We start from the raw sequence: 114748 nt of genomic DNA on the forward strand, positions 1-114748 counted from the left end.
TTTAGCGGCTGGCTTGGCAGCTGGTTTCGCAGCAGCAGTTTTAGCGGCCGGCTTGGCAGCTGGTTTCGCAGCAACAGTTTTAGCAGCCGGCTTGGCAGCTGGTTTCGCAGCAGCGGTTTTAGCAGCTGGCTTGGCGGCCGGTTTCGCAGCAGCCGTTTTAGCAGTTGGCTTGGCGGCCGGTTTCGCAGCAGCCGTTTTAGCAGCTGGTTTGGCGGCTGGTTTCGCAGCAGCGGTTTTAGCAGCTGGCTTGGCAGCGGATTTAGCCGGTGCTTTTGCCACAGGCTTGGCCGCAGCTTTTGCAGGTGCCTTGGCGGCGACGGCTTTGCTGGCTGGCTTCTTCGCTGCGCTGGCTGCAACAGCTTTGGCCGGAGCACGGGTGCTCAGCACTTTGCCTACAGCTTCCTTCACACGACCAACACCCTGAGCCAGCTTCAGGCTCTCGGAAGCATCACGCTTGAGTTGGGAAATGTAGGTGCGGGTTTCGGATTGACGATCCTTGAGGGCGTCGAGCAAGTCCTCAAGTTCTTTGACGGCGTCCTTGGCTTTGGCTTGTGCCTTGGCTTTGCCAGCGGTCGCTGCGCCTTGCAGTTTGGTACGGGATTTGTGCAGTTTTTCCTGAGCTTTGCCGCGTTGTTTTTCAAGCTTGGCGAGCAACTTCTCTGCATCAGCCAAGGCTTGTGAACAAGCGTTTTCCAAATGTTCGAGCAGGCTGCCCGAAAGTTGTTGGAGCAAATGCAACGGGGTATTTACAGGCTTCTGTTTGGCCGACATGGTTTACCTCCTGGCTGACGTGGGTGCGGCTCATACTAGCCCTCTGCTCTTACCGCCGCTAGGGCATGTTGACAGTATCGATTGGCTTGCGTTGCACCGCACGAAAATTCTTATTGATATAACGAAAATCCGCGCCACTTTTTAAGCATTCACACTGGCATAATCCATCGCACTTTCGGCTGGAGAACGCCCATGTCGCGTTACCTTTTTTTAGTGTTGAGCGTGGCGCTTTCAGTGGCCAATGCGAGTGAGAAATCCCCGTCCAAAGATGACCACGACCTGGCCTACAGCCTGGGCGCCAGCCTGGGTGAGCGACTGCGCCAGGAGATGCCGGGCCTGCAAATCGAGGCACTGATCGACGGACTCAAACAGGCCTATCAAGGTAAGCCACTGGCCCTGGACGACACACGCATCGAACAGATCCTTGCCCAGCACGAAGCGCAAAACGCACCGGACAATCGAGCACCACAAAGTGAAAAAGCACTCGCCGCCGAACAACAATTTTTAGCCAGTGAGAAATCCAAAAGTGGCGTGCGCGAATTGGCAGACGGCATCCTGTTGACCGAACTGACCCCTGGCAGCGGGAAGAAACCGGCGGCCGATGATCGCGTGCAAGTGAATTATGTTGGGCGGTTACCCGACGGCACCGTCTTCGACAAGAGCACACAACCCCAGTGGTTTCGCCTGGACAGCGTGATCAGCGGCTGGCGCAGTGCGTTGCAGCAGATGCCGGTGGGCGCGAAGTGGCGCCTGGTGATTCCATCCGACCAAGCCTATGGCGCTGAGGGTGCGGGCGAGTTGATCCCACCTTATACGCCACTGGTATTCGAGATCGAATTGCTCAACGCGGGCGCCTGAGCCCAAACGAAAAACGGTGCGCAATGCGCACCGTTTTTTTGTGTGGCGGCGAGTCAGGCTTTAGCCGTCAACTCTTCCTTGTGAGCGTTGTGCAGCACTTCGATCAGGCAATCTTCCAGTTCGAAACGCTCGTGAAGCAAACCGCCCAACTCTTTGAATTTTTCTGCAACGCACTGGCCAGCATCACACAGGTCGTTGAACGCCAGCAGCTTCTCGGTGATGACATCGATGCGCGGGTAAATCGTCTCTGCCAAGTCCAGGCCACGTTGATCGTCGAAAGCCTCGGCCTCTTTGGTCAACTGCTCGTAGATACCGAAGTGCCCCGCCGAGACGTAATCCACCAATACCCCACAGAATTCCTGCAACGGCTTGCGGTTCTCGCTGAGCGCTTCGGGCCTGGCACCGAGAGCATCAAAGGCCCGAATCAGTTCGTGACGCGCTTTCAACCAACTATCGATCAGTTTATGCACCCCACCCCAGCGTTCCTGAGCATTCTGACAACTTTCCAGCATGATGATCTCTCTTCCCTATAGGGGCGCCGCACACTGCCCGCGCAACACTTCAAGGTTAAAGCGGCAACCGGGCAAAGGTGCATCGAACAATCTGTTTCAATAACGCGTGCGGGCCAGATTATGCCCGCATGACTATGGCATCAAGGTACGCAGGAGAGAAAGTTCATACAAGTGTTTAATCCCTTCCTACAACCTGCGGGCACCTCTCAGTGCCGTGCAAGGCCAAAACGCTGGCTCAGCAGCAACCGCGAGAACTGCGCGATGCCAAGGATCAGCATGGCCACGAAGAACAGCAGGCTCCACTCGGGAATACTCAAGTCGAACAGCGTCCAGTTGATTTCCACGCAGTCGACGGTGCCCTTGAAGATCAGCGACAACGCCTCCCGGAGCGACAGGTTTTCGATCATGGATTGAAGGCCAGGCCAACAGTCAGGCAGCTGTTCCGGCGGTGTATTTTGCAGCAGCACCTGGCGTACGGCGGTGATGGCGCCCAACACTGCACAGCCCATGCTGGCCGCCCAGTACAGGTAGATCCCGGACCGCCTGGGCCCATGAATCGCCGCCACCAGGTTGATCAGCGTGAAGGCAGCCACAAGAATTCGTTGCACCTGACACAGGAAACACGGCCGCAAAAACGCGGCATATTCCAGGTAAAAGGACGCGCCCAGCGTCAGCGCACCAGCCAGGAACGCCAGGAGGAACAGGGAGCGTGAGGGGGCCAGAGACATTGTTTATCCGCAACGCAAGAGATAGGTAGTTACGGTAGAGGAAAGGCCTTACCCCTTTCAATACGCGTCGGAGCAGACGATTCCGCGAGAGCGTAGGGATATCCCGTCAGAAGGTGAACGATTAAACGCACATCTGCGTAGGAGTTTACTACAGGCCATATTGCCTACAGCTATTGAGCGCTCTTGAAGGGTTGCCCACGAGACAACTCTGAGGCAACCCTTACGACGTTTCCTACTTCAAACCCGTGCCGGCACAGGCAGCGGTGACGCCAGCAGACGCTTGTCCAGCAGGCCCAGGCCTTCCTGGAACAACTGGTTGCTGCGCTCGGTGTCGCCCAACTGCGCCAACAGGCGCGCCAGTTCGGCACAGGCTTCGGGGTTGCGTTGCACCTGCAGGCTGCTTTCCAGGTAGTCCCGCGCCTTTCCCCACAGGCTGTTTTGCAGGCACAGGCGTCCCAGGGTCAGCAACAGGCTGGCATCGCCTGGATGATCCTTGAGCCAGCCTTCGGCAAACTTCAGTTGCTTCGCCGGATCGCTGCCACGCAGCAGGCCGTAGAGCCTGATCAGATGGCTGTCGTACTCGCGCTTGAGCGCACCGCGCAGCACTTCTTCAGCCTTGGCATCCGCGCCCAATTGGCGCAGTTGTTCGGCGTACGCCAGCACCAGTTGCGGCTCCTGGCGCTGGGCGGAAGTGAGTTGTTGCCAAGCTCGCTCAAGGGATTGCTGACCGGCCTCGCCCTGCTCTTCGCGCTGGGCCGCCAAGGTCAGGTTCTCGCCCCAGGCGCGACGCTCCAGGTCAGCCAGTTCGGCGGGGGGCAACGCTTTGTCCTTGCGCAGCTCCGGCAACAGCCGAATTACCGAAGACCAGTCACCGCGCTGTTGATACAGCCGCTGTAATTGGCGCAATACCTGGACGTTATGCGGATGACGCTCATGCATGGCCTGCAAGGTGACCAGGGCGCCATCAGTGTCGCCACGGTCCATCTGCAACTGCGCATGACTCAAGGCCACCGCCAGTTCGGCCTGGGGCTGGCGTTCCAGCGCGCGCTCCAGCAGGCCGTCCGCCTCCTCATAACGCCCCTGCTCGTTAGCCGCGCGGGCGGCACCGAGGTAGTAGAGCAATGGCTGGCGCTCCGCTTCGGCCGCTCGGTGCAAGTGACGCTCGGCGCTGGCCCAGCGCCCTTCGGCGAGATCCATCTGGCCCTGTTCAATGGCGACCTGCACCCGACGGCTGCGATTGCGCCGCGACCACGGGTTGACCACACCACCCGAAGTCAGCACCAGGCTAAGCAGCACCCGGACCAGGTAGATCGCCAGACCGATGGCAAACAGCGCCACCAGCGTCGACCACAGCCCGGACTCGTAATGCAGCACATGGGGATAAGTAATCAGCACGTAACCGGTGTGTTTCGAGATGCCCACGGCCAGTGCCAGGGCGATCGCAATCGCCAGCACCAGGATCACATAGAAGCGCTTCATTGGCTTTACTCCTGGGTCGCCGGCTTGCCAGCGGAAGCCTTGGCTTCTTCGGCAGACAGGTGGCGACGGTCAAGGTAAGCCTGCACGGCAGCCAGGCTCGCGGCCAGGTCCGGCGTTACCACCGACACGGCCTTGGGCTCGAGCTCGGCAATACGCGCCAGCATGGCTTTGCTTTGCGGGTTGTCTTGATTGAAGTTGTCCTGCAACACGCTGCGGGCCTCGCCGAGGGAGCGGCTGTACACCGCCGGCTCGCCATTGAGCGCCGCCCACTGCGCCTGCTCCAGCGCCAGGCTCAAGGCCAGGCGCACCTGGTTCAGGCCTTGCCCTGCCAGCAGCGGACGAATGTTGTCATCGGGGTTGAAGTCGATGCGGAAATACCGCGAGATCTGCTCCCACCACTGGCTCCAGCGGTTGTCCGTATCGGTCGTCGGACGCCCCTCATTGGCCGCTTCCGGGAGCTGGTATTCCGGAGCGATGGCCGCGAGTTGCACGACCTGATCGCGCAATGCCGCCAGTTGCAGGTACAACCCGGTACGGTCCGGCTGTTCGATATTGCGCAACGCGGCGAGGCTCTTGGCCAACTGCTCACGGGCGGCGTACGAGCCGGGGTCACTTTGTTCGCGAAGGATTTCGTCAGCGCCCTGGACCAGTGCCTGGGCACTGTTAATGTCCTGCAAGGCGGAAAGACGCAGGCTGGCCAGGCGGATAAGGTGTTCGGCCTCGGCCAGGCGCCAGTCCTGGCGGCTGGCACCCAGCACGGTTTCCAGGCGCTGGCTCAAGCGCTGCTGGTCGCCCTGCAATTGCGCCACCAGCCGGCGGCGCTCTTCCAGCTCGTCAGCACCCGGCAGTTGCCCCAGGCGCGCAGACAACTGCTGCTGGCTCTGCTTGAGGCTCTGGGACTGGTCGTCCAGGGTTTGCACTTGGCCCAGCTGTTGCTGGCTGCTCGCCTGCAGTGCGCGGACCTGCCAGATCCCCCAGCCACCGGCGGCAACACCGGCTGCGCCGAGTAACAAGGCCACGATAGCCAGGCCGTTGCCACGACGCGGGGCGGTGGTGACCGGTGTCTCAACAGGCGCATCAAGCGCGGGCTGAGCTTCATCTTTAGGCAAGGCTGTTTCGCTCACGTATCCATCCTTTGCGTATTAGAGAGTGGGAACGGAGAAACTCCGTAACGCCACTAACAAAGCCGCGGCACTGGCGCCACGACAATCCACAACTTCTTGCGCGCCAGCGGCACGCGCCATTTCGGCGACTCGCGGGCTGGGCACAAACAACGGCAGTTGTGCCACCAGGGGCCAATCTGTGCCGGCCAGGGCTTGCAGGTGTAAAAAACCCTGCCCACTGCTGACCACCACGCCGTTCAAGCGTTCCACGTTTATGCGTTGGGTCAGGGCTGCACTGTCGTAATCCGGCAGGAAACGGCGGTACAACTCCAGATAGTCGACACTAGCACCTTGCTCGCGTAAACGCTCAGCCAGCAGCTCTCTCCCGCCCTCGCCCCGCAGAATCAGCACCCGGCCACCGGGCTGTGCAATAGCCTCGCGCAAGGCAGCCAATTCAAGCAAGGCCTCACTGTCGTCACCTTCCTGGGGGCAGCTGACGTCAAGGCCGCGGTCGGCCAACACCTGAGCCGTAGCGGCGCCGACGCTGAACCATGGCAACGCCGGAGGTTGCGGCCAGTGTTGCGCCAACAACTGCACGCCCAGGCGCGCCGCCGGCTTGCTCACCACGATCACCGCACAATAACGGTCCAGCTCGCGAAAGATCGCGTGTTGCTCAGGCGTGACGGGCAGCGCTTCGATCTCCAGCAACGGCAGGCTGCTGCTGAAAATACCTTCCTCAGATAAGGTCGCTGCCAGGGCCGCCGACTCCTCGGCGGGCCGCGTCAACAGCACACGCCATTGCGTCACTGCGGGCCGGCCTCGCCGTACACCGCTTGCAGGATGGCACCGGCGCCTTTTTCCAGCAGCTCTTCGGCGACTTTGATACCCAGGCTGGTCGCCTCGCTTTGCGGCCCGCGAATCTGTGCAGTGAGCAGCAACCCACCACTCGGGTCGCCCACCAGGCCACGCAGCCAGAGGTTCTCGCCCTCCAGCACGGCGTAACAGGCGATCGGCACCTGGCAGCCACCGTTGAGGTGTTTGTTCAGAGCGCGTTCGGCGGTGACGCGAATTTCAGTGTCCTGGTGGTCCAGCGGCTTGAGCAGCGCATGAATTTCGCGGTCGGCGGTGCGGCACTCGATACCCACGGCGCCTTGCCCGCCAGCCGGCAAGCTGTCTTCAACGCTGATGGCCGAGGTGATGCGGTCTTCAAAACCCAGGCGGATCAGGCCGGCTGCCGCGAGGATGATCGCGTCATATTCACCGGCATCCAGCTTGGCCAGGCGGGTATTGACGTTGCCCCGCAGGAAACGGATTTGCAGGTCTGGGCGGCGGGTCAGCAACTGTGCCTGGCGACGCAGGCTGGAGGTGCCGACGACGCTGCCCAGCGGCAGCTCATCAAGAGAGGCGTAGGTATTGGAAACGAAAGCATCGCGTGGGTCTTCGCGCTCGCAGATGCAAAACAGGCCCAGGCCTTCGGGGAAGTCCATGGGCACGTCTTTCATCGAATGCACGGCGATGTCGGCTTCGTTTTCCAGCAGAGCGGTTTCCAGTTCCTTGACGAACAGGCCCTTGCCGCCGATTTTCGACAATGGCGAATCAAGCAGCTTGTCGCCGCGACTGACCATGGGCACCAGGGACACCTTGAGGCCGGGATGGGCCTGCTCAAGACGTGCTTTGACGTACTCGGCCTGCCATAAGGCCAGGGCGCTTTTACGGGTGGCGATGCGGATTTCGCGAGAGGACATGGATCAATCCGTACTGAATAGATACGGCAGATAATAACAGCTCAGGCAAAGGCGCTTTGATTTGAATCAGCAAGTGCGGGGCCTCCCTGGCCGCGTCGCACCGGGATATGGGCGGTGAAGCTCGCGTCAGCCCTTGGGCTAAAGCTGCTGCATCATCTTGCGCACACCGGCGACATGACGCCGGCTGACGATCAAGGCATCGCCATTGAGGCCCTTCAGGAACAGTTGAAAGTGCCCAAGCGGCGTGCGCTGCAGGCGCTCGATGCGCTCGCGTGCCACCAGCGCATTGCGGTGGATGCGCACAAAGCGGTCGCCAAATTCATCTTCCAACGCCTTGAGTGGCTCATCGAGCAGTACTTCACCGGCCTCGTGACGCAAGGTCACGTACTTGTGATCGGCGATGAAGTAGACCACCTGATCCAGGGGAATCAGTTCGATGCCCTTGCGGGTACGGGCACTGATATGGCTGCGCGGCCCGTTGCCGCCCTGGGCTGCGGGCTGGGTCAAGGCGGCCAGTTGGACACGATTGGGACGCTCGGCTTTTTTCAAGGCACGAAGCAAGGCATCGGCGTTGATCGGCTTGACCAGGAAACTGGCGCCGCTGGCATCCAGGGCCTCGGAAGAGAACTCATCCTGGGAGGCACACAGCACCACCGAAGGCGGCGATTCTCGCTCGCTCAGGCGGGCAGCAACCTGCAAGCCATCAAGGCCCGGCATGCGGATGTCGAGTAACACGACGTCCGGCTTGAGGCTGTCAATAAGGGCCAAGGCTTCCTCGCCACTGGTGGCGCTCGGCTCAAGGACACTGTAACCCTCGAGTTCACTGACCAAACGGCTCAGTCGCTCGCGGGCTTGGGGTTCGTCATCAACGATCAGGACATTCATATTGCGCTGGATTCCTGCGTGAGTCTCGCACAAGGATAGCGTAGACAGGTGCGGTGACTTCCGTCACGGCGATCCACGCTAAGACTAGCGCGAGCGGCAAAAAGTGCCCCGAGAGTGGCACCAATATTTACCCGGACCTGTTCAATCGCGCCCAAAGCCTGCTGCCTTCGGGCATCGTCGTAGGGTTTGCTGATACACAATATGAACACCCCCTTTCTAATGGATAGCCTGGAGTTCGACCTCATCGCCCGGCATTGGTGCAGTGCACCGTCTGTCAGCGCGACGCTCTATCAGTGCAACTGTAGACGTTCGCGAAGACGATATTGCTCAATCGTCAAATATCGTTTCAATAAACACGCTTTGTTTACCCAAGGACCGTTAGTTTTAAACCCCCGTTCGGTCCTGGTTCCAGTCTCGTCCTGCGCGAGGCCGGCGGCAAGGCACTTAGCCATCTTGGAAACAAATAAAAATGCCCCGCCCTGGCATCATCGCCTCCGGGGGCAACCCTGTTATTATCGGCGCCACACTTTCATGCCCTCTTTCCAGCAGATCACGAGCGAATCCATGAGCACCGACAAGACCAACCAGTCCTGGGGCGGCCGCTTCAGTGAACCCGTCGACGCCTTCGTCGCGCGCTTCACCGCCTCCGTCACCTTCGACCAGCGCCTGTACCGCCACGACATCATGGGCTCGATCGCCCACGCCACGATGCTGGCCAAGGTCGGCGTACTGACCGATGCCGAGCGCGACAGCATCATCGACGGCCTGACCACCATCCGTGGCGAGATCGAAGCCGGCACCTTCGACTGGCGCGTCGACCTGGAAGACGTGCACATGAACATCGAGGCCCGCCTCACCGACCGCATCGGTGTGACCGGCAAGAAACTGCACACAGGTCGCAGCCGTAACGACCAGGTGGCCACCGATATCCGCCTGTGGCTGCGGGACGAGATCGACCTGATCCTGGCCGAAATCACCCGCCTGCAAAAAGGCCTGCTGGAGCAGGCAGAGCGTGAGTCCGGCACCATCATGCCCGGCTTCACCCACCTGCAGACCGCACAGCCTGTGACCTTCGGCCACCACCTGCTGGCCTGGTTCGAAATGCTCAGCCGCGACTACGAGCGCCTGGTGGACTGCCGCAAGCGCGCCAACCGCATGCCCCTGGGCAGCGCCGCACTGGCCGGCACCACCTACCCGATCGACCGCGAATACACCGCGCAACTGCTGGGTTTCGACGCCGTGGGCGGCAACTCCCTGGACGGCGTGTCGGACCGTGACTTCGCCATCGAATTCTGCGCCGCGGCCAGCATCGCGATGATGCACTTGTCACGTTTCTCCGAAGAGCTGGTGCTGTGGACCAGTGCGCAATTCCAGTTCATCGACCTGCCGGACCGCTTCTGCACCGGCAGCTCGATCATGCCGCAAAAGAAAAACCCCGACGTGCCGGAATTGGTGCGTGGCAAAAGCGGCCGTGTATTCGGCGCGCTGATGGGCCTGTTGACCCTGATGAAAGGCCAGCCGCTGGCCTACAACAAAGACAACCAGGAAGACAAGGAACCGCTGTTCGACGCCGCCGACACCCTGCGCGACTCGCTGCGGGCCTTTGCCGACATGATCCCGGCGATCAAGCCCAAGCACGCCATCATGCGTGAAGCGGCCCTGCGTGGTTTCTCCACCGCCACCGACCTGGCCGACTACCTGGTACGCCGTGGACTGCCGTTCCGCGACTGCCACGAAATCGTCGGCCATGCCGTGAAATACGGCGTGGACACCGGCAAGGACCTGGCGGAAATGAGCCTGGAAGAACTGCGCCAGTTCAGCGACCAGATCGAGCAGGACGTGTTTGCGGTGCTGACCCTGGAAGGGTCGGTGAATGCCCGTAACCATATCGGCGGGACTGCGCCGGCGCAGGTGAAGGCTGCCGTGGTTCGCGGCCAGGCATTGCTCGCCAGCCGCTAACCCAAAGGTAAGTACCCCGGCAAATAAGGGCGAACACTGAACCTGTGGCGAGGGAGCTTGCTCCCGTTGGACTGCGCAGCAGTCCCATTTTTGGGGCCGCTCCGCTGCCCAACGGGAGCAAGCTCCCTCGCCACAAAAGCAGTCTTTATTTCTTCGCAGCAATCATCGCCATAAACGCCGGCATCGCCGCTTCCTTGTCCGCCGCTACCCGCTGGGCATTCGGCAACGCCTGCAAGCGCTCCAGCAACGCCTTGGCCTTCGGCAACTCAGCCAACAGATCCAGCCCGAACAGCTTCCCAGCCACGGCACAGGCCAGGTCCACGCTGTACACAAAATACAAATCCGCAATCGTGAAGCTGTCCCCCGCCACATACGGCGCGAACTTCCCGTGCCGCCCCAGCGATGCGACGCCCAGCAATAACTCCGCCCTGGATTTTTCCTTGATCGCCTCAGGTACCGGCATTCCGAAAAACGCCTCGGCAAAACACGCCCGGGCCGGCAACTCGATGTACAACTCGATTTCCCTGCACAACGCCAGCACCTGGGCGCGCTGGAACGGCTCGCTCGGCAGCAGCGATCGCCCGCCCTGGGTCTGTTCGATGTATTCGAGGATCACGCTGGTTTCGTTGATAAAGCCTTGCTCGACACCCAGCACCGGCACCTTGCCCCGCGGGCTCACGGCCAATGCTTCAGGGGTCTGGCCTGCGTAGAACGGCACCTCTTCGAAGGGCAGCCCTTTCTCCAGCAGCGCCAGCTTGACCATGTTGTAGTAGTTGCTGACCGAAAATCCATAAAGCTTAAGCATCACAAAGCCTCCAGGCCGTGTACGGGGTTGGCAGCAGTGGTTATAGAACGGGATGCCACGCCTGACCAGCAGCATCAGCCGAGTGAATGGGGGTAGACTGGCGCCCTTTCCTCCAGGAGCCTGCCATGAGCGGCCAACCGATATCGACAACGACGAAGAAGAGTTCGCCGAGACCACCTTGATTGAAGCGATCGAAAACCAGATCGAAAGCGACAACCCGCCCGCCGCCAAGGCCACGTTCAACAAGCTGACCCTGGTGGGCTACGAGCGCGAAGACATCCTGCAAATGATGGCCCACGTACTCGCCATCGAGATCGACGCCCTGCTCGAAGAAGACCGCGCCTTCAATACCGAATGGTATGAAACTGCCTTGCGCGCCCTGCCCGAGCTGCCGCCCGAGAAGCAATAAGCCCGACGCCGCGCTGGCCAGCAAGCGCTTGCTGGCCACAATCCTGCGCCACATCAACCCTGCATGAGTTCCGACTGGACAGCTCGCCCAAGTGCGTTCACCTTATGGCTGCTAACGTCTAAAAATTCCTAGAAAGTCTGGAGTCCTTATGTCGTATACCCCTGAGTTGGTTGCCGAACTGGAAATCCTTGCACTCTTCAACCTGGGCAGCTCCCAGGAAGGTCTGAAAGTTCATCAGACCGCCGCGCCCACTGCCATTGCCGCTGCCCAGCGCCTGTTTGAAAAAGACCTGATCGACCAGCCAGACGGTGGTTACCTCACCAGCCTTGGCCGGGATGCTGCCGAACACGCACAAAGCCTGCTGACTATTCTGAAGACCAGCAAAGAAGCCGCCTGACACCTCGAATCGCCCACGGGATCCTCTTTTCACGGATTCCGCGGGCATTTCTACGCCTGGGATAAAATTCTGGCGCCAAAAACAAAATCCCGCTAAACCTCCTACGCTACTGGTTGTAAACTCCCACTCGGCCGCCCACGTCGGGCCCTGCGAGCCACCGAGTTCGACATGACCCGCACCCACGAAATCCGCCCCGACCTGGACGAAGGCATCGACCGCAAGGTGCTGACCCAGTTGCGCGCGCGGTTTCTGGCCCTGAACGAGGGCCGCATGGCCCGGGCCGTCGAAGGGCTGACGCCGCGCCAGCAAAGCGTACTGACGCTGCTGCCGCTGTTTTTCCACGTCAATCACCCGCTGCTCCCGGGTTATGTGTCGGGTAGCACACCGGCCGGCCTGTCGAACTTTGAACCCGACGCGCAAGCGTTGGCAGAAGCCCAGCGCCTGACCCGCACGTTTTCCTACAAGCCACGGCACGGCAACCCGCCGCGCCCGATTCATGGCCTGTTCCTGATGGGCAGCCTGGGCACACTGGCCCAAGCCGACCAAAGTGATATGGACGTGTGGGTCTGCCACGCTGCCGATCTCAGTGAGAACGAGCTGGCCGAGCTACGAAAAAAATGCCAATTGCTGGAAACCTGGGCCCTGACCATGGGCGCCGAGGCACACTTCTTCCTGATCGAGCCGACACGGTTTATCCAGGGTGAGCGCGACACCCAACTGAGCTCGGAAGACTGCGGCACCAGCCAGCATTACCTGCTGCTGGACGAGTTCTACCGCACCGCCATCTGGCTGGCCGGGCGCACGCCGGTCTGGTGGCTGGTGCCGGTGTATGAAGAAACCCGCTACGCCGAATTCACCCACGCGCTGATCTCCAAGCGCTTTATCCGCGCCGATGAAACCCTCGACCTGGGCCATCTGGCCCACATCCCGCCGGGTGAATTTATCGGCGCCGGCCTGTGGCAGTTGTTCAAGGGCATCGAATCGCCCTACAAGTCGGTACTCAAACTCCTGCTGACCGAGGTCTACGCCAGCGAACACCCGAAGGTGCAGTGCCTGAGCCTGCGCTTCAAGCGGGCGGTGTTTGCCAACCAGATGGACCTGGACGAGCTGGACCCGTACATCGTGGTCTACCGCCGCATCGAGGAATACCTCAAGGCTCGCAACGAACCGGAGCGCCTGGAACTGGTGCGACGCGCCCTGTACCTGAAGGTCAACCTCAAGCTCACGGCCGGCCAGCGCACCGACCGCTGGCAACGTTTGCTGCTGGAGCGCCTGGCCCATGAATGGGGTTGGGACCAGCGCCAACTGGCCCTGCTGGACAGCCGCAGCCAATGGAAAGTCCGCCAGGTGGCCTCCGAGCGCCGGGCGCTGGTCAACGAGCTGAACTACAGCTATCGCTTCCTGACCCAGTTTGCCCGCACCGAACAGACCGTCAGCCTGATCAACAAGCGCGACCTCAATGTGCTCGGCCGGCGCCTGTACGCCGCCTTCGAACGCAAGGCCGGCAAGGTTGAGTTCATCAACCCCGGCATTGCCCCGGACCTGGCCGAAGACACCCTGACCCTGGTGCACGCGCCCAACCGCAAAGAACCGGGCCAGCACCATTGGGGCTTGTACAACGGCAGCCTGACGGCCCTGGAATGGGAACACTTCGCGCCGATCAAGCGCAGCCGCGACCTGCTGGAAATGCTCACCTGGTGCCACCGCAATGGCGTGATCGACAGCAGCACCCGCCTGGCCTTGCACCCCGGCAGCAGCGACATGACCGAATTCGAGCTGTTCAACCTGCTGGGCAGCCTGCAACAGACCGTCGCCCTGCCCATGGCCAGCGTGGATGAGGAACGCCTGCTGCGCTCGGCAGTGCCCGAGGAAGTGCTGCTGCTGATCAACGTCGGCGTCGACCCGCTCAAGCACCACCGCGACCTGAACATCCTGATGACCACCGAGCGCACCGACTCCCTGAGTTACGCCGGCGTGCGGGAAAACCTGGTGCTGACCCTGGACCAGGTCACGCTCAACAGCTGGAACGAGGTAATGGTCAGCCGCTACGACGGCCCCCACGCGCTGCTCGACTGCCTGCGGGATTACCTGAACCAGCTGCCGGCCAATCACCTGCCGCGATTGCGGGTGCGTTGCTTCTGCCACAACCGCGCGCAATTCATTGCCCAGCGCGTGGAAGAAATCTTCGACACCGCGCAAACCCTGATGCTGAGCCAGGAAAACCACCGCTACCTGGTGCAGGTGCAGCAGCACTACCACGTGATGGAACTGACACCCGGCCAAGCCAACCATGTGTCACTGGCGACCCAGGACGCGCTGATCGCCTACCTCAGCGAGGAACTGGCCAGCTACAGCCCGCTGCACCTGGACACCATGGCCCTCGAAGACCACGACCTGGCGCTGTTGCTGCCCATGGGCCTGCCCGACTGCGTGCAGGTGTTCTACCGGATCAACGAAGGGGTTGCCGAGCTGTACGTGCTGGATGAATTCAACGCGCTCTGGCAGCAGCGCCTGCCGTTTCACGACGAGCAAAGCCTGCTGGTGCCGCTGCAGCGCTTCCTGCAATCGATTATTTATCGGCGCGACGCGCTGCTGCCGCTGGACCCGCAACAGCCACTCGGCGCGGTGCAAATCCTGTATTACCAGCTGTTGCCGTCAGGCAGCGGCCGCGCACGCCGGGCCGAACCGCGCACAGCGCCGCAAACCCCGGCCAATAAACCGTTCTACGACGTGCAGGCGATTATCGGCAAGGCAGCGCCGGGCCAGGTGGGGATCACCTTGTACTGCAATCAACGGGAGTTTTCCGAGCTGGAATTTGGCGACCAACTGTTTGCGGTGGTCGCCCAGCAAATCGTCGGGCAACGCCGGGAGGCCGAGCGTTACCGCTGCTACATCACCGATCTGGACCTGTCCGGCCTGCTCGGTGATGTTCAAAGCCCGAGCAATCTGTACCTGCGCTACAAGGCTGATCTGGAACTGGCGCTCAATGAAGCGCTGAACCAGGTTTAGAGAGGAAAGGCGCCACCGCCTTTCGGCTGGCCTTCGACGCCGAGCAATTCAAGCTTGAGGGTCTTGCCACCCGGTGCTGGCCAGTCGATGTGCTGGCCGACTTGCAGGCCCAACAAAGCGCTGCCCACCGGCGCCAGGATCGAGATTTTGCCTTCGTCGGCGTTCGCGTCCTTGGGGTAGACCAGGGTCAGGTGATAGTCCTTGCCACTGCCTTGTTCACGGCAATGCACGCTGGAGTTCATGGTCACGACAGTTGCAGGCACTTCATCGTGGCCAACCACTTCTTCGGCGCGGTCGAGTTCGTGTTGCAGGGCTTCAACGCCCGGCGACGCCTCGCCGACACGGTCGATCAGTTGCTCAAGACGCTGCACGTCAAGACGGGTGAGGATGATGGAAGGTGCGGTCATGATTCAGGCAGACTCCTTTTTTCTGCACAAAAAAGCAAAACCCCGCCAGGAAAAGGCGGGGTTCTCACGGACCTCGATGAGTTGAGGTGTATCCGGACACTACCACAGCACAATAAATAAACAAGACGGCCTCAGGTGGAGGCCCTGCGCTGCTCGGCCTGGGCGACGATCACGCGGCGCCGCGCATCATCGGCGGAGCGCCATTCCCGGATGTCTTCCACATGACGGAAGCAGCCGAGGCAGACTTTGTGCTCATCCAGCCGACATAAACTGATACAAGGTGACGGCACCGCCGGGCTGACATTGCTGAACAGCGGCTTGGGCGGGCGTACGGGTACGGGCTGCGTCACGATCAGATCTCGTCGAAGTCCAGCTCGACGCCGGTATATTCATGAATCAGGCGCGTGAGCATCTCGCCCAACAACTCTTCGCTCTTGTCACACTGCCATTTGCCGCTTTCTTCGTCGTAGTCGAAGTGAACGCCACCGGAGCGCGCAGCCAGCCACAGCTGACGCAGCGGTTCCTGGCGACTGAAGATCAGTTGCTGGCCACTCTCAAACTTGACGGTCAGCACACCAGCCGAGTTCTCCAGGTCCACATCCAGACCGCTGTCGTCGAAAATATCCTCCAGCGCTTGCTGGGTCGAATCCACCAGGTCGTGAAAACGGGCTTCGGTCAAACTCATTGTGGGAACCTCGAAAAGTGTCTGGTCTCGCTCAAGCGCCGCACAATACGGACGCGCCATCATGATTGCAAAGGATACCGATTTCATTACCCGCAGCTGCGTGAATTATCCCTGACTGGTGTAAGCGCAATCGCGACAAACTCGGCAAAGCCCCGCCGGACGGGTATTTCGGCACATAGGCAATCCGGCGGGTGGTCGGTATACTCGGGCGCAATTAATGCATATTCAAGGATTTCGCCATGAAGCGCCTGATCTCTTCCCTTGCTGCGCTCGTCGCGGTCGCTTGCCTCGTTAGTGCCTGTGGTCAAAAAGGCCCGTTGTATCTGCCCGATGACAGCAAAGACCCGAATGAACAGGCACAATCGTCGCAGACCAAAGCGCACAAGCACGACACCTACTAAGGGAACATCATGGACGCTTTTAACTACCGGGACGGCGAGCTGTTCGCGGAAGGTGTCGCGCTGTCCGCCATTGCCGAGCGCTTTGGCACCCCGACCTACGTGTACTCCCGTGCCCACATCGAAGCGCAATACCGCTCCTTTGCCGATGCGCTGGAAGGCACGCCGAGCCTGGTGTGCTACGCGGTAAAAGCCAACTCCAACCTGGGTGTACTGAATGTCCTGGCGCGCCTTGGTGCCGGTTTCGACATCGTGTCCCGGGGCGAGCTGGAGCGTGTACTGGCCGCCGGCGGCAAGGCTGACAAAATTGTGTTCTCCGGTGTCGGCAAGAGCCGCGAAGACATGCGCCGCGCCCTGGAAGTTGGCGTGCACTGCTTCAACGTCGAGTCCACCGACGAGCTGGAGCGCCTGCAAGTGGTGGCCGCCGAGATGGGCGTTCGCGCACCGATCTCCCTGCGGGTCAACCCGGACGTCGACGCTGGCACTCATCCGTATATTTCTACCGGCCTCAAAGAGAACAAGTTCGGCATCGCCATTGCCGACGCCGAAGACGTGTACATCCGCGCCGCCCAACTGCCGAACCTGGAAGTATTGGGCGTCGACTGCCATATCGGCTCGCAACTGACCAGCCTGCCACCGTTCCTCGACGCCCTCGACCGCCTGCTGGCGTTGATCGACCGTCTCGGCGAATGCGGCATCTACCTGCACCACATCGACCTCGGTGGCGGCGTCGGCGTGCGCTATCGCGACGAAGAGCCGCCGCTGGTGTCCGACTACATCAAGGCCGTGCGCGAGCGCACCGAAGGCCGCGACCTGACGCTGATGTTCGAGCCAGGCCGCTACGTCGTCGCCAATGCCGGCGTGCTGTTGACCCAGGTCGAGTACCTCAAGCACACCGAGCACAAGGATTTTGCCATCGTCGACGCGGCGATGAACGACCTGATCCGCCCGGCGCTGTACCAGGCCTGGATGGACGTGACGGCCGTCAAGCCACGCGCTGGCGAAGGCCGCACCTATGACGTGGTCGGCCCGATCTGCGAGACCGGCGACTTCCTGGCCAAGGAACGTCAGCTGGCCCTGGAAGAAGGCGACTTGCTGGCCGTGCATTCGGCAGGTGCCTACGGGTTTGTCATGAGCTCCAACTACAACACCCGCGGGCGTACCGCCGAGGTGCTGGTGGACGGTGATCAAGCGTTTGAAGTGCGTCGCCGCGAGACGGTAGCCGAGTTGTTTGCTGGCGAAAGCCTGCTGCCGGAGTAAGGCCATGTTGCTGCGTTTTACCAAGATGCATGGGCTGGGCAATGACTTCATGGTTCTCGACCTCGTCAGCCAGCACGCGCACATCCTGCCCAAGCACGCCAAGCTGTGGGGCGACCGGCACACCGGTGTCGGCTTCGACCAGTTGCTGCTGGTGGAAGCACCGAGCAACCCGGAAGTGGATTTCCGTTACCGGATCTTCAACTCCGACGGCTCCGAAGTGGAACAGTGCGGCAACGGTGCCCGCTGTTTCGCCCGCTTTGTGCTGGACAAGCGCCTGACCGCCAAGCGGCAGATTCGCGTCGAGACCAAAAGCGGCATCATCGAGCTGGATATTCGCAGCGACGGCCAGATCGGCGTCAACATGGGCGCCCCACGGCTGGTGCCGGCGGACATTCCGTTCCAGGCCACCGAGCAAGCCCTGAGCTATGCGCTGGATGTGGACGGCAAGACCGTCAACCTGGCTGCCGTGTCCATGGGCAACCCCCATGCCGTACTGCGGGTCGATGACATCAACAGCGCACCGGTTCACGAACTGGGGCCGAAGATCGAAAACCACCCGCGCTTTCCGGCACGGGTTAACGTGGGTTTCCTGCAGGTCATCGACCGTTCCCGTGCGCTATTGCGCGTCTGGGAACGCGGTGCCGGCGAAACCCAGGCTTGCGGTACCGGCGCCTGCGCCGCTGCCGTAGCCGCGATCAGCCAGGGGTGGATGGATTCGCCACTGCTGATCGACCTGCCCGGCGGACGTCTGTCCATCGAATGGGCAGGCCCTGGCCAACCGGTGAAAATGACCGGCCCGGCCACCCGCGTCTACGAAGGACAGGTCCGTCTATGAGTGAGAAAATCTAATGACTGATAAGCCTCAAGTACCCGCGAACGCATCCCCAAGCGAAAGTCTGGAGGCCGCAGCCATTGCGGCGTATCTGGAGGCTAATCCGGATTTCTTCGTCGAACACGAAGAACTATTGCCGGCCCTGCGCATTCCCCACCAGCGCGGCGATACCGTGTCGCTGGTGGAGCGACAGATGAAGATCCTGCGCGAGCGCAATATCGAGATGCGCCATCGGCTCTCGCAGCTGATGGACGTGGCCCGCGACAACGACCGCCTGTTCGACAAGACCCGCCGCCTAGTCCTGACCCTGATGGACGCCGCCAGCCTGGAAGAGGCAGTGATTGCCGTCGAAGACAGCCTGCGCCAGGACTTCCAGGTGCCTTTTGTCAGCCTGATCCTGTTCAGCGACAACCCGATGCCGGTAGGGCGCTGGGTCAGCGGCAGCGATGCCCAGACCGCCATTGGCGGCTTGCTGTCCGAAGGCAAGACCATCAGCGGCACCCTGCGCGAGCATGAGCTGGACTTCCTGTTTGGCGCCGAACAGCGCCAGCAGATCGGCTCGACCGCCGTAGTCGCCCTGAGTCATCAAGGTTTGCACGGTGTGCTGGCCATCGCCAGCCGTGATCCACAGCACTACAAGAGCTCGGTGGGCACGCTGTTCCTGAGCTACATCGCCGAAGTACTGGGCCGCGTCCTGCCGCGCTTCACCACCGCCTTGCGCGCGGTGCGCTAACCATGGAACGACAACTGGACGCCTACTGCGCTCACCTGCGCAGCGAGCGCCAGGTGTCGCCGCACACCCTGGAAGCTTACCGTCGGGACTTGAACAAGGTCCTGGCGTTCTGCGAGAAACAACACATCAGCAGCTGGAAGGCCCTGGATATCCAGGGTCTGCGCAGCCTGATCGCCCGCCTGCACCAGCAAGGCCAATCCTCCCGCAGCCTGGCCCGCCTGCTGTCGGCGGTACGCGGCCTCTATCACTACCTGAACCGCGAAGGCCTGTGCGACCACGACCCGGCCAACGGCCTGGCGCCGCCCAAGGGTGAACGCCGCCTGCCCAAGACCCTCGACACCGACCGTGCCCTGCAATTGCTCGACGGCGCCGTGGAGGACGACTTCCTGGCCCACCGCGACCAGGCGATCCTCGAACTGTTCTACTCCTCGGGCCTGCGCCTGTCGGAGCTGACCGGGCTCAACCTCGATCAGCTGGACCTGGCGGATGGCCTGGTGCAGGTGCTCGGCAAAGGCAGCAAGACCCGCGTATTACCGGTGGGCAAGAAGGCCCGCGAAGCCCTGCTGCTGTGGCTGCCCCTGCGTGCCCTGGCCAACCCGGCGGATGACGCCGTGTTTATCAGCCAGCAAGGCCGCCGCCTCGGGCCACGGGCCATTCAGTTAAGGGTCAAGGCCGCCGGCGAGCGCGAGCTGGGGCAAAACCTGCACCCTCACATGCTCAGGCACTCCTTTGCCAGCCACTTGCTGGAGTCATCCCAGGACCTGCGCGCGGTGCAGGAACTGCTTGGCCACTCAGACATCAAGACCACCCAGATCTACACCCACCTGGACTTCCAACACCTGGCAACGGTGTACGACAGCGCCCATCCACGGGCCAAACGCATTAAGGGCAGTGACTCATGAGCATCAAGCTGATCACCTTCGACCTGGACGATACGCTCTGGGATAACGTGCCGGTCATCATCAGCGCCGAAGCGTCGATGCGCGAGTGGCTGGCGACCCATGCCACCAAGGTGGGCGACTTGCCTCTGGAGAAGTTTGCCAGCCTGCGCCAACAGGTGCTGGAGCGGCATCCGGAGCTGAAATACCGCATCAGCGTGTTGCGTCAAAAGGTGCTGCAACATGCTTTCGAGGAAGCCGGCTACCCGTTGCCGGAAGCAGCGCAGATGGCGGACGTGTGCTTTGAAGCGTTCATCCACGCCCGGCATCAACTCACCGTATTCCCCGAAGCGGAACCGATGCTGCAAGCGCTGCGCCGTGACTATCTGCTGGGGGTGATTACCAACGGCAATGCCGATGTGCAGCGTGTGGGGCTGGCGGATTACTTCCACTTTGCGCTGCGGGCGGAAGACATTGGTATCGCCAAGCCGGATGCACGGTTGTTCCAGGAGGCCTTGCAGCGCGGTGGCGTAGCGCCGGGCGCGGCGGTGCACGTAGGTGATCATCCGGGGGATGACATCGCCGGGGCGCAGCAGGCGGGGCTGCGGGCGGTGTGGTTCAACCCGGCGGGGAAGGCCTGGGAGGCCGAGAAGTTGCCGGATGCCGAGATTCGCAGCCTGACCGAATTGCCAGCACTCCTCGCCCGCTGGAACGCATAACCTGATGATGAAGGGCTTTTGTGGCGAGGGAGCTTGCTCCCGCTGGGCTGCGAAGCGGCCCCAAAACCAGCCATGACGTTCTTTCTGGAAAACCGCGCCGGGGCATAATCAGGGCCGCTTCGCGCCCCAACGGGAGCAAGCTCCCTCGCCACACACGCTCTTCATCCTTGGATGGGTGTTGGCCCTAACCCTTTTGTTTGACCCATGAAAAAGCCCGCAGCGACGGCGGGCTTTTTCAGCAAGCAAACAGCAAGCCTTAGATAGGCCGGCTGCCGTACTTGTTATCAGGCTTCTTCGGTGGATCTGCCACCACGTTAGCCTCGACTTCCTGCACTTTGCCGCCTTTAGCGAGGAACTCTTCCATCGCACGGGCCAGCGCATCGCGCTCTTTGTTCTTGGCTTCTACGCTCGGCAGTTCGTCAACCGACACCGCAGCCTTGGCTTTGCCTTTGGCTACCGGGACCGGTGCATCATCGCCACCGTCGTCGTCAGCCACGTCTTCGGCAGCCGCCTCAAGACCTTCTTCGGTTTCGTCGTCGTCGCCTACTTCGAGGTCGTCGTTTTCCAGATCATCGTCGCTCATGTTCTACCTCATGACTTGCGAAAAGCAGATTAGTTATAGCCCAGCTTCGCCGCCTGTCGACGGCCGCCGGAAAAAAATCAACATCCACCGGATCACCAGTGGCTTATGCCCCATCACCGTGCAAGGTGGCGAGGACTTTACGAGCACCGCCATGATCACGGTGCTCGCCCAGATAAACACCTTGCCAGGTCCCCATCGCCAAGCGGCCGGCCCTTACCGGCAAACTCAACTGACAGCCCAGCAGACTGGCCTTGAAGTGCGCCGGCAGATCATCCGGACCTTCGTCGTTGTGTTCATATCCCGCCATGCCTTGCGGCACCAGCGCATTGAAAAAACGCTCGAAGTCACGGCGAACCGCCGGGTCGGCATTCTCGTTGACCGTCAACGAAGCCGAGGTGTGCTGCAGCCACAAATGCAACAGGCCCACCCGACAGGCCTTCAATTCAGGCAAGCCGGCGAGCAACTCGTCCGTCACCAGATGAAAGCCCCGGGGCTTGGCCCGCAGGGTTATCAGGGTCTGTTGCCACATACAGTTCTCCGCCTATCGGCGCGCATTCTAGCGCGCTCAGGGAAAAAACAAAGTGCCGAATACGCCTACATGCCTGTAAGACATTCGCACACTGAAAAGTGCGGTGTGGATACCATCACAAAGTCGCGAAAAAACCCATACACCTTTAGCCACAGACAAACCCCGGGCAAAAAAATGCCCGGCAAGCCGGGCATCTTTTTTTCGCGTACTTACAAGTTGTAGCCGCGTTCGTTGTGTTGCGCCAGGTCGAGGCCGACAGCCTCTTCTTCTTCGGTCACCCGCAGGCCCATCACAGCGTCCAGCACCTTGAGGATGATGAATGTCACGATGGCGGTGTAGATGACGGTGAAGCCGACGCCTTTGCACTGGATCCAGACTTGTGCAGCGATATCAGTGGTGGTGGCGTTGAAGCCGCCCATCGCTGGTGCCGCGAACACACCGGTCAGGATCGCGCCGAGGATACCGCCGATACCGTGCACGCCGAAGGCGTCCAGGGAGTCGTCGTAGCCCAGTTTGCGTTTCAGGGTAGTGGCGCAGAAGAAGCACACCACACCGGCCGCCAGGCCGATCACCAGGGCGCCCATCGGGCCCACGGTGCCCGCGGCTGGAGTGATTGCCACCAGGCCAGCAACCACACCCGAGGCAATGCCCAGCGCGCTTGGCTTACCGTGGGTGACCCACTCGGCGAACATCCAGCCCAGCGCCGCCGCAGCGGTAGCGATCTGGGTGACCAGCATCGCCATGCCGGCAGTGCCGTTGGCCGCAGCCGCAGAGCCGGCGTTGAAGCCGAACCAGCCGACCCACAGCATGGCCGCGCCCACCAGGGTGTAACCGAGGTTGTGCGGTGCCATTGGGGTGGTTGGGAAGCCTTTACGCTTGCCGAGTACCAGGCACGCTACCAGGCCGGCAACACCGGCGTTGATGTGCACCACGGTGCCGCCAGCGAAGTCCAGTACGCCCCAGTCGCCCAGCAACGAACCCGGACCGCCCCATACCATGTGGGCAATCGGTGCGTAGACCAGAGTGAACCAGACGCCCATGAAGATCAGCATCGCGGAGAACTTCATACGCTCGGCGAACGCACCGACGATCAGCGCCGGGGTGATGATCGCGAAGGTCATCTGGAAGGTCACAAACACGGCTTCAGGGAACAACGCCGCCGGGCCGGTGATGCTGGCCGGGGTCACACCCGAAAGGAACAGTTTGGACAAGCCACCCACAAACGAGTTGAGGTTGACGACGCCTGCTTCCATACCGGTGGTATCGAACGCCATGCTGTAGCCGTAGACGAACCACAGGATGGTAATCAGGCCGGTGATGGCGAAGCACTGCATCATCACGGAAAGAATGTTTTTGGAGCGAACCATGCCGCCGTAGAACAGCGCGAGGCCTGGAATGGTCATGAACAGTACCAGCGCGGTGGACGTAAGCATCCACGCGGTGTCGCCGGAATTGAGGACTGGAGCAGGTACTGGGTCCGCCGCCATGGCCAGGGCCGGCATTACGAGGGACAACAGGGCTCCTAGCCCTGCGAATTTACGCAGAGTCATATTGTTTTCTCCTGGGGCGTTGGGGTTTGGCGGCTTAGATTGCGTCGGTATCGGTTTCGCCGGTACGGATGCGAATAGCCTGTTCCAGATTGACCACGAAGATCTTGCCGTCACCGATCTTGCCGGTGTTGGCGGCCTTGGTTATCGCCTCGATAACCCGGTCAAGATCCTTGTCGTCAATGGCGACATCAATCTTCACCTTTGGCAGGAAATCGACCACGTATTCCGCGCCGCGATACAGCTCGGTGTGACCCTTCTGCCGACCGAAGCCTTTGACCTCAGTAACGGTAATGCCCTGCACGCCGATCTCGGACAGTGACTCGCGTACATCGTCCAACTTGAACGGCTTGATGATGGCAGTGACTAGCTTCATGAAAACTCTCTCCCGAATTGGTGGACTTGCCCCAGGAAAACAAACCCGTCTCAAGTCTAAGCGCAGTGCCTGGCTTTGTAACGCTTCGTCGCCTTGGCATTTGCCATTGCGACGCTCGCTAACCACTGGTGACGAAACATGTACCGCTGGTCCGTCGGCGCACTGCATCGTCACAGCGACTGCATCAGTGCATGGGTCATGATCGTCTAAGCAGAAAGCTTGCCAGCTCCGTAAAAATCACTGAAATCAGTCCTTTGTTCGCGTGTGCCCACCTCCCGGGCGCCGTTGTCGCGAAGATACGCACGAAAACGGTGCGTGACCGCCCGGCCACATGCGCGAAAAGCGTGCGCCTGTGCCTGGGAAAAGACTATAGACGCTGCGTGATACACTGCCGGCCAACAGATTTTCCGGACGATTTCCCATGCTCGCGCCCAAAGACCTCCTCGACGCCCTGAGCGGCCACGCCTCCCGCCTGTTCAGCAGCGACACGCCGCTGCCACGCAATGAAATTGAAAGCCAGTTCAAGGCGCTGCTGCAAAGCGGTTTCAGCAAGCTGGACCTGGTAAGCCGGGAAGAGTTTGATAGCCAGATGGTGGTGTTGGCGCGCACTCGGGCGCGGTTGGAAAGCCTTGAGGCCAAGGTGGCGGAGCTGGAAGCGCGATTGACGCCGGCCGCCGAGTAAACCGGCCAAACCGGGGCAGGTTTCGCCTGTCCCCGTTAAACCGTTGTCACCCTCAGCTCACCCGCTGATACCCGCCGACAACCCCCTTCTTCGACAACACCCACTGCCACAACTGGATATCCCGCGCGCGAAACGCCCCTGCACACGACAGCAGGTAATAGCGCCACATCCGGTAGAAACGCCGGCCAAAGGTTTCGGCGAAATCCGGCCACGCCAATTCGAAGTTTTCGCACCAGGCCATCAGTGTCTTGTCGTAATCGGCGCCAAAGTTGTGCAAATCCTCGGCAACAAACAACCCGTCCATGGCGTCGCCAATCTGCCCGATCGAGGGCAAATCACCATTGGGAAAGATGTATTTGTCGATCCACGGGTCCGGCGTGCTGTTGCGTTGGTTCTTGCCGATGGTGTGCAACAGGAACAGGCCGTCGTCCTTCAGGCAGCGGTTGGCCACCTCCATATAGGCACGATGGTTCTTGCGGCCCACATGCTCAAACATGCCGACGCTGGCGATATGGTCGAATTGCTCGTCGATGTCCCGATAGTCCTGCAAACGAAACTCGATAGGCAGATGTGAATACTTGGCGCGGCCCCACTCCGCCTGCTCTTTGGAGATGGTCACACCCACGCACTCCACGCCATAGTGCTCGGCCGCATGGCTCATGAAGCTGCCCCAGCCACAGCCGATATCCAGCACGCGCATGCCCGGCTTGAGCCCCAGTTTTTTACAGATCAGGTCCAGCTTGGCGAACTGCGCCTGCTCCAGGGTGGTGGCATCTTTCCAGTAGCCACAGGTGTACGTCATACGCGAGTCGAGCATGCGCGCGTAGAAGTCATTGCCGAGGTCGTAGTGCGCCTCGCCGACTTGCCAGGCGCGCTTCTTGTTTTGCAGGTTCAGCCAGCGGGAGCTGAACGCGTGAAACAACAAAGTGGCCGGGTTGGCCTGGTCGATCACCCCAGAGCGCATGAGGCGGTAGAAAAATTCATCCAGCGCCTCGGCGTCCCAACCGCCATCCATGTAGTCCTCGCCAAGGCCAAGGTTGCCTTTGGCCAGGGCCAGGTCGAACGTAGCACTGTGGTGCAGTTGCATATCCGCAGCCGACGGCCCGTTGACCTCAATCTGTGCCTGCGCCAGCAACTCCTTAACGAAGCGCGCTCCCTGAGACATCTCATCAGAACCGGAAAAAGAATGACGCGTTTTGTTAAGCACAATTGCTCTCCAGAAATAGCGTTGCCTTTGATTCATACACTGCGAGAAATCTGGCCATGGAAGCGTCTGGCAAGGCCCTCAAGGCATCACCGGGAACGCTGGCTGGGAACAGATGTAACAAATCTTATCCAGCCATTTTTTAAAGATATAATGAATTAATCTTATGAAAACCATGCGAAATTGGAATGCAAAATGGACATCAGGGCGCTTCGTTATTTCGTAGAAGTCGTGGACCAGCAGAGCTTTACCAAAGCCGCAGTAAAGCTGCACCTGACCCAGCCAACGGTCAGCAAAATGGTGCAGCAACTTGAAACGAGCCTTGGCTTGAGGCTGCTGGACCGCATGGGAAAACGCTTCACCCTGACGGACGCCGGTGAAATTGTGCTCAAGCGCGCCAAGGAAATGATCGCACTGCACGATGAAATGACCGTGGAGCTGCAAGACTTGCAGCAAGTCGAACGCGGCGCCCTGCGCATGGGACTGTCGCCCTCTACTCACCTCGCACTGGCACCGATCTTTGCGGAATATCACGCCCGCTACCCGAAGATCGAACTGAAACTGTTCGAAAGCGGCGGCAACGTCACCATTCAGGACCTGCGCCAAGGCACGCTGGAGTTCGGCACCATCCTGGACTCGCCGCGCGTGGCGGATATATGGTCCGAATTTGAATCCATGCCCTTGTTCGAATCGCCACTGTGCCTGCTCGCGCCCCATGATTCGCCCTGGCAGGGACGCAGCTCGGTAGAGCTGAGCGAACTGCAAGCCTGCGAATTCATCTTTTACGATGACACCTTCACCCTTAACCAATTTGTACTCGATGCCTGCGCCCTGGCCGGTTTTGAGCCGCGTATCAGCGGGCGCAGCAGCCAATGGGACTTTATCGCCTCCCTGGTACGCCTGGGCGTGGGCATCACCCTGCTGCCCCGGGCGTTCTGCGACACCCTTGATGCCAACCAATTCAGCATCGCGGAAATACAGTCGCCGGCCCTGAACTGGAGATTGATGCTGGCGTGGCGTCGGCAGTGCAAGCTGTCGTTTGCGGCGCAGGCGTGGTTGACGTTGGCGAAGGAGTTTTTGTGTGTGCCACCGCCCAGCCAGTAGCCCGATACGTTCTGTAAAACCTCGCCGCTGCATTGCGCCAACGCTGGACTACCCTTGAAAAACCGCAGGAAGCGGCCACTCATTTCAAGGAACGAGCATGTCCCTCGCCATCGTCCACAGCCGCGCCCAGATTGGCGTTGAAGCCCCCGCCGTCACCGTCGAGGTGCACATGGCCAACGGCTTGCCGTCGCTGACGCTGGTGGGCCTGCCGGAAACCGCCGTCAAGGAAAGCAAGGACCGCGTGCGCAGCGCGATTCTCAACTCCGCGCTGCAATACCCGTCCCGCCGCATCACCCTCAACCTCGCGCCCGCCGACCTGCCCAAGGACGGTGGGCGTTTTGATTTGGCGATTGCCTTGGGGATTCTCGCCGCCAGCGTGCAGGTACCGGCGCTGACCCTGGATAACGTGGAATGCCTCGGTGAGCTGGCGCTGTCCGGTGAGGTGCGTGGGGTGAAAGGGGTATTGCCGGCAGCCCTGGCGGCGCGCAAGGCCGGGCGCACCTTGATCGTGCCTCGGGCCAATGCCGAAGAGGCGTGTCTGGCCTCGGGATTGAAGGTGATTGCGGTGGATCATCTGCTGCAAGTGGTGGCGCACCTGAACGGTCACGTGCCGATCGAGCCCTTCGTTTCCAGTGGCCTGATGTACCTGAATAAACCCTATCCCGACCTGAGTGAAGTACAGGGCCAACTGGCGGCCAAGCGTGCGCTGTTGATCGCTGCGGCGGGCGCCCACAACCTGTTGCTCAGTGGGCCACCGGGCACGGGCAAAACCTTGCTGGCCAGCCGTCTACCGGGTCTGTTGCCACCCCTGAGTGAACAGGAAGCGCTGGAGGTGGCGGCGATTCAGTCGGTAGTCAGCCTGGCGCCGCTGAGCCATTGGCCGCACCGGCCATTTCGCCAACCGCACCATTCAGCGTCAGGCCCAGCACTGGTAGGCGGTGGCTCGAAACCGCAGCCGGGGGAAATCACCCTCGCCCATCATGGTGTGTTATTTCTCGACGAGCTGCCGGAGTTTGATCGCAAGGTCTTGGAAGTGCTGCGTGAGCCGCTGGAGTCCGGGCATATCGTGATTGCCCGCGCCCGCGACCGGGTGAGTTTCCCGGCGCGCTTTCAGTTGGTGGCGGCAATGAACCCCTGCCCTTGCGGCTATGTGGGCGAGCCGAGCGGGCGCTGTCGCTGCACGCCGGAGCAGATCCAGCGCTATCGCAACAAGCTTTCGGGGCCGCTGCTGGACCGGATCGACCTGCACGTGACCGTCGCCCGGGAAAGCACTGCGCTGAACCCGGGCAAACAGTCCGGCGACGATACCGCCAGCGCATCCGCCCTCGTGGCCGAGGCTCGAGAACGCCAGCAACTGCGCCAGGGCTGCGCCAATGCCTTTCTCGACCTGCCGGGACTACGCCAGCACTGCAAGCTGGCGAAAGCCGACGAAGGCTGGCTGGAGAGCGCGTGTGAACGGCTGACGCTGTCGCTGCGGGCAGCCCATCGCTTGCTCAAGGTCGCCCGCACCCTGGCCGACCTGGAACAGGTGGACGCCATCGCCCGGCATCATCTGGCGGAAGCCTTGCAGTACCGCCCCGCTAGCGCTTCTTAGGCAACGCCAGGAGCAGCCCTGCCACTTCCATCACCTCACCCATCGCCGCCTCAGCCGATTCAACGGAGGGTTTGAGCATCAAGTCATCGGCATAGCCCATGGCGACGGCGAACAGCTGCCGCGCCGCGCGCTCGGGCCACTCACACTGAAACACCTTGGCCGCCACACCTTGCTCGATGAGCTCGGCGAGCATCGCTTGCCATTGGGCGTTGATCGTCAGGTAAGCCTCGGCGAATGGCTCGTCATGCATGGCTTCGTCCCAGGCATCCAGCCACAGCGCCCATCCGGCATCTGCCGTGGAGGGCAGGCAGTCACGCAGGAAACCTTCGAGTGCTTCCAGTGGAGGCAGCCCCTCCAACGGCACCCGCACCTCGTCCAGTTGCTCGTTGGCAAACCGCACAAACGCTTCGCGGCGCAGTTCTTTCCAGTCACTGAAGTAGTGATAGACGTGGCTGCGGGACAGCCCGGCGTGCTCCGCCAAGTCGCGGGTGGAGACATCGGCGAAGCCTTTGCTGCGAAACAGCTCCAGGGCGGCGGCGATGATCTGGTCTTTACGGTCGATACGCGACATGAGGCTTTTCCTTCAGGCACCGGCAGATCGACGGCGCTTGCTTTTTGAGCGATCGCTCAAGGATAATTGAGCAGTCGCTCAATACTAGCGCTTATCTCACCCTTGGTGCACCCCATGTCATCCGTAACACCGCAAATCCTGATCGAAGAAAGCAAAAAGATCGGGCAACAATCCGCCAGCCAAACCCTCAAGGCGATCGCCAGGGCCTATCCCGGCAAGCTGTTCTGCACCTTGTCGCTGGTGGCCCTGGAAAACGCATTGCTGCTGGCCTACCCGCTGTTTGCGGGGTTCGCGGTGGACTCAATTATCCGCGGCGATGCCGGCAGCGCGTTGTTCTACGCCGCCGTGGTGCTGGCGTTCTGGGTGGTCGGGGCGGCGCGACGGGCGCTGGATACGCGCACCTTCACCCGTATCTACGCGGACCTTGCGGTGCCGGTGATTCTCAACCAGCGCCTGCAAAACCACAGCACCTCACGGGCGGCGGCGCGGGTGGTGTTGGCGCGGGACTTTGTGGATTTCTTCGAAAAACACGTGCCGATCATCGCGACGGCGCTGGTGTCGATCGTCGGTGCGGCCGTGATGTTGCTGGTGATCGAACCGTGGATCGGCCTGGCCTGCCTGACGGCGCTGGTGCTGTGCACAACCTTGTTGCCACGTTTCGCCCGGCGCAATCAGGAGTTGCACGAGCGCTTGAATGACCGCCTGGAAAAGGAAATCGGCCTGGTGGAAAAGGTCGGCGCGCAGACCTTGCAGCGCCACTACCAGGTGCTGTCACGCCTGCGGATCTGGCTGTCGGACCGCGAGGCTGCAGCGTTCCTGTTTATCGGTACGCTGGCCGCGCTGTTGTTTGTGGTCGCCATCAGCCAGTTGGCGCTGTCGCCGGCGGTCAAGGCCGGCCACGTGTATGCGGTGATGACTTACCTGTGGACCTTTGTCAGCAGCCTGGATGAAGCACCAGGGATGGTCGATCAACTGGCGCGACTCAAGGACATTGGCAAGCGTGTGGACCCGGGGCTGGGGGACCGATCCGACGTTTGAGGCGTCGGGTCGGACGTCATCGCGGGCAAGCCCGGCTCCCACAGTGGACCGCGTACTCCAGAACAACACGGTCAACGGTGGGAGCGGGCTTGCCCGCGATAGGGCCCGAACAGTCAATCAACGAAACCGGTCAACCTCATGCCGCAAGCCCGCCGCCAGGGTCTCCAGTTCCTTGGCGGTGATTGCCAGGTTCGACACCACTTCACGCTGCTCGCTGTTGGCCAGGGCAATGCTCTGCAAGTTGCTGCTCAGCAAGGTCGCCGTGCTGCTCTGCTCCTGGGTGGCAGTGGTAATGGCCGCAAACTGCTGGCCCGCCGAGCGGCTTTGCTCGTCGATCCGCGCCAGCGCCGAGGCCACGTCGGCATTGCGCGCAAGGCCTTCCTGCATCAGCACGTTGCCTTGTTCCATGGTGCTGATGGCGTTGCCGGTTTCCTGCTGGATGCTCTGGATCATCCCGGAAATTTCGTCCGTGGCCTGACGGGTACGCGAGGCGAGGTTGCGCACTTCATCCGCCACCACCGCAAACCCGCGCCCTTGCTCACCGGCCCGCGCGGCTTCGATGGCGGCGTTGAGCGCCAGCAGGTTGGTCTGTTCGGCAATCGCAGTGATGACCCCGACAATCCCGCCGATTTCCTGGGAGCGCTGGCCCAAGGTGTTGATCACCGTGGCTGTGCTGTTCAGCGCGGTGGCGATGTGTTCCAGGGACGAAGACGCCTCTTCCATCGAGGTGCGGCCAATCTTGGTTTGCTGGGCATTGTCCTGGGCCAGGCGCTCGGTGTTGCCCATGTTGTCGGCGATGTTCAGCGAGGTGGCGCTGAACTCTTCCACCGCGCCGGCCATGCTGGTGATCTCGCCGGACTGTTGCTCCATGCCTTCGTACGCACCGCCGGACAATCCCGACAGTGCCTGGGCGCGGCTGTTCACGTCTTCAGCCGCCTTGCGGATATGCGACACCATGGTCGACAGCGCTTCGCCCATCTGGTTGAAACTGCGGGCCAACTGGCCGATTTCGTCATGGCTGGACACGTTCAGCCGTGCGCTCAAATCACCAGCGCCCAAGGCTTCCGCTTGACGCACCAGGTCGCCCAACGGCTGCAACTTGCTGCGCAGCAGCCAGACCGCCGCGCCCACCGCCAGCAGCATTGCGAGCAAACTGCCAATCGCCAGGCGAATCCCCACCGACCAGGTCACCGCCCGAATTTCGGCTTTCGGCATGCTCGCCACCACCGACCACGGACCGCCTTCAAACGGCACGGCAACGCTGTAGAAGTCTTCGTTCTTGTCGCTCCAGAAACGGCCTTTTCCAGGTTTGGCGGCCAGGTCGAGCATCACCGGAATTGCTTGATCCAGCGCCTGCACGCCAGCCGGCGGCACCAGCCAATGTTTCTGTTCATCCAGCAGCGCGAGGGAGCCGGTCTGGCCGATTCGGAAGCGCTTGAGGTTGTCGAACTGGGCGTTCTGCGCGTCGGTGTAGTCGAAGCCGACAAACAGCACCGCAATCACTTTGCCGCTGGCATCACGCACCGGGCTGTACTGGGTCATGTAGGAGCGATCGAACAGCACCGCGCGACCCACGTAACCCTGCCCGCCGAGCAAGCGTTGATAGGCCGGGTGCTGGTGATCCAGCGCCGTACCGATGGCGCGGCTGCCGTCCTGCTTGGTCAGGGACGTGCTGACACGGACAAAGTCCTCGCCACTGCGTACGAACAAGGTCGCCACGCCGCCCGACATCTGCTTGAACTCATCAACTTCCGTGAAGTTGTTGTTCAGCACTTCCTCGCCCAGGTACAGGCCCGGTGTCTGCACACCCGCTACCGTCACCGGCTGCCCAGGCCGCACACTCAAGCCGGCGCTGAAGCGCTTTTCAAACAGCCCGCTCAAACGCTGGGTACTTTCGCGCAAGGTGCTGTGGAAGGTATTGAGTTGGTCAGCCAGCAAGCGAGCCTCGCTGGCCAGATGCTCCTCGCGAGTGTCGAGGTTGGCGGAGTCCAGCGAACGCAAGGCGAACACCGTACTGCCGCTGATGACGACAGCCAGTATCACGGCGAGGGCAAGCCCCAGTTGAGAGGCGATCCGGGCGCGAGGTTGAGACATGAAGGCTCCTGGCCGAGGCCAGGATCATCCTGATCTCATAGCGCTGCTCGGCAAAATTCTAATAGGGGAAACGTTGTAGAACGGTAGTTCCAACAACCCTACTTCGGCGGGCAGGCTGAATTCTTGAGCGATTCGCAGGGGTATCACGCAAACGATTGCTGCCCGGTGCGCAATCCACTCAGGCGAGGCGCTCTACCTGGGGCAATTCCATGGCCTGCACCTCGCTCTGGAGAAAGTCACCCAGCCGTCGCAAACGCTCACCGCCCGGCCGGGTCTTTGGCCACACCAGATAGTAATTTTCCCCACTGGCCACGGCGGTGGGCCACGGCAGGCTCAGCCGGCCCTGGGCCACGTCTTCGGCCACCATCAGCAAGTCGCCCATGGACACGCCATAACCCCGAGCGGCGGCAATCATGCCCAGCTCCAATGTATCGAACACCTGCCCGCCCTTGAGCGATACCTGGGATGACAGCCCCATGCGCTCCAGCCAGTAGCGCCAGTCACGGCGGTCCGGCGTCGGGTGCAGCAATTCGGCAGAGGCCAGCCGCGTGACGTCCCAGGGCCCGTCGCTCAACAGGTTCGGCGCGCCCACTGGAATCAGCAGTTCAGGAAACAGGTAGCAGGCTTCCCAGTCCGGCGGGAAATGACCGTTACTCAGCAATACCGCGCAATCGAACGGCTCCTGATTGAAGTCCACCTCATCGACACTCATCCAGGCGCTGGTCAGTTGCACTTCATTGCCCGGCTGTAAATGCCGGAAGCGACTGAGCCGCGCCAGCAGCCAGCGCATGGTCAGGGTGGATGGCGCCTTCATGCGCAGGATGTCGTCCTCCGCGTTCAACGTATGGCAGGCGCGCTCCAGGGCCGCAAACCCTTCGCGCACGCCTGGCAGCAACAGGCGCGCCGCCTCGGTGAGCTGCAAGGTGCGGCCGCTGCGCTGGAACAGGCGGCAGGCGAAATGCTCTTCCAGCGTGCGAATGTGCCGGCTCACCGCACTTTGGGTAATCGATAACTCTTCCGCCGCGCGGGTGAACGAGTTGTAGCGGGACGCAGCTTCAAACGCCCGCAAGGCGTAAAGAGGAGGAAGACGACGAGACATGGCGAAAGCTCCGACGGCGCAATCTCGAAACCCTACCAGAATCATTCAGGCATGAGTTTTAATCATGCGCGCCATCGGATTTATCCCTTTGTGCAATGCGCTGTGGGCGCCGAGAATCAACCCTTCCACCCTTCCCTGACTTTTTGAGCGTGATGATCATGCAGCATCCGGCACGTACCGAACTCTGGGCCATTCTGCGGCTGTCAGGGCCGTTGATTGCCTCACAGTTGGCCCACATGCTGATGGTGCTGACCGACACCCTGATGATGGCCCGCCTGAGCCCCGAGGCCCTGGCCGGCGGCGGCCTGGGTGCGGCGAGCTATTCGTTCGTGTCGATTTTCTGCATCGGCGTGATCGCCGCCGTGGGCACGCTGGTCGCGATCCGCCAGGGCGCCGGCGACATTGAAGGCGCCACTCGCCTGACCCAGGCCGGGCTGTGGCTGGCCTGGTTGATGGCGCTGGTGGCCGGCTTGCTGCTGTGGAACCTCAAGCCGGTGTTGCTGATGTTCGGCCAGACCGAAACCAACGTCGCGTCCGCCGGCCAGTTCCTGACCATCCTGCCGTTCGCCCTGCCCGGCTACCTGACGTTCATGGCCCTGCGCGGCTTCACCAGCGCCATCGGCAAGGCCACGCCGGTGATGGTCATCAGCCTGGGCGGCACGGTGATCAACTACCTGCTCAACCACGCGCTGATCGAAGGCATGTTCGGCCTGCCGAAACTCGGGCTGGTGGGCATTGGCCTGGTCACGGCCATCGTCGCCAACTGCATGGCACTGGCGCTGATCTGGTACATCAAATACAACCGTGCTTACGACGCCTACCCACTGCGCAAGGGTCTGCTGCGGCCCAACCTGCATTACCTGCGGGAACTGTGGCGCCTGGGCCTGCCGATTGGTGGCACCTACGCGGTGGAAGTCGGGCTGTTTGCGTTCGCGGCACTGTGCATGGGCACCATGGGCAGTACGCAGTTGGCTGCGCACCAGATTGCCCTGCAGATTGTGTCGGTGGCGTTCATGGTTCCGGCGGGCATGTCCTACGCAATCACCATGCGCATCGGCCAGCATTACGGGGCCGGGAACCTGCTGGAAGCACGGCTGGCCGGGCGAGTTGGCATAGGCTTTGGCGCAGTGGTGATGCTGGGCTTTGCAGCGGTGCTGTGGTTGTTCTCGCACCAACTGATCAGCTTGTTCCTCGACCAGCATGACCCGGCGTTTCGCGACGTGATCAACCTCGCCGTTAGCCTGCTGGCGGTGGCCGCGTGGTTTGAGCTGTTCGACGGTGTACAGACCATCGCCATGGGCTGCATTCGCGGGCTCAAGGACGCCAAGACCACGTTCCTGGTCGGGTTGGGATGCTACTGGCTGATCGGCGCACCGGCTGCGTGGTTGATGGCGTTCAACCTCGGCTGGGGGCCGACTGGCGTGTGGTGGGGCCTGGCGCTGGGCCTGGCGTGCGCGGCAGTCAGCCTGACCTGGGCGTTTGAACGGAAGATGACGCGGATGATTCGCCAGGAGCCTGAAACCCACCACGGATTTCAAGCCGCGCAGCCTGAGTAACGACTGTACTCGGTCAGTGTAGGAGTTGGCTTATGTGGGAGCCGGGCTTGCCCGCGATGCAGGCACCTCGGTAGGTCAGACACACCGCAGTGATGCTATCGCAGGCAAGCCAGCTCCCACAAAAGCTGGCTCCCACATTTTGATCGGGCTCACACCATCAGATCACGCCGCCCACCAATTCCTGGCTGTTACCAAACGTCAGGTAGTCCACCAGTTCCGCCAGCGGCAACGGCTTGCTGATCAGGTAACCCTGTGCCTGATCGCAGCCGAACAACCGCAGCAACGCCAGTTGCTCTGCGGTTTCCACACCCTCGGCCACCACTTCCAGGTTCAGGTTGTGGGCCAGGTTGATCATCGCGTGGACCAGCTTGCGATTCTCTTCGCGCTCTTCCATGCCGCCGACAAAGCTCTTGTCGATTTTCAGCAAGGCAATCGGCAGGCTGTTGAGGTGCACGAACGACGAGAAGCCGGTGCCAAAGTCATCCAGGGAAAAGCGCACCCCCAGCCGACCCAGCGCATCCATGGTCTGCTTGACCAGGTCGCTGCGGCGCATCACGGCGGTTTCCGTCAGTTCAAACTCCAGCCACTGGGCTTCCACACCACGTTCGGCAATCAGCCGGCTGAGGGTGCTGAGCAATTGGCTGTCCTGGAACTGGCGGAACGACAAGTTGACCGCCATGTGCAACGGCGCAATCCCGCGTTCGCGCAGGTCCTGCATGTCGCGCAGCGCCCGGGAAATTACCCAGTAGCCCAGCGGCACGATCAGGCCGCTCTGCTCGGCCAGCGGCACGAACTCGCTCGGCGGCAACAGCCCGCGCTCGCCGTGGCGCCAGCGCACCAGCGCTTCGAGGCCGACGATATGCCCGTCGTCGAGGTCCAGGCGGGGCTGGTAATGCAGTTCCAGCTCGTCACGGCGCAACGCCCGGCGCAGTTCGCTTTCCAGGTCGGCGAGGCTGCGGGCATTGCGGTTGATGCGTTCGTTGAAGATATGAAAAGTACAGCCCTGGGTGCTCTTGGCTTGCTGCATGGCGATATGGGCGTGCCACATCAGCGGGTCGGCGCCGGCCCTGGCGCGGGCATGTGCCACGCCGAGGCTGCAACCGATCAGCAGGCTTTCGCCATCGACCCAATACGGCTCGGCCATGGCTTCGATGATGCGCTCGGCCATCCATTCGGCGCGCTGGGGCGCGCGGCGGGTGTCGATCAGCAAGGCGAATTCATCGCTGCCCAGGCGCGCCAATTGATCGCCGGCCTCCAGCTGGCTCTTGAGCCGCGAGACCACTTGCAGGATCAGCCGGTCGCCAGCCTGGTGGCCGAGGGCGTCGTTGGCGTGACGGAAGTTGTCCAGGTCGAGGTGACCGAGGGCGACGCCACGGCCTTCGTTTTCCGCCAGGCGGGCGGTCAACAGGGTCTGGAAGCCCTGGCGGTTGGCGATGCCGGTCAGCGGGTCCTGCTCGGCCAGGCGTTGCAGGGTGTTTTCCAGCACACCGCGCTCGCGCACATGCCGCAGGCACCGGCGCAATGTATCGACATCCAATGCATTCAGAATCAGCCAGTCGCTGACGCCAAGGGGCGAAACCAGAGGTTCCTCTTCCAACAGCAATACCGTTGGCAAGCTGCAACGACCGGGGCCGGGCTGAAGGCTGGCCGTGGTCAACAACACCGCACTGTGATCGTCGTCGAACAGATTGCTCACAGACTCCCAGTTTGGCGCGCTGATCAGCACAGCTCCGTCGCCCATCGGCGCCAGGCACTCGCGCAATAACGCTGCCCACGCTGGCTCATCGGCCAGTAGCAGCAAACGCAAGGGTTCGACAGGCGTAGACAAGCTAGCTCCCTAGACTCTGCAAAATTTCGTTGGCGGCGGGCATTATGACGTGCGACCTGATAATGACCAATGATATGGGTTATCAAATGCACACTGTGCGGCGCTAGACCGAACAATAGTCCTAAATGCCCTGCACATCCTGCGGCAAAGTAACAAAACCGGCAAATTTAGATCGAGTGGTACGTCACACTGTCGTTCAGAGGCAGCAGAATCTTGCCAGCCTGTTAAAATGCCCGCCCTTTTGATCAATGACTCCCTGAATTCTGTATGTCCCGACTCAATCCCCGGCAGCAAGAAGCCGTGAACTACGTCGGCGGCCCTCTATTGGTGCTCGCCGGTGCCGGTTCCGGCAAGACCAGCGTGATCACCCGCAAGATCGCGCACCTGATCCAGAGCTGCGGCATCCGCGCCCAGTACATCGTCGCCATGACCTTTACCAACAAGGCGGCGCGGGAAATGAAAGAGCGCGTCGGCACCCTGCTCAAGGGTGGCGAAGGCCGTGGCCTCACCGTGTGTACCTTCCACAACCTGGGGCTGAACATCATCCGCAAGGAGCATGTGCGGTTGGGCTACAAGCCGGGCTTCTCGATCTTTGACGAGACTGACGTCAAGGCGCTGATGACCGACATCATGCAAAAGGAATACGCGGGCGACGACGGCGTCGACGAGATCAAGAACATGATCGGCTCGTGGAAAAACGACCTGATCCTGCCCGCCGAAGCCCTGGAAAACGCGCGCAACCCCAAGGAACAGACAGCCGCCATCGTCTACACCCACTACCAGCGCACGCTCAAGGCGTTCAACGCGGTGGACTTCGACGACCTGATCCTGCTGCCGGTGAAGCTGTTCCAGGAACACGCCGACATCCTCGAAAAGTGGCAGAACAAAGTCCGCTACCTGCTGGTGGACGAATACCAGGACACCAACGCCAGCCAATACCTGCTGGTGAAGCTGCTGATCGGCAAGCGCAACCAGTTCACCGTGGTGGGCGACGACGACCAGTCGATCTACGCGTGGCGCGGCGCCCGCCCGGAAAACCTGATGCTGCTCAAGGACGACTATCCGTCCCTGAAAGTGGTGATGCTGGAGCAGAACTACCGCTCCACCAGCCGTATCCTGCGTTGCGCCAACGTGCTGATCTCCAACAACCCCCACGAGTTTGAAAAACAACTGTGGAGCGAGATGGGCCACGGCGACGAGATCCGCGTGATCCGCTGCCGCAACGAAGACGCCGAAGCCGAGCGCGTGGCCGTCGAACTGCTCACGCTGCACCTGCGTACCGACCGGCCCTATAGCGATTTCGCGATCCTGTACCGCGGCAACTACCAGGCCAAGCTGATCGAGCTCAAGCTGCAGCACCACCAGATTCCTTATCGTCTGTCGGGCGGCAACAGCTTTTTCGGACGCCAGGAAGTGAAGGACCTGATGGCCTACTTCCGGCTGATCGTGAACCCGGACGACGACAACGCCTTCCTGCGGGTGATCAACGTCCCACGCCGGGAAATCGGTTCGACCACCCTGGAAAAGCTCGGCAACTACGCCACCGAACGCAAGATCTCGATGTACGCCGCCACCGACGAAATCGGCCTGGGCGAACACCTGGACACCCGCTTCACCGATCGCCTGGCGCGCTTTAAGCGCTTCATGGACAAGGTGCGCGAGCAGTGCGCCGGCGAAGACCCGATCAGCGCCCTGCGCAGCATGGTCATGGACATCGACTACGAGAACTGGCTGCGCACCAACAGCTCCAGCGACAAGGCCGCCGATTACCGCATGGGCAACGTGTGGTTCCTGATCGAGGCGTTGAAAAACACCCTCGAGAAGGACGAAGAAGGCGAGATGACCGTCGAGGACGCCATCGGCAAGCTGGTCCTGCGGGACATGCTTGAACGCCAGCAGGAAGAGGAAGACGGCGCCGAAGGCGTGCAGATGATGACCTTGCATGCGTCCAAGGGCCTGGAATTCCCCTACGTGTTCATCATGGGCATGGAAGAGGAAATCCTCCCGCACCGCTCCAGCATCGAAGCCGACACCATCGAAGAAGAACGGCGCCTGGCCTACGTGGGCATTACCCGCGCGCGTCAGACATTGGCCTTCACCTTTGCCGCCAAGCGCAAGCAGTACGGCGAGATCATCGATTGTGCCCCCAGCCGGTTCCTCGACGAACTGCCGCCGGATGACCTGGCGTGGGAAGGCAACGACGACACACCGACCGAAGTCAAAGCCGTTCGCGGCAATACCGCCCTGGCGGATATACGCGCGATGTTAAAGCGCTAGAATCGACTACTTTTTAATCTACTTTCGGCGCGTGTTGCGCCAACAGAGGAAGCTTTCGTGGAAGCACTGCACAAGAAAATTCGCGAAGAAGGCATCGTGCTTTCCGATCAGGTACTCAAGGTCGACGCCTTTCTGAACCACCAGATCGACCCGGCGCTGATGAAACTGATCGGTGACGAATTCGCTGCGTTGTTCAAGGATTCGGGGATCACCAAGATCGTCACCATCGAAGCCTCGGGCATTGCGCCGGCGATCATGACCGGCCTGAACCTCGGCGTGCCGGTGATTTTCGCGCGCAAGCAACAGTCCCTGACCCTGACCGAAAACCTGCTGTCGGCGACGGTGTATTCCTTCACCAAGAAAACCGAAAGCACCGTGGCGATTTCCCCGCGCCACCTGACCAGCAGCGACCGCGTGCTGATCATCGATGACTTCCTGGCCAACGGTAAGGCGTCCCAGGCGCTGATCTCGATCATCAAACAGGCCGGCGCGACCGTTGCAGGTTTGGGGATTGTGATCGAGAAGTCGTTCCAGGGTGGCCGGGCGGAGCTGGATGCCCAGGGTTATCGGGTTGAGTCGCTGGCGCGGGTGCAGTCGTTGGCGGGTGGGGTTGTGACCTTTATCGAGTAATTTGCAGCCCTGCAAATCCCGAGTGAACACAATTCAAAATGTGGGAGCTGGCTTGCCTGCGATAGCGGAGTGTCAGGCGACAGAGATGTCGACTGTCAGGCCCTCATCGCAGGCAAGCCAGCTCCCACATTTGATTGGTGGTGTTTGTTAGTGTGCGGTGGCCTGTAGACCGGCGAGCAGCAGCCGCTGGTACAGGTCCTCTTTCAACCCCTCCGGCTTATCCAACCCCATCCGCACCAAATGCCCGGGAAACGCCTCCGGCTCCGGTGCATCCAGCGCCGCCTTGCCCAGCTCCAGAATCTCCGTCAGCTTGAATTTGCTCTTGAGCCAGTTCAACGCCCTCAGCAAATCCCGCTCTTCGTCGGTGAAATCACAGCCCAACGGATACTCCGGGAACAACCGTGGATGTCGCGCCTGAATCCCCTGCAAACGCTCCGGCGTGTTCTCGGCAAAACGCGGATCCAGCTGGAAATCCTTCGGCAGCTTCCCGGCCTTCTGCGCCTGTTCGATCAAGTCTTCCTGGAATCGTGAGTCGGTGATATTCAGCAGCGCCTCGATTACCTTGGCATCGGTCTGCCCACGCAAATCCGCGATCCCGTATTCGGTGATGACGATGTCCCGCAGGTGCCGGGGAATCGTGCAGTGGCCGTATTCCCAGACGATATTGGAACTGACCTCGCCCCCCGATTCGCGCCAGCTGCGCAGGATCAGGATCGAGCGCGCGCCTTCCAGCGCATGGCCCTGGGCGACAAAGTTGTATTGGCCGCCGACGCCGCTGAGCACCCGGCCGTCTTCCAACTGGTCGGCCACGCCCGCGCCCAGCAGCGTCACCGTAAATGCACTGTTGATAAACCGCGCATCCAGGCGCTGCAAACGCTTGAGTTCTTCCTGCCCGTAAAGCTCGTTGATGTAGCTGATACGGGTCATGTTGAATTCCAGACGCTTGTTCTGGGGCAAATCCCGCAGCCGCTCGTAGAAGCTTTGCGGGCCGAGGAAGAAGCCGCCATGCACCGAGATGCCGTCGGTCTGTGCCGCTTCGTCCAGGGTGCCGGCGTTGGCCCGCTGCTGGGTCGCGACGTCCGGGTACACCTTGCGCCGCACAATCCCGGCGTCGGCCAGCACCAGCAGGCCGTTGACGAACATTTCGCTGCAACCGTACAGGCCACGGGCGAAGGGCGCGACGCCGCCTTCGTGGCTGATCAGCGGCGCCCATTGGTACACATCCAGGTCGGTGAGCAACTGGCGATACGCCTCGTTGTCCGCCTGACGCGCCAGCAAGGCGGCAGTCAGTGCGTCGCCCATGGAGCCGATGCCGATCTGCAAGGTGCCGCCGTCGCGCACCAGGGTGCTGGCGTGCAAACCGATAAAGTGATCCTGGAAACCCACGGGCATGTTGGGCGTGGAGAACAGCGTGGTGCTGTCCTTCTCGTCGATCAGGAAGTCGAATTCATCCATGCCCAGTTCGGCGTCGCCGGGCATGTAGGGCAAATCGCTGTGAACCTGGCCCACCACCAGGATGGTTTCACCGGCTTCGCGGCGCTTGGCGATCATCGGCAACAGGTCGAGGGTGATGTCGGGGTTGCAGCTCAGGCTCAGGCGATCCGGGTGTTCGGCGCTGCTGGCCACCAGTTGCGCAACGAGGTTCAGGCCGGCGGCGTTGATATCACGGGCGGCGTGGCTGTAGTTGCTGCTGACATAATCCTGCTGGGCCGAGGCGCTGTGCAACAAACTGCCGGGCTGCATGAAGAACTGCTGCACGTGAATGTTGGCTGGCAGATTGTCCTTGTGCAGGGCGGCGAGGAAATCCAGCTCGGGGTAGTCGCCAAAAACCCGTTCGATAAAGGGTTCGAGGAAGCGCTTCTGCAAACCATCGCCCAAAGTGGGACGACCCAGGACCAAAGCGGTGTAAATGGTCAGCGCCCGATCCGGCAGCTTGGCGATACGCCGGTACAGCGCGTTGACGAACAGGTTGGGTTTGCCCAGGCCCAGGGGCATGCCCATGTGAATATGCGCCGGCAGCCGTGCCAGTACGTCGTCGACCGCTTGCTCGATTGAACACAACTGCACCATCCGACTTCTCCCGAACATTCCATGAATTGGGGTTTGACCGAGCTTGCCGGGTCTTTGCTGCAAAGAACAGCCTAAAAAGGCAAATCGCGGGCACAAAAAAGCCGCTGGTCAGCGGCTTTTTTGGCGAAGATCGGTTTATTTAAGACCCGACATCTTCTCGATCGCGCCTTTAAGCTCGGCATCCGAGCAGTCGGCGCAGGTGCCTTTGGGTGGCATGGCGTTCAGGCCGGTGATGGCCTTGGCCAGCAGGCCGTCGAGGCCACCCTGGTGGTCCGCGCGGTCTTTCCAGGCGGCGGTGTCACCAATTTTCGGTGCGCCCAACAGACCGGTACCGTGGCAAGCGTTGCAGTGCTTGGCGATCACGTCATCCGGCGATTTCGCGCCACCGCCGCCGCCCGCAGCCACTGCCACTTCCATCCCCTTGCACTCTTGCCCCTGGACACACACCTGGCCGACAGGCTCCAGGCGTTTGGCAATTTCATCATTGGTCGCAGCTTGAGCGCTGACAGCCCATAGGGCCAGTACGGTTGCTGGTGCAGCCAGCATTTTCATAATTAGGTTCACGCGTTCACCCTCAATGGTGGCTATTCACGCCTGCGGCCACGGTTTCGCAGGCGGCGAAAGTATAACGGTTAGCCCGCCCCGCCGAAACAACCCTATTAACCAAAGGGAGATTCAGCAGGCCGGAATGCTGCTACGGGCGTCTCTGCGACATAGGCAGGACGCCTCTTTTGTTAAAAGTTCGCGGGTGTGGCTGCGCTGATTAGTCGCGCCGGCACTTCGAACGGATTACGAAAACGGTGCGGCTTGGTGCTTTCAAAGTAGTAGCTATCGCCGGCTTCGAGCACAAAAGTTTCAAGACCGACCACCAACTCCAGGCGGCCTTCCACCAGGATCCCGGTTTCCTCACCCTCGTGGGTGAGCATCTCTTCGCCGGTATCAGCACCTGGCGGGTAGATCTCGTTGAGGAACGCAATCGCCCGGCTCGGATGCGCGCGGCCCACCAGTTTCATGGTGACGGCGCCGTCGGAGATATCGATCAGCTCATTGGCTTTATAGACGATCTGGGTCGGTTTTTCCTGGAGGATCTCCTCGGAAAAGAACTCCACCATCGACATGGGAATGCCGCCCAGCACCTTGCGCAAAGAGCTGATGGAGGGGCTGACACTGTTTTTTTCGATCATCGAAATGGTGCTGTTGGTGACGCCCGCGCGCTTGGCTAGCTCACGCTGGGAAAGACCTTTCAGTTTACGGATGGATTGCAGTCGTTCGCCGACGTCCAATGCAGGAGCCTCCTAGGATTCAGGCGTTGTTGTAATTGAGCGTTATCATGGCGACAGCGTTCAGTATTTACAACACTTTGGCCTAAATCCCGGGATCTGCCATTCGTGGGTGCCGCTCAAGCGCCGGAATAGAGGCGTGGCACCCGCCGCAGGTTGCAGAAGATCTGGTAGGGAATGGTGTCGGCGGCGGTGGCAACGTCACTGGCGAGGATGTTTTTGCCCCACAACTCGACGGTGGAGCCGAGCCCGGCCTGGGGCACGTCAGTCAGGTCGATACACAGCATGTCCATCGACACCCGGCCCAGCAACTGGCTGCGCTGGCCGGCCACCAGCACCGGGGTGCCGGTGGGCGCGTGGCGCGGGTAGCCGTCGGCATACCCCATGGCAACCACGCCGACGCGCATCGGTTTCGGGGTGATGAACTTGGCGCCGTAGCCCACCGGCTCGCCGGCCGGCAGTTCACGTACGCAGATGACTTTCGATTCGAGGGTCATCACCGGCTGCAAGCGTGCGGCGATGGCTTGGTCTTCGCCAAACGGCGTGGCGCCGTAGAGCATGATGCCCGGGCGTACCCAGTCACTGGACACGTTCGGCCAGCCCAGCACCGACGGCGAATTGCGCAGGCTGACCTGGGCCGACAAACCCTGGCGCGCCGCTTCAAACACCGCGACTTGCTCTTCGCTGCTGGTGCTGTCGAGCTCGTCGGCACGGGCGAAGTGGCTCATCAGCACGATCTTCGCGACCTTGCCGCTGGCCAGCAGGCGCTGGTAAGCGTCGTGATAATCCTTGGGGTGCAAGCCGACACGGTGCATGCCCGAATCAAGCTTGAGCCAGACGGTCAGCGGCTTGCTGAGCTGCGCCTGTTCGATCGCGTCGAGTTGCCACAGCGAATGCACCACGCACCAGAAATCATGCTCGATGATCAGCGGCAGCTCGTCGGCTTCGAAAAAGCCTTCCAGCAACAGCACTGGCCCGCGAATCCCGGCGGCCCGCAGTTCCAGCGCTTCCTCGATGCAGGCCACGGCAAACCCGTCCGCCTCGGCTTCCAGCGCCTGGGCAACGCGCACGGCACCGTGGCCGTAGGCATCGGCCTTGATCACGGCGAGGGCCTTGGCCCCACCCGTGACTTCACGGGCCAGTTGGTAGTTATGGCGCAGGGCTTGGAGGTCGATCAGGGCACGGGCAGGACGCATGGCGGCAGGCTTCTAGGCGGCGGTGGGAAGAAAAAACCGGTACCCGCTGACAACGCAGGCACCGGGAGAGGATTTTTTGCTTACGGCAGAGCGGCCACAACCGACAGCTCCACCAGGATTTCCGGTTCGCAGAGTTTCGCTTCAACCGTGGCACGGGCCGGCGCGACGCCTTTTGGCAGCCACTTGTCCCATACCGCGTTCATCCCGGCGAAATCGGCGTCGATGTCTTTCAGGTAGATGGTCACCGACAGCAGCTTGGTCTTGTCGGTACCGGCCAGGTCCAGCAAACGCTCGATGTTGACGAGGGTTTCGCGGGTCTGCTGTTCAATCCCGGCACTCATGTCGTCGCCGACCTGCCCTGCCAGATACACGGTACCGCTGTGAACAACGATCTGGCTCATGCGCTCATTGGTGAACTGGCGCTGGATTGACATGTTTTGCGGACTCCTGGTGGTTGCCATAACGGGAAATATCGAGGCCTTCGGCACTGATTTGCGGGTTTTTTTTCGCCATCAAATCGGCCAGTAAACGACCAGAGCCACAAGCCATGGTCCAACCGAGGGTGCCGTGACCAGTGTTCAGGAACAGGTTTTTGAACGGGGTGGCACCGACAATCGGCGTGCCGTCTGGCGTGGTCGGGCGCAGGCCGGTCCAGAAACTGGCCTGGCTCAAATCGCCGCCCTGAGGATAAAGGTCGTTGACGATCATCTCCAGGGTTTCCCGCCGGCGCGGGTTCAGCGACAGGTCAAAACCGGCTATTTCAGCCATGCCACCGACGCGGATACGGTTGTCGAAACGGGTGATCGCGACCTTGTAGGTCTCGTCGAGAATGGTCGAAGTCGGGGCCATCGCCGCGTTGGTGATCGGCACGGTCATCGAGTAGCCCTTGAGCGGGTACACCGGCGCCTTGATCCCCAGTGGCTTGAGCAGTTTCGGCGAGTAGCTGCCGAGGGCCAGCACGTAGCGGTCAGCGGTTTCCAGCTTGCCGTCGATCCACACGCCGTTGATCCGGTCACCGGCGTAGTCCAGGCGCTGGATATCTTGCTCGAAGCGGAATTCGACACCCAGTTGCTTGCACATGTCGGCAAGGCGGGTGGTAAACATCTGGCAGTCGCCGGTCTGGTCGTTCGGCAGGCGCAGGGCACCGGCAAGGATATCGGTCACGCTGGCCAGGGCCGGCTCGACGCGGGCAATGCCGGCGCGGTCCAGCAGCTCGTAAGGCACGCCAGACTCTTTCAACACGGCGATGTCCTTGGCGGCACCATCCAGTTGGGCCTGGGTACGGAACAGCTGGGTAGTCCCCAGGGTGCGGCCTTCGTAGGCAATGCCGGTCTCGGCGCGCAGTTCATCGATGCAGTCGCGGCTGTACTCGGACAAGCGCACCATGCGCTCCTTGTTCACCGCATAACGGCTGGCGGTGCAGTTGCGCAGCATCTGCGCCATCCACAGGTATTGGTCGATGTCGGCGGTGGCCTTGATCGCCAGGGGCGCATGGCGCTCCAGCAGCCACTTGATGGCCTTGAGCGGCACACCCGGCGCGGCCCATGGCGAAGCGTAGCCCGGAGAGATCTGCCCGGCGTTGGCGAAACTGGTCTCCATGGCCACAGCCGGCTGACGGTCGACCACGACCACTTCAAAACCAGCTCGTGCCAAATAGTAGGCACTGGCCACGCCAATGACACCGCTACCCAAGACCAGAACGCGCATTTTTATTCCCTCATCACGGCTTGACCGCTGACGTTTGTTGTTCAGCACAAAGATGTGGGCAGTATAAAAAGCAATCACCAGTGCATTTCACTATATAACTGCCTATATTTGGCGACAATTCTCGGCAAAAACCCTTTTCACGGAGGAGCATCCCCTATGCGGACCAACACTCAAACCAAGCGGGAGCTGGACAAGATCGACCGCAACATCCTGCGCATCCTGCAGGCAGACGGGCGAATTTCGTTTACCGAGCTGGGGGAAAAGGTCGGCCTGTCGACCACGCCATGCACCGAGCGGGTCCGGCGCCTGGAGCGCGAAGGGATCATCATGGGCTACAACGCCCGGCTTAATCCGCAGCACTTGAAGGGCAGCCTGCTGGTGTTTGTCGAGATCAGCCTCGACTACAAGTCCGGCGACACCTTTGAAGAGTTCCGACGTGCCGTGCTGAAACTGCCCCACGTGCTGGAGTGCCACCTGGTGTCGGGGGATTTCGACTACCTGGTGAAGGCGCGCATCTCGGAGATGGCGTCGTACCGCAAATTGCTCGGCGATATCCTGCTCAAGCTGCCCCACGTAAGGGAGTCCAAGAGCTACATCGTGATGGAAGAGGTGAAAGAGAGCCTGAACCTGCCGATCCCGGATTAAGACAGCACCACAGGCCAATGTGGGAGCGGGGACATCCGCTAGACCAATACCTGACGCGTCGACGCCATGTACGCGTGAATCTGCTTTTCCACCCGCGGATGGATCAATTCCACCGGGCGGCGGTTGTTGGGGCACGGCAAGGTTGGCGTGGTGCCGAACAGGCGGCAAATCAGCGGGCGTTCGTCGTACACGGTGCAGCCATTGGGGCCAAGGTGCACGCAGTTGAGCTCGTCCATCGCCGCTTCCTGCTCGGCAGCGGTCTTGCGCGGCAGGCGCGACATTTCCTCGGTGGACGTGGTCACCGGCCCACAGCAGTCGTGGCAACCCGGGACGCACTCGAATGAGGGAATCTGCCGGCGCAGCGCGTTGACTTTCTGACTGTTGCAACTCATCGACACAGGGACCGAACGGCGAATAGGCGTGGATTCTGCCCTAAAAGCCCCCGGTGAGACAGCTTCGCCCGACCGCTGTATCCTGCGTCAAATTTTCCAAACAGGGATGCTCCCCATGACCGCCAGCGCCCGGCACGCCAATTCCTACTACGCCGCCAGCAGTTTCCCGCAGCCTGATTATCCGGTGCTGACAGGGGAAATCGTGGCCGATGTGTGCGTGGTCGGCGGCGGTTTTTCGGGGCTTAACACTGCCCTGGAACTGGCCGAGCGGGGTTTCAGCGTGGTCCTGCTGGAAGCCCGCAAGATCGCCTGGGGCGCCAGCGGGCGCAATGGCGGGCAGCTGATTCGCGGCGTCGGCCACGGCCTGGATCAGTTCACCAACGTCATCGGCAGCGAGGGTGTGCGCCAGATGAAACTGATGGGCCTGGAAGCCGTGGAAATCGTACGCCAACGGGTCGAACGTTCGCAGATTGCCTGCGACCTGACCTGGGGCTACTGCGACCTGGCCAACAAGCCCCGCGACCTCGAGCACTTGGCCGCCGACGCCGAAGAACTGCGAAGCCTCGGTTATCGCCATGAAGTACGCCTGCTGCAAGCTAGCGAGATGCCCGGCGTGATCGGCTCCAACCGCTATGTGGGCGGCATGGTCGACATGGGCTCCGGCCACCTGCACCCGCTGAACCTGGCCCTCGGTGAAGCAGCGGCTGCACAACAGTTGGGCGTCCAGCTGTTCGAGCATTCCGAAGCGGTGCGCATCGATTACGGCCCGGAGGTCAATGTTCACACCGCCCAGGGCAATGTACGCGCCAAGACCCTGGTGCTGGGCTGCAACGCTTATTTGAACGGCCTCAACCCGCACCTGAGCGGCAAGGTGCTGCCCGCCGGCAGCTACATCATCGCCACCGAGCCGTTGAACGAAGCCCAGGCAGCCGAGTTGCTGCCGCAAAACATGGCGGTGTGCGACCAGCGGGTGACGGTGGACTACTTCCGGCTGTCCGCCGACCGACGCTTGTTGTTCGGGGGTGCCTGCCATTATTCCGGACGGGATCCGAAGGACATCGGCGCCTACATGCGTCCGAAAATGCTGCAGGTATTCCCACAACTGGCCAGCGTGAAAATCGATTACCAGTGGGGCGGCATGATTGGCATCGGCGCCAACCGCCTGCCGCAGATTGGCCGGCTGGCCGACCAACCCAATGTGTATTTCGCCCAGGCGTATGCTGGCCACGGCCTCAATGCCACCCACCTGGCGGGCAAACTGCTGGGCGAAGCCATCAGCGGCCAGCAAAGCGGGCGGTTCGATCTGTTTGCGAAGGTGCCGCACATCACCTTCCCGGGCGGCAAGCATCTGCGCTCGCCGCTGCTGGCGCTGGGAATGCTCTGGCACCGATTGAAGGAACTGGTCTGAATCAACCGCGCCAGAAGGGTTTCAATCCTTCATGGCGCGCCTGATCGACACTCAGGCCCACGTCTCGCAGTTGCTCAGGGGTCAGCTCCAGCAAGGTCTTGCGCGTCTGCATACGGTGCCAGAACAACGCCCACGAACTGAGTGCGGGGGCCGTGGTCCGCGCCGCCATGCGCCGCTCCTGCCCGGCTTCCAGTTCCTGACCGTGTAACGCCAACCGCACATCGCTCAACCCGCTCATTTTTCCTGCCCCTCATCTACGTATTGCCATGAGTACGTAGGATGAGCCGGCGCGCGGAACCATGACAGATTCAACCACCCAGTATTAAATCCATACAGATACTGCCTATTGGCGGCTGAATCCTGTATTTTCAGCCTATCTGTACTGGTAACCGGGAAGCATCGCCATGACCCTATACGTCAACCTCGCCGAACTGCTGGGCACGCGCATTGAGCAGGGCTTCTATCGCCCGGGCGATCGATTGCCGTCAGTGCGGGCCTTGAGTGTGGAGCACGGAGTGAGCCTGAGCACCGTCCAGCAGGCCTACCGGATGCTGGAAGACAACGGCCTGGCGATGCCAAAACCCAAGTCCGGCTACTTCGTACCCGTGGGCCGCGACTTGCCCGCACTGCCCGCCGTCGGCCGCCCGGCCCAGCGCCCGGTGGAGATTTCCCAGTGGGACCAGGTGCTGGAACTGATCCGCGCAGTGCCACGCAAAGACACCATACAGTTGGGTCGAGGTATGCCGGATGTACTGTCGCCGACCATGAAACCCCTGTTGCGCAGCCTGGCCCGGATCAGCCGCCGCCAGGACATGCCAGGGCTGTATTACGACACCATCCACGGCAACCTGGAGCTGCGCGAACAGATCGCACGCCTGATGCTCGATTCAGGTTGCCAACTGACGCCCCAGGATCTGGTGATCACCACAGGTTGCCACGAAGCGCTGTCCGCGAGCATCCACGCCATCTGCGAGCCGGGCGACATCGTTGCCGTCGACTCGCCAAGCTTCCATGGCGCCATGCAGACCCTTAAAGGCCTGGGCATGAAAGCCCTGGAAATCCCCACCGATCCACTCACGGGTATCAGCCTGGATGCGCTGGAACTGGCGCTGGAACAGTGGCCGATCAAGGTCATACAGCTGACCCCCAACTGCAACAACCCACTGGGCTACATCATGCCGGAGTCGCGTAAACGCGCACTGCTGACCCTGGCCCAGCGCTTTGACGTGGCGATCATCGAAGACGATGTGTATGGCGAACTGGCCTACAGCTACCCGCGCCCACGCACCATCAAATCCTTCGACGAAGATGGCCGCGTCGTACTGTGCAGCTCGTTCTCGAAAACCCTGGCGCCCGGCCTGCGGATTGGCTGGGTAGCGCCCGGGCGCTATCTGGAGCGTGTGCTGCACATGAAATACATCAGCACCGGCTCCACCGCGACCCAGCCGCAGATCGCGATTGCCGAGTTTCTGAAAAGTGGGCATTTCGAACCGCATTTGCGCCGGATGCGCACGCAATACCAGCGTAATCGCGACCTGATGCTCGATTGGGTCAGCCGCTATTTCCCGGCGGGCACCCGAGCCAGTCGTCCACAGGGCAGTTTCATGCTGTGGGTGGAGCTGCCGGAAGGCTTCGACACCCTGAAGCTCAACCGGCTGCTGGTGGATGAAGGTGTACAGATTGCCGTGGGAAGTATCTTTTCCGCCTCCGGCAAGTACCGGAATTGCCTGCGCATGAACTACGCTGCCAAACCGACGCCGCAGATTGAAGAGGCCGTGCGCAAGGTCGGCGCAGCTGCCATCAGGTTACTGGCCGAAGCCGTGGACTGACCTTTTGCGGGAAATAGCCGTCATATGCCGACAATCGCCTTGACTCGGAACCCATGTCATTGATGACCCAACGGCTATTACCGTTTTTCCTGCTGGGCATCCTGGCCCTGGGGGGCTGCGCAACCATCGACCAGCCGCGCACGCCCAGCGAGGCGCTGCCGGCCAGCGAGTCGTCCTTCGGCCGCTCGATCCAGGCCCAGGCCGCGCCGTACAAAGGCCGCTCCGGTTTCCGCCTGCTGCCCAACAGCAGCGAGGCCTTCATGGCCCGCGCCGAACTGATCCGCAACGCCCAGACCAGCCTCGACTTGCAGTACTACATCGTCCACGACGGCATCAGTACGCGGATGCTGGTGGATGAACTGCTCAAGGCCGCCGACCGTGGCGTGCGCGTGCGCATCCTGCTGGACGACACCACCAGCGACGGCCTGGACCAGATCATCGCCACCCTCGCCGCCCACCCGCAGATCCAGATTCGCCTGTTCAACCCGCTGCACCTGGGCCGCAGCACCGGTGTGACCCGGGCCATGGCGCGGCTGTTCGACCTGTCGCTGCAACACCGGCGCATGCACAACAAGCTGTGGCTGGCGGACAACAGCGTGGCCATCGTCGGCGGGCGCAACCTGGGGGATGAGTATTTCGACGCCGAGCCCAACCTCAATTTCACCGATATCGACATGCTCAGCGTGGGCCCGGTGGCCGAACAACTGGGCCACAGTTTCGATCAGTACTGGAACAGTGCGTTGAGCAAGCCCATCGGCGATTTCGTCAGCAGCGCCTCCAAAGGCGACCTGGCCAGCGCCCGCGTAAGCCTGGAGGAATCCCTCGCGCAATCACGCCAGCAAAACCATGCCCTGTACAACCGCCTGCGCACTTACAAGACCCAACCGCGCATGGACATCTGGCGCCGCGAACTGATCTGGGCCTGGAACCAGGCACTGTGGGATGCGCCGAGCAAGGTGCTGGCCAAGGCCGACCCGGATCCACGGCTGCTGCTGACGACCCAACTGGCGCCCGAGCTGGAAGGTGTCAGCCATGAGCTGATGATGATTTCGGCTTACTTCGTGCCCGGGCAGCCCGGGTTGGTGTACCTGACCGGTCGTGCGGACGCCGGCGTCTCGGTGAGCCTGCTGACCAACTCCCTGGAAGCCACCGACGTGCCCGCCGTGCACGGTGGCTATGCGCCCTACCGCAAGGCGCTGCTGGAGCACGGGGTAAAGCTGTACGAATTGCGCCGCCAGCCGGGAGACGGCGGCGGCAGCGGCCCTCATCTGTTCCGCAAAGGCACCTTCCACGGCTCGGATTCCAGCCTGCACAGCAAGGCGATCATCTTTGACCGGGAGAAGTCCTTTATCGGCTCATTCAACTTCGACCCGCGTTCGGTGTTGTGGAACACCGAAGTCGGGGTGCTGGTGGACAGTCCCGAGCTGGCGGAGCACGTGCGCAACCTGGCCCTGGAAGGTATGGCGCCGCCTTTGAGTTATCAGGCGAAACTGCGGGACGGCAAGGTGGTGTGGGTGACCGAAGACAACGGCCAACTGCACACCCTGACCCGCGAGCCGGGCAGTTGGTGGCGCCGGTTCAATGCCTGGTTTGCCACATCCGTCGGGCTGGAACGCATGCTTTAAAAACAGCGACGGGACCTGTGGGAGCTGGCTTGCCTGCGATGGCGGAGTGTCAGTTTACGTATCCGGTGCTGACACTCCGCCATCGCGGGCAAGCCCGGCTCCCACAGGTGATCGCATTTCAAGTTCAGGCGGGTTGTGCGGCGCCGAATGCACCTTGGCGCAGCAACAGAATCACCAACCCCAGCGCCCCCGCCGCCATCAACAGCGGCAACGCATGCCCGCTGACCCACTGGCTGCCGGCACCGGCCACCAGTGGGCCGATCAGGCAACCAATGCCCCACAGCTGCGCGATATGCGCATTGGCGCGCACCAGCGCGTCGTCACGGTAGCGCTCGCCAATCAGGATCAGCGACAGGGTGAACAACCCGCCGGCACTGGCCCCGAACAGCACCCACACCGGCCAGATCAGCAGCGTATCCAGCAACAGCGGAATCGCCAGGCTCGTCGCCAGCAGCATCAGCGCGCAGCCGAGAAACAGCGTGCGTCGAGGCAGATAGTCCGCCAGCGCGCCAATCGGCAGTTGCAGCAACGCATCACCGACCACCACCGTACTGACCATCGCCAAGGCAATCTCGGCGGTGAAGCCCTGTTGCAGGCAATACACCGGCAACAGCGTCAGAATCATCGCCTCGAACGCGGCGAATAACGCCACCGCCCAGGCAATCGCCGGCAAGCCCTGGCAGAAGCGCAGCAGGTCGCTGAAGGTCACGCTGAAGGACTCGGCGGTGGGCGCCCCGGAGCGGCCCAGCAGCAGGATCGGCGAGAACGTCAGCAGACCAACGCCCACCCAGAACCCAATGTCGTTGTCCGTACCCAGCGCGCCCAGCAGCAACGGGCCCGACAGTTGGCTCAAGGCATAGCTACAGCCATACAGCGCCACCAGACGGCCGCGCCAGCGCTCGATCACCAGTTGGTTGATCCAGCTTTCACCGAGGATGAATACGATGGTCAGGATCACCCCGATCATCAGCCGCAGCACCAGCCATACCGGGTAGCTGGGCAATACCGCCAGCAAGCCGATGGAAATCGCCCCGGCCCACAGGCACAGGCGCATCAGGTTCGCCGTGCCCAGGCGCGAGGCCAGGCCGCTGGAGACCTTGGCCCCCAGCAGCACACCAAAGGCCGGCATCGCCGCCATGACGCCGATGGCGAAGCTGCCGTAGCCCCAGCTTTCCAGGCGCAAGGACACCAGCGGCATGCTCACGCCCAAGGCCAGGCCCACGCTCAAGACCGACGCCAACACGGCGAAATAGGTCGCCCAACGCATTTCCACGCTCCTGTGGATGATTTGGAGATCACACAAAACAGTGTGGGAGCGGGCTTACGCGCGAATGCGGTGTACCAGTCAATACATCAGCGACTGTGCTACCTCATTCGCGAGCAAGCCCGCTCCCACATTTTTTTACGGCGGTGTTCCTGGAGGCTTACAACTTGATCCAGGTCGCCTTCAGCTCGGTGTACTTGTCGAACGCGTGCAGCGACTTGTCGCGGCCGTTACCCGACTGCTTGAAACCACCGAACGGTGCGGTCATGTCGCCGCCATCGTACTGGTTGACCCACACGCTGCCGGCACGCAGTGCCTTGGCGGTCAGGTGTGCCTTGGAGATGTTCGACGTCCACACCGCAGCGGCCAGGCCGTATTGGGTGTCGTTGGCAATCGCGATGGCTTCTTCCACGCTGTCGAAGGCAATCACCGACAGCACCGGGCCGAAGATTTCTTCCTGGGCGATCTTCATGGCGTTGGTCACACCGTCGAAAATCGTTGGCTCCACATAGGTGCCACCGCTTTCCTGCAGCGTGCGCTTGCCGCCGGCCACCAGCTTGGCGCCATCGGCATGCCCGGCTTCGATGTACGACAGCACGGTGTTCATCTGCTGGGTATCCACCAGCGCGCCCACCGTGGTGGCCGGGTCCAGCGGGTTGCCCGGCTTCCAGGCCTTGAGGGCCTCGATCACCAGCGGCAGGAATTTATCCTTGATGGAGCGCTCCACCAGCAGGCGCGAACCAGCGGTGCACACTTCGCCCTGGTTGAAGGCGATGGCGCCGGCCGCAGATTCGGCGGCGGCTTGCAGGTCCGGGGCATCGGCAAACACGATGTTCGGGCTCTTGCCGCCGGCTTCCAGCCAGACGCGCTTCATGTTCGACTCGCCGGAGCGAATCAGCAGTTGCTTGGCGATCTTGGTGGAACCGGTGAACACCAGGGTGTCGACGTCCATGTGCAGCGCCAGGGCGTTGCCCACGGTGTGGCCATAACCCGGCAGCACGTTGAACACGCCTTTCGGGATACCGGCCTCAACCGCCAGCTCGGCGATGCGGATGGCGGTCAGCGGCGACTTTTCAGACGGCTTGAGGATCACCGAGTTACCGGTGGACAGCGCCGGCCCGAGTTTCCAGCAGGCCATCATCAGCGGGAAGTTCCACGGCACGATGGCCGCGACAACGCCGACGGGCTCACGGGTCACCAGGCCAAGCTGGTCGTGGGGGGTGGCTGCGACTTCATCGTAGATCTTGTCGATGGCCTCGCCGCTCCAGCTCAGCGCTTGCGCCGCGCCCGGGACGTCGATGTTCAGGGAGTCGCTGATCGGCTTGCCCATGTCCAGGGTTTCAAGCAGTGCCAGCTCTTCGGCGTTAGCCTTGAGCAAGCCGGCGAAACGGATCATGGTGGCTTTGCGCTTGGCTGGCGCCAGGCGCGACCAGGCACCGGAATTGAAGGTGGCGCGGGCGTTTTCAACCGCGCGCTGGGCGTCGGCGACGTCACAGCTGGCAACCGTTGCCAGCAGGCGGCCATCGACCGGGCTGAGGCATTCGAACGTGTCGCCGGAAACAGCAGCGGTGTATTCGCCATTGATGTAGGCGCGGCCTTCGATCTTCAGATCCTTGGCGCGTTGTTCCCAGTCGGCACGGGTCAGGGTGGTCATGCGAGTGTCCTCCTCTTATTGAATACAAGGGCCGGGCAAATGTACCCAGGCACCTTCGAAGAATGCTTGCCCGGCCAGCCAGCTGTTCGGCTCAAGGCAGCTGCCACCCTAAACCAGCGGCGATGGATGTTTCAATATATTTGACATAACGGCAGCAAACGCCCTTGCGATGTTCATTTTAATAAACATAGACTTTGAGCTCTCCAACCGCAGGCCAGACGGGACACGCCCATGAACATCCAGAATATCGTCGACTTCAGCCAGGCCAGGACTGAGCCTGACCGCTACCGTCCGGCCGCGGAGAAAATCCTCAAGGGCGACCCTGAGCAAACCGTCTACAACCACTACAACAGTCCGTGCGGCCAGATGAGCGCCGGGGTCTGGGAAGGTGAAGTCGGGCAGTGGAAGGTCAATTACACCGAGCATGAGTACTGCGAGATCGTGCAGGGCGTCTCTGTATTGCGCGACGCCGACGGCAACGCCAAGACCTTGCGGGCCGGTGACCGCTTCGTGATTCCGGCCGGTTTCAGCGGCACCTGGGAAGTGCTGGAACCCTGCCGCAAGATCTACGTGGTGTTCGAAGAAAAGGCCTGATCAATTCTTCAGGCACAAAAAAAAGCCCGCATCGTGAGATACGGGCTTTTTTCACAAGAAAGAAAACCAATTACTTGATTTTGCCTTCTTTGTAGATCACGTGCTTGCGAACGCGCGGGTCGAACATTTTCTTTTCGAGCTTGTCCGGGGTAGTACGCTTGTTCTTGTCGGTAGTGTAGAAGTGACCAGTACCGGCGCTAGAGATCATTCGAATCAATTCACGCATGATTTAGCTCCTTAGATTTTGCCGTCGCGGCGCAGTTCGGCCAGCACGACAGTGATGCCACGCTTGTCGATAACACGCATGCCTTTGGCAGATACGCGCAGACGGACAAAACGTTTCTCTTCTTCAACCCAAAAGCGATGATGCTGCAGGTTTGGCAGGAAACGACGACGGGTTTTGTTGTTTGCGTGGGAAATGTTATTCCCAGTCACCGGACCCTTACCGGTAACTTGACAGACTCTCGACATGCCTCAGCCCTCTAAAACCACATGCCCAACCCGGCATGGGTTGGCCGCTTAATCTCTCAGTCATTTGGCGCCAGGCGCCGCGTTTCTTTAGGGTCTTACCGGCTACACCTACTAGCGAAGGAACCGGGCCCCTAGAAAAGAGCGCTGCTTTATACCAGAAAGACCCCAGTGCAACAACAGGCCGTGTGTTTTTACACGCGTAAATCCAGGCCATGGACGCCTGAACCGTTGCCAGGGTGGGCCGCTATAGAAGCTAACCGCTCGTCGCACAGAATGATTTACAGCGCCCGCGCGCACTGCAAAGTGCTCGGCAAAACGACCTGAGGCGCCATCAAAACAGTATTTGAGGCAAAAGCACAGGCAAAAATGGGCTAGTCATTTGTCAATCCGCCCACTACGGTAGGACTTTTCCAGACTGCACTCGCAGATGGGCCTTCGATCTGCAAAGGAAACCGAATATGCGCCTCGCTGCCCTACCGCTATTGCTAGCCCCTCTTTTTATTGCTGCACACGCCCAGGCGGCCACCACCCTGAGCGTCTGCACTGAAGCCAGTCCCGAAGGCTTCGACGTGGTGCAATACAACTCGCTGACCACCACCAACGCCTCGGCAGACGTATTGATGAACCGCCTGGTGGACTTCGACGCCGCCAGCGGCAAGCTGGTCCCGAGCCTGGCGGACAGCTGGGAAGTGTCGCCGGACGGCCTGACCTACACCTTCAAGCTGCACCCGGATGTGAAATTCCATCGCACTGAATACTTCACCCCAAGCCGCACCCTGACCGCCGAAGACGTGCGCTTCAGCTTCGAGCGCATGCTCGACCCGGCCAACCCGTGGCACAAGATCGCCCAGAGCGGCTTCCCCCACGCCCAGTCCCTGCAGTTACCCACACTGATCAAGAAGATCGATGCCCTCGACCCGCTGACCGTGCGCTTTACCCTGGACCACGCCGATTCGACCTTCCTCGCCGCGTTGAGCATGGGCTTTGCCTCGATCTACCCGGCAGAATACGCCGACAAACTGCTCAAGGCCGGCACCCCGGAGAAGCTCAACAGCCAGCCTATCGGCACCGGCCCGTTCATTTTCGGACGCTTCCAGAAGGATGCAACGATTCGCTACAAGGCCAACCCGGACTACTTCGCCGGCAAGCCTGCGGTGGATAACCTGATCTTTGCGATCACCCCGGACGCCAACGTGCGCCTGCAGAGACTGCGGCGCGACGAGTGCCAGATCGCCTTGTCGCCCAAACCCCTGGATATCGATGCCGCCCAGAAAGACGCCGACCTGAAGATCGAGAAAACGGCGGCCTTCATGACCGCGTTTGTCGCCATCAACAGCCAGCATCCGCCACTGGACAAGCCGGAAGTCCGTCAGGCAATCAACCTGGCCTTCGACAAGGCCAGCTACCTCAAGGCGGTATTCGAAGGCACCGCTGAAGCCGCCAACGGCCCGTACCCACCCAATACCTGGAGTTACGCCAAAGAGTTGCCGGGCTATCCGCAGGACATTGCCAAGGCCAAGCAGCTACTGGATCGCGCCGGGCTCAAGGATGGTTTCAAAACCACCCTCTGGACCCGGCCGTCGGGCAGCCTGCTGAACCCGAACCCGAGCCTGGGCGCACAACTGCTGCAAGCGGACCTGGCCAAGGTCGGCATCCAGGCTGAAATCCGCGTGATCGAATGGGGCGAGCTGATCCGCCGCGCCAAGGCCGGCGAGCACGACCTGCTGTTCATGGGCTGGGCCGGCGATAACGGCGACCCGGATAACTTCCTGACGCCGCAGTTCTCCTGCGCGGCCGTGAAGTCCGGGACCAACTTCGCCCGCTACTGCGACCCTGCGCTGGACAAGCTGATCAGCGCCGGCAAGACCACCAGCGAACAAGGCGTACGCAGCAAGCTGTACCAGCAGGCCCAGGCGCAGATCCAGCAACAGGCGCTGTGGCTGCCACTGGCGCACCCGACTGCGTTTGCGCTGACGCGCAAGAATGTCGAGGGGTATCAGGTGAGCCCGTTCGGGCGCCAGGATTACTCCAAGGTCAGCGTCAAACCCTGAACCCTGCCAGGGGCTGGCGCGCCAGCCCCTACATCCACCCATATTCCGCCATCGACAGCGGATCACCCTCCCCCACAATGATGTGGTCCAGCACACGCACGTCCACCATCTCCAACGCCTTTTGCAGCACTCTGGTCAGTTTTCGATCAGCAATGCTGGGCTCGGCGCTGCCGGAAGGGTGGTTATGGCACAGGATCAGCGCAGCAGCGTTGTAGTCCAACGCGCGCTTCACCACTTGCCGGGGATAGACGATGGCGTTGTCGATGGTGCCTTGAAACAGCTTCTCGAAGCCCAGCACCCGGTGTTTGGAGTCGAGAAACAGGCAGCCGAATATCTCGTGAGGCTCATGGCGCAGCAGCGCCTTGAGGTAGTCGCGCACAGCCTCCGGACTTTCCAGCACCGAGTCGCTGCGCAGGCGCTCGGCCAAATGACGGCGGGCCATTTCCAGTACCGCTTGAAGCTGGGCGAACTTCGCCGGCCCCAGGCCCAGGTGCTGGTTGAACACCGTCTGCCGGGCCTCCATCAGCGCGCGCAGGCTGCCAAATTGCGCCAGCAGATGCCGCGCCAGGTCCACGGCACTTTTACCGGACACCCCGGTGCGCAGGAAAATCGCCAGCAATTCAGCGTCGGAAAGATTCTCCGCGCCCAGCTCCAACAGCTTCTCCCGCGGACGCTCTGCCGCAGGCCAATCGCGAATACTCATGGCACCTCCGTGTGCATGTGCGCCGCTGTTGCATGGCGGACGCTGTGGTATCTTAGGCCATCTTTTTGCGTGCGATTTCACCTGGGGAGGGGGCATCGCAACGCCATCACTGAACTGGAAAGGCAAGCCAATGCAGCGTCTGTATCGGAAACGCATCGTTCTCGGCGTCGGCGGCGGCATTGCCGCCTACAAGAGCGCAGAGCTGGTTCGCAGGCTCCTGGACCAGGGCGCCGAAGTGCGCGTGGTCATGACCCGTGGCGGCAGTGAATTCATCACCCCGTTGACCATGCAGGCCCTGTCCGGCCACCCGGTTCACCTCGACCTGCTGGACCCCGCAGCCGAAGCTGCCATGGGCCACATCGAGCTGGCCAAATGGGCCGACCTGGTGCTGATCGCCCCGGCCACCGCCGACTTGATCGCCCGCCTGGCCCAAGGCATTGCCGACGACCTGCTGACCACCCTGGTGCTGGCCACCGACGCCACCGTCGCCATCGCCCCGGCCATGAACCAGGCCATGTGGCGCGACCCGGCCACCCAGGCCAACACCCAACTCCTGCAAAGCCGTGGCCTCAAGGTCTTCGGCCCGGCCTCCGGCAGCCAGGCCTGCGGCGATGTGGGCCTGGGCCGCATGCTCGAAGCCACCGACCTCGCCCAATGCGCCGCCGACTGCTTCCAGCACCTGGCCCTGACCGGCAAGCACGTGTTGATCACCGCCGGCCCGACCCAGGAAAACATCGACCCGGTGCGCTACATCACCAACCATAGCTCAGGAAAAATGGGCTTTGCCCTGGCTGAAGCGGCGGTCGAGGCAGGCGCCCGTGTGACGTTGATCACCGGCCCGGTGCATCTGCCGACCCCGGATCGCGTCACCCGAATCGACGTAGTCAGCGCCCGCGACATGCTGGCGGCCTGTGAAGCGGCGATTCCCTGCGACCTGTTTATCGCTTCGGCTGCGGTGGCGGACTACCGCCCTGAAGTGGTTGCACCACAGAAACTCAAGAAAGACCCTACAAGCGGCGACGGCCTGCTCCTGCAAATGGTCCGTAACCCGGACATTCTGGCGACCATCGCCACCCGTGAAGACCGCCCGTTCAGCGTCGGCTTCGCTGCCGAAACCGAGCATTTGCTGGACTACGCCGCACGCAAATTGAAAGACAAAAACCTCGACCTGATTGTCGCCAACGATGTCGCCAACCCGAGCATCGGCTTCAACAGCGAGGAAAACGCCATCAGCGTGATCGACCGCGAGTTGCACGCTACCGTTTTCGCCCAGACCAGCAAGGGCAAGATTGCCCGCCAACTGATCTCTTTTATCGCCCTACGGCTGAACCAGGTTTAATTTCCATGCACGCTTTGCAAGCCAAGATCCTCGACCCACGCATCGGCAACGAATTCCCGCTGCCGGCCTACGCCACTCCAGGCTCCGCCGGCCTCGACCTGCGCGCCATGCTCAAGCAGGACACCGTGCTTGAGCCGGGCCAGACCATTCTGATTCCGACCGGCCTGTCGATCTACGTGGGCGACCCTGGCCTGGCGGCGCTGATCCTGCCGCGCTCCGGCCTGGGCCACAAACACGGGATCGTCCTCGGCAACCTGGTGGGCCTGATCGACTCGGACTACCAGGGCGAGTTGATGGTGTCGTGCTGGAACCGTGGCCAGACTGCGTTCAACATCGCCGTTGGCGAGCGTATTGCCCAACTCGTGCTTGTGCCGGTGGTGCAGGCGCACTTCGAGCTGGTCGAAGAGTTCGACGAAACCCAGCGCGGTGCAGGTGGCTTCGGACATTCCGGCAGCCACTGACTAAGCTGAACTGACTTAGCCGGACAAGCCGGGTGCCTCACCCGGCCTGACGCCAACGCATGGCCTTTCAGGATGAAGAATGCGCGGAACTTATCAGCAAGATTTCCCCAGTGAAATCAGGGCATTAGGCGGGCGAAAGAGCGGTGCTTCGGCACCGATGGCACTTTTGCTCCACGAACTCTATGCCAAAAACGCCGTCTTACCCTTCAGTTTGAGCCTGCCGGTCAGCACCCCTGAGGCCTGCCCCGCCCCTTTCAGATGGAGTTCCCCCCCGCAATGAGCAACGCAGCCCGAGTCGCCCCGACATTTCCCGAAAGCATTTTCCGCGCCTATGACATCCGTGGCGTGGTCCCCAAGACCCTGACCGCCGAGACCGCCTACTGGATCGGCCGTGCCATTGGCTCCCAGAGCCTGGCCCAGGGCGAGCCCAATGTTTCCGTAGGCCGTGATGGTCGCCTGTCCGGCCCCGAGCTGGTGGAGCAACTGATCCAGGGCCTGGCGGACAGCGGCTGCCATGTCAGCGACGTGGGCCTGGTGCCGACGCCCGCGCTGTACTACGCGGCCAACGTGCTGGCCGGCAAGTCGGGCGTAATGCTCACCGGCAGCCACAACCCGTCGGACTACAACGGCTTCAAGATCGTCATCGCTGGCGACACCCTGGCCAACGAACAGATCCAGGCCCTGCACACCCGCCTGAAGACCAACGACCTGACCAGCGGCACCGGCAGCATCACCAAGGTGCAAATCCTTGATCGCTACTCGGACGAAATCACCCGCGACGTCAAACTCGCCCGCCGCCTGAAAGTGGTGGTGGACTGCGGCAACGGCGCGGCCGGCGTGATCGCCCCGCAACTGATCGAAGCCCTGAATTGCGAAGTGATCCCGCTGTTCTGCGAGGTCGACGGCCACTTCCCTAACCACCACCCGGACCCGGGCAAGCCTGAGAACCTGGTGGACCTGATCGCCAAGGTCAAGGAAACCGGCGCCGACCTGGGCCTGGCTTTCGACGGCGACGGCGACCGTGTCGGCGTGGTGACCAACACCGGCAATATCGTGTTCCCGGACCGCCTGCTGATGCTGTTTGCCCGCGACGTCGTGGCGCGCAACCCGGGCGCCGAGATCATCTTCGACGTCAAATGCACCCGCCGCCTGACGCCGCTGATCAAGGAATACGGCGGTCGTCCGCTAATGTGGAAGACCGGTCACTCGTTGATCAAAAAGAAAATGAAAGAAACCGGCGCCCTGTTGGCCGGCGAAATGAGTGGTCACGTGTTCTTCAAGGAGCGCTGGTTCGGTTTTGACGACGGTATTTACAGCGCCGCCCGTCTGCTGGAGATCCTCAGCAAGGAAAAATCCACCGCCGAAGACCTGTTTGCAACCTTCCCGGATGATATTTCTACGCCAGAGATCAATATCCATGTGACCGAAGAGAGCAAATTCAGCATCATTGACGCACTGCACGATGCGCAATGGGGCGAAGGCGCCAACCTGACCACCATTGACGGCGTGCGGGTCGATTACGCCAAAGGCTGGGGCCTGGTTCGCGCATCCAACACCACACCGGTGCTGGTGCTGCGTTTCGAGGCGGATTCCGAGGCTGAGTTGCAGCGCATCAAGGACGTGTTCCACGCCCAGTTGAAACGTGTTGCCCCTGATCTCCAATTACCGTTCTGATTTTTTGTACCGGAGCCCTGAATGACCCTCGAACGCGAAGCCGCCGCCAATACCGCCAAGGTCCTTTCCGAAGCGTTGCCTTACATTCGACGCTACGTCGGCAAGACGCTGGTGATCAAGTACGGCGGCAATGCCATGGAAAGCGACGAGCTGAAAACCGGCTTTGCCCGCGACATCGTGTTGATGAAAGCCGTCGGGATCAACCCGGTGGTGGTACACGGTGGCGGCCCGCAAATCGGTGACCTGCTCAAGCGCCTGTCCATCGAGAGTCACTTCATCGACGGCATGCGTGTCACCGACGCCCAGACCATGGACGTGGTGGAGATGGTCCTGGGTGGCCAGGTGAACAAAGACATCGTCAACCTGATCAACCGCCATGGCGGCAGCGCCATCGGCCTGACCGGCAAGGACGCCGAGCTGATCCGGGCGAAGAAGCTCACCGTGACCCGCAAGACCCCGGAGATGACCCAGCCGGAAATCATCGACATCGGCCAGGTGGGCGAAGTGATCGGCATCAACACCGATCTGCTGAACCTGCTGGTGAAAGGCGATTTCATCCCGGTGATCGCGCCAATCGGCGTGGGCGCCAACGGTGAGTCCTACAACATCAACGCCGACCTGGTGGCCGGCAAGGTGGCCGAGGCGCTGAAGGCCGAGAAGCTGATGCTGCTCACCAACATTGCGGGTTTGATGGACAAGGAAGGCAAGGTCTTGACCGGCCTGACGACCCAGCAAGTGGACGACCTGATCGCCGACGGCACCATCTACGGCGGCATGCTGCCGAAGATCCGCTGTGCACTGGAAGCCGTGCAAGGCGGCGTCGGCAGCTCGCTGATCCTGGATGGCCGGGTTCCGAATGCGATCCTGCTGGAAATCTTCACCGACACCGGTGTGGGTACGTTGATCAGTAACCGCAAGCGCCCTTAAAGCGCTGCAAACAAAAAGCCCCCGCTCAAGCTGGTTGAGCGGGGGCTTTTTTTGTCCGGCGTTTAGATCAAACGCCGAACTGCTCGCGGTAGGCCTTGACCGCTGGCAAGTGCTGCTTGAGCTGTGGGTCATCTTCCAGGAACTGCAACACCTGGTTCAGGGACACGATGCTCACCACCGGAATCGCGAAATCACGTTCCACTTCCTGGATCGCCGACAATTCACCGTTGCCACGCTCCTGGCGGTTCAGCGCGATCAGCACGCCGGCCGCCTTGGCGCCGTCCTGGGAAGCGATGATCTGCATCACTTCGCGAATCGCCGTACCGGCAGTGATCACGTCGTCGATGATCAGCACGTCGCCCTTGAGCGGCGCGCCCACCAGGCTACCGCCTTCGCCATGGGCCTTGGCTTCCTTGCGGTTGAAGCACCAAGGCAAATCCAGCCCGTGATGTTCGGCCAACGCCACGGCGGTCGCGGCGGCCAGGGGAATGCCCTTGTAGGCCGGGCCGAACAGCACGTCGAAGGAAATACCGCTTTCAACGATGGCGGCCGCATAGAAACGACCCAACTGCGCCAGGGCAGAACCCGAGTTGAAAAGGCCGGCATTGAAGAAGTAAGGACTGGTGCGCCCGGACTTCAGGGTGAACTCACCGAAGCGCAATACGCCGCGATCGATGGCAAAACGAATGAAATCGCGTTGATACGCCTGCATGAAAAAAGCCTCAGATACCACGGATTTAGCTAATTAGGTAGACGGCGTGTATCATACACGCACGCGATTTTTGGGGCCATTTATGCGGATCATCAGTGTGAACGTCAATGGTATTCAGGCTGCAGTCGAGCGTGGTTTGCTCAGTTGGCTGCAAGCCCAGAATGCCGACGTCATCTGCCTGCAGGACACCCGCGCCTCCGCCTTTGAACTGGACGACCCAGCCTTCCAACTGGATGGCTACTTCCTTTATGCCTGTGATGCCGAAGTTCCCGCCCAAGGCGGCGTGGCTTTGTATTCGCGGTTGCAACCCAAGGCGGTCATCAGCGGCCTCGGCTTCGAGACAGCCGACCGCTACGGGCGCTACCTGCAAGCCGATTTCGACAAGGTCAGCATCGCGACCTTGCTGCTTCCATCAGGGCAGAATGGCGATGAAGACTTGAACCAGAAGTTCAAGCTAATGGACGATTTCGCCCGTTATCTGGATAAACAGCGGCGCAAACGTCGCGAGTACATTTACTGTGGCTCGCTGTACGTGGCGCAACAGAAGCTGGATATCAAGAACTGGCGCGACAGCCAGCAATCCCCGGGTTTCCTGGCGCCGGAACGGGCCTGGATGGACGAGATTGTCGGCAATATGGGCTATGTCGATGCCCTGCGGGAAGTCAGCCGCGAAGGCGACCAGTACAGCTGGTGGCCGGATAACGAACAGGCCGAGATGCTCAACCTCGGCTGGCGCTTTGACTACCAGCTGCTGACGCCAGGCTTGCGCCGCTTCGTGCGCAGCGCACGCCTGCCACGCCAGCCGCGCTTCTCGCAGCACGCGCCGCTGATCGTGGACTACGACTGGACATTGACCATCTAAGGTCTTTTCCCAGGCACAAAAAAACCGACATCGCTGTCGGTTTTTTTGTGGGCGGTGGTTATTTGATCAACCGCAACGTCCACGGATAACGATAAGCCACGCCCTTGTTGGCCTTAATGCCCCCAATGATCGTCATCACCACCGCGCCGATCACCAGGACGGTCATCAACACGAAGCCGATCACGATAAAACCCAGCAGGAAGCAGACCGCCCAGGCAATGCCCACGGTGATCTGGAAATTCAGCGCTTCCTTGCCCTGGTCATCAATGAACGGGTCCGTGTCCTTCTTCACTTGCCAGAGAATCAAAGGCCCCAGCAGGCTGCCGAACGGGAACATCAAGCCGAAAAACGCCGCGAAGTGACAGAGCATCGCCCACTGGCGAACTTCCTTGGACGGTGTCGGCAGCGGAAGTTGACTGTCACTCATGGCGTAGCTCCTTGGGGTTGAATCAGTCGGCCAGGGCGGCGTTCTGCAGTTCGAAGATCTCGGTCATGCCTTTCTGGGCCAATGCCAGCATGGCATTCAGGTCCGCCGGCTGGAATGGCGCGCCTTCGGCGGTGCCCTGCACTTCGATGAAACCACCGGTGCTGGTCATCACCACGTTCAGGTCGGTCTCGGCAGCCGAATCTTCAAGATAGTCCAGATCCAGCACGGGCTCGCCTTGATACATGCCTACCGATACAGCCGCGATCATCTGCTTGAGCGGATCGCCGCCTTTCAGGCCGCCACGCTTCTTGATGACTTTGAGCGCATCGACCAGGGCAACCATGGCGCCGGTGATGGATGCGGTGCGGGTGCCACCGTCGGCCTGGATCACGTCGCAGTCGACGTACAGGGTCACGTCGCCCAGCTTGGACATGTCCAGGGCAGCACGCAGGGAACGACCGATCAGGCGCTGGATTTCCAGGGTGCGGCCGCCTTGCTTGCCACGGCTGGCTTCACGCTGGTTACGCTCGCCGGTGGCGCGCGGCAGCATGCCGTATTCGGCAGTCAACCAACCCTGGCCCTGGCCCTTGAGGAAACGCGGCACGCCATTTTCGACGCTGACGGTGCAGATAACCTTGGTATCGCCAAACTCGACCAGTACAGATCCCTCGGCGTGTTTGGTGTAGTTGCGGGTGATGCGGATCGAGCGGAGCTGATCGGCAGCGCGACCACTTGGACGTTTCATAGGGGATACCTGTACGGAGGACGAAAAACTGCCGAGCATTATAGAGCCGCCAGCCCTGATCGGCACTTCTAAAAAATCCTGTTACAAACCCGGTCACCGAAGCCACTGTTTGGGGCCACCCGTCCCGTTGAGCTACAATCCTGCGCCTTCGCAGCCTGTCGGCTTCAATCTACCCATCAGCCCGCCTGTTTGCGGGACTGCATCGCGAGGTACCTCCATGGTGCACAGCATGACCGCCTTCGCCCGCGTCGAAAAAGCCGGCGTCCAAGGCACCCTGAGCTGGGAGTTGCGCTCGGTCAACAGCCGCTACCTGGAGCCGCACCTGCGCCTGCCGGAATCGTTTCGCGACCTCGAAGGCGCGGTGCGTGAGGCACTGCGCCAGGGCATCTCTCGCGGCAAGCTGGAATGCACCCTGCGCTTTACCGAGGAAACCACCGGCAAGCCATTGCAGGTGGATCGCGAGCGCGCCGCCCAATTGGTCGCCGCCGCCGAAACCATCGCCAGCCTGATCAAGCAACCTGCCGCCATCAACCCGCTGGAAGTCCTGGCCTGGCCCGGCGTGCTGGTGGCCGACGCCACCGACCCGCAGGCGTTGAATGCCGAGGCCCTGGCCCTGTTCAACCAAGGCTTGAAAGAACTCAAGGCCGGCCGCGAACGCGAAGGTGCCGAACTGGCCCGCCTGATCAGTGACCGCCTGACCTCCATCGAAGAAGACGTGGTCACCCTGCGCGAACTGGTGCCACAGATGCTTGCCACCCAGCGCCAGAAGGTCCTCGACCGCTTCGCCGACATGCAGGCCGAACTGGACCCGGTGCGCCTGGAGCAGGAAATGGTCCTGCTGGCGCAAAAGAGCGACGTCGCCGAAGAGCTCGACCGCCTGAGCACCCACATCCTGGAAGTGCGCCGCGTACTGAAGTCCGCCGGTGCCGCCGGTCGGCGCCTGGACTTCCTGATGCAGGAACTCAACCGCGAAGCCAATACACTGGGCTCCAAAGCTTTTGATCCGCGCAGCACCCAGGCGGCGGTCAACCTCAAAGTGTTGATCGAGCAAATGCGCGAACAAGTACAGAATATCGAGTAAGGCACCCTGACATGACCCACAGCACCGGCACCCTTTACATCATTTCTGCCCCATCGGGCGCGGGCAAAAGCAGCCTGGTCAAAGCCCTGACCGACGCTGACGAGCAGATCCGCATCTCGGTGTCCCACACCACCCGCGCCATGCGCCCGGGCGAAGTGAACGGCGTGCACTACCACTTCGTCGAGCGCACCGAGTTCGTCAAGATGATCGAGCACGGTGATTTCCTGGAGCGCGCCGAAGTCTTCGGCAACCTCTACGGCACCTCCCAAAGCCACCTGCAGCAGACCCTGGACGAAGGCCACGACCTGATCCTGGAAATCGACTGGCAGGGCGCCGAGCAAGTGCGCCAGCTGATGCCCAAAGCCCGCTCGATCTTCATCCTGCCGCCGTCACTGGAAGCGTTGCACCAACGCCTGACCAACCGCGGCCAGGACAGCGACGAGATCATCGAAGGCCGCATGCGCGAAGCCGTCAGTGAAATGAGCCACTACGTCGACTACGACTACCTGATCATCAACGACGATTTCGCCCACGCACTGGACGATCTGAAGGCGATTTTCCGCGCCAATCAGCTCCAGCAAAAGCGCCAGCAGCAGCGTTTCGGCAAATTATTGGCCGAACTGCTCGGCTGATTGGCTCTTCCCAAAACCGCTGCAAGGGCTTTACATTGGCACTTGTAGCGCGTTTGCGATGGCCTGCGAAAAATCAGCGCTTCCCTAAACGCTGGTGATTTTTTAAACTGTTCAGTCCGCTCGCCCAACCGGGCAGCGCGCATATTGCATTCGCTCCGAGGAATACCATGGCCCGCGTAACCGTTGAAGACTGCCTAGAACACGTGGATAACCGCTTTGAGCTGGTCATGCTCTCTACCAAGCGTGCCCGTCAACTGGCCACTGGCGGCAAAGAGCCTCTGGTCCAGTGGGAAAACGACAAGCCTACCGTTGTAGCCCTGCGTGAAATCGCTGAAGGCCTGATGAGCTACGAGTTCATCGCCAACGCCGAAATCGTTGAAGACGAACCGCTGTTTGCAGCGTTCGAGGACGAGTCCAACGAGGCCGTCTAAGCCTATGCCTGGTCGACGTAGCACGGCGCGGGGTCACAGCCAACGGCAGGAGTTAATACTTTGCCGAGCATAGACGCCCTCGCCGATCGCTTATCGACCTACCTCGGCCCAGACCAGGTCAACCTGGTCCGCCGAGCGTATTTCTACGCCGAACAAGCCCACGACGGCCAACGCCGCCGCAGTGGCGAGGCGTATGTCACGCATCCTCTTGCCGTGGCAAACATTCTTGCCGACATGCACATGGACCATCAGAGTTTGATGGCCGCGATGCTGCATGACGTGATCGAAGACACCGGCATTGCCAAGGAAGCGCTCAGCGCGCAGTTTGGCGAAACCGTGGCCGAACTGGTCGACGGGGTCAGCAAACTGACCCAGATGAACTTCGAGACCAAGGCCGAAGCCCAGGCGGAAAACTTCCAGAAGATGGCCATGGCCATGGCCCGGGACATCCGTGTGATCCTGGTCAAACTGGCCGACCGCCTGCACAACATGCGCACGCTGGAAGTGCTGTCCGGCGAAAAACGCCGGCGCATCGCCAAGGAAACCCTGGAAATCTACGCGCCCATCGCCAACCGGCTGGGCATGCACGCCATTCGTATCGAATTCGAAGACCTCGGCTTCAAGGCCATGCACCCGATGCGTTCAGCGCGCATCTACCAGGCGGTCAAACGCGCCCGGGGCAACCGCAAGGAAATCGTCAACAAGATCGAAGAGTCCCTGAGCCATTGCCTGGCGATCGATGAGATCGAGGGCGAGGTCAGCGGCCGGCAGAAACACATCTACGGCATCTACAAGAAGATGCGCGGCAAGCGTCGGGCCTTCAACGAGATCATGGACGTGTACGCGTTCCGGATCATCGTCGACAAGGTCGATACCTGCTACCGCGTGCTGGGCGCTGTACATAATTTGTACAAGCCCCTGCCGGGTCGTTTCAAGGACTACATCGCAATTCCCAAGGCCAACGGCTATCAGTCGCTGCATACCACGCTGTTCGGCATGCACGGGGTGCCGATCGAGATCCAGATCCGCACCCGCGAAATGGAAGAGATGGCCAACAATGGCATCGCCGCCCATTGGCTGTACAAATCCACCGGCGACGAGCAGCCGAAAGGCACCCATGCCCGCGCCCGCCAGTGGGTCAAGGGCGTGTTGGAAATGCAGCAACGTGCCGGCAACTCCCTGGAATTTATCGAAAGCGTGAAGATCGACCTGTTCCCGGACGAGGTCTACGTGTTCACGCCCAAAGGCCGGATCATGGAGCTGCCCAAAGGCTCCACCGCGGTCGACTTTGCCTACGCGGTGCACACCGACGTGGGTAACAGCTGCATAGCCTGTCGGATCAATCGTCGACTGGCCCCGCTGTCGGAACCGCTGCAAAGCGGTTCCACGGTGGAGATCGTCAGCGCACCAGGCGCGCGCCCGAACCCGGCCTGGCTCAACTTTGTGGTCACCGGCAAGGCCCGCACCCACATCCGTCACGCCCTGAAACTGCAACGCCGTTCCGAGTCCATCAGCCTGGGCGAACGCCTGCTGAACAAGGTGCTCAACGGCTTCGACAGCTCCCTGGACAAGATCCCGGCCGAGCGCGTGCAGGCGATGCTCCACGAGTACCGCCAGGAACTGATCGAAGACTTGCTGGAAGACATCGGCCTGGGCAACCGCATGGCCTATGTGGTCGCCCGCCGCCTGCTGGGCGAAGGCGAACAGCTGCCAAGCCCCGAAGGCCCGCTGGCGATTCGCGGCACCGAAGGCTTGGTGCTCAGCTACGCCAAGTGCTGCACGCCGATCCCGGGTGACCCGATTGTCGGCCACCTGTCCGCGGGCAAAGGCATGGTGGTGCACCTGGACAACTGCCGCAATATCAGTGAAATCCGCCACAACCCCGAGAAATGCATCCAGCTTTCGTGGGCCAAGGATGTCACTGGCGAATTCAACGTCGAGCTGCGGGTCGAGCTGGAACACCAGCGCGGCTTGATCGCCCTGCTGGCCAGCAGCGTGAACGCGGCCGACGGCAATATCGAGAAAATCAGCATGGACGAACGCGATGGTCGCATCAGCGTGGTCCAACTGGTGGTCAGCGTGCACGACCGCGTGCACCTGGCCCGCGTGATCAAGAAACTGCGCGCCCTGACCGGGGTCATCCGCATCACCCGCATGCGCGCCTAGCCCATCCATTACAAGGAGTCATTCATGACCAAGACTGTTATCACCAGCGACAAGGCACCAGCAGCAATCGGTACTTACTCCCAGGCGATCAAGGCGGGCAATACCGTCTACATGTCCGGCCAGATTCCACTAGACCCAAAAACCATGGAGCTGGTTGAAGGCTTTGAAGCCCAGACCGTACAGGTCTTCGAAAACCTGAAGTCGGTTGCCGAAGCTGCGGGCGGTTCGTTCAAGGACATCGTCAAACTGAACATCTTCCTTACCGACCTGAGCCACTTCGCCAAGGTCAACGAGATCATGGGCAAGTACTTCGAACAGCCGTACCCGGCCCGCGCCGCCATCGGCGTTGCCGCCCTGCCAAAGGGCGCGCAGGTTGAGATGGACGCCATTCTGGTCATCGAGTAAAACATCCGGCGCAGCGCTTCCATGGGAAGGCTGCGCCGAATTGGTTTTTGGAAGGATTTCGTAATGCGCAAAGCGCTCGTTGCCTCTTCGTTGCTCGCCCTGCTGCTCGGCGGGTGCGCCAGCAATCCCGCCGACCTGGATGTGAGCGGCACTTGGATCAACCAGGCCGCCATCGACGCGGCAGCCAAGGGCGGCCCTTTGCGTGAAGCCCTGCAGAGCTACGGTCCGAACCTCGAATGGGAGGTGAACACCAAAGCATCCCAGGCCCGCTACTACAACGGTTTTGAAGTAGCTGAAGGCAAGTTGCTGGGTGAAAAATCCGGCGCCTGGAGCGTCGATTTCTACGGCGGCTCGGCCACCGAACTCAAGCGTAAAGGCAAACTATTGCTGCAAGGGGCCAATGATAACGAGCCCGAGCAACTGTTCGCCCGTGCCAAGGACCCAGCCCCCGAAGGCGCGCCGCTGGGTGCCAATTTCGAACGCACGCTGTACGCCGCTTATATGGGTGGCACCTGGAAGATCAGCAGCGGCAATGGCGAAGGCGCAACCGTGCAGTTCCAGGCCAACGGCCAAGTGACCGGCCTGCCGGGCGCTGATCAGTATTCGCTGTGCCTCGCGGGCGATTGCGCCTCCATGAGCGGTGGCTACGACAGCATCTGGCTGCAGCTGAACGGCCAGGGCAACCCCTGGATCTTCGCGCGCAAGGGCAAGCAACTGGAGATCTTCCAGGCGATCAACACCGCCCAGGCCGACGAGGTGCCCTCGTTTACCCCCGGGCCGCGACAATGGTTGCTGGAAAAACAGTGATACAGAACAAAGGAGCCCACGGGCTCCTTTTTCTTTAGTGTGCGCCATGGTTTTTTTCATCTGCAGCCGGATAGCCCCATGCATAAATTACTTGTTCTCAGCCTGGTCCTGCTGGGCGGCTGTACCCATGCGCCGCAGCCAACCGACCTCAGCGGACTGTGGATAAACCAGGCAGCCATCGACTCGGCTGCCCAAGGCAGGCCCTTGCTGCGAGCCATTGATGCGCATGGCTTAAATCTGGAATGGAACATCGACACCCGCAGCAACAAGGCGCACGTCAGCAATGCATTTGAACTGGGCGAAGGCCAATTACAGCCAAAGGCGCCGGGTGCATGGACCGTCGACTACAACGGCCATGGCACCGATGAACTGCAATTGGATGGCAACCAACTGATCCAGCAGGCCACAAAAAATCATGCAGCCCAGCGCTTCACCCGTCCCGCCCAACCTGCCGTTGCGCACGCCCAGTGGGGCATGACGTTCAGACGTGCGCTGAACTCGGCTTATATGGGCGGCCAGTGGAAAATCATTGAGGGCCAGGGCGCCGGCAACATCGTCGCCTTCAACGCTGATGGCAGCGTATCCGGCCTGGCGCAAAACAACCGGTACGAGCTGTGCCTGGGAGGCGATTGCGCCACTCAAGGGGCCGGCAATGACACCCTCTACCTGGGCAGGGGCGATGTGGGAGACAGCTGGATTTTTGTGCGTTACGGCAAACAGCTGGAGATTCTCCAGGCGATCAACTCGTCCCCACCGGATGAAATCCCACAGCTCACCCCAGGCCCACGCAAATGGCTGCTGGAAAAACAGTGACGTAAAAAAGGAGCCCCTGGGCTCCTTTACTTCAGAGTGCAATCAACCCTCGAGAATCGCCGCATACCCTTCGCGATAACTCGGATAACGCGGCACCCAGCCCAACGCCTTGGCCCGGGCATTGCTGCACTGCTTGCTACCGGCGCGTCGCACGCTGGCGTTCTCGGCCCATTCGGTCACGCCAAGGTACTCGCGCAACCAGCCAACCACCTCGGCCAGCGGGGCCGGAGCATCGTCGACGCCGATGTAGCACTTATCCAGCACACCGCCCTGCTCCACGTGCCGCAGCAAAAACGCCAGCAAGCCCGCTGCGTCATCCGCGTGAATCCGGTTGCCATATAAAGGCGGATCAATCGCCACGCGATAACCCTGGCGCACTTGGCTCAACAACCATTCCCGACCTGGACCATAAATCCCGGTGAGGCGCACGACACTGGCGGGAATCCCACTATTCAATGCCACTTGCTCGGCTTCCAGCATCACTTGTCCGGAATAACCACCTGCCTTGGTCTCGGAGCTTTCGTCGACCCACTCACCGTTCTGCTGCCCATACACACTGCTGCTGGACACAAACAGCAGGTGTTTAGGCTCCTGGCCGTAGTCGTTCAGCCATTCCAGCACATGCCGCAACCCTTGCACGTACGCCGCACGATAGCCCGCCTCGTCGTGATCGGTGGCCGCCGCGCAATACACCAGGTAATCCACCCCGCCCACCGGCCAGGTGTCGGGACAGTCTTCATTGAACAGGTCGCCGGCAATCCCGATAACGCCCTTGGGAAGGCGCGAGATATCCCGCCGCAGGCCATGAACCTCCCAGCCCTGGGCCAGCAATTGGGTGGCCAGACGGCTACCGACATCGCCGCAACCGGCAATCACCACAGAAGGCGCAGACATCACAAAACTCCATTCTTAAAGGTCAAGATTAGCCCCCACAGATGACCAGCGGCCAGCAAAACGACAAATAAAGTAACTGTATTACTTCTGTTAACAAGAATTACTTGCAATAATAACCGCCCATTTGTCCTCGACCCGTTACGGTCTGGAAGGACGCTCACTCATTTTTTTCTCTCAGGTCCGGCCAGCATGACACGCAATACATCCCCCGCTTCGCCAACCAAGCCTCACAGCCCATCCCGCGCCTGGCGTGCGATTGCGGCAGTGCTGTTCAGCGTTCTGCTGGCACCGACCGCCGCCTTCGCCGACAACACCGCGCCGGCCGCCCCGCCTGCAGCGACCGCACCAGCCCACGAGCAAAACACTGCTGCGCCAGCCGCCGCACCTGCCGCTACCGACCCGGCCCTGGCCGCCGAAGGCGCACCGGCTGACGATTCCGGCGTCGTGCTGGAAGAAGACAACAGCCTGGGCATGGCCCACGACCTGTCGCCCTGGGGCATGTACCAGAACGCTGACATCATCGTGAAGATCGTGATGATCGGCCTGGCCATCGCCTCGATCATCACCTGGACCATCTGGATCGCCAAAGGCTTCGAGCTGCTGGGCGCCAAGCGTCGCCTGCGCACTGAAATCGTCCACCTGAAAAAAGCCACCACCCTGAAAGAAGCCAGCGAAAGCGCGGCGAAGAAGGGCACCCTGGCGCACCTGCTGGTTCACGACGCACTCGAAGAAATGCGCCTGTCGGCCAACAGCCGTGAAAAAGAAGGCATCAAGGAACGTGTCAGCTTCCGTCTTGAGCGCCTGGTTGCCGCCTGCGGTCGCAACATGAGCAGCGGCACCGGCGTGCTGGCCACCATCGGTTCCACCGCGCCTTTCGTCGGCCTGTTCGGTACCGTGTGGGGCATCATGAACAGCTTCATCGGCATCGCCAAAACCCAGACCACCAACCTTGCCGTCGTGGCTCCCGGCATCGCCGAAGCCCTGCTGGCAACGGCACTGGGCCTGGTTGCCGCGATTCCTGCGGTCGTCATCTACAACGTCTTCGCCCGTTCGATCGCCGGCTACAAGGCCCAGGTGTCGGACGCTTCGGCAGAAGTCCTGTTGCTGGTCAGCCGTGACCTCGATCACCTGCCTACCGAGCGCAGCTCGCAACCGCATATGGTGAAAGTGGGGTAATCGGCCATGGGCCTGCATTTGAATCAAGGCGACGACGAGCTCGTCGAGAACCACGAAATCAACGTCACACCGTTTATCGACGTGATGCTGGTGCTGCTGATCATCTTCATGGTGGCCGCACCACTGGCCACTGTGGACATCAAGGTCGACCTGCCCGCTTCCAGCGCGAAACCTGCGCCGCGGCCGGAGAAACCGATATTCCTCAGCGTCAAGGCGGACCAGCGTCTGTTCCTGGGCGAAGAAGAAGTCAAATCCGAAACCCTGGGCGCGGTGCTCGACGCCAAGACCCAGGGCAAGAAAGACACGACCATCTTCTTCCAGGCCGACAAGGGCGTGGACTACGGCGACCTGATGAGCGTGATGGATGCCCTGCGGGCAGCCGGCTACCTCAAGGTAGGCCTGGTCGGACTTGAGACGGCAGCCAAGAAATGATCACGACGCGCCACAAACTGACGCGTTATGGCACCAGCCTCGCCGTCGTGCTGGGCGTCCACGCCGTCGCGATCATCCTCGCGCTCCAGTGGTCGGCGCCACACACGGTCCAGCTGCCTCCGGCTGCCATGGTCATCGACCTGGCACCGATGCCGGCGCCACCGCCTCCCGCTCCGCCAAAGGTGATCACGCCGCCGCAACCGCCGGCGCCGGTGGAAGAGCTGCCATTGCCGAAACTGGCCGAGGCACCGAAGCCGACGATCCAGGTGCCCAAGCCGGTCAAGCCCAAGCCGAAACCACAGCCACCCAAGCCTGTGGAGAAGAAGCCCGATCCGCCCAAGGAAAAACCTTCCGAAGAGCCGCCGAGCGAAACTCCGCAGAACAACGCGCCTACGGAAAAGTCTGCTCAGCCACAACCGGGCCCTTCACCGCAGCAGATCGCGGCCAAGGCCACCTGGGAAAGTACCCTGCTGGGCCACCTGCAGAAGTACAAGAAGTACCCGCCGGGCGCCCAGGCCCGTGGCAAGGAAGGCCTGAACCGCTTGCGTTTCGTGGTGGATGCCGATGGCAACGTGCTGTCCTATGAACTGGTGGGCCGCTCTGGCAACGCCGATCTGGACCGCGCCACCCTCGACATGATCCGTCGCGCCCAGCCGCTGCCCAAGCCGCCGGCCGACATGTTGAAAGGCGGCAGCATCGAGATCGTTGCGCCGTTCGTTTACAACATCGAAAAACGTCGCCGGTAATCCTCACCCTAGGCACCCTCGGGTGCCTACGGTTGCTGCTCACTCCCCCGCACATCCCGCAACCTGAACCAGGCTTGAACAAGCTGGCACCTAACACGATCTTCACTTGTAACACTTAAATACAAAGCCAATCATTCGCGAATAGTTCTTATTAGCGGACATTCGGCATGCCCAACCTTGCCCGGCTGGCTCTCCTCCTACTGGTTTTTCCCGTCGCAGCGCAGGCGGATCAGTTGGTCACCCTGGTCATTCAAAACCACACCTTCAGCCCCTCGACGTTCGAGGTGCCTGCCGGTGAGCGTTTCCGCATTCAACTCACCAGCCACGACGAAAGCGTCGATGAGTTCGAAAGCTACGACATGAAATTCGAAAAAATCATCGTCCCCGGCAACACCGTCACGGTGTTTGCCGGCCCGCTGCATCCCGGCACCTACACCTTCTTCGATGACTACCACCCGGACCAGGCCAAAGGCACGGTCACTGCTGTCGCGGCCAAGGAGTAAGCCATGCTGGCCTGTCTGTTGATCGTGTTTCGAGAAGTGCTGGAAGCCGGGATTGTCGTGGGTATCGTGATGGCCGCCACCCAAGGTCTGGCTCGGCGCGGCCTGTTTATCGGTGGAGGGATTGCAGCCGGCGTGCTCGGTGCCGGCATCTTGGCGCTGTTTACCGGCGCAATCACCCAGGCGCTGCAAGGCTTCGGCCAGGAAATCTTCAACGCGGCCATTCTGGTGGTCGCCGTGGTGATGCTGGGCTGGCACAACCTGTGGATGGCCAGTCACGGACGCGAGCTGGCGACCCAACTGCGCAGCGCCGGCAATGCGGTACTCACCGGCGAAAAATCACTCTGGGCCCTGGCCGTGGTCATCACCGTGGCCGTGCTGCGCGAAGGCTCGGAAATCGTGCTGTTCCTCTACGGCATCGCCGCGTCGAGCCAGGCAGACCCACTGTCAATGCTGGCAGGCGGCGTGCTCGGCATTGCCGCCGGCGCCGCGCTGTCCTGGCTGATGTACCGCGGCCTGGTCGCCATCAGCCTCAAGCGTCTGTTCTCGATTACCGGCTGGATGATCGCCTTGCTCGCCGCCGGCATGGCTGGCCGGGCCGCCGCGATCCTTGCCGGTATCGACCTGATTCCCGCCTGGGGCTACCAGCTCTGGGACACCTCCTGGCTGGTCTCCGATGGCAGCCTCACCGGCCGGGCACTGACCGCGCTGGTGGGCTACACCGACCGGCCACTGGGGGTCCAACTGGTCGCCTGGTCCGTCACCCTCGCGCTCCTGGTGCTGGGTAACCGCTTGCTGCATTCACGCCCGACGCAATCACGTTAACGTCCCCAAGGAGCCCCACCATGAAACACCTGCGCAACCCCTTGGCCGCCGCACTGGTACTGGTCAGTGCCCTGGCCGCTTCCGCCCTGGTCCAAGCCCGCGAATACCCGATTGGCGGGCCCGTCCAGGTCAACGACATGGAAATCGCCTCCTCTTATCTGGTGGGCATCGAAATGGCCCCTATGCCACCGGGCATGGTGATGAGCAAGGACTCGGTGCACCTGGAGACGGACGTGCACGCCACCGCCGACAACAAGTACGGCCTGTCCAACGGTGAATGGGTGCCCTACCTGACCATCACCTACTCGCTGGTCAAGCAAGGCTCGCCCGACTACAAGGAAATCGGCACCTTGTTGCCGATGGTGGCCAAAGACGGCGCTCACTACGCCAACAATGTGAAAATGGACGGCCCCGGCACCTATACCGTGGTGCTGCGCTATGAAAGCCCGCAAATCAAAGGCTTCTTCCACCATGTGGACAAGGAAACCGGCGTACCGGAATGGTGGGGGCCCTTCACCAAAACCTTCACCTTCAAATACCCTCAAAGCTGAAAGCATGATCGCGACACCTGATTACCAGGTGTCGTAAACCCCATGCTGTCTGATAACGTGCGTCTATCGATTGCAGCCGGTATGCTTGGCCCGCAACCTCATGGACGCCCGCTATGACTCTTACAGAATTACGCTACATCGTTACCCTCGCCCAAGAGCAGCACTTCGGCCACGCGGCCGAGCGTTGCCACGTCAGCCAGCCGACGCTGTCGGTGGGTGTGAAGAAGCTTGAAGACGAACTCGGTGTGCTGATTTTCGAGCGCAGCAAAAGTGCCGTGCGCCTCACGCCCGTCGGCGAAGGCATCGTCGCCCAGGCCCAGAAGGTGCTGGAACAGGCCCAAAGCATTCGCGAGCTGGCCCAGGCTGGCAAGAATCAGCTGACCGCCCCGCTGAAAGTCGGCGCCATCTACACCGTCGGCCCGTACCTGTTCCCGCATTTGATTCCGCAACTGCACCGCGTCGCGCCGCAGATGCCGCTGTATATCGAAGAAAACTTCACCCATGTGCTGCGCGACAAACTGCGCAACGGTGAGCTGGACGCGATCATCATCGCCCTGCCGTTCAACGAGGCAGACGTGCTGACCCTGCCGCTCTACGATGAGCCGTTCTACGTGCTGATGCCGGCGTCCCACCCGTGGACGCAAAAAGAAACCATCGACGCCGCCCTGCTCAACGACAAGAGCCTGCTGTTGTTGGGCGAAGGCCATTGCTTCCGCGACCAGGTGCTGGAAGCCTGCCCGACCCTGACCAAAGGCAACGACGGCGCCAAGCACACCACCGTGGAGTCCAGCTCCCTGGAAACCATTCGCCATATGGTCGCGTCCGGCCTGGGCATTTCGATCCTGCCGTTGTCGGCGGTGGACAGCCATCACTATGCCCCCGGCGTGATTGCCGTACGCCCACTGACGCCGCCGGTGCCATTCCGTACCGTGGCAATTGCCTGGCGCGCCAGCTTCCCGCGCCCGAAAGCGATTGAAATCCTCGCCGACTCGATCCGCCTGTGTTCGGTGGCCAAGCCGCCTGCTGCGAGCTAAGTAACGGTATGACTGAGCTGTCGCAGGTGTCGGTGACGGCACTCAAGGGTGTCGGGGAGGCCATGGCCGAGAAATTGGCCAAGGTCGGCCTGGAAAATCTCCAGGACGTATTGTTCCACCTGCCCCTGCGTTACCAGGACCGCACCCGCGTGGTGCCCATCGGCCAATTGCGCCCCGGGCAGGACGCGGTGGTTGAAGGCACTGTGAGCGGTGCCGACGTGGTGATGGGCAAGCGCCGCAGCTTGGTCGTGCGCCTGCAAGACGGCACCGGCGGCCTGAGCCTGCGCTTCTACCACTTCAGCAACGCCCAGAAAGAAGGCCTCAAGCGGGGCACCCGCGTGCGTTGCTACGGCGAAGCCCGGCCCGGCGCCTCGGGGCTGGAAATCTACCACCCGGAATACCGCGCCATTACCGGCGACGAACCGCCGCCAGTGGACACCACCCTCACACCGATCTACCCGCTCACCGAAGGCCTGACCCAACAGCGCCTGCGCCAGTTGTGCATGCAAACCCTGACGATGCTCGGGCCGAAAAGCCTGCCCGACTGGCTGCCCCAGGAACTGGCGCGCGACTATCAACTGGCACCGCTGGATGACGCGATTCGCTACCTGCATCACCCACCTGCCGACGCCGATGTCGACGAGCTGGCCCTCGGTCATCACTGGGCCCAGCATCGCCTGGCGTTTGAAGAACTGCTGACCCACCAACTCTCCCAGCAACGCCTGCGCGAAAGCATGCGTTCCCTGCGCGCGCCGGCGATGCCCAAGGCCACACGCCTGCCCGCGCAATACCTGGCCAACCTGGGGTTTGCTCCGACGGGCGCCCAGCAACGGGTCGGCAACGAAATCGCCTACGACCTGAGCCAGAAAGAACCCATGCTGCGGCTGATCCAGGGCGACGTGGGCGCGGGTAAAACCGTGGTCGCCGCCCTCGCCGCGTTGCAGGCCCTCGAAGCCGGTTATCAAGTGGCGCTGATGGCGCCCACCGAGATTCTTGCCGAACAGCACTTCATCACCTTCAAGCGCTGGCTCGAACCGCTGGGCCTGGAAGTCGCGTGGCTGGCCGGCAAGCTCAAGGGCAAGAACCGCGTAGCCGCCCTGGAACAGATCGCCGCTGGCGCCCCGATGGTGGTGGGCACCCACGCGCTGTTCCAGGACGAAGTGAAGTTCAAGAACCTGGCGCTGGTGATCATCGACGAACAGCACCGCTTCGGCGTGCAGCAGCGCCTGGCCCTGCGCCAGAAAGGTGTGGGCGGCCGCATGAGCCCGCACCAGTTGATCATGACCGCCACGCCGATCCCGCGCACCTTGGCCATGAGCGCCTACGCCGACCTCGACACGTCAATCCTCGATGAACTGCCGCCGGGCCGAACGCCGGTCAACACGGTGCTGGTCACCGATACCCGTCGGGTCGAAGTGATCGAACGGGTGCGCGGTGCCTGTGCCGAAGGCCGTCAGGCGTATTGGGTGTGCACGCTGATCGAAGAGTCGGAAGAGCTGACTTGCCAGGCTGCCGAAACCACCTATGAAGACCTCACCAGCGCCCTGGGCGAACTCAAGGTCGGGCTGATCCACGGCCGCATGAAGCCGGTGGAAAAGGCTGCGGTGATGGCCGAGTTCAAAGCTGGCAATTTGCAATTGCTGGTGGCGACCACCGTGATCGAAGTGGGTGTCGACGTGCCCAACGCCAGCCTGATGATCATCGAGAACCCCGAGCGTCTCGGTCTGGCGCAACTGCACCAATTACGTGGCCGCGTCGGCCGGGGCAGCGCCGCCAGCCATTGCGTGCTGCTGTACCACCCGCCACTTTCACAGATCGGTCGCCAGCGCCTCGGTATCATGCGTGAGACCAACGACGGTTTCGTGATCGCCGAAAAAGACCTCGAACTGCGCGGCCCCGGCGAAATGCTTGGCACCCGCCAGACCGGCCTGCTGCAATTCAAGGTGGCCGACCTGATGCGCGATGCCGACCTGTTGCCCGCCGTGCGCGATGCCGCCCAGGCGTTGATCGAGCGCTGGCCTGAACATGTCAGCCCGCTGCTGGATCGCTGGCTCAGGCATGGGCAGCAATACGGCCAAGTGTGACGGCTGACTCACTTAGACGACCCTCACTTGTATCAAGCTGGTTATACTCCAATGACTGTAGGAAATTGGATTCAGGCCATGTCAGAAGTTGCCCTCGCCACAGCCCCACCGACCGCACCCTCGGTGATTCGGACGCTGCTTGCAAAGCTCGCCATCAGCTACACGGAAGTTGCCGAACGCCCTGGCCTGAACCCGGCACAAAAGGTTCAGGCCGTGCTGCTCGATGATGCCGTGGGTGCACTCATGGTGCTGTTTCCACAAAATCAGCTGCTGGACCTCAACCGCCTGGCCGAACTCACTGGCCGGCGCCTCACGGCCGTGTCGCCGGAGCGCCTCGAGCGCATGCTCGGCAAGCACAGCCTGAGCCTGTTGCCCGGCCTGCCGCCGCTCACCAGCTCCCCGTGCCTGTACGAAGAAAGCCTGTTGCGTGAGCCGACCGTGCTGGTGCACTCGGGCGAAGCCGGGCTGCTGCTGGAGATTTCCAGCGAGGCCTTCAAGAGCATGCTGACCAAGGCCAGCGCCGCGCATTTCGGCGAACCGCTGAGCAACATCCGGCCAAACCTGGATCGCCCCAACGACGACCGCGAGGAAATCACCCAGGCGATGCAGGCGTTCACCGCCCGCCGTATCCAGCAGCGCCTGGAAGCGACCATCGAGATTCCACCACTGGCGGATACCGCGCAAAAGATCATCAAGCTGCGGGTCGACCCCAACGCCACCATCGACGACATCACCGGCGTCGTCGAAACCGACCCGGCCCTGGCCGCCCAAGTGGTGAGCTGGGCCGCGTCGCCCTACTACGCCTCACCGGGCAAGATCCGCTCGGTGGAAGACGCCATCGTCCGCGTGCTGGGCTTTGACCTGGTGATCAACCTCGCGCTGGGCCTGGCCCTGGGCAAGACCTTGAGCCTGCCCAAAGACCACCCGCAACAGGCCACGCCGTACTGGCACCAGTCGATCTACACCGCCGCCGTGATCGAAGGCCTGACCCGCGCCATGCCCCGCGCCCAGCGCCCGGAAGCCGGCCTGACCTACCTGGCCGGCCTGCTGCACAACTTCGGCTACCTGTTGCTGGCCCACGTTTTCCCGCCGCATTTCTCGCTGATCTGCCGGCACCTAGAGGTCAACCCGCACCTGTGCCACAGCTACATCGAACAGCACCTGCTGGGCATCAGCCGCGAGCAGATTGGTGCCTGGTTGATGCGTTACTGGGACATGCCGGACGAACTGTCCACCGCCCTGCGCTTCCAGCACGACCCGACCTACGACGGCCAATATGCGGAATACCCGAACCTGGTGTGCCTGGCCGTGCGCTTGTTGCGCAGCCGTGGCATCGGCTCCGGGCCGGATGAAGCCATCCCGGACGAACTGCTTGAGCGCCTGGGGCTGACCCGGGACAAGGCAGAGGATGTGGCGGCTAAGGTGCTGGATGCGGAAACGTTGCTGCGCGAGTTGGCATCCCAGTTCAGCCAGGGCTGACGCCCCCGCTATCAATAGTATTCCGGCCAGTGCACGGGTACTCAAGGCGTGAAGCCGAAATTGCCGGTAACAGTGCGCTCGGAACGATCCGCTTCTCACGCCCACCCAGTGCCATAGCGCGGTATTGAACACCGCGTTATATATAAATTGTTGAGTCCGTATTGAATACGTCGATACTTCGACGTCGTGGCGGCTGAACATGGTATTCGAGGCACTGACATCATGAACCCCATCCATAACACCCCTCTCGCATCGCCACCGCTTACCTCATCAGAGCCAAAGTAGAACTACATCGCTTCGTCCGGCCCGGAGTCAAGCCCACGGCTGCGCAGCAGGCGCACTGCGAGAGACAACAGGTTCGGGTCATGCTTGCCGAGCATGCGCTTAATGCGTTCCGGCGACACTGGGGTGAGGCGGCAACTCCGACAAGGGCAACCCGGCGGTGGCGATCTGGTTTCAGGGGCTGACCAAGTATTTGAAGGCGAAGAAAAAACCCAGCGTTTGAGCTGTGGGGCATCCTTGCGCACTTCAAAGAGGGAAATGATGTTCATGCCTTGGAATGGTGCTGGATGCCGAAGTTCTGTTACGGGAACCGGCGGCGCAATTCAGCCAGGGCTGAATCCGGCCATTTCTTCCCTAATGTACCCAGTCGCCCCTCCAAATAGATACGTCTAGAAATAGTTAAAAATGAACGCCAACTGCTGATTAATACACTCATCAGCCACAGGTAATATTCGAAACCCCAGGAAATCATACATATGCATGTTAATGCTATAAACCCACTCCCCCAAGACTTCCGCTTAACTCCCTCTATCGTCAAGGATGGAAACTTAACGCCTAAAATAGAACATTTCGGGAATGTAAAAATCACATCGCATCGGGAGCCAGGTCATACAACTCTCGCTGCTGGTGATTTCCCTCCTACCTCCAAGGTAGTCATTGAGACAGGGTCCGAAAATGACGAAATCCGTATCAGAATGGGTGCTGGCGATCAGGTACTTGCCGAGATTAACGGCGTTACAGTTCCTCTGGACTTGGATGGGGATTGGCGCAAAGGCCTGATCGTTATAAAAACTGGGCCAGGTAACGACAAAATCACTGTAGAGAATGATGTTTCGACATCAATAGAAATCGACACTGGGGAAGGTGACGACACCGTAAAAACCGGGGGAGGAGATGCCTATGTAAAACTCGGAGAAGGGGACGACTCCGGGGCACTGGGTGTTGGAGGCGGAGCTCTGTATGGCGAAGGTGGCAACGACGTCCTACAGGGTGGAAGCGATGGTGACAGCCATATTAGCGGCGGTGCGGGGAATAACACGATACGCAGCGGTACCGCAGGCCAAACATGGGTAGTCGCCGAGGGAAATCGCGATGATATAAACGTACTCGCTCCGACGGGTATTATTACCAACGCCCGTTCCACACACATGCGTATCGAGAAAAATGCTGAAGCCGATATAAAGATTGATCAAACTGCAGGCAATACTGAAACATTCATTTTGGGTGCCAGCCAGGCTGGTGACGGGGACGAGAATGTAACTTTTTTCTCGGGTCGAAATGAGCCAGACAAAGATAAACGATATTATATACCGTCATAAGTCTATTCCTCCTAAGCTGCGCCTCGGGATTTAATGCCCCGAGGCCAACGACCACTAACGCAGCTTTTTTTTGCGCGGCTTCAAATACTGGGTCAGCCCCTGAAACCAGATCGCCAATCAACAGTTGATTCGGACCCTTTGCTTTCAATCCGTGGTAACAACCCTACAATTTTAACTAGCAAGAACTTCCCTGTAACGCTAACGACCGAAAATACGTAAACGAACGTTTCAAGAAACAAAAACAACACAAACGCAGTCCCCCCTCCAAATAGATACGTTCAGAAATAGTTCAAAATGAATCCAAACTGCTGATTAATACACTCATCAGACGCAGGTAATATTCGAAACCCCAGGAAATAATACATATGCACGTTAATGTTATAAACCCACTCCCCCAAGACTTCCGCTTAACCCCCTCTACCGTCGTGGATGGAAACTTAACGCCTAAAGTAGAACATTTCGGGAATATAAAAATCACATCGTATCGGGAGCCTGGTCATACAACTCTCGCTGCTGGTGATTTCCCCCCTACCTCCAAGGTAGTCATTGAGACAGGGTCCGAAAATGACCAAATCCGTCTCAGAATGGGTGCTGGCGATCAGGTACTTGCCGAGATTAACGGCGTTACAGTTCCTCTGGACTTGGATGGGGATTGGCGCAAAGGCCAGATCGTTATAAAAACTGGGCCAGGTAACGACAAAATCACTGTAGATAATGATGTTTTGACATTAATAGACATCGACACTGGGGAAGGTGACGACACCGTAAAAACCGGGGGAGGAAATGCCGAGGTAAAACTCGGAGAAGGGGACGACTCCGGGGAACTGGGTGTTGGAGACGGATTTCTGCATGGCGAAGGTGGCAACGACGTCCTACGTGGTGGAAGCGGTGGTTCCAGCCATATTAGCGGCGGTGCGGGGAGTAACACGATACGCAGTGCTACCGCAGGCCAAACATGGGTAGTCGCCGAGGGAGATCGCGATGTTATACACGTAAACGCTCCGACGACTATTAATACCAACGCCCGTTCCACACACATGCATATTGACCAAAATACTCCAGCCGATATCAAGATTCATCAGGATGCGGGCAATACTGAAACATACATTTGGGGTGCCACCCAGGCTGGTGACGGGGACGAGAATGTAACTTTCACGGAACGAGATGAGCCAGGCAAAGATAGCCGATATTATCTACCGTTATAAGTCTATTCTTCCCAAGCTGCGCCTCGGGATTTAATGCCCCGAGGCCAACAACCACTAACGCAGCTTTTTTTTGCGTGGTTTCAAATACTTGGTCAGCCCCTGGAACCAGATCACCAGCGCCGGGTTGCCCTTGATCTGGATCGACTTGTCCTGAATCCCCGTCATGAACGCCAGTTGCTTGTTCTTCGCCTGCATCGTGGCGAAGCCGTAGGCGGCGTCTTTAAAGGCGATGGCAAACGCAGGCGCGGGATGGACACCCGAACGGCTGGTGATGCGCTGGTCTTTGACGATGAAGTGACGGGCAACCTTGCCGTCGAGGGTCTGCAGTTGGAACGCCAGGTCCTTGTCACCCAACTGCTGCTGGAACGCGGGGTTGGTGCGGCTGGCTTTGCCCATCAACAGGCCAAGCATCCAGAGAAGAAAACGAAATTTCATGCACACGGCCTCAGTGTAATTATTGGGTGGCCGCAGCAGTTTAACGATTTGTGCAAATAACGCTACCGATCTCCCGTTTTAGCAGGAGATCGGCTGGCGTTTACCGCTTATAGCAACAACTTTGCTTAGACGTTAGGGCAAGGAACCGGTGCCCAGTCCGCCAGGTTTGGATCACGGCACGTGCCTTCGATCTGCGCTTTACCGGCGCTGGCAACCTGCTTGCTTTCAGCCTGCTTGGTCTGGGCGGTCTGGATGGTTTTCTCGGTGGCTACGGCTTCTTTCGGCACGGTCGGCAGTACCGGTTTCTTGGCAACTTTCACCGGCTTCTTGCCTTTGGTCGGCGTCACCACCGGCGTGGTGTCAGCAGTCGCAACAGTGACTACGTCAGCACGTTGTACACCCACTTGTTGCAGGTCCTGCTCGTAAGCCTGGGTGTAGTTGTTCAGGTCTTCGCTGGCCTTGCCGTTGACCGCGACGATCAGGTCGTTGGACTCTTTCAGGCCCGAGACGATTTCTGCCAGACGCTTGCGGCCTTCGACGTCGTTGACGGCCTTGGCCTTGCGGTCAGCCACCAGCTTGGTGAACGCGCTCTGGTAGCACTGCTGGGACGCCTTGGCGTACGCAGTGCTGCGGTCGATGTCGGAAGCGCGCTTGTTGACGTCAGTGGCGTAGGAGGCGATGCGCTGGTTGTCATCGGTGATCTGCTTCTGGCGCTCGGTGTAGTAACCCGCAGCACCACCGGCCAGGGCGCCGCCCGCTGCCCCGATGGCAGCATTGCGGCCGCGCTTGTCAGAGTCACCGGTCAGGGCGCCCAGCAAGGCACCACCGGCTGCACCCAGGGCGGCACCGGTAACCACTGACTTGGTCAGGTCCGAATCGGTAGCGCGCAGGTGCTGCACCGGCTCGTAGCAGTTCGGGTAGTACTCGACCTTGGTGGTCGAGGCGACCTTGTTGGTCGGCGACGTTGCGCAACCGGTCAGCACCGTGCTGAAGCCAGCGGCAATCAACAGCAGATGACGCTTGGAAACTGCCTTACGGGAAAAAATCATCGTTGTGTTCTCTTTTAAGTTTGACTTGCCCAGCACGGCCCACCGCCGCCTGAGTCCCTTCCAAGCTCGCCATACAACCAGCGGTCAAGACCGCTGACCGCTCGCTGCGAGCAATTCCTTCAAAATCGTCGCCGGGTCGGCCCGCTGTTCCTTGCGGTAGTTGCCCACATGGCGAACGAATAACGTCGCACGCGTCACCAGGCTCTTGCCCAGTACCGGCTTGCGATCCAACTCTTCCTTGATCCGTTGAAACTGCGCCTGGATCACCGCATCGGTGTAGCGTGTGCCGGTGGCCAGGTTGTCGATGTAGATCGCCACCGCGCCGTCCAGCGCACTGCGCCCATTGGTGATCGCCGTGGCGAACAGCTGCGCGCTGGCTTCGTCCTTGGCGTCGATGGCCTGCTGGCGGCTCTTCTGCAAATTGATCAGGCGGATGTTGTAGTTGTTGATGGTCTCGGCCACCAGGGCCGCAGACTGAATCAGGTTGCCGGCCGCTTCTTCGCGCTGCTGGGCGATCAGCGAAACATTGCGCTTGAGCTCTTCGTTGACCAGCCCGAGTTCGGCTTGCAAGCGCGGGTCGACGCTGGCGGCGATGATGCTGTCCAGGCGTTTGGTCGGGTCCTGGGCATCATCAATGGCGTCGGTCAGCGAAGCCAGGCGGCCTTCTTTCTGCCACTGGGCGAACAGCTCCTTGTAGCGCGAACGCGGCGCCGACAAGGCGCCAATCGCCACGCGAAAGCCGGTGGTCTCGTTGCTTTGTTCAGTGCCGTCAGCGGCGAACAACGGGTACTCGCGGCGCATGCCGGTGAACAGCGTGCCCTCGCCTTCCAGGTAATTGCCGCCCTTGACCACGAACCCGCCGTAGGTGCCCTGACGACGCCCGGCGTGCACCAATTGGAAGGATTCCTGGACCATTTCCGCCGCGTTGCCGATCACATCGAACATGCCAATCGGGTTGGGCAGCTTGGTGCCGATAGGCATCAACCGCGCCGCTTGGCCGGTGCCACCGGCAACCTGATTGAACACCGCATAATCGGCGAGGGGGCCATCGCTTTCGCTGCCCTCGGTGCGCCGTGGGAACAGTCGGCCTTCCAGGTCCTGACGGCTGACCGCCTGGCCACCGCGAGCGGCGAACTCCCACTCCACTTCGGTAGGCAGGCGCACAAAGCCCAGGCCGCCGTCATCTGCCGAAGCACCGCGACCACTCACCGGCAACAGCTCGCGGTGGTATTTCATCAACCAGGCGCTGTACACCGCCGAGAAGCGTTCCGCTTCAAAACGCGACAGCTTGACCTTGGGCAGGCGCGCCGCCATGCCGGTGGGAACGTCACAGGCCGGGGCGGGTTCGCCGCTGGCCAGGGACTGCGCCTGGGACATGACCTGCGCGTATTGCCGGGCGGTGACTTCATACTTGCCGATGAAGTACAGCATCGGCTTGAGCGGGGTCTTGGCGTCGGTCTTGGGCATCAACGGCGCGATGACTTTGTTCCAGTCCTTGGGCAGGTCCTTGAGGGTGAATTGGCCATTGATAAAGTCCCGGCGATAACCGGAAATGAACGACTGCTGGTAGCCCGCTTCGCCTTCGCTGAACGGGTAGCCAAGGCTGATCTCGCGGTCATCCAGGGTGCCCTGGGCCAGCACGTAGGCGTAGCGGAACACCATGTTGCCTTCGCAGGGCAGCGGCAGGCTGACGTCATCCGGCAACGGTTTGGGGTTGTCCAGCTTGTCGCTGGCCTCATCGGCCCAGGCCACGCAGGACAGGGTCAGCGCCACGGCGGCGCCCAGTAACTTATACATCTCTGATTCCTTCAGAAGCCTGGATCCGCGCCACACGCCAACCGCCACAGGCCGCCGCCACGGCACTGACGCCAAGGACAGCTGCCAGGGCCAGGCCGTAATGACGCGCCAGCAGGTGACTGGCGTATTCGCCCGGCACCTGCACGAATAATCGGTTCAGGCCTGACTCTGCCAGGCCGTACAACACACCGCTGAATACAGCGGCAAACCCCGCGCTGTAGAGCGCCTGCACCACCACAAACAGCAACAGCCCAGCGGTGGAAAACCCCAACAGCCGCAACACCGACAACTCCCGGCGCTTGCGTGCAACCGACGCCAGCGCACCGGCGAAGATCGCCGCAAACGCGCCCGCCAACGCCAGCCCGGCGATGATCCAGAACACGATCGACAGGTTGCGGCTCAACGACTGCACTTGGGCGATGGTCTGGGCCTGGGTCGACACCAACAGATGCTGTCCGGCGAAATACACCCGCAGCGGCTCCACATCCACCAGGCGCCGCGCATACAAACGAAACGCCGGGTAAACCCGCTGCTCGCTCACACCCACCGCATCGCCGTCCCAGCCAAACGCCGGCACCGCACGGCCATCGCGATAATCTTCTGCCGCTTCCAGCAAGCCCAAGGGCGCAAACAGTCCATCCCGGGCGAAGGCTTCCAGCGGCAATACGTGCAGCACCTGGACCCGAGTGCGCTGCGACTCGACCCGCCCCGCCACCTGGCGACCAAAACTGGCCTCCAGCCAATCACCGGCCTTTGCCCCGAGCTTCTCGGCGGCCGTGTGGCTCAGCACGATCTGATCCAGGCCCTTGGGCATCGGCATGCCGGCCAGCAATGGATCGTTGTCGGCAGTCGGCAGCATCTCCACGGTCACTGCGCCCAACTGCGCCGTCGCTGCAATCTGCCGGGTGCGCGGCAAGGCAAACGCCACGTCATTGCGCTGGCGCAGTTGCTCGACAAATTCACTGCTGAAACGACCACCGCCCAACGGAATAATTTCCCGGGTGGCCGGGTCGTTTTCCAAACGTTCGGTCAAACTGCTAACCAGTCCATATTTCAGGCCAAATAACACCAGCAGCGGGGCGATCACCGCCACCAGCGCGAGCACCGAACACACCGACAGCCACGCGTCGTTGCGGTAATCCTGCCAGGCCAGGGAAGCCACCAGGGCAATACGCATCAGCAGGCCTCCCCGAGGGTCGCGGTGACGCCGCCGTCGGTGTCGCGCCGGCAACTGATGCGCCGCACTTGCAAGCCGCTGGCCCGGGCCAGGGGTTCGTCATGGGTGGCGATCACGCAGCACGCGCCGTTATTCCGGGCCTGGGCCAACAGGGCCTGCATCACCCGTTCGGCGTTCAACGGGTCGAGCGCAGCGGTGGGCTCATCCGCCAGCAACAACTGCGGACCATGGGCCAGTGCCCTCGCGCAGCTGACCCGCTGACGCTGGCCGACGGACAACGCCGCTGGCTTCTTATCCAACTGATCCGTGATCTCCAACTGCTCGGCCAGCCGCGCCACGCTGCCATCGTCCTTCAACCCCAGGAGTTGCCGCGACAACGCAATATTGCCGCGCACATCGAGAAAACCCAGCAGGCCACCGGTTTGCAGCACATAACCCAGGTGCCGACTGCGCAGGTCTGCCAGCGCGCTTTGCTGGTCACCGCGCCAGAGTCCGGCGATGTCGACACGGTTGAGCTCGAACTGCCCGACCTGATCCGGCGCCAACACCAATGCGAGCAAATCCAGCAAGGTGCTCTTGCCACAGCCGCTCGGCCCGACCACCGCCAACTGTTCACCCGCACGCAGTTGCAGGCCCGGAATCACCAGGCTGTAGCGCTGGGCGCCAACGCCCCGGCTCTTGTGCACCGCGCTCAAGTTCAGCATTACGGCAGCGTCGACAACGGCACGCGGTACAACGCATCACCCGGCTCGGCATCGCCGAAACGGACCCAGTTGGCCACGTCGTTGTGGAAGGTTTCGTAGAGGCGGATCTTCGAATCCAGCTCGTCGATAAAGTCTTCCTGCTCGGCCACGCTCAACGACAGCCACAAGTCCTGGGTCATGTTCAGCGACTTGCTGCGATACGGCAGGCCTTCGAGGTATTCGCCAAGGATGCCGCCGTCCGCCAGGTTGCCGCCTTTTTTCAGGGCCTGTGGATCGCGGCTCATATAGGCCGAGGCGCTGGCGATTTCCTGGAAGAAATCCTTGGGTGAGGTCTGGGTTTTACGCGCGGCGTCGACGATCAGTTTCAAGGATTGCTGCAAATCGTTGAGCTGCAATTTGGTCAGCATCACGCACACCTGGAAGGCCGGCAACGCGGTGTTGGTGAGGTCGCGGTCGGCGGTCCAGGCACTCACCAGTTGCGGCGCCTGGCTCGCCGTTTTGCGGCCGAGGAAATCCATGTGCATCGCATAACCGACGGCGGCGGACTTGTCCGCCAGGGTCGGTGCGGCACTGAGCAGCGGTACCGGCTGCGGCGTGTTGCTGCGTACTTGATGCACCAGGTTGGCGAACACGGTGCCGATCTCGTCAACCCGCTCACCGAACTTGCGCACATCGCCGCCGGGCACCGGCGTGTACAGGTCGCCGATCTGCGGGTTGGCGTCGGCGGTGAGGGTGCGGTATTGGGTTTCGGCGCCGCTGTGGGTTTTCTTGCCGGCATCGGTGCGCAGGTGCAGGGCGTAGATCTTGATCTGCTTGCCCAGCGCCGCCTGGCGTACTTCGGCTTCGTTCATCTGGGTGGTGGCGAACGGGTCGTTCTTGCGCAGCGCACCGGCGTCGGTCACCAGCAGGATCAGGCGTCCGCCGTAACCGGACCAGTCCATGCCTTCCACTGCCTGCATCACACCGGCGAACGCATCTTCGTTGAAGGAGTGGCTGGACACAGTGGACGCCTTCACCTGGCGCGCCATGTCGAGGAAGCGTTGCGGGTCGCGGCCCTGGTCGAGGGTGATCAGGGTCTTGGCCACGTATTCCAGGCCCGGGGTTTTCTTGATGCTGTTGCGAAAGCCCACAAGGCCGAAACTCACGCTGTCCAGCTCGCCACGTTCGGCGATGCGGGTTTGCAGCTCGTGGACCACGTCCCGGACCTGATCGATATACGGCTGCATGGACACGGTGGTGTCGACCACCAGCACCACGGCCGTGCGGAAGGCATCGGCATTGGCATCGATCACCGGCGTTCGACCGACCGCCTTGGCGACGACATCAGGCGTGTTGCCCGGGTCGATGGAGGCGACGTTGAGTAACTGCACCGGCTGGCCGTTTTCGTCGAAGCTCTCTTTGGAGTCGAAGATCGGCAGCAGGTAAAACTGGTTCTGCGGCACAGCACTGGCGGTCGGTTCCAAGGCCAGCACTTGCTGGTTGTCCTCGCTGTTTTTCTGCACCTTGAGCAGCAGGTTTTTCGCCGCCGCCGGATCAGCCAGCAGCTTTTCCACTTCTGCGGATTGGCGCAGGAACATCACCGGCGCCCGGCCCGAACGCTCGGTGAACTTGAGCACCAGGCTCTGCTTCCAGTCGCTGACTTGCGCCGCCGGCAGCCAGCCGTCGCTGCGCCCGTCGGTGGCGGCGCCAACCCGCAGCCACGGGCTGCCGTCGACATCCTTGCGCTGGTAGACGTAGAGCACGGAAAACGCCGGCAAACCTTCGCCTGCCGCACCGCCCGCTTCACTCGACAGTTTTGCGCCGGGCTTGCTCAGTACCCGCTGGAACAGGGTTTTCTTGCCGGCCATCAGCAACGGGCGTTGGCCGCCATCGGCCTGCGTCGCCACAGGTTGCGCGGCAGGCAGCGTGGCAGGTGGCGTGACGGTCTTGGCAGCCTCGGCAACCGGCGGCGCGGCGGGCGCGTCATCGTTCAACCACCAGTAACTCGCGCCCCCAATCGCCAGCGCCACCGCTACGGCAACCGCTGCCAGCGCCAGCACCGGCCCACGGTTTTGTTCAGACACCGCAGAGTGTTGCGTCGGCGTCACCACCGGTTGCCGCACGGGTTGTGGCTGCGGCTTGTCGGTCGGAATTTCGATGGAGACCGGCGTGAGTCCGGCCAGGTCATTCGAGACCGGTACCGGAATCGGCAGAGGCCGAATCAACGTCGCCTCGACCTCGGTCTCCTTCGGCAACTGATCCAACGCCCGCAACAACGCCGCCGCATCCGGGAAGCGTTCCGCCGGATCCTTGGCCAGCAGCTTGCGCAGCACCTCCTGATAGCGCCCGTGATGCACCGGCAACTCCGGCAGCGGTTCAGTCAGGTGCGCCAGCGCAGTGGAAAGTGCATCGGTGCCGTTATAAGGCAGCTTGCCCACGAGGATTTCGTAAAGCACCACGCCCAACGCATACAGGTCGGCGCGGCCATCAATCTCCTGGCCCCGGGCCTGCTCCGGGCTCATATAGCTCGGCGTGCCGACGGCAAATCCGGCCTGGGTGAACTGCGTGCGGTCATCCAGGGACTTGGCGATACCAAAGTCCGACAACACCGCCGTGCCATCCGCGCGGAAAAGAATGTTCGCCGGTTTCACATCGCGATGCACCAGACCCTGAGCATGGGCATAACCCAGCGCCGACGCGATCTGGCGGATATACGTCAGCCCCTGCTCCGGCGTCAGGCCGGCGGCGATGCGCTCCTTGAGCGTGCCGTTGGGCAGGTATTCCATGGCCATGTAGTACAGCTCACCGACATTGCCGATGTCATGGATGGTCACGGTGTGCGGGTGGGACAGGCGCGCCAGGGTCTTGCCTTCGCGCAGGAAGCGCTCGCAGAAGCTCGGGTCGGCCGCCAGCGCTGCCGCCATGATCTTCAGCGCCACCTTGCGCTCCAGGGAACGCTGGGTCGCCAGGTACACGCTGGCCATGGCGCCAACGCCGATTTCGCCTTCGATGTCGTAGCCGGGAATGCTGATGTTCATGTCGACACCTTCACGACAATGGCGGTGATGTTGTCCGGCGCGCCGCGATTGAGCCCCAGGTGCACCAGGCTGCGGACGATTTCATCCGGCTCGGCATGGCTCAGCACTTCGCGGATCTCGTGGTCTTCGACGGTCTTGTTCAGGCCGTCGCTGCACAGCAGGTAACTGTCGCCGGGGGCGATCAACAGGTCGACCGACGACAACGCCAACTGTGCTTCCACGCCAATCGCTCGGGTGACGATATTCGCCCGAGGATGCACCCGGGCATCGGCTTCGCTGAGCAGGCCGCTGTCCTGCAAGTCCTGCACGTAGCTGTGGTCGCGGGAAATGCCCTCCAGCACGCCGTCCCGCAGGCGATACAGGCGGCTGTCGCCGGCCCACAAGCACACGCCACGCAAGCCGCGAGTGGCAAGCAACACCACGGTGCTGCCCATCATGGTCACGCCACGGTTGGCGGTTTCTTCGCGCACCGCGCCGTTGACTCGCAGCAGGTCGCTGCGCAGTGCCGCCGTGTACTCCTCAAGGGAACGGCCCACAGGAATGCTGCGCAGGCTGTCGACAATCAGGCTGCTGACGTAATCCCCTGCTGCGTGCCCGCCCATGCCGTCGGCCACCACCCACAGGCCGTTTTCCGGCAGGTCGAGGCAGGCGTCTTCATTGACTTGGCGAACCATGCCGACGTGGCTTTTGCTGGCGGATTTGAACGTGGACCGCATCTACACAACACCTTCTTGTTCTTGGCCGAGCAAAAATTGCGCAAAATCGTCGGCGGCAGGCAGGCCCTGACACCGCAATAAACCGGGGGAAATCTGTTGCGAACCACGGCCCCACCACAGGCTTGCACCTTCGCAGGCCTGTTCGGCAAGCGCAGTCATCCGCGCCTGCGGGTCTGTGGCGTTGACACGTTGCAGGCCGGCAAAGCGACTGCTCACGGTGCGTGGGCGGCAGGCCGGAGCACCGAGGGATTCGATCCTGTCGCTGAAACCTTCGAAAGTGGCCCCGGCATCCAGGGTGCTCAGCAGCAGCTCTTCCACCTGCTCAAACCAGGCGTCCGGCCCGCCGACGATGGAGGCCGGGTCGGTGTCGTGATCAAACAACGCAGCCACCGTCAGCGGGAAATAGCGCCCCACCCGGTCGATACTCGGCATCACCACGCCCACCGCCGCATCCGGTCCGCACACACCCGGCGCCAACACGAAACGCCACAGCGGGCTGACCAGGTAAGCGTTCAACCAGTCAGACCCGAGGCGGGTCTGGCTGGCGAGCAACCCCGACGCCAGCCAACTGTCCCAAGGGCCGATAAAGCTCTGGGGCAGCGCACGGCTGACAAAGTCGCCGCGGCTGGCCAACTTGCCGTAGAAGCCGAGCGTGGTCATAACCGCTCCGGCAGGCTGAAGCCGTTAAGCACGCGGCTCTTGAACGGATTGAAGGCACTGTTGGCCCGCAGCTCGTAGGAGATGCTCGCGCCGTCGACCCGCAGGCGCAGGTTAAAGCGGTCCGGTGAATTGCCAGCGGTCATGTCCGATTGTTCCAGCAACCGGAACCACGCCCACGGGCCATCCAGCGTCACGCCGGAGCGCCCGCTGGCCGACGGCGGCATGATAGAAATGCGCACCACGCCAATGCTGCCGGGATTCGGCCACTGCATCGCGACCGGGCGGCTCGGGCCGTGGTCGTAGCTCAGTTGCTGGCCGTCCAGGTCCAACAGGAACTGGGTAATGGTCGCGTCCATCGCCACCGGCTTGAGTTCAAAGCGCACGACCGGCTGGGTACCACCGGCGCGGAAAAACGCGTCACGAATGGTCGCCGCGCGCTGGAAGGTTTGCAGCACGCCCGGCGCGATGCCGAGCTTCTGCGCCGCGCCCGGCTGCCAGCGCCAGGTTTGCGTGGAGGTGTCGACGTAAGGTTGCAGGTACTTGCGGAAGTAATTGTCCATCACCCCGCCCACCCCAAAGAACTGCCCGAAGTCATCCAGGGTGGCGTCCCGCGCACTGCCGGGCGACATCGGATAACGCCCGGCCAGAGACTGGCGATACACGTTCACCACTTCACTGACCCACGCCGCATTCAGTTGGTTACGCACCCCGCCCATCATGCTGTTGGTGGTGGAGTTGACCACTGACTTGACCATGCCCTGCACCAGCGGCGGCTGGCGTTCGGCATTCAGGCTGACCCGCGTGGCCGCAGCCGCCGCCTGGTTTTTCGCTTCGCCGAGCAACGCATCGCCGCTGGCGCCGACCATGGCGCTGACCTGCACATACAACGCATTCATGTCCGCCAGCAGGCCATCAATGGCCGCCGGTTCGCCTTCGTTCTTGCTGACGATGCTATTGAGTTCGGCGAAGTGCGCTGTCACCGGATCTTCACTGGCCGCCGGTGCATTCGCAGTCGGCTGGTCCTGGCCGAGCAGGCTGCCGAGACGTTCCTTGAGCTTGTCCACGCCGCCTTCCACCGGCGCGCCCTTGGCGACCAGAAGGCGTTCTTCCGCCTGCAGGTCCGTCTCCTTGGAGACCGCCACCAACAGCTTCTTCAGCGGCGAGGTCGGCCCGGAGATCACCCGCAAAACGTCGGCCGCCTGGGCCACGCTGGTGATCGGCACAAAGTCGATGTCAGCCAGCAAGGCGTCCCACTGGCGCTGATAGTCCTGGAAGTACAGGCGGCGCACGTCGGCTGCGAGGCTGACCACGTTCTGTTGATCCGCCGGCTCGCGGCCCAGCACCCATTGCTCTTCAGCGAGGGTACCGGCCTGGTTCAGGCTGGTCAGCAGGAAGCCCTGACGATAACCCTTGGCGGTGAAGAACCCGCTCAACGGCTCACCCAACGGCTTGCCACTTTTGCGACTGAACACCAGCGCGGCATCGCGGCCCGCCGCTTCGTTGATGCGAAAGTCCGGCACACCTTCCGGCAGTTTCTGGCGCTTGATCCGGTCGTAGACGCGCTGAGCCACCGGCAGTTGTTGCAGTTGCCGGCGCAGGTCGTCAATCAAGCGCGGGTCGAGACGGGCGCTGGGCGGATGACGCTCGAACAAGGCCTGCAAGTGCCCGATCAATGCCTGGCGCTGATCCGCCGGCAGGTCCCGTGGCAGGTTGCGGTCCCAGTCCAGGGCGATCCAGGCCTTGATGAAGTCCGGGTCGTAATGCTCGCTGTCGGCGAGCATCAGGTAGGCCTTCAAGCCTTCATAGAGGAAGTCGGAATTGCCACCGCCGTGCAGTTGCTCTTCGATGCGCGTGACCAAACGGGGGGCGAACACGGCGATCAACAGCTTGCGGTAGACGCTGGCGGATTCAGCTTCGAGCATGTCGCCCTGATACAGGCCCAACCCTTCGGACCAGCTCGGCGAGTCGCCCGCCAGGTTCTTCACGGCGTTGAGCAGCGGCAGCACCGCCAGTACTTCGCGTTGCGCCGGGCTCAGGTTCTGCACGGTCTGGCCCAGCGGTGCGACCTTCTGGTCAACCTGGGCAATGTAGGCCTGGTTGGCGCGATAACTCACCCACCACAGGGTACTGACCACCAGCACCAACGCCACGGTTGCGGCCAACACGCCACGGGCAATCCACTTGCGACGGCGCTCGACCTTCGGGTTGACGCCCACCAGGCCACGCTCGGCAAACGCCACGGCGGTGAACAGTTTTTCGATGAAGTAGCTGCGCCCGGTGCCGGTCTGACGCGCCAGGTGTTGGCGGTCCAGGTTCATGCTCTGGGCCATGGCGCCGATCAAGCGGTCAATCGGGCTGCCTTCCTGGGTGCCGCTGGTGAAGTACACGCCGCGCAGCAAGACGCGCTCTTCAAAGGCATTGGGTTTGAACACGCCTTCGAGGAAGCCTTGCAGGCAATCTTTCAACGCGCCGAACTGCTGCGGGAAACCGTAGATCAGGTCGCGCCGCGCCGGGTCGCGTTCCTGTTGCAGGCGTTCCACCAGGCGCTCGTTGAGGCGCTGCTCCAGGCCGGCGAATTCGCTTTGCAGATGAGCCAGCGGGCTGTCGCTGATCTTGCCGTCATCGAGGGCGAAGGTCATGCCCCACACCTGGGCGCGCTCTTCCTTGCTCAGGTTGTCGAAGAACTCCATGAAGCCCGGCACCAGGTCGAGCTTGGTGAGCATCAGGTAGATCGGGAAGCGCACGCCCAATTGGGTGTACAGCTCCTGGATGCGCAGGCGGATCGCGGCGGCATGGGCGGCACGCTCGGCGTCGCTGCCCAGCAGCAGGTCCGAGAGGCTGATGGCGATAAAGGCACCGTCAATCGGGCGCCGGGAACGCTGTTTTTTCAGCAAGTCGAGGAAGCCCAGCCAGGCGGCTTTATCCACCGTGGAGTTGCTGTCCTGGGTGGTGTAGCGGCCGGCGGTGTCGAGCAATACGGCTTGGTCGGTAAACCACCAATCGCAATTGCGCGTACCGCCCACGCCCCGCACCGCACCGGCACCCAACTGCGCGGCCAAGGGAAAGTGCAGCCCGGAATTGACCAGCGCGGTGGTCTTGCCCGAACCCGGTGGGCCGATGATCACGTACCACGGCAGCTCATACAGGTTGCGGCGCTCGTCACCGCCCAGCTTGGCCTTTTTCAACAGGGCCAGGGCTTCGTCCATGCGCTGGCGCAGGGTCGCCAGCTCTTCGGCGGTGGCAATGCTGGCCGGGTCTGGCGGGGTTTCTGCGGCGAGGCTGCGCATCACTTCGGCGGCCTGGCGACGGGCCTGGATAATCCGGAACACGCGGTAGGCAATCCACACCGCGAACACCAGGATGATCAGCGCCCAACGGCGCCCTTCCGGCACCAGCACATCAAGCAACGGCCCCACAAACCAGATGATCAGGCTCAAGGCGATCAGGCCCAGCAACGGGATCACCCAGCGAATCACAAAACTGAAAAACGCCTTCACTCGACCCCCTCCGCCAATACGGTGATTTCTACCCGGCGATTGCGCGCACGGCCTTCGGCAGTGGCATTGGTCGCCACCGGCTCAGTGTCGCTGCGGCCCTCGGCACTGAAGCGTTCCGGCTGGCCGGTCTTGGCCGCGAGAATCTCCAGCACCGATTTGGCCCGCGCCTCGGACAGCGCCCAGTTGGACGGGAACCGCAGGGTCGCAATCGGACGGTTATCGCTGTGGCCGGTGACCCGCACCTGGCCTTTGACCTTGCGGATGGCATCGGCAATGCGCAGCATCAGTGGCTGGAAGTCATCGACGATGCTGGAGCTGGCCGAGGCGAACAGTTCATCGCCACGGATGGTCACCACGGAACGGTCGACCGCATCTTCCACAGCCACGCGGCCGGCCTTGATGTCTTCCACCAGGAAGCCCGCCAGACGCGGTCGCTCAATGATTTTCGGCTGGGCGACCGGGCGGTCGATGGCCTGCACCGGGATCTCGCCCAGGGCATGAATATTCTTGAATACCGGCTCGGCATCCGACGTCAGTTTCATCCGCAACCCGAACAGCAATGCCAGCAACAGCGCCACGCCGATGGCCACGGCGATCCACGGCGGCATGAACTGCGCCAGGCGATCACGGGCCACGGTGACGCCACGCCAATGGGGCGACAGTTCGCGCTCATGTTCGCCACGGGCACTGCGAATGGCCGCAGCGGTGCGCTCGCGCAAGGCTTCCAGCTGGCTGCGGCCGTCGTTCATCACACGGTAGCGACCTTCGAAACCCAGGCACAGGCACAGGTACAACAGCTCCAGCAGGTACAGGCGCTCCCGCGGGCTTTGCAGGCAGTGATCCAGCAACTGGAAGACCTTTTCGCCACCCCAGGCTTCGTTGTGCACGGTGATCAGCAAGCTCTGTTTGCCCCAGTCACTGGCACTGCCCCACGGCGTACTCAGCACGGCTTCATCGAGGGCGGTGCACAGCGCGTAACGCGCCAACAGCACGTCATTGCGGGCCACGCCGGCGGCCTCGGCACGCTCTTCGAACTGGCGCAAGTAGGCCAGCAACTGCGCGCGCAGGCTCGACGGCGCCGGGTGGGCAATCGTATTACGCAGGCGCGTCAGCAGCGACAGCAACGGGCCGGCGGCGCTTTCCAGGGGGTTCAGGCCTTGGGCCTTGTCGGTCAGGATCGGCGCGGCAGGCATCGACAGCGGCGCCGGTTCTGCGCGAACCGGCTCCGGTGCGCGGCCACCCGGGCGCGGCATGAACTGGGTGCGGTCATCATCATTCGGATGCATCGCGGATTACCCTCGGATGGCCCAGAAAGCCAGGTTCAACCCCGGGAACTGGCCGGCGATGTGGAACGCAAAGCCACCGGAATGACTCAGTTGCTGCCAGTGCTCGCTGCCCCGGTCCAGCTCGTAATAGGTGCTGCCTGCGTGGTACGGAATCTGCCGTGGCGCCACCGGCAGCGGCAGCAGGCCGATGCCCGGCAGTTGCAGGTTGACCATGTCGCGGATGTGCTCCACCGAGCCGACTTTGCTTTGCTGGCCGAAATGCGCGCGCAGGGTTTCTCCCGGCACATCGGCGCGCACCACCAGGATGAAACTGGCGCTGTCGATCAGGGTTTTGTCGGCCAGCATCGCCACGTGTATGCCGTAGGCTTTCTCGACAATCGGGATCGGCGTGGCCTTGCTGTCGATCAGCATCGACAGCGCCTCGCGCAGGGCCTGCATCACCGGGGTGAAGCTCAGGGCCAGGTCGTCGTGCTGGTATTGCGGGTATTCCTTGGGACGGCGGCCAGTGGTGGAGAAGGTCGAGAACTCGCCGGCCAGGCTCACCAGTTCACTGAAGAAACGCTCCGGGTGCAGCGGGCTCAACTGGCTCAGGTGCTGGATCAGCGGCTGGGCGCGGTTGACCAGTTGCAGCAGCATGAAGTCGGCAATCTCCGAAGCGCCACCGGCGCCCGAGGCCACCACGCGCCCGGCCAACGCTTCGCCGCGCTGGTGCAACAGGCCCAGCAGTTCACTGCGGAACGCGGTCAGCGGTTTGCTGGCCGTCACGTCGAGGACCGGCGGGATGTAGCTGTCGTCCAGCACCAAAGCACGGTCGGCGCGTTTTTCCTTGATGCGCACCAGACCGATGGCGGCGTAATCGCTGATGCCATCCTGGGCGGTCAACAGGCGCAAGGCGCGGGAGCCCACCGCCACCGGCGCACGGTTTTCGAAGGGTGCGTTGTCGTCGCGCACTTCCCGCACCTGGCTGACGTAGCGCGCCGCTTCCAGGGCTTCGCCTTCGTCGACGGTGTCGCGGGCACCGGCACGCTTGAGGGGCAGCGCCAGGTAGACCAGGCCATCACGCAGGTGCTCGTCGATGTTCAACGGGCTCGGCGCCAGGTCGTCCTGGGGGATATTGAACGGCGTGCCGTCGGGTAACAAACCGCGTGCCGAGACAATCGCCAGCTTGCCCTGGGCCAGCAGACCCTGGTCAATCAACAGTTCGGAGAAGCCCCAGGCCCCTGCCGCCAACGGGCGGCTGCGCGCATCGATCAGGTTTTCCAGGTAACGGTCATGCTGCTGGAAGTGCTGCGTTCCGATGAACATGCCTTCCGACCAGACCACGCGATTGTTCCAGGACATGGGGGCTCCGATTCTTATTGGGCAGGGCTGGATGGGGGAACCACGACGTCGGCACGCACGGCATGCACATCGAGGCTGATCTGGTATTCGGTGTATTGGCGCGCCGGCACGTTGAGCACCGTGCGCCACTGGGCACGGTCCAGCTCGCGATAGCCCACCAGCAGGCCGATCTGGCGGGTGGACGGGTCGAGGTCGCGCTGGATGCTCAATTGCTGGCCGGGCTGGATCACCACTTCGTCCTGGTCAAGCAGGTCGAGGCCGAGGGTCGACTGGGCGCGATCGGCCAAGGCGAAGTAGTCGGAACGGCTGAAGGTGGCGGCGTTTTTCAGTTCGAAAATCCGCACCCGTACCGGGGCTGCCTGGCCATTGGCGCCGGGGTTGAGCCCGGCAATGGCGTGGAAATGCAGCTCGACGGCGGCGGTGTCTGCCTCAGCCTCGGGGGCCTCGGGTTTGGCTGCATCCTTGGCACACGCCGTCAGCAGAAGCGCGGTGGCGGCTGCGAGTAAAAACCTGGGAATCATCCTGCGTCCTCAATGACGTACTTAGCTATCCGTTGTTCCATGTACTGCGTTGTTAGTGACGCTGTCGGCTGCTGTGCTCTTCGTAGGCACGGCTGAACTCACGCCCGAACAGGTCCTGGAAATCTTCCTGGGCCTCGCGGGAAATATTGCTGTAGAGCTCGGTAAACTGCTGCCAGTACTGGGCCTGGCGCGAACCGTTGAAAATACTCGAGAGCCCGCCGGGCTTGCCCATGCGCTCTTCGAGCTGCGCCGGCTCAAAGCGCGTCAGCAGGTGCTTGATGGCGGCTTCGACCCCGGCCATGACGGCCAGTTGGTGAGCCCGCAGATCGTCGAAACTGTCGCGTACTGCCACGTCCGGTGCCATAAACGCCTGGTTGCTGTGACGCAGTAGCAGCAGTAACGCTTCATCGGCATTCGGGGCAAATTTCAACGGATTGTTTTCCACCGGCTGTATCACCGTCTGTTGCATGCGGAACTCGCCCTTGAGGCTGCTGCGGGCACGCAACACGTCGATCAAACCTTCGACCATCAGCCGGTAACTGCGACCGATGCTTTCCATCTGGGCTTCGGCCTGGGCCTTGTCCAGGCGCAACTGATCGAGGCCAGCGCCGCGCAGGAAGGCTTGCAGCAAATCGGGTTGGTTGGTGTCAGCCACCGGGAGCGGTTGCTCGACCTTGGGCGGCTCGACAATCGGCGGCTGTGGCGGTATTGGCGGCGGCGCAACAGGCTGGGGTGCCGGGGCATCGCCAAACAAATCCCAGTCGTCGGGAATGATTGAGCCGGAGACCAACGGCGCCGGAGGTTCAGCCACAGGCAACGGTGTCGGCGGGCGGAAATCGTGCTGCTCGGCCGGCACGTGATCATGCACGGTGGCCGGCGGTACGCTGGAGGGCGCGAGGAAGTCGAACAGGTCCGGCAGGGTGTCCATCGACGAGGCGCCCTGGAACTGCGGCGCGATCACCGGGTGCGGCGTCGGGGTGCTCACGGCGGCACCCATCAGGGCTTCGAAGCTGTTGGAGGCGTGACCGGTGAAAGACGGGGAATCTGTCACTTTCAGGTTGAAATCGATACGCGCCTGGATTTCGTAATCACCGATGCGAATCAGCTCGCCGTCTTGCAATGGCTCACTGCTTCCCCGGCGCAAACGAATGCCGGCATGCACTAACTCAACCCCATTAGTGCTGTTATCGGTTAAGTAGTAGCGCCCCTCTTTGTATTGAATAACGCAATGTTGCGTGGAAACCAGGCGCTCTGGATCAGGCAGTATCCAGTCATTTTCGGAACCGCGGCCAATAGCCATTGCCCCCTGATCCATGGACTTTTCAGGGCACTGGCCAGGGGTAATCTTGTGATAACTAGTGATAGTCAAACACAGCGACATCATGCCTCCTTGCTGATACTTCGCGCGCGGCCGTTCCCTGGGAGAACTGCTCCCGAGGGATCCACGACAGATCCTTCCAAAACCTTGAAAGCCTGCTTCAACCCGCGTAATTGCTGATCTTAACCGGCCTGTATGACAAAAATCCTGCCTCGGCACCTGCTTCGACTGACCAGTCGCGCAAGATGTTAAGCACCGCACATCTGTCATAGAGGGCGAATAGCTTACCTTGACAAGGCATAAGTACTACACCAAAAATGCACAACTTCTTGAACACCAGTGATGGCACTTTGAAATCAGCACGATATCAAAGCGCTAAATATGACCAAGAAAACATGCAAAGTTCCTCGCGCAACTAATGCATGAGTTGCCCGTTATCTAACGGGCTGATAGGGAGATCGAATTTAGTGGATGTGCCTCTGCTGCTCACCGCCGTTTCCGCGACTTCGCCTTGTGGCGAAGACTTGGAATATGACGCCGATTATTTGCATCTTGAGCGTGCCGCACAGGGTCAACCCGAGCGCAGCATGGGCGACTCGATCCTGCCTGCCGAACCTCCGGAATGGCGCAGCATCCAGCAGCAAAGCCTCGACCTCCTGCAACGCAGCAAAGACCTGCGCATCACCCATTTCCTGTTGCAAAGCGCCCTCGCCCTCCAGGGCATCGCGGGGCTTGCCGACGCGCTCACGCTGATCAACGCGCTGCTGCGCGAATACTGGGCCGACCTGCATCCGCGCCTGGATGCCGACGACGACAACGACCCCACCGTGCGCATCAACGCCCTCAGCGGCGTGGCCAGCGACGCGAACATCCGCCTGCTGCGCGAAGCCATTCTCACCCGTTCGCGCACCTTTGGCCCCGTCAGCCTGCGCGCTGCGCTGAATGCCAGCGGGCTGCAGAGTTTCGCCGGCGAAAGCCTCGGCGCCGAACAGCTCAACGGCGCGTTTCTCGACAGCGATGCCGAGCAACTGCAAGCCACCCGCGACGCGCTGAACGCCGCCCGCACCGCCTGTGATGCCATCGAACAATACGTCAGCGACCAGGTCGGTTCCGCCCAGGGCGTGGACCTCGGCCCCTTGAAGCAATTGCTCAAGCAGGCCGTGCAGATACTCAACCAATACGCCCCACACAGCGGCGCCGCCAGCGAGCCCGAGGTTGTCAGTGACGACAATGCCCCCTCGGTTGAATACGCCGCCGCGCCCGTTGCAGCACGCCCGACCGGCGACATCGCCAGCCGCGATGAAGTGCTGCGCAGCCTCGACAAAATCCTTGCGTACTACACCCGGCACGAGCCTTCGAGCCCGCTGCCGGTGCTGTTGAACCGAGCGAAGAATCTGGTGCACGCCGACTTTGCGGCCATCGTGCGCAACCTGATTCCCGACGGCATGTCCCAATTTGAAAATCTGCGCGGGCCGGACAGCGAATAAGCGTACGGATCGCGCAGTTACAACACCGTCGCTCAAGCGACCAGGAGCAGCAACGTGGCGAAGCAAAGTTCTCAGAAATTCATCGCGCGCAACCGTGCGCCTCGGGTGCAGATCGAGTACGACGTCGAGCTCTACGGCGCCGAGAAAAAGGTCCAGCTGCCCTTCGTCATGGGCGTGATGGCCGACCTCGCCGGCAAGCCCGCGGAACCTCTGGCGCCTGTGGCCGACCGCAAGTTCCTTGAAGTGGACGTCGACAACTTCGACTCGCGCCTCAAGGCCATGCAGCCACGCGTCGCGTTCCACGTGCCCAACGAGCTGACCGGCGAAGGCAACCTGAGCCTGGACATCACCTTCGAAAGCATGGACGACTTCAGCCCCGCTGCCGTGGCACGCAAGGTCGACTCGCTGAACAAGCTGCTCGAAGCCCGCACGCAGCTGGCCAACCTGCTGACCTACATGGACGGCAAGACCGGCGCTGAAGAAATCATCATGAAAGCGATCAAGGACCCGGCATTGCTGCAGGCCCTTGCGAGCGCGCCGAAGCCGGCAGGGGACCAGTAATCATGACCGAGAATACCGCCCGCGAAGGCGCCCAGAACCTGGGCGCTACCGAAGAAACCAGCGAGTTCGCGTCGCTGCTGCTGCAAGAATTCAAACCCAAGACCGAGCGTGCCCGCGAAGCCGTGGAAACCGCCGTGCGCACCCTGGCCGAGCAGGCACTGGCCCAGACCGACTTGGTGTCCAACGACGCCATCAAGTCGATCGAATCGATCATCGCCGCCATCGACGCCAAGCTCACCGCCCAGGTCAACCAGATCATCCATCACCAGGATTTCCAGCAGCTGGAAAGCGCCTGGCGTGGCCTGCACTATCTGGTGAACAACACCGAGAGCGATGAGCAGCTGAAGATTCGCGTGCTCAACATCTCCAAGCCGGACCTGCACAAGACCCTGAAGAAATTCAAGGGCACCGCATGGGACCAGAGCCCGATCTTCAAGAAGATGTACGAAGAAGAATACGGCCAGTTCGGCGGCGAACCGTACGGTTGCCTGGTGGGCGACTACTACTTCGACCAGTCGCCTCCCGACGTGGAACTGCTGGGGGAGCTGTCGAAAGTCTGCGCGGCCATGCACGCACCGTTCATTGCCGCGGCTTCGCCGACCGTGATGGGCATGGGCTCGTGGCAGGAACTGTCGAACCCGCGCGACCTGACCAAGATCTTCACCACCCCGGAATACGCCGGCTGGCGCTCCCTGCGTGAATCGGAAGACTCGCGCTACATCGGCCTGACCATGCCGCGCTTCCTGGCGCGCCTGCCGTACGGCGCCAAGACCGACCCGGTGGAAGCCTTCGCCTTCGAAGAAAACACCGACGGTGCCGACAGCTCCAAGTACACCTGGGCCAACGCGGCCTACGCGATGGCGGTGAACATCAACCGTTCGTTCAAGCACTTCGGCTGGTGCTCGCGCATCCGTGGCGTGGAGTCTGGCGGTGAAGTCGAGAACCTGCCGGCCCACACCTTCCCGACGGATGACGGCGGTGTGGACATGAAATGCCCGACCGAAATCGCCATCAGCGACCGCCGCGAAGCGGAACTGGCGAAGAACGGTTTCATGCCGCTGCTGCACAAGAAAAACACCGACTTTGCCGCCTTCATCGGCGCCCAGTCGTTGCAGAAACCGGCCGAATACGATGACCCGGACGCCACCGCCAACGCCAACCTGGCCGCGCGCCTGCCGTACCTGTTCGCCACCTGCCGTTTCGCTCACTACTTGAAGTGCATCGTGCGCGACAAGATCGGTTCCTTCAAAGAGAAGGACGAGATGCAGCGCTGGTTGCAGGACTGGATCCTCAACTACGTGGACGGCGACCCGGCGCACTCCACCGAAACCACCAAGGCCCAGCACCCATTGGCCGCTGCCGAAGTGATCGTGGAAGACGTTGAAGGCAACCCGGGGTACTACAACTCCCGGTTCTACCTGCGCCCGCACTACCAGCTTGAAGGGCTGACCGTGTCGCTGCGCCTGGTATCGAAACTGCCTTCGGCAAAAGGCGCGTAATAAAGATCCGTCGGGATCGGGCTTTTTGTGGGAGCCGGGCTTGCCCGCGATGCAGGCGACGCGGTCTGTCAGTCAGACCGCAGTGATGCCATCGCGGGCAAGCCCGGCTCCCACAGAAAAGCACCGCCCTTGGGTTAACCAAATATCGTGGCTGAGTCCACACAGGGAGAAAACATGGCTGTTGATATTTTCATCAAGATCGGCGACATCAAGGGCGAGTCCATGGACAAGGCCCACAAGGACGAAATCGACGTGTTGAACTGGAGCTGGGGCATGGCCCAGTCCGGCAACATGCACGTGGGCGGTGGCGGCGGCGCGGGCAAGGTGAACATCCAGGACCTGTCGCTGACCAAGTACGTCGACAAGGCCTCGCCCAACCTGATGATGCACTGCGCCAGCGGCAAGCACATCGACAAGGTCACGCTGACCGTACGCAAGGCCGGCGGTGAAAGCCAAGTCGAGTACATGATCATCAACCTGGAAGAAGTGCTGGTCACCTCCCTGAGCACCGGCGGTTCGGGCAGCGATGATCGCCTGACCGAAAACGTGACCCTGAACTTTGCCCAGGTGATGGTGGACTACCAGCCACAGAAAGCCGACGGCACCAAAGACGGCGGCGCGATCAAGTTTGGCTGGAACATTCGCTCCAACACCAAACGCTGATTGCCCCTGTAGCCGCCGCCCCAGGTGGCGGCTGCAAGCCCCCTGTTCCTCTCGCAACCCGTCCGTGGAGCTGCTTTGGTGGTAACTGAAATTGCTTCCCGCGATCGCCTGCAACCGTCCCTGCTGGACCGGTTGACCGACGATGACCCGACCAATCCCAAGGAAAGCGCCGACAAACGCGTGCTGTCCCTGAGCCAATTGAAAGCCTCGGTGCTGCGTGACCTGACGTGGCTGCTCAACACCACTTCACTGCTCGACGCCGATGCCACGCTGCACACACCGGCCGGTACCTCCGTGGTCAATTACGGGCTGCCGGCGCTGGCGGGCAACAGTGTCTCCAGTGTCGATGTCAGTGCCCTGGAAGCCTTGATTCGACAAGCTATCGCCACCTTCGAGCCGCGCATCCTGCGTCATACCCTGCGGGTCAAGGCGCGCGTGGGCCACGGTGAGATGAACCATAACGCCCTGAGTTTCGAGATCGAAGGCGACCTGTGGGCGCAGCCGGTGCCGTTGCGCCTGTTGCTGCAAACCGACCTGGACCTGGAAACCGGCCATGTGCGTGTGGTCAACGCCGACCAGCGGAGACGCCCATGAATCCGCGCCTGCTGGAGCTGTATAACCAGGAACTGCACCACGTGCGCGAAAGCGCCGCCGAGTTCGCCAAGGAATACCCGAAGATCGCCAGTCGGCTGACCCTGTCCGGCATGGACTGCGCCGACCCGTATGTCGAACGGTTGCTCGAAGGCTTTGCGTACCTCACGGCCCGGGTCCAGCTCAAGCTCGACGCCGAGTACCCGACCTTCACCCACAACCTGCTGGAGATCGCCTACCCGCACTACCTGGCGCCGACCCCGTCGATGACCGTAGTGCAGTTGCAGGCCGATCCCGATGAAGGCTCCCTGGCCAGTGGTTTTCCACTGCCCCGCGACACCGTATTGCGCGCCGCCTTGGGCCGCGAAACCCAGACCTGCTGCGAGTACCGCACCGCGCACCCGGTGACGCTGTGGCCGTTGCAGGTCGCCCAGGCCGAGTACTTCGGCAACCCGTCCGCGGTGCTCGGGCGGTTGGCTGCCAGCGAACCCAAGGCCAAGGCCGGCCTGCGCCTGACCTTGCGTACCGGCGCCGAGCTGCCGTTCAACAGCCTCGCCCTGGATAACTTGCCGCTGTACCTCAGCGGTGCCGACGAACAACCGTTCCGCCTCTACGAACAACTGCTGGGCAATGCCTGCGCGGTGTTCGCGCGCAAGCCTGGTGGCGATTGGGTTGAACGTCTGCCTTCGGATGCCTTGCGCTCCCGGGGTTTTGACGACGCCGATGCGGCAATGCCAGTGGTGCCCCGAGCATTCCAGGGCTATCGCTTGCTCCAGGAATACTTCGCCCTGCCCCACCGTTTTCTGTTCGTTGAATTCGCTGAGCTGAGCCGCGCCGTCAAGCGCTGCGACGGCCAGGAGCTGGAACTGATCGTGCTGTTCGACCGCCACGATCCAAGCCTGGAAGGCAGCGTCGGCAAGGCGCAGTTCGTGCCGTTCTGCACCCCGGCAATCAACCTATTTCCCAAGCGCGTGGACCGGATTCACTTGTCAGAGCGGGTCAATGAACACCACGTGATCGCCGACCGCACGCGACCGATGGACTTCGAGATTCACTCCTTGAGCGGCATCACGGGCCACGGCACCGGACCGGAGCAACCGTTCTTGCCGTTCTACGCCGTGCGCGATCCGTCGCGCTATGGCCGTGACCAGGCTTACTACACGGTACGCCGCGAACCCCGCGTGTTGTCCAGCGACCAGCGCCGCAACGGGCCGCGCTCCACCTATGTGGGCAGCGAAACCTTCGTCAGCCTGGTGGACACCCAACAGGCGCCGTACCGCCATGACCTGCGCCAACTGGGCGTGACCGCGCTGTGCACCAACCGCGATCTGCCGCTGTTCATGAGCGTGGGCAACGGCAAGACCGACTTCACCCTGGCCGACAGTGCGCCGGTATTAGCCGTGCGTTGCGTCGCCGGGCCAAGCCGCCCGCGCGCCAGCCATGCCCATGACGCCAAGGCCTGGCGCCTGATCAGCCAGTTGTCGTTGAACTACCTGTCGCTGAGCGAGCAAGGCCAGGGCGCCGCCGCCCTGCGCGAACTGCTGCGCCTGTATGGCGACAGCAACGACGCCGCCCTGCAATTGCAGATCGAAGGCCTGCGGGAAGTCAGCAGCAAAGCGGTGACCCGCCGCCTGCCAATGCCCGGCCCGATCGTGTTTGGCCGGGGCCTTGAGATCACTCTGGAATTTGATGAAAACGCGTTCCGCGGCACCGGCGTGTTCCTGCTCGGTGCGGTGTTTGAACGGTTCCTGGCACGCTACGTGTCGATCAACAGTTTTACCGAGACGGTGATCCGTACCACCGAACGCGGCGAGATCATGCGATGGAAAGCCAAGCCCGGACGCCGTCCGACCCTGTGAGTACCCTGGATGCGATGCATCAGGAGCCCTGGGAATATGACTTCTTCCAGGCGCTGCGTCGTATCGAGTGCGAATCCCCGGAGCTGCCACGCCTGGGGCATTCCCTGCGCCTGGCGGATGACCCGCTGCGTCTCGGTCAGCAGGCCGATTGCACCTTTGCGCCGGCCACATTGGCCTCGGTCGAACCTGGGGCTGAAGGCCAGCCGGCACGGCTGGAGCAGTTCTTCTTCGGCCTCGGCGGCCCCAACGGCCCGCTGCCGCTGCACATCACCGAGTACGTGCGTGAGCGCCAGCGCAACAATGCCGACAGCACCAGCAAGCGCTTCCTGGATGTGTTCCACCACCGCCTGCTGACCCTGTTTTATCGGGCCTGGGCCGAGGCGCGGCCTACGGTCAGCCATGACCGCCCGGACGATGACTACTGGTCAGCGCGCCTCGCGGCACTGAGCGGTCGCGGTACTCCTAGCCTGCTCAACCAGGGCCTGATCCCCGACACGGCGAAGCTGCATTACAGCGGCCACCTGTCGGCGCAAACCCGCTACCCGGATGGCCTGAAGGCGATTCTCGGTGAGTACTTCGGCCTGCCGGTGGAGATCGAAGAATACGTCGGCCAATGGCTGGAACTGCCCGAACGCAGCCGCGTGAGTGTCAGCGCCAACCAGCTGGGCGTGGACTTTTGCCTCGGCAGCCATGTGTGGGACCGCCAGCACAAATTCCGTATCCGCCTGGGCCCGCTGAAGCTCGATGCCTACATGGGCATGCTGCCCGGCAGCCAGCCTTTCAACGAGCTGGTGGCGTGGGTCGCCGAGTACCTGGGCCACGAACTGGACTGGGACCTGAACCTGATTCTGCAACAACCGGAAGTGCCGGCCCTGCAACTCAACGGCCAGTTCCGCCTGGGCTTCAACACCTGGCTCGGCCAACCCGAGCATGACGCCAACGACCTAATCCTGGCCCGGCATTACGCCGAACACGCCAACACCTCAAGGAATCCAGAGCATGGGTGAAATCAGTCGCGCCGCACTGTTCGGCAAACTCAACAGCGTGGCCTACAAGGCCATCGAAGCCGCCACCGTGTTCTGCAAGCTGCGGGGCAACCCGTATGTGGAACTGGCCCACTGGTTTCACCAGTTGCTGCAACTGCAGGACTCGGACCTGCACCGCATCATCCGTCAGTTCAACGTCGAGCCGGCGCGCCTGGCCCGCGACCTGACCGAAGCCCTGGACCGCCTGCCCCGTGGCTCGACGTCGATCACCGACCTGTCGTCCCATGTGGAAGAAGCGGTCGAGCGTGGCTGGGTCTACGGCAGCCTGATGTTTGGCGAAAGCCAGGTGCGCACCGGCTACCTGGTGCTGGGGATTCTCAAGACGCCGAGCCTGCGCCATGCGCTGTTGGGGTTGTCCGGTGAATTCGACAAGATCAAGGCCGAAGCCCTGAGCGAACGCTTTGACGAATACGTCGGCGACTCGCCCGAAAATGCACTGAGTGCCAGCGACGGTTTCAACGCCGGTGCTGTCCCGGGCGAGGCCAGCGGTGCCATGGCCCCGAGCGCGATGGGCAAGCAGGAAGCTCTCAAGCGCTTCACCGTCGACCTGACCGAACAGGCCCGCAGCGGCAAGCTCGACCCGATCGTCGGGCGTGACGAAGAGATCCGCCAACTGGTGGACATCCTCATGCGTCGCCGCCAGAACAACCCGATCCTTACCGGTGAAGCCGGTGTCGGCAAGACCGCCGTGGTCGAAGGATTCGCCCTGCGCATCGTCGCTGGCGACGTACCGCCAGCGCTGAAAGACGTGGAGCTGCGCAGCCTGGATGTGGGCCTGCTGCAAGCCGGCGCGAGCATGAAAGGCGAGTTCGAACAGCGCCTGCGCCAGGTCATCGAAGACGTCCAGGCTTCGCCGAAACCGATCATCCTGTTTATCGACGAAGCCCACACCCTGGTAGGTGCCGGTGGCGCCGCCGGGACCGGTGACGCGGCCAACCTGCTTAAACCCGCACTCGCCCGTGGCACCTTGCGTACCGTGGCCGCCACCACCTGGGCCGAGTACAAGAAGCACATCGAAAAAGACCCGGCCCTGACCCGCCGTTTCCAGGTGGTGCAAGTGGCCGAGCCGTCGGAAGACAAGGCGCTGCTGATGATGCGCGGCGTGGCCTCGACCATGGAAAAACACCACCAGGTACAGATCCTCGACGAAGCGCTGGAAGCGTCGGTGAAGCTGTCCCACCGCTACATTCCGGCGCGCCAGTTGCCGGACAAATCCGTGAGCCTGCTGGACACCGCCTGCGCCCGCGTCGCCATCAGCCTGCACGCAGTACCGGCGGAAGTCGACGACAGCCGCCGTCGGATCGAGGCGCTGGAAACCGAGCTGCAAATCATCGCCCGCGAGCACGCAATCGGTATCGCCATCGGTGCGCGCCAGACCAACAGCGAAGCGCTGCTGAGCGCCGAACGCGAGCGCCTGGCCACCCTGGAAAGCCGTTGGGCCGAAGAGAAAACCCTGGTGGATGAGTTGCTCGCCACCCGTGCAACCCTGCGCGAGAAAGCCGGTGTTGTGGACAGCGGCAACGATGAGTTGCGCGCAAAACTGGTCGATCTGCAACAGCGCCTCTCCACACTGCAAGGCGAAACCCCGCTGATCCTGCCGACCGTGGACTACCAGGCCGTGGCCTCGGTGGTCGCCGACTGGACCGGCATCCCGGTGGGCCGCATGGCCCGCAACGAACTGGAGACGGTGCTCAACCTCGACCAGCACCTGAAGAAACGCATCATCGGCCAGGACCACGCCTTGCAGATGATCGCCAAGCGCATCCAGACCTCCCGCGCCGGCCTCGACAACCCGAGCAAGCCGATTGGTGTGTTCATGCTTGCCGGCACCTCCGGCGTGGGCAAGACCGAAACCGCCCTGGCCCTGGCCGAGGCCATGTACGGCGGTGAGCAGAACGTGATCACCATCAACATGAGCGAGTTCCAGGAAGCCCACACCGTTTCCACCCTCAAGGGCGCGCCACCGGGCTACATCGGCTACGGCGAAGGCGGCGTACTGACCGAAGCCGTGCGGCGCAAACCCTACAGCGTGGTGCTGCTGGACGAGGTGGAAAAAGCCCATCCGGACGTGCACGAGATCTTCTTCCAAGTGTTCGACAAGGGCGTAATGGAAGACGGCGAAGGCCGGGTGATCGACTTCAAGAACACCTTGATCCTGCTGACCACCAACGCCGGTACCGAGCTGATTTCCCAGGTCTGCAAAGACCCGGCGAACATCCCCGAACCCGAGGAAATCGCCAAGGCCCTGCGCCAGCCATTGCTGGAGATTTTCCCGCCCGCACTGCTCGGCCGCCTGGTGACCATTCCGTACTACCCGCTGAGCGACGAGATGCTCAAGGCGATCACCCGCCTGCAACTCAACCGCATCAAGAAGCGTGTGGAGAACACCCACAAAGTCGCCTTCGATTACGACGACGACGTGGTCGACCTGATCGTGTCCCGCTGCACCGAAACCGAAAGCGGCGGGCGGATGATCGACACCATCCTCACCAACAGCCTGCTGCCGGACATGAGCCGCGAATTCCTCACCCGCATGCTCGAAGGCAAGGCGCTGGCGGGGGTGCGGATCAGCACGCGGGATAACGAATTGCACTACGACTTCAACGATTGACCTGACGGAATGCGCTCCCACATTTGGAGCCGGTTCCTACAGTTATTACGCAATTTACGGGTTAACCGATGTTATTCAACCAATCGTCACGCCTGGCCAAGATCACCAGCCCACTGGGGCCGGATGTGCTGCTGCTCAATGAAATGGGCGGCGGCGAAGAGCTGGGGCGACTGTTCAATTTCGAATTGCAGCTGACCTCGCTGGACGCCAACATCGACCTCAACCAGTTGCTGGGCAAGCCCATGAGCCTGAACCTGCAACTGGCGGACGGGGGCGAGCGGCACTTCCACGGCATCGTCGCCCGCTGCAGCCAGAACATCGACCAGGGCCAGTTCGCCAGTTACCAGGTGACCCTGCGCCCGTGGTTGTGGCTGCTGAGCCGCACCTCCGACTGCCGGATTTTCCAGAACCTGAGCATCCCGCAGATCATCAAGCAGGTGTTCCGCGACCTGGGCTTTTCCGACTTCGAAGACGCTCTGAGCCGGCCGTACCGCGAGTGGGAATACTGCGTGCAGTACCGCGAGACCAGCTTCGACTTCGTCAGCCGCCTGATGGAACAGGAAGGCATCTACTACTTCTTCCGCCACGAACAGGACCGCCACGTGCTGGTGCTGGCCGATGCCTACGGAGCCCACGCCAACGTGCCCGGCTACGCCTCGGTGCCCTACTACCCCAAGGACGAGCAGCAGCGCGAACGCGACCATATGCACAACTGGCACCTGGCACAGGAAGTACAGCCCGGCTCCCTTGAGCTCAACGACTACGACTTCCAGCGTCCCAGCGCCAGCATCGACGTACGCTCGGCCATGCCGCGCCCGCACACCGCTGGCGACTACCCGCTGTACGACTACCCCGGCACCTACGTCAAAAGCGAAGACGGCGAACACTACGCCCGCACCCGCATCGAAGCCTTGCAAACCCTGCACGAACAAGTGGAGTTCAGCGGCAACGCACGGGGCCTGGGCTCAGGCCACCTGTTCAGCCTCACCGGCTTCAGCCGCCGCGACCAGAACCGCGAATACCTGATCGTCGGCGCCCGCTACTACATCTCCCAGGAAAGCCTCGAAAGCGGCGGTGGCACGCCTTCGGCCCAGTTCGAAAGCACCCTCACCTGCATCGACGCGCAACAGAGTTTCCGCCCATTGGCCAACACCTACCGGCCCATCGTCAAAGGCCCGCAGACGGCGCTGGTGGTGGGGCCCAAGGGCGAGGAAATCTGGACCGACCAATATGGCCGGGTCAAGGTGCATTTCTATTGGGACCGCCACGACCAGTCCAACGAAAACAGCTCGTGCTGGATTCGCGTGTCGCAGTCCTGGGCCGGAAAAAACTGGGGCTCGATGCAGATTCCACGGATCGGCCAGGAAGTGATTGTGAGCTTCCTGGAAGGTGATCCCGACCGGCCGATCATCACCGGGCGGGTGTACAACGCCGAGCAGACGGTGCCTTACGACTTGCCGGAAAACGCCACTCAAAGCGGGATGAAAAGCCGCTCCAGCAAAGGCGGCACGCCGGCCAACTTCAATGAAATCCGCATGGAGGACAAGAAGGGGTTGGAGCAGTTGTACATCCATGCCGAGCGTAATCAGGACATCGTGGTGGAGGTGGATGAAAGTCATTCGGTGGGGCATGACCGGAACAAGAGTATTGGGCATGACGAAGTGGTAACAATTGGCAACGACCGCGTGCGCGCGGTCAAGCACGACGACATGCTAATGGTCGGCTTCAGCAAGACCGACGCAATCAGCCAAAGCTACTTGATCGAAGTGGGACAAAACCTGCGCCTGGTCTGCGGAAAAAGCGTGCTGGAGCTCAATGCCAGCGGCCAGATCAACCTCACCGGCGTGCAGATTAACGTGTATTCCGAGGGCAACACCGAAGTCAACACTGGGGGCAACCTGCACCTGAACATCGGCGGAAAAGGAGGCACGACGCCTATGGGCCAAGGGGTCAAGGGCGAGATAGATGCCGCCGTCAATTCCATGTTTCCCAATCCGCCTCCCAGCCAATAACGAGATTCCGTTTCATGACCTATCAACTCAATGAACTGCAATTCACGCTGCCCAGCGATGACGTTCAAGATGCTTCCATCAATATCCTGAAGTTCGCCGCTCTGGGTACGTCGTTGATCGTCAGCCGTAGCCTTCTAGGTGATGGTGAGACGCTGCAAAGCAACTTCGAAGAGCAGCTGGCGAAGCTGGAGAAGCAGGTACAGGACTTGCGCTACCAACCGGCCAAGGCACTTCGTGTGGGCGCCGCGCAGGATATAGACGCCATCGAAGTGCACAACCAGTTCAGCAAGGGCACCGAGCGGATCCATCAATACCAGTTAGCGCTTGTGATACCCGGTACTCGGCAGATGCTTGCCCTGAGTTATGTCAAAGCCCAACCTCTGGGCGATGCTGAAAGCGTCCATTGGGCAACCATCAAAAGCACCTTGCAGCTGAATCCCAAGCCTTGAAGTCACTAATCCATGTCTGACGCTCTCTGGGCGGCACGTCTCGGCGACGGCCTGCTGCACACCTCTGCGATGGCCGACATCCTGGGCGGCGTGCTGGAAATTGCGGCGAATATCGCTATTACGGCCGTCGCCACTGCTGCAATTGTGGCCGCCACCGGTATTACGGTCGTAACCGGCGGGCTAGGGTGCTTTGTGCTGGGCGCTGTAGTGGGCATCATCGTCGGCATTGGCATGAGCAAGACGGGGGCGGACAAGGGACTGACAAAGGTT

The 114748-nt window shown here is 61.6% G+C and carries 108 protein-coding genes and 1 pseudogene (1 of these 109 cut by a window edge); 58 read left to right on the forward strand and 51 right to left on the reverse strand.

Going from position 1 to position 114748, the window contains the following annotated elements; all coding sequences use genetic code 11:
* Positions 1-771: AlgP family protein (locus LIY45_RS14860; RefSeq protein ID WP_226476772.1), on the reverse strand; the 771-nt coding region annotated here is incomplete at its 3' end.
* 192 nt (positions 772-963) lie between these two features.
* On the opposite strand from LIY45_RS14860, the gene LIY45_RS14865 reads away from it, so the two are divergent.
* Positions 964-1629 (forward strand): FKBP-type peptidyl-prolyl cis-trans isomerase, encoded by a 666-nt coding sequence (locus tag LIY45_RS14865; protein ID WP_226476773.1) that lies wholly within the window; start codon positions 964-966, stop codon positions 1627-1629.
* Between the two features lie 53 nt (positions 1630-1682).
* Here LIY45_RS14865 and rsd read toward each other — a convergent pair whose 3' ends face one another.
* The 7 genes from rsd to LIY45_RS14900 all read right to left on the reverse strand — a co-directional run bounded on the left by rsd (position 1683) and on the right by LIY45_RS14900 (position 8081).
* Positions 1683-2141 (reverse strand): sigma D regulator, encoded by a 459-nt coding sequence (gene rsd / locus LIY45_RS14870; protein WP_226476774.1) that lies wholly within the window; start codon positions 2139-2141, stop codon positions 1683-1685.
* A gap of 206 nt (positions 2142-2347) precedes the next feature.
* The gene (locus tag LIY45_RS14875) at positions 2348-2869 is read right to left on the reverse strand and encodes a disulfide bond formation protein B (protein WP_226476775.1); all 522 of its coding nucleotides are present in this window, start codon (positions 2867-2869) and stop codon (positions 2348-2350) included.
* Positions 2870-3106: 237 nt separating this feature from the next.
* Entirely contained in the window at positions 3107-4348 is a 1242-nt protein-coding gene (locus LIY45_RS14880; RefSeq protein WP_017476659.1) for a heme biosynthesis protein HemY, read from the reverse strand.
* A 5-nt stretch (positions 4349-4353) separates the two neighbouring features.
* The gene (locus tag LIY45_RS14885; protein ID WP_226476776.1) at positions 4354-5472 is read right to left on the reverse strand and encodes a uroporphyrinogen-III C-methyltransferase; all 1119 of its coding nucleotides are present in this window, start codon (positions 5470-5472) and stop codon (positions 4354-4356) included.
* 18 nt (positions 5473-5490) lie between these two features.
* Positions 5491-6258, reverse strand: coding sequence for a uroporphyrinogen-III synthase (locus tag LIY45_RS14890; protein WP_226476777.1), 768 nt, complete (start codon positions 6256-6258; stop codon positions 5491-5493).
* Positions 6255-7196: a hydroxymethylbilane synthase gene (gene hemC / locus LIY45_RS14895; protein ID WP_226476778.1), complete on the reverse strand. Its 942-nt coding sequence runs from the start codon at positions 7194-7196 to the stop codon at positions 6255-6257. Before hemC ends, LIY45_RS14890 begins: the two co-directional genes overlap by 4 nt.
* Positions 7197-7334: 138 nt before the next feature.
* On the reverse strand, positions 7335-8081 hold the full coding sequence (locus tag LIY45_RS14900) for a LytTR family DNA-binding domain-containing protein (RefSeq protein WP_017476662.1): 747 nt from the start codon (positions 8079-8081) through the stop codon (positions 7335-7337).
* A gap of 564 nt (positions 8082-8645) precedes the next feature.
* On the opposite strand from LIY45_RS14900, the gene argH reads away from it, so the two are divergent.
* A complete protein-coding gene (argH, locus tag LIY45_RS14905) occupies positions 8646-10040 on the forward strand; it encodes an argininosuccinate lyase (protein WP_003208818.1) in 1395 nt (464 codons plus the stop codon).
* Between the two features lie 145 nt (positions 10041-10185).
* On the opposite strand, the gene LIY45_RS14910 is transcribed toward argH, so the two are convergent.
* Entirely contained in the window at positions 10186-10845 is a 660-nt protein-coding gene (locus tag LIY45_RS14910; RefSeq protein WP_226476779.1) for a glutathione S-transferase, read from the reverse strand.
* Between the two features lie 52 nt (positions 10846-10897).
* On the opposite strand from LIY45_RS14910, the gene LIY45_RS14915 reads away from it, so the two are divergent.
* The 3 genes from LIY45_RS14915 (at position 10898) to LIY45_RS14925 (ending at position 14660) form a co-directional block, all read left to right on the forward strand.
* Positions 10898-11254: a hypothetical protein gene (locus LIY45_RS14915; RefSeq protein WP_226476780.1), complete on the forward strand. Its 357-nt coding sequence runs from the start codon at positions 10898-10900 to the stop codon at positions 11252-11254.
* Positions 11255-11402: 148 nt separating this feature from the next.
* Complete coding sequence (locus LIY45_RS14920; protein ID WP_226476781.1) at positions 11403-11651, forward strand: TIGR02647 family protein; 249 nt, start codon at positions 11403-11405, stop codon at positions 11649-11651.
* 168 nt (positions 11652-11819) lie between these two features.
* Positions 11820-14660, forward strand: coding sequence for a class I adenylate cyclase (locus LIY45_RS14925; protein ID WP_226476782.1), 2841 nt, complete (start codon positions 11820-11822; stop codon positions 14658-14660).
* On the opposite strand, the gene rnk is transcribed toward LIY45_RS14925, so the two are convergent.
* The 3 genes from rnk to cyaY all read right to left on the reverse strand — a co-directional run bounded on the left by rnk (position 14657) and on the right by cyaY (position 15752).
* Positions 14657-15067, reverse strand: coding sequence for a nucleoside diphosphate kinase regulator (gene rnk, locus LIY45_RS14930; protein WP_226476783.1), 411 nt, complete (start codon positions 15065-15067; stop codon positions 14657-14659). The two genes, LIY45_RS14925 and rnk, sit on opposite strands and share 4 nt — an antisense overlap.
* Positions 15068-15198: 131 nt before the next feature.
* Positions 15199-15417, reverse strand: coding sequence for a DUF1289 domain-containing protein (locus tag LIY45_RS14935; RefSeq protein ID WP_026077858.1), 219 nt, complete (start codon positions 15415-15417; stop codon positions 15199-15201).
* 2 nt (positions 15418-15419) lie between these two features.
* The gene (gene cyaY / locus LIY45_RS14940) at positions 15420-15752 is read right to left on the reverse strand and encodes an iron donor protein CyaY (RefSeq protein WP_017476668.1); all 333 of its coding nucleotides are present in this window, start codon (positions 15750-15752) and stop codon (positions 15420-15422) included.
* Between the two features lie 239 nt (positions 15753-15991).
* Here cyaY and LIY45_RS14945 point away from each other — a divergent pair, with 239 nt between their 5' ends.
* From LIY45_RS14945 to LIY45_RS14970, 6 genes are read left to right on the forward strand one after another with little or no spacing between them, the layout of a single operon-like run.
* Positions 15992-16153, forward strand: coding sequence for a lipoprotein (locus LIY45_RS14945; RefSeq protein WP_003208801.1), 162 nt, complete (start codon positions 15992-15994; stop codon positions 16151-16153).
* 9 nt (positions 16154-16162) lie between these two features.
* The gene (gene lysA, locus LIY45_RS14950) at positions 16163-17410 is read left to right on the forward strand and encodes a diaminopimelate decarboxylase (RefSeq protein ID WP_017476669.1); all 1248 of its coding nucleotides are present in this window, start codon (positions 16163-16165) and stop codon (positions 17408-17410) included.
* 4 nt (positions 17411-17414) lie between these two features.
* The gene (gene dapF / locus LIY45_RS14955) at positions 17415-18245 is read left to right on the forward strand and encodes a diaminopimelate epimerase (protein WP_226476784.1); all 831 of its coding nucleotides are present in this window, start codon (positions 17415-17417) and stop codon (positions 18243-18245) included.
* 13 nt (positions 18246-18258) lie between these two features.
* Positions 18259-18975 (forward strand): DUF484 family protein, encoded by a 717-nt coding sequence (locus tag LIY45_RS14960; protein WP_226476785.1) that lies wholly within the window; start codon positions 18259-18261, stop codon positions 18973-18975.
* A 2-nt stretch (positions 18976-18977) separates the two neighbouring features.
* Entirely contained in the window at positions 18978-19877 is a 900-nt protein-coding gene (xerC, locus tag LIY45_RS14965; protein WP_017476671.1) for a tyrosine recombinase XerC, read from the forward strand.
* Positions 19874-20572, forward strand: a complete 699-nt coding sequence (locus LIY45_RS14970) for an HAD-IA family hydrolase (protein ID WP_226476786.1) — start codon at positions 19874-19876, stop codon at positions 20570-20572. Before xerC ends, LIY45_RS14970 begins: the two co-directional genes overlap by 4 nt.
* Positions 20573-20828: 256 nt before the next feature.
* Here LIY45_RS14970 and sutA read toward each other — a convergent pair whose 3' ends face one another.
* From sutA to glnK, 4 genes are all read right to left on the reverse strand, one after another.
* Positions 20829-21155 carry a transcriptional regulator SutA gene (gene sutA, locus LIY45_RS14975; protein WP_017476674.1) on the reverse strand — a complete coding sequence of 109 codons (327 nt, stop codon included), beginning with the start codon at positions 21153-21155 and terminating at the stop codon, positions 20829-20831.
* A 103-nt stretch (positions 21156-21258) separates the two neighbouring features.
* Positions 21259-21684 carry a secondary thiamine-phosphate synthase enzyme YjbQ gene (locus tag LIY45_RS14980; RefSeq protein WP_017476675.1) on the reverse strand — a complete coding sequence of 142 codons (426 nt, stop codon included), beginning with the start codon at positions 21682-21684 and terminating at the stop codon, positions 21259-21261.
* 209 nt (positions 21685-21893) lie between these two features.
* On the reverse strand, positions 21894-23234 hold the full coding sequence (locus tag LIY45_RS14985) for an ammonium transporter (RefSeq protein ID WP_026077859.1): 1341 nt from the start codon (positions 23232-23234) through the stop codon (positions 21894-21896).
* 34 nt (positions 23235-23268) lie between these two features.
* Complete coding sequence (glnK, locus tag LIY45_RS14990; protein WP_002555808.1) at positions 23269-23607, reverse strand: P-II family nitrogen regulator; 339 nt, start codon at positions 23605-23607, stop codon at positions 23269-23271.
* 421 nt (positions 23608-24028) lie between these two features.
* Between glnK and LIY45_RS14995 the strand changes: the two genes are divergently transcribed.
* Entirely contained in the window at positions 24029-24289 is a 261-nt protein-coding gene (locus LIY45_RS14995) for an accessory factor UbiK family protein (protein WP_003208783.1), read from the forward strand.
* 52 nt (positions 24290-24341) lie between these two features.
* On the opposite strand, the gene cfa is transcribed toward LIY45_RS14995, so the two are convergent.
* On the reverse strand, positions 24342-25454 hold the full coding sequence (cfa, locus tag LIY45_RS15000; RefSeq protein WP_081253239.1) for a cyclopropane fatty acyl phospholipid synthase: 1113 nt from the start codon (positions 25452-25454) through the stop codon (positions 24342-24344).
* A 234-nt stretch (positions 25455-25688) separates the two neighbouring features.
* Here cfa and LIY45_RS15005 point away from each other — a divergent pair, with 234 nt between their 5' ends.
* Together LIY45_RS15005 and LIY45_RS15010 are read left to right on the forward strand one after the other, a co-directional pair.
* Complete coding sequence (locus LIY45_RS15005; protein ID WP_093203752.1) at positions 25689-26597, forward strand: LysR family transcriptional regulator; 909 nt, start codon at positions 25689-25691, stop codon at positions 26595-26597.
* Between the two features lie 97 nt (positions 26598-26694).
* Positions 26695-28191 carry a YifB family Mg chelatase-like AAA ATPase gene (locus LIY45_RS15010; RefSeq protein ID WP_226476787.1) on the forward strand — a complete coding sequence of 499 codons (1497 nt, stop codon included), beginning with the start codon at positions 26695-26697 and terminating at the stop codon, positions 28189-28191.
* Here LIY45_RS15010 and LIY45_RS15015 read toward each other — a convergent pair.
* Positions 28178-28762, reverse strand: coding sequence for a TetR family transcriptional regulator C-terminal domain-containing protein (locus tag LIY45_RS15015; RefSeq protein ID WP_226476788.1), 585 nt, complete (start codon positions 28760-28762; stop codon positions 28178-28180). The two genes, LIY45_RS15010 and LIY45_RS15015, sit on opposite strands and share 14 nt — an antisense overlap.
* Before the next feature lie 114 nt (positions 28763-28876).
* Here LIY45_RS15015 and LIY45_RS15020 point away from each other — a divergent pair, with 114 nt between their 5' ends.
* A complete protein-coding gene (locus LIY45_RS15020) occupies positions 28877-29800 on the forward strand; it encodes an ABC transporter six-transmembrane domain-containing protein (protein ID WP_093203739.1) in 924 nt (307 codons plus the stop codon).
* Between the two features lie 117 nt (positions 29801-29917).
* Here the strand turns inward: LIY45_RS15020 and LIY45_RS15025 are convergent, their stop codons facing one another.
* Both LIY45_RS15025 and LIY45_RS15030 read right to left on the reverse strand, forming a co-directional pair.
* Positions 29918-31894 carry a methyl-accepting chemotaxis protein gene (locus LIY45_RS15025; RefSeq protein ID WP_017476684.1) on the reverse strand — a complete coding sequence of 659 codons (1977 nt, stop codon included), beginning with the start codon at positions 31892-31894 and terminating at the stop codon, positions 29918-29920.
* Positions 31895-32072: 178 nt separating this feature from the next.
* A complete protein-coding gene (locus LIY45_RS15030; RefSeq protein ID WP_026077860.1) occupies positions 32073-32993 on the reverse strand; it encodes a LysR substrate-binding domain-containing protein in 921 nt (306 codons plus the stop codon).
* A gap of 152 nt (positions 32994-33145) precedes the next feature.
* Between LIY45_RS15030 and LIY45_RS15035 the strand changes: the two genes are divergently transcribed.
* Positions 33146-34549, forward strand: a complete 1404-nt coding sequence (locus LIY45_RS15035) for a NorM family multidrug efflux MATE transporter (protein WP_226476789.1) — start codon at positions 33146-33148, stop codon at positions 34547-34549.
* Positions 34550-34706: 157 nt separating this feature from the next.
* Here LIY45_RS15035 and LIY45_RS15040 read toward each other — a convergent pair whose 3' ends face one another.
* Positions 34707-36377 carry a bifunctional diguanylate cyclase/phosphodiesterase gene (locus LIY45_RS15040; protein WP_226476790.1) on the reverse strand — a complete coding sequence of 557 codons (1671 nt, stop codon included), beginning with the start codon at positions 36375-36377 and terminating at the stop codon, positions 34707-34709.
* 267 nt (positions 36378-36644) lie between these two features.
* On the opposite strand from LIY45_RS15040, the gene rep reads away from it, so the two are divergent.
* Both rep and LIY45_RS15050 read left to right on the forward strand, forming a co-directional pair.
* Positions 36645-38654 carry a DNA helicase Rep gene (rep, locus tag LIY45_RS15045; protein ID WP_017476688.1) on the forward strand — a complete coding sequence of 670 codons (2010 nt, stop codon included), beginning with the start codon at positions 36645-36647 and terminating at the stop codon, positions 38652-38654.
* Positions 38655-38711: 57 nt separating this feature from the next.
* Positions 38712-39284 (forward strand): xanthine phosphoribosyltransferase, encoded by a 573-nt coding sequence (locus tag LIY45_RS15050; RefSeq protein ID WP_008439415.1) that lies wholly within the window; start codon positions 38712-38714, stop codon positions 39282-39284.
* A gap of 147 nt (positions 39285-39431) precedes the next feature.
* Here LIY45_RS15050 and LIY45_RS15055 read toward each other — a convergent pair whose 3' ends face one another.
* From LIY45_RS15055 to dadA, 6 genes are all read right to left on the reverse strand, one after another.
* Positions 39432-41354, reverse strand: coding sequence for an acetyl-CoA hydrolase/transferase C-terminal domain-containing protein (locus LIY45_RS15055; protein WP_226476791.1), 1923 nt, complete (start codon positions 41352-41354; stop codon positions 39432-39434).
* A 135-nt stretch (positions 41355-41489) separates the two neighbouring features.
* Positions 41490-41906, reverse strand: a complete 417-nt coding sequence (locus LIY45_RS15060) for a c-type cytochrome (RefSeq protein WP_003208757.1) — start codon at positions 41904-41906, stop codon at positions 41490-41492.
* Between the two features lie 182 nt (positions 41907-42088).
* The gene (locus LIY45_RS15065; RefSeq protein WP_003208755.1) at positions 42089-42637 is read right to left on the reverse strand and encodes a cupin domain-containing protein; all 549 of its coding nucleotides are present in this window, start codon (positions 42635-42637) and stop codon (positions 42089-42091) included.
* A 116-nt stretch (positions 42638-42753) separates the two neighbouring features.
* Positions 42754-43830 carry an alanine racemase gene (gene alr / locus LIY45_RS15070; protein WP_063033858.1) on the reverse strand — a complete coding sequence of 359 codons (1077 nt, stop codon included), beginning with the start codon at positions 43828-43830 and terminating at the stop codon, positions 42754-42756.
* Between the two features lie 80 nt (positions 43831-43910).
* A complete protein-coding gene (locus LIY45_RS15075; RefSeq protein ID WP_226476792.1) occupies positions 43911-44264 on the reverse strand; it encodes a RidA family protein in 354 nt (117 codons plus the stop codon).
* Positions 44236-45537 carry a D-amino acid dehydrogenase gene (dadA, locus tag LIY45_RS15080; RefSeq protein ID WP_226476793.1) on the reverse strand — a complete coding sequence of 434 codons (1302 nt, stop codon included), beginning with the start codon at positions 45535-45537 and terminating at the stop codon, positions 44236-44238. The genes LIY45_RS15075 and dadA overlap by 29 nt, the downstream gene beginning before the upstream one ends.
* A 156-nt stretch (positions 45538-45693) precedes the next feature.
* Between dadA and LIY45_RS15085 the strand changes: the two genes are divergently transcribed.
* Positions 45694-46182: an Lrp/AsnC ligand binding domain-containing protein gene (locus LIY45_RS15085; RefSeq protein WP_003206849.1), complete on the forward strand. Its 489-nt coding sequence runs from the start codon at positions 45694-45696 to the stop codon at positions 46180-46182.
* A 38-nt stretch (positions 46183-46220) separates the two neighbouring features.
* Here LIY45_RS15085 and LIY45_RS15090 read toward each other — a convergent pair whose 3' ends face one another.
* Positions 46221-46574, reverse strand: a complete 354-nt coding sequence (locus LIY45_RS15090) for a YkgJ family cysteine cluster protein (protein WP_226476794.1) — start codon at positions 46572-46574, stop codon at positions 46221-46223.
* Between the two features lie 115 nt (positions 46575-46689).
* Between LIY45_RS15090 and LIY45_RS15095 the strand changes: the two genes are divergently transcribed.
* Positions 46690-47982, forward strand: a complete 1293-nt coding sequence (locus LIY45_RS15095; protein ID WP_226476795.1) for an FAD-binding oxidoreductase — start codon at positions 46690-46692, stop codon at positions 47980-47982.
* A 1-nt stretch (position 47983) separates the two neighbouring features.
* On the opposite strand, the gene LIY45_RS15100 is transcribed toward LIY45_RS15095, so the two are convergent.
* Positions 47984-48220, reverse strand: a complete 237-nt coding sequence (locus tag LIY45_RS15100; protein ID WP_017476694.1) for a DUF1127 domain-containing protein — start codon at positions 48218-48220, stop codon at positions 47984-47986.
* Between the two features lie 166 nt (positions 48221-48386).
* Between LIY45_RS15100 and LIY45_RS15105 the strand changes: the two genes are divergently transcribed.
* Both LIY45_RS15105 and LIY45_RS15110 read left to right on the forward strand, forming a co-directional pair.
* On the forward strand, positions 48387-49811 hold the full coding sequence (locus tag LIY45_RS15105) for a PLP-dependent aminotransferase family protein (protein ID WP_226476796.1): 1425 nt from the start codon (positions 48387-48389) through the stop codon (positions 49809-49811).
* Positions 49812-49873: 62 nt separating this feature from the next.
* The gene (locus LIY45_RS15110) at positions 49874-51436 is read left to right on the forward strand and encodes a phospholipase D family protein (RefSeq protein WP_226476864.1); all 1563 of its coding nucleotides are present in this window, start codon (positions 49874-49876) and stop codon (positions 51434-51436) included.
* A 124-nt stretch (positions 51437-51560) separates the two neighbouring features.
* Here the strand turns inward: LIY45_RS15110 and LIY45_RS15115 are convergent, their stop codons facing one another.
* Positions 51561-52703 carry an MFS transporter gene (locus LIY45_RS15115; protein ID WP_226476797.1) on the reverse strand — a complete coding sequence of 381 codons (1143 nt, stop codon included), beginning with the start codon at positions 52701-52703 and terminating at the stop codon, positions 51561-51563.
* A 157-nt stretch (positions 52704-52860) separates the two neighbouring features.
* Positions 52861-54354: an aldehyde dehydrogenase gene (locus tag LIY45_RS15120; protein ID WP_017476698.1), complete on the reverse strand. Its 1494-nt coding sequence runs from the start codon at positions 54352-54354 to the stop codon at positions 52861-52863.
* 231 nt (positions 54355-54585) lie between these two features.
* Between LIY45_RS15120 and LIY45_RS15125 the strand changes: the two genes are divergently transcribed.
* Positions 54586-54948, forward strand: coding sequence for a cupin domain-containing protein (locus LIY45_RS15125; protein WP_003213261.1), 363 nt, complete (start codon positions 54586-54588; stop codon positions 54946-54948).
* Between the two features lie 70 nt (positions 54949-55018).
* On the opposite strand, the gene rpmG is transcribed toward LIY45_RS15125, so the two are convergent.
* Both rpmG and rpmB read right to left on the reverse strand, forming a co-directional pair.
* A complete protein-coding gene (gene rpmG / locus LIY45_RS15130) occupies positions 55019-55174 on the reverse strand; it encodes a 50S ribosomal protein L33 (protein ID WP_003176906.1) in 156 nt (51 codons plus the stop codon).
* Between the two features lie 11 nt (positions 55175-55185).
* Positions 55186-55419 carry a 50S ribosomal protein L28 gene (gene rpmB / locus LIY45_RS15135; RefSeq protein ID WP_003213263.1) on the reverse strand — a complete coding sequence of 78 codons (234 nt, stop codon included), beginning with the start codon at positions 55417-55419 and terminating at the stop codon, positions 55186-55188.
* Positions 55420-55877: 458 nt separating this feature from the next.
* Between rpmB and LIY45_RS15140 the strand changes: the two genes are divergently transcribed.
* Entirely contained in the window at positions 55878-57470 is a 1593-nt protein-coding gene (locus tag LIY45_RS15140) for an ABC transporter substrate-binding protein (protein ID WP_226476798.1), read from the forward strand.
* Positions 57471-57498: 28 nt separating this feature from the next.
* Here LIY45_RS15140 and radC read toward each other — a convergent pair whose 3' ends face one another.
* Complete coding sequence (radC, locus tag LIY45_RS15145; protein WP_226476799.1) at positions 57499-58173, reverse strand: DNA repair protein RadC; 675 nt, start codon at positions 58171-58173, stop codon at positions 57499-57501.
* A 130-nt stretch (positions 58174-58303) separates the two neighbouring features.
* On the opposite strand from radC, the gene coaBC reads away from it, so the two are divergent.
* The 4 genes and pseudogenes from coaBC to argB all read left to right on the forward strand — a co-directional run bounded on the left by coaBC (position 58304) and on the right by argB (position 62574).
* A complete protein-coding gene (gene coaBC / locus LIY45_RS15150) occupies positions 58304-59512 on the forward strand; it encodes a bifunctional phosphopantothenoylcysteine decarboxylase/phosphopantothenate--cysteine ligase CoaBC (RefSeq protein ID WP_017476702.1) in 1209 nt (402 codons plus the stop codon).
* Positions 59513-59517: 5 nt separating this feature from the next.
* Complete coding sequence (gene dut, locus LIY45_RS15155; RefSeq protein ID WP_003213270.1) at positions 59518-59973, forward strand: dUTP diphosphatase; 456 nt, start codon at positions 59518-59520, stop codon at positions 59971-59973.
* A gap of 297 nt (positions 59974-60270) precedes the next feature.
* A pseudogene (locus LIY45_RS15160) lies at positions 60271-61647 on the forward strand (phosphomannomutase/phosphoglucomutase); the annotation flags it as partial.
* A 21-nt stretch (positions 61648-61668) separates the two neighbouring features.
* A complete protein-coding gene (gene argB / locus LIY45_RS15165; RefSeq protein ID WP_003213275.1) occupies positions 61669-62574 on the forward strand; it encodes an acetylglutamate kinase in 906 nt (301 codons plus the stop codon).
* 67 nt (positions 62575-62641) lie between these two features.
* Here argB and pyrE read toward each other — a convergent pair whose 3' ends face one another.
* On the reverse strand, positions 62642-63286 hold the full coding sequence (gene pyrE, locus LIY45_RS15170; RefSeq protein WP_017476704.1) for an orotate phosphoribosyltransferase: 645 nt from the start codon (positions 63284-63286) through the stop codon (positions 62642-62644).
* A gap of 82 nt (positions 63287-63368) precedes the next feature.
* On the opposite strand from pyrE, the gene LIY45_RS15175 reads away from it, so the two are divergent.
* Entirely contained in the window at positions 63369-64148 is a 780-nt protein-coding gene (locus LIY45_RS15175) for an exodeoxyribonuclease III (RefSeq protein WP_003176915.1), read from the forward strand.
* A 58-nt stretch (positions 64149-64206) separates the two neighbouring features.
* Here the strand turns inward: LIY45_RS15175 and LIY45_RS15180 are convergent, their stop codons facing one another.
* Together LIY45_RS15180 and rph are read right to left on the reverse strand one after the other, a co-directional pair.
* On the reverse strand, positions 64207-64575 hold the full coding sequence (locus LIY45_RS15180) for a DUF4870 domain-containing protein (protein ID WP_017476705.1): 369 nt from the start codon (positions 64573-64575) through the stop codon (positions 64207-64209).
* A gap of 22 nt (positions 64576-64597) precedes the next feature.
* Positions 64598-65320, reverse strand: coding sequence for a ribonuclease PH (gene rph, locus LIY45_RS15185; RefSeq protein ID WP_003213280.1), 723 nt, complete (start codon positions 65318-65320; stop codon positions 64598-64600).
* Between the two features lie 217 nt (positions 65321-65537).
* Between rph and LIY45_RS15190 the strand changes: the two genes are divergently transcribed.
* The 7 genes from LIY45_RS15190 to LIY45_RS15220 all read left to right on the forward strand — a co-directional run bounded on the left by LIY45_RS15190 (position 65538) and on the right by LIY45_RS15220 (position 71655).
* On the forward strand, positions 65538-66401 hold the full coding sequence (locus LIY45_RS15190) for a YicC/YloC family endoribonuclease (protein WP_093203689.1): 864 nt from the start codon (positions 65538-65540) through the stop codon (positions 66399-66401).
* An 11-nt stretch (positions 66402-66412) separates the two neighbouring features.
* Positions 66413-67033, forward strand: a complete 621-nt coding sequence (gene gmk / locus LIY45_RS15195) for a guanylate kinase (protein ID WP_003213284.1) — start codon at positions 66413-66415, stop codon at positions 67031-67033.
* A gap of 167 nt (positions 67034-67200) precedes the next feature.
* Positions 67201-67464 (forward strand): DNA-directed RNA polymerase subunit omega, encoded by a 264-nt coding sequence (gene rpoZ, locus LIY45_RS15200; protein ID WP_003176920.1) that lies wholly within the window; start codon positions 67201-67203, stop codon positions 67462-67464.
* 60 nt (positions 67465-67524) lie between these two features.
* Entirely contained in the window at positions 67525-69630 is a 2106-nt protein-coding gene (spoT, locus tag LIY45_RS15205; RefSeq protein ID WP_008439435.1) for a bifunctional GTP diphosphokinase/guanosine-3',5'-bis pyrophosphate 3'-pyrophosphohydrolase, read from the forward strand.
* 24 nt (positions 69631-69654) lie between these two features.
* Entirely contained in the window at positions 69655-70035 is a 381-nt protein-coding gene (locus LIY45_RS15210; RefSeq protein ID WP_003176922.1) for a RidA family protein, read from the forward strand.
* A gap of 63 nt (positions 70036-70098) precedes the next feature.
* Positions 70099-70842, forward strand: a complete 744-nt coding sequence (locus LIY45_RS15215; RefSeq protein ID WP_017476707.1) for a hypothetical protein — start codon at positions 70099-70101, stop codon at positions 70840-70842.
* Between the two features lie 78 nt (positions 70843-70920).
* The gene (locus tag LIY45_RS15220; protein WP_226476865.1) at positions 70921-71655 is read left to right on the forward strand and encodes a hypothetical protein; all 735 of its coding nucleotides are present in this window, start codon (positions 70921-70923) and stop codon (positions 71653-71655) included.
* 42 nt (positions 71656-71697) lie between these two features.
* Here LIY45_RS15220 and LIY45_RS15225 read toward each other — a convergent pair whose 3' ends face one another.
* A complete protein-coding gene (locus tag LIY45_RS15225; protein ID WP_226476800.1) occupies positions 71698-72549 on the reverse strand; it encodes an SDR family oxidoreductase in 852 nt (283 codons plus the stop codon).
* A 189-nt stretch (positions 72550-72738) separates the two neighbouring features.
* Here LIY45_RS15225 and exbB point away from each other — a divergent pair, with 189 nt between their 5' ends.
* The 11 genes from exbB (at position 72739) to LIY45_RS15280 (ending at position 84182) form a co-directional block, all read left to right on the forward strand.
* The gene (gene exbB / locus LIY45_RS15230) at positions 72739-73725 is read left to right on the forward strand and encodes a tonB-system energizer ExbB (protein WP_226476801.1); all 987 of its coding nucleotides are present in this window, start codon (positions 72739-72741) and stop codon (positions 73723-73725) included.
* 6 nt (positions 73726-73731) lie between these two features.
* Positions 73732-74157 (forward strand): TonB system transport protein ExbD, encoded by a 426-nt coding sequence (gene exbD, locus LIY45_RS15235; RefSeq protein WP_017476711.1) that lies wholly within the window; start codon positions 73732-73734, stop codon positions 74155-74157.
* Positions 74154-74903, forward strand: coding sequence for an energy transducer TonB (locus LIY45_RS15240; protein ID WP_017476712.1), 750 nt, complete (start codon positions 74154-74156; stop codon positions 74901-74903). Before exbD ends, LIY45_RS15240 begins: the two co-directional genes overlap by 4 nt.
* Before the next feature lie 167 nt (positions 74904-75070).
* On the forward strand, positions 75071-75406 hold the full coding sequence (locus LIY45_RS15245) for a cupredoxin domain-containing protein (RefSeq protein ID WP_017476713.1): 336 nt from the start codon (positions 75071-75073) through the stop codon (positions 75404-75406).
* Positions 75407-75409: 3 nt separating this feature from the next.
* Complete coding sequence (locus LIY45_RS15250; RefSeq protein WP_226476802.1) at positions 75410-76228, forward strand: FTR1 family protein; 819 nt, start codon at positions 75410-75412, stop codon at positions 76226-76228.
* A 20-nt stretch (positions 76229-76248) separates the two neighbouring features.
* Positions 76249-76779 (forward strand): iron transporter, encoded by a 531-nt coding sequence (locus LIY45_RS15255; protein ID WP_226476803.1) that lies wholly within the window; start codon positions 76249-76251, stop codon positions 76777-76779.
* A gap of 113 nt (positions 76780-76892) precedes the next feature.
* Complete coding sequence (locus tag LIY45_RS15260; protein WP_017476716.1) at positions 76893-77813, forward strand: hydrogen peroxide-inducible genes activator; 921 nt, start codon at positions 76893-76895, stop codon at positions 77811-77813.
* Positions 77814-77821: 8 nt separating this feature from the next.
* Positions 77822-79897, forward strand: a complete 2076-nt coding sequence (gene recG / locus LIY45_RS15265; RefSeq protein ID WP_017476717.1) for an ATP-dependent DNA helicase RecG — start codon at positions 77822-77824, stop codon at positions 79895-79897.
* A gap of 78 nt (positions 79898-79975) precedes the next feature.
* Entirely contained in the window at positions 79976-81376 is a 1401-nt protein-coding gene (locus LIY45_RS15270) for an aminoacyl-tRNA deacylase and HDOD domain-containing protein (protein ID WP_226476804.1), read from the forward strand.
* 758 nt (positions 81377-82134) lie between these two features.
* A complete protein-coding gene (locus LIY45_RS15275; RefSeq protein ID WP_226476805.1) occupies positions 82135-82977 on the forward strand; it encodes a hypothetical protein in 843 nt (280 codons plus the stop codon).
* 365 nt (positions 82978-83342) lie between these two features.
* On the forward strand, positions 83343-84182 hold the full coding sequence (locus tag LIY45_RS15280) for a hypothetical protein (RefSeq protein ID WP_226476806.1): 840 nt from the start codon (positions 83343-83345) through the stop codon (positions 84180-84182).
* Positions 84183-84236: 54 nt separating this feature from the next.
* Here LIY45_RS15280 and LIY45_RS15285 read toward each other — a convergent pair whose 3' ends face one another.
* The 13 genes from LIY45_RS15285 to tagH form a co-directional block, all read right to left on the reverse strand.
* Positions 84237-84617, reverse strand: a complete 381-nt coding sequence (locus tag LIY45_RS15285; protein ID WP_226476807.1) for a helicase — start codon at positions 84615-84617, stop codon at positions 84237-84239.
* Positions 84618-84742: 125 nt separating this feature from the next.
* Positions 84743-85666, reverse strand: a complete 924-nt coding sequence (tagQ, locus tag LIY45_RS15290) for a type VI secretion system-associated lipoprotein TagQ (RefSeq protein WP_017476719.1) — start codon at positions 85664-85666, stop codon at positions 84743-84745.
* A gap of 84 nt (positions 85667-85750) precedes the next feature.
* Positions 85751-87463: an SUMF1/EgtB/PvdO family nonheme iron enzyme gene (locus LIY45_RS15295; RefSeq protein ID WP_226476808.1), complete on the reverse strand. Its 1713-nt coding sequence runs from the start codon at positions 87461-87463 to the stop codon at positions 85751-85753.
* The gene (locus tag LIY45_RS15300) at positions 87456-88640 is read right to left on the reverse strand and encodes an ABC transporter permease (RefSeq protein WP_226476809.1); all 1185 of its coding nucleotides are present in this window, start codon (positions 88638-88640) and stop codon (positions 87456-87458) included. The genes LIY45_RS15295 and LIY45_RS15300 overlap by 8 nt, the downstream gene beginning before the upstream one ends.
* Entirely contained in the window at positions 88640-89344 is a 705-nt protein-coding gene (locus tag LIY45_RS15305) for an ABC transporter ATP-binding protein (RefSeq protein ID WP_017476722.1), read from the reverse strand. The genes LIY45_RS15300 and LIY45_RS15305 overlap by 1 nt, the downstream gene beginning before the upstream one ends.
* Complete coding sequence (locus tag LIY45_RS15310) at positions 89344-92361, reverse strand: serine/threonine-protein kinase (protein WP_226476810.1); 3018 nt, start codon at positions 92359-92361, stop codon at positions 89344-89346. Before LIY45_RS15310 ends, LIY45_RS15305 begins: the two co-directional genes overlap by 1 nt.
* A complete protein-coding gene (locus LIY45_RS15315) occupies positions 92358-93077 on the reverse strand; it encodes a protein phosphatase 2C domain-containing protein (RefSeq protein ID WP_017476724.1) in 720 nt (239 codons plus the stop codon). Before LIY45_RS15315 ends, LIY45_RS15310 begins: the two co-directional genes overlap by 4 nt.
* On the reverse strand, positions 93078-93737 hold the full coding sequence (gene tagF / locus LIY45_RS15320; protein WP_226476811.1) for a type VI secretion system-associated protein TagF: 660 nt from the start codon (positions 93735-93737) through the stop codon (positions 93078-93080). It lies immediately after the preceding gene.
* Positions 93734-97234: a type VI secretion system membrane subunit TssM gene (tssM, locus tag LIY45_RS15325; RefSeq protein ID WP_226476812.1), complete on the reverse strand. Its 3501-nt coding sequence runs from the start codon at positions 97232-97234 to the stop codon at positions 93734-93736. Before tssM ends, tagF begins: the two co-directional genes overlap by 4 nt.
* Positions 97231-98520: a DotU family type VI secretion system protein gene (locus LIY45_RS15330; protein WP_226476813.1), complete on the reverse strand. Its 1290-nt coding sequence runs from the start codon at positions 98518-98520 to the stop codon at positions 97231-97233. Before LIY45_RS15330 ends, tssM begins: the two co-directional genes overlap by 4 nt.
* 6 nt (positions 98521-98526) lie before the next feature.
* Positions 98527-99861: a type VI secretion system baseplate subunit TssK gene (gene tssK / locus LIY45_RS15335; protein ID WP_226476814.1), complete on the reverse strand. Its 1335-nt coding sequence runs from the start codon at positions 99859-99861 to the stop codon at positions 98527-98529.
* Between the two features lie 14 nt (positions 99862-99875).
* A complete protein-coding gene (gene tssJ / locus LIY45_RS15340) occupies positions 99876-100382 on the reverse strand; it encodes a type VI secretion system lipoprotein TssJ (RefSeq protein ID WP_017476729.1) in 507 nt (168 codons plus the stop codon).
* Positions 100383-100434: 52 nt separating this feature from the next.
* Positions 100435-101763, reverse strand: coding sequence for a type VI secretion system-associated FHA domain protein TagH (tagH, locus tag LIY45_RS15345; protein ID WP_226476815.1), 1329 nt, complete (start codon positions 101761-101763; stop codon positions 100435-100437).
* Positions 101764-102167: 404 nt separating this feature from the next.
* Here tagH and tssA point away from each other — a divergent pair, with 404 nt between their 5' ends.
* The 11 genes from tssA to LIY45_RS15400 form a co-directional block, all read left to right on the forward strand.
* A complete protein-coding gene (tssA, locus tag LIY45_RS15350; RefSeq protein WP_226476816.1) occupies positions 102168-103187 on the forward strand; it encodes a type VI secretion system protein TssA in 1020 nt (339 codons plus the stop codon).
* A gap of 54 nt (positions 103188-103241) precedes the next feature.
* A complete protein-coding gene (tssB, locus tag LIY45_RS15355) occupies positions 103242-103748 on the forward strand; it encodes a type VI secretion system contractile sheath small subunit (protein ID WP_010168268.1) in 507 nt (168 codons plus the stop codon).
* Positions 103749-103750: 2 nt separating this feature from the next.
* Positions 103751-105247, forward strand: a complete 1497-nt coding sequence (gene tssC / locus LIY45_RS15360; protein WP_017476732.1) for a type VI secretion system contractile sheath large subunit — start codon at positions 103751-103753, stop codon at positions 105245-105247.
* 174 nt (positions 105248-105421) lie between these two features.
* Positions 105422-105910 carry a type VI secretion system tube protein Hcp gene (locus tag LIY45_RS15365; RefSeq protein WP_003213345.1) on the forward strand — a complete coding sequence of 163 codons (489 nt, stop codon included), beginning with the start codon at positions 105422-105424 and terminating at the stop codon, positions 105908-105910.
* A 78-nt stretch (positions 105911-105988) separates the two neighbouring features.
* Entirely contained in the window at positions 105989-106504 is a 516-nt protein-coding gene (gene tssE, locus LIY45_RS15370) for a type VI secretion system baseplate subunit TssE (protein WP_226476817.1), read from the forward strand.
* Entirely contained in the window at positions 106501-108360 is a 1860-nt protein-coding gene (tssF, locus tag LIY45_RS15375) for a type VI secretion system baseplate subunit TssF (protein WP_226476818.1), read from the forward strand. The genes tssE and tssF overlap by 4 nt, the downstream gene beginning before the upstream one ends.
* Entirely contained in the window at positions 108324-109367 is a 1044-nt protein-coding gene (gene tssG, locus LIY45_RS15380; protein ID WP_063033827.1) for a type VI secretion system baseplate subunit TssG, read from the forward strand. The genes tssF and tssG overlap by 37 nt, the downstream gene beginning before the upstream one ends.
* Positions 109360-112017, forward strand: coding sequence for a type VI secretion system ATPase TssH (gene tssH, locus LIY45_RS15385; protein ID WP_226476819.1), 2658 nt, complete (start codon positions 109360-109362; stop codon positions 112015-112017). The genes tssG and tssH overlap by 8 nt, the downstream gene beginning before the upstream one ends.
* Positions 112018-112085: 68 nt before the next feature.
* Complete coding sequence (locus LIY45_RS15390) at positions 112086-114029, forward strand: type VI secretion system tip protein VgrG (RefSeq protein ID WP_226476820.1); 1944 nt, start codon at positions 112086-112088, stop codon at positions 114027-114029.
* A 14-nt stretch (positions 114030-114043) separates the two neighbouring features.
* Positions 114044-114478 (forward strand): DcrB-related protein, encoded by a 435-nt coding sequence (locus tag LIY45_RS15395; RefSeq protein WP_226476821.1) that lies wholly within the window; start codon positions 114044-114046, stop codon positions 114476-114478.
* Between the two features lie 12 nt (positions 114479-114490).
* On the forward strand, positions 114491-114748 hold the beginning of the coding sequence (locus LIY45_RS15400; protein WP_226476822.1) for an RHS repeat-associated core domain-containing protein. It continues 4083 nt past the right edge of the window; 258 of the gene's 4341 nt are visible here — the first part of the coding sequence; the start codon lies at positions 114491-114493; its stop codon lies off the right edge, out of view.

Origin of the sequence: Pseudomonas sp. MWU16-30323 (assembly GCF_020515595.1) — a bacterium.
GTDB lineage: Bacteria > Pseudomonadota > Gammaproteobacteria > Pseudomonadales > Pseudomonadaceae > Aquipseudomonas > Aquipseudomonas yamanorum.

Bases quoted from the DNA above. Each gene is read 5' to 3' on its own strand.
- recG (WP_017476717.1), top strand. From the start codon at position 77,822: ATGACTGAGCTGTCGCAGGTGTCGGTGACGGCACTCAAGGGTGTCGGG.
- tssK (WP_226476814.1), bottom strand. From the start codon at position 99,861: ATGTCCTGGAACAATCGCGTGGTCTGGTCGGAAGGCATGTTCATCGGA.
- LIY45_RS15025 (WP_017476684.1), bottom strand. From the start codon at position 31,894: ATGTCTCAACCTCGCGCCCGGATCGCCTCTCAACTGGGGCTTGCCCTC.
- rph (WP_003213280.1), bottom strand. From the start codon at position 65,320: ATGAAACGTCCAAGTGGTCGCGCTGCCGATCAGCTCCGCTCGATCCGC.
- LIY45_RS15300 (WP_226476809.1), bottom strand. From the start codon at position 88,640: ATGCGTATTGCCCTGGTGGCTTCCCTGGCCTGGCAGGATTACCGCAAC.
- tssJ (WP_017476729.1), bottom strand. From the start codon at position 100,382: ATGATTCCCAGGTTTTTACTCGCAGCCGCCACCGCGCTTCTGCTGACG.
- cyaY (WP_017476668.1), bottom strand. From the start codon at position 15,752: ATGAGTTTGACCGAAGCCCGTTTTCACGACCTGGTGGATTCGACCCAG.
- pyrE (WP_017476704.1), bottom strand. From the start codon at position 63,286: ATGCAGGCGTATCAACGCGATTTCATTCGTTTTGCCATCGATCGCGGC.
- lysA (WP_017476669.1), top strand. From the start codon at position 16,163: ATGGACGCTTTTAACTACCGGGACGGCGAGCTGTTCGCGGAAGGTGTC.
- tagH (WP_226476815.1), bottom strand. From the start codon at position 101,763: ATGTCGCTGTGTTTGACTATCACTAGTTATCACAAGATTACCCCTGGC.
- argH (WP_003208818.1), top strand. From the start codon at position 8,646: ATGAGCACCGACAAGACCAACCAGTCCTGGGGCGGCCGCTTCAGTGAA.
- sutA (WP_017476674.1), bottom strand. From the start codon at position 21,155: ATGAGCGACGATGATCTGGAAAACGACGACCTCGAAGTAGGCGACGAC.
- rsd (WP_226476774.1), bottom strand. From the start codon at position 2,141: ATGCTGGAAAGTTGTCAGAATGCTCAGGAACGCTGGGGTGGGGTGCAT.
- LIY45_RS15255 (WP_226476803.1), top strand. From the start codon at position 76,249: ATGAAACACCTGCGCAACCCCTTGGCCGCCGCACTGGTACTGGTCAGT.
- LIY45_RS15075 (WP_226476792.1), bottom strand. From the start codon at position 44,264: ATGTCAATCCAGCGCCAGTTCACCAATGAGCGCATGAGCCAGATCGTT.
- LIY45_RS15315 (WP_017476724.1), bottom strand. From the start codon at position 93,077: ATGCGGTCCACGTTCAAATCCGCCAGCAAAAGCCACGTCGGCATGGTT.
- glnK (WP_002555808.1), bottom strand. From the start codon at position 23,607: ATGAAGCTAGTCACTGCCATCATCAAGCCGTTCAAGTTGGACGATGTA.
- LIY45_RS15090 (WP_226476794.1), bottom strand. From the start codon at position 46,574: ATGAGTTGCAACAGTCAGAAAGTCAACGCGCTGCGCCGGCAGATTCCC.
- LIY45_RS15215 (WP_017476707.1), top strand. From the start codon at position 70,099: ATGCGCAAAGCGCTCGTTGCCTCTTCGTTGCTCGCCCTGCTGCTCGGC.
- argB (WP_003213275.1), top strand. From the start codon at position 61,669: ATGACCCTCGAACGCGAAGCCGCCGCCAATACCGCCAAGGTCCTTTCC.
- LIY45_RS14980 (WP_017476675.1), bottom strand. From the start codon at position 21,684: ATGTGGCAACAGACCCTGATAACCCTGCGGGCCAAGCCCCGGGGCTTT.
- LIY45_RS15225 (WP_226476800.1), bottom strand. From the start codon at position 72,549: ATGTCTGCGCCTTCTGTGGTGATTGCCGGTTGCGGCGATGTCGGTAGC.
- LIY45_RS15140 (WP_226476798.1), top strand. From the start codon at position 55,878: ATGCGCCTCGCTGCCCTACCGCTATTGCTAGCCCCTCTTTTTATTGCT.
- LIY45_RS15020 (WP_093203739.1), top strand. From the start codon at position 28,877: ATGTCATCCGTAACACCGCAAATCCTGATCGAAGAAAGCAAAAAGATC.
- LIY45_RS14865 (WP_226476773.1), top strand. From the start codon at position 964: ATGTCGCGTTACCTTTTTTTAGTGTTGAGCGTGGCGCTTTCAGTGGCC.
- rep (WP_017476688.1), top strand. From the start codon at position 36,645: ATGTCCCGACTCAATCCCCGGCAGCAAGAAGCCGTGAACTACGTCGGC.
- LIY45_RS15105 (WP_226476796.1), top strand. From the start codon at position 48,387: ATGACCCTATACGTCAACCTCGCCGAACTGCTGGGCACGCGCATTGAG.
- LIY45_RS15295 (WP_226476808.1), bottom strand. From the start codon at position 87,463: ATGTATAAGTTACTGGGCGCCGCCGTGGCGCTGACCCTGTCCTGCGTG.
- rpmB (WP_003213263.1), bottom strand. From the start codon at position 55,419: ATGTCGAGAGTCTGTCAAGTTACCGGTAAGGGTCCGGTGACTGGGAAT.
- LIY45_RS15260 (WP_017476716.1), top strand. From the start codon at position 76,893: ATGACTCTTACAGAATTACGCTACATCGTTACCCTCGCCCAAGAGCAG.
- LIY45_RS15035 (WP_226476789.1), top strand. From the start codon at position 33,146: ATGATCATGCAGCATCCGGCACGTACCGAACTCTGGGCCATTCTGCGG.
- LIY45_RS15250 (WP_226476802.1), top strand. From the start codon at position 75,410: ATGCTGGCCTGTCTGTTGATCGTGTTTCGAGAAGTGCTGGAAGCCGGG.
- LIY45_RS15305 (WP_017476722.1), bottom strand. From the start codon at position 89,344: ATGCTGAACTTGAGCGCGGTGCACAAGAGCCGGGGCGTTGGCGCCCAG.
- LIY45_RS15390 (WP_226476820.1), top strand. From the start codon at position 112,086: ATGTTATTCAACCAATCGTCACGCCTGGCCAAGATCACCAGCCCACTG.
- LIY45_RS15060 (WP_003208757.1), bottom strand. From the start codon at position 41,906: ATGAAAATGCTGGCTGCACCAGCAACCGTACTGGCCCTATGGGCTGTC.
- LIY45_RS15010 (WP_226476787.1), top strand. From the start codon at position 26,695: ATGTCCCTCGCCATCGTCCACAGCCGCGCCCAGATTGGCGTTGAAGCC.
- dut (WP_003213270.1), top strand. From the start codon at position 59,518: ATGCACGCTTTGCAAGCCAAGATCCTCGACCCACGCATCGGCAACGAA.
- rpoZ (WP_003176920.1), top strand. From the start codon at position 67,201: ATGGCCCGCGTAACCGTTGAAGACTGCCTAGAACACGTGGATAACCGC.
- rnk (WP_226476783.1), bottom strand. From the start codon at position 15,067: ATGACCGCACCTTCCATCATCCTCACCCGTCTTGACGTGCAGCGTCTT.
- LIY45_RS15310 (WP_226476810.1), bottom strand. From the start codon at position 92,361: ATGAACATCAGCATTCCCGGCTACGACATCGAAGGCGAAATCGGCGTT.
- xerC (WP_017476671.1), top strand. From the start codon at position 18,978: ATGGAACGACAACTGGACGCCTACTGCGCTCACCTGCGCAGCGAGCGC.
- LIY45_RS15030 (WP_026077860.1), bottom strand. From the start codon at position 32,993: ATGTCTCGTCGTCTTCCTCCTCTTTACGCCTTGCGGGCGTTTGAAGCT.
- LIY45_RS14925 (WP_226476782.1), top strand. From the start codon at position 11,820: ATGACCCGCACCCACGAAATCCGCCCCGACCTGGACGAAGGCATCGAC.
- tssF (WP_226476818.1), top strand. From the start codon at position 106,501: ATGAATCCGCGCCTGCTGGAGCTGTATAACCAGGAACTGCACCACGTG.
- gmk (WP_003213284.1), top strand. From the start codon at position 66,413: ATGACCCACAGCACCGGCACCCTTTACATCATTTCTGCCCCATCGGGC.
- LIY45_RS15270 (WP_226476804.1), top strand. From the start codon at position 79,976: ATGTCAGAAGTTGCCCTCGCCACAGCCCCACCGACCGCACCCTCGGTG.
- tagQ (WP_017476719.1), bottom strand. From the start codon at position 85,666: ATGATTTTTTCCCGTAAGGCAGTTTCCAAGCGTCATCTGCTGTTGATT.
- LIY45_RS15330 (WP_226476813.1), bottom strand. From the start codon at position 98,520: ATGCATCCGAATGATGATGACCGCACCCAGTTCATGCCGCGCCCGGGT.
- LIY45_RS14995 (WP_003208783.1), top strand. From the start codon at position 24,029: ATGCTCGCGCCCAAAGACCTCCTCGACGCCCTGAGCGGCCACGCCTCC.
- LIY45_RS14915 (WP_226476780.1), top strand. From the start codon at position 10,898: ATGCCACGCCTGACCAGCAGCATCAGCCGAGTGAATGGGGGTAGACTG.
- LIY45_RS15275 (WP_226476805.1), top strand. From the start codon at position 82,135: ATGCATGTTAATGCTATAAACCCACTCCCCCAAGACTTCCGCTTAACT.
- LIY45_RS15220 (WP_226476865.1), top strand. From the start codon at position 70,921: ATGCATAAATTACTTGTTCTCAGCCTGGTCCTGCTGGGCGGCTGTACC.
- LIY45_RS15190 (WP_093203689.1), top strand. From the start codon at position 65,538: ATGGTGCACAGCATGACCGCCTTCGCCCGCGTCGAAAAAGCCGGCGTC.
- LIY45_RS15085 (WP_003206849.1), top strand. From the start codon at position 45,694: ATGCGGACCAACACTCAAACCAAGCGGGAGCTGGACAAGATCGACCGC.
- hemC (WP_226476778.1), bottom strand. From the start codon at position 7,196: ATGTCCTCTCGCGAAATCCGCATCGCCACCCGTAAAAGCGCCCTGGCC.
- LIY45_RS15240 (WP_017476712.1), top strand. From the start codon at position 74,154: ATGATCACGACGCGCCACAAACTGACGCGTTATGGCACCAGCCTCGCC.
- LIY45_RS14920 (WP_226476781.1), top strand. From the start codon at position 11,403: ATGTCGTATACCCCTGAGTTGGTTGCCGAACTGGAAATCCTTGCACTC.
- LIY45_RS14985 (WP_026077859.1), bottom strand. From the start codon at position 23,234: ATGACTCTGCGTAAATTCGCAGGGCTAGGAGCCCTGTTGTCCCTCGTA.
- LIY45_RS15095 (WP_226476795.1), top strand. From the start codon at position 46,690: ATGACCGCCAGCGCCCGGCACGCCAATTCCTACTACGCCGCCAGCAGT.
- dadA (WP_226476793.1), bottom strand. From the start codon at position 45,537: ATGCGCGTTCTGGTCTTGGGTAGCGGTGTCATTGGCGTGGCCAGTGCC.
- dapF (WP_226476784.1), top strand. From the start codon at position 17,415: ATGTTGCTGCGTTTTACCAAGATGCATGGGCTGGGCAATGACTTCATG.
- LIY45_RS14910 (WP_226476779.1), bottom strand. From the start codon at position 10,845: ATGCTTAAGCTTTATGGATTTTCGGTCAGCAACTACTACAACATGGTC.
- exbB (WP_226476801.1), top strand. From the start codon at position 72,739: ATGACACGCAATACATCCCCCGCTTCGCCAACCAAGCCTCACAGCCCA.
- tssH (WP_226476819.1), top strand. From the start codon at position 109,360: ATGGGTGAAATCAGTCGCGCCGCACTGTTCGGCAAACTCAACAGCGTG.
- cfa (WP_081253239.1), bottom strand. From the start codon at position 25,454: ATGTCTCAGGGAGCGCGCTTCGTTAAGGAGTTGCTGGCGCAGGCACAG.
- tssC (WP_017476732.1), top strand. From the start codon at position 103,751: ATGACCGAGAATACCGCCCGCGAAGGCGCCCAGAACCTGGGCGCTACC.
- LIY45_RS15120 (WP_017476698.1), bottom strand. From the start codon at position 54,354: ATGACCACCCTGACCCGTGCCGACTGGGAACAACGCGCCAAGGATCTG.
- LIY45_RS14900 (WP_017476662.1), bottom strand. From the start codon at position 8,081: ATGAATGTCCTGATCGTTGATGACGAACCCCAAGCCCGCGAGCGACTG.
- LIY45_RS15180 (WP_017476705.1), bottom strand. From the start codon at position 64,575: ATGAGTGACAGTCAACTTCCGCTGCCGACACCGTCCAAGGAAGTTCGC.
- LIY45_RS15395 (WP_226476821.1), top strand. From the start codon at position 114,044: ATGACCTATCAACTCAATGAACTGCAATTCACGCTGCCCAGCGATGAC.
- LIY45_RS15210 (WP_003176922.1), top strand. From the start codon at position 69,655: ATGACCAAGACTGTTATCACCAGCGACAAGGCACCAGCAGCAATCGGT.
- alr (WP_063033858.1), bottom strand. From the start codon at position 43,830: ATGCGTCCTGCCCGTGCCCTGATCGACCTCCAAGCCCTGCGCCATAAC.
- LIY45_RS15125 (WP_003213261.1), top strand. From the start codon at position 54,586: ATGAACATCCAGAATATCGTCGACTTCAGCCAGGCCAGGACTGAGCCT.
- LIY45_RS14945 (WP_003208801.1), top strand. From the start codon at position 15,992: ATGAAGCGCCTGATCTCTTCCCTTGCTGCGCTCGTCGCGGTCGCTTGC.
- radC (WP_226476799.1), bottom strand. From the start codon at position 58,173: ATGAGTATTCGCGATTGGCCTGCGGCAGAGCGTCCGCGGGAGAAGCTG.
- LIY45_RS15245 (WP_017476713.1), top strand. From the start codon at position 75,071: ATGCCCAACCTTGCCCGGCTGGCTCTCCTCCTACTGGTTTTTCCCGTC.
- LIY45_RS15005 (WP_093203752.1), top strand. From the start codon at position 25,689: ATGGACATCAGGGCGCTTCGTTATTTCGTAGAAGTCGTGGACCAGCAG.
- exbD (WP_017476711.1), top strand. From the start codon at position 73,732: ATGGGCCTGCATTTGAATCAAGGCGACGACGAGCTCGTCGAGAACCAC.
- LIY45_RS15115 (WP_226476797.1), bottom strand. From the start codon at position 52,703: ATGCGTTGGGCGACCTATTTCGCCGTGTTGGCGTCGGTCTTGAGCGTG.
- LIY45_RS15100 (WP_017476694.1), bottom strand. From the start codon at position 48,220: ATGAGCGGGTTGAGCGATGTGCGGTTGGCGTTACACGGTCAGGAACTG.
- LIY45_RS14970 (WP_226476786.1), top strand. From the start codon at position 19,874: ATGAGCATCAAGCTGATCACCTTCGACCTGGACGATACGCTCTGGGAT.
- tssG (WP_063033827.1), top strand. From the start codon at position 108,324: ATGGAAAGCCAAGCCCGGACGCCGTCCGACCCTGTGAGTACCCTGGAT.
- LIY45_RS15280 (WP_226476806.1), top strand. From the start codon at position 83,343: ATGCACGTTAATGTTATAAACCCACTCCCCCAAGACTTCCGCTTAACC.
- LIY45_RS15285 (WP_226476807.1), bottom strand. From the start codon at position 84,617: ATGAAATTTCGTTTTCTTCTCTGGATGCTTGGCCTGTTGATGGGCAAA.
- LIY45_RS15110 (WP_226476864.1), top strand. From the start codon at position 49,874: ATGACCCAACGGCTATTACCGTTTTTCCTGCTGGGCATCCTGGCCCTG.
- LIY45_RS14875 (WP_226476775.1), bottom strand. From the start codon at position 2,869: ATGTCTCTGGCCCCCTCACGCTCCCTGTTCCTCCTGGCGTTCCTGGCT.
- LIY45_RS15365 (WP_003213345.1), top strand. From the start codon at position 105,422: ATGGCTGTTGATATTTTCATCAAGATCGGCGACATCAAGGGCGAGTCC.
- LIY45_RS15015 (WP_226476788.1), bottom strand. From the start codon at position 28,762: ATGTCGCGTATCGACCGTAAAGACCAGATCATCGCCGCCGCCCTGGAG.
- LIY45_RS15055 (WP_226476791.1), bottom strand. From the start codon at position 41,354: ATGGTGCAGTTGTGTTCAATCGAGCAAGCGGTCGACGACGTACTGGCA.
- tagF (WP_226476811.1), bottom strand. From the start codon at position 93,737: ATGACCACGCTCGGCTTCTACGGCAAGTTGGCCAGCCGCGGCGACTTT.
- LIY45_RS14880 (WP_017476659.1), bottom strand. From the start codon at position 4,348: ATGAAGCGCTTCTATGTGATCCTGGTGCTGGCGATTGCGATCGCCCTG.
- coaBC (WP_017476702.1), top strand. From the start codon at position 58,304: ATGCAGCGTCTGTATCGGAAACGCATCGTTCTCGGCGTCGGCGGCGGC.
- rpmG (WP_003176906.1), bottom strand. From the start codon at position 55,174: ATGCGTGAATTGATTCGAATGATCTCTAGCGCCGGTACTGGTCACTTC.
- LIY45_RS14960 (WP_226476785.1), top strand. From the start codon at position 18,259: ATGACTGATAAGCCTCAAGTACCCGCGAACGCATCCCCAAGCGAAAGT.
- LIY45_RS15175 (WP_003176915.1), top strand. From the start codon at position 63,369: ATGCGGATCATCAGTGTGAACGTCAATGGTATTCAGGCTGCAGTCGAG.